The sequence below is a fragment of the Cryobacterium lactosi genome (assembly GCF_004403945.1).
Classification (GTDB): domain Bacteria; phylum Actinomycetota; class Actinomycetes; order Actinomycetales; family Microbacteriaceae; genus Cryobacterium; species Cryobacterium lactosi.
Genome location: NZ_SOHM01000029.1, coordinates 1 through 115,343 on the forward strand (window position 1 = coordinate 1; position 115,343 = coordinate 115,343).

The following is a 115,343-nucleotide window of genomic DNA, read 5'->3' on the forward strand; positions in this document are numbered from 1 at the left end:
CGGCAGCGGCCTGGGCTTCGGCGGCGGCCTGCGCGGCGGCGGCCTCGACGGCGACGCGGTCGGCCTCGGCGGCGGCGGCCTGCACGGCCGCGGACTGCTCCTTGGCCTGCGCGGTGAGTTCGCTCACCTCGCCGAGCGGCATCGAGATGTAGCCGGCCAGTGAGCTGCTGGTGCTCGACAGGGCGGACGCATCCACCTTGTTCACTGCGGCGTCGAGCGCGGTGTCGGCGTCGACGAGGGCCACGGATGCGGCGAGGTGGGTCTTGCTGATGGCGGCGGCCTTGGCGGCGGCACGCTCATCGCGCTGCTGCTGGGCCTGCTGCTGCTGGTCGGCGACCGCCGACTGCACGGTGAAGCCGGTGCCGGCGACGACCCCGGCGAGCACGAGGCCGCCGGCGATCAGGGTGAGGCGCTTGTTGCGGGAGCGGCGGGTCTTCCGCTCGGCGCGGGTGCTGAGGGTGCTGATGCTGCTGGTGCTGCTCGGGTTTTCGGGCGTGGAATTCTGAGAATTATCGGGGCGCATAAACTTCCAGGTCGGGGGTGGGGGTGCGCTCTGCGGCGGCACGCTCACGGAACGATGGGCCCACGCGGGCGGACCGGCGCGGGCAAGCGGCCTAGCCTGCCGAAGGTTTCTGGGCAAAAACTCACTTTTTCCTGCCAAAACCATGTGAACAGGGGTCGTGCGGCGTCTGTATCGAGGGACAATTCGTCGTCGTTTTGCCCGGCCAGCGGGCCATTCCGGTCGCGCGCCGCAGCGCCAGGCGATTGCATGATGGGGGTAGCGTTGAACGATGCCCACTTCAGACGCAGCACAGCAGGCCGACTCAGCTATTCCGACCGCTCCGGCCGGAGCGCCCACCAGCGCCGAGCGCCTGATCACAACGTTGGGGAACATCAACAACGTCGACGTCGCGAACGCCCCAGAGGCCGATCGCGCCGCCGTGATCGAACTCATCGACATCATCAACGACGAGCAGCGTTCCACCCTGCTGTTCGCCCTGCTACTGGAGCGCCTTCGCTCCGATGTCTGATCCCTCCGGGCCGCGCGCCGACCAGCGCGCCCTGGACCTGGAGAAGACCGCCGACTGGTACCGGCGTTTCCGGCTCCTCGAGACTCCGGGGCAATCCGCGCTCTACGCCGCTTGGGCCGATGGTGTCGAGAACGACGCGGAGGTGCTGGGCCTGATCGTCACGCTGCCGCGGCCCAAACGCCAGCCGAATCTGGTGTTCACCTGCGCGCGGCTGCTCGGCGCGCCGCTGACGGGCTATCGGGACTTCCGCCCCTGGCTGGTCGAGCACTGGCCGGCCGTGGCCGCCCAGGCCCTGCTGCGCTCCACCCAGACCAACGAGCCGCGCCGGCTCACGGCGATTATGCCGGTCCTGGCCGGGATCGGCCCCGAGCTGGCCCTCCTCGAGGTCGGCGCCAGCGCGGGGCTCTGCCTGTACCCCGACCGGTACAGCTACGACTACTCCGGTCGCCGGGTGGATCCGGTGCACGGCCCCAGCACGGTGCTGCTGACCGCCGACGCCACCGGGCCGGTGCCGCTGCCTACGCATCCGCCGGAGATCGTCTGGCGGGCCGGGCTCGACCTGAACCCACTGGACGTGCACGACCCCGACGACGTGGTCTGGCTTCAGACCCTGGTCTGGCCCGAGCAGACCGAGCGCCGCGACCGGCTGGATGCGGCGCTGACGATCGCTCGCCTGGACCCACCGTTACTCACCCGCGGGGACGCCGTCGTGGACCTGGAGAAGCTGGTGGCGCTCGCTCCGGCCGGGGTGCCGCTGGTCATCGTCAGTCCCGCGGTCCTGGTCTACCTGGCGCCCGAACAGCGCACGGCCTTCGCGCGCACGGTGGCCGGCCTGGGACACTGGATCTCGCTGGACGGTGCGGGCGTGCTGCCCCAGGTGGACGCCCTGCTGCCGCAGCCGCCCGTGCCCGGTGACTTCACGGTGTCGCTGGACGGCCGGCCGGTGGCCCGGTGCGGCCCGCACGGGCAGAGCCTGGACTGGATCGTCGGTTAGGCCCCTGGCCTGCCGGGCAGCTCACCGGGCACGCTTCTAAGATGGCGCTATGCGTGCACTCGTGGTCCACACCCCAGGCGGCCCGGACGCCCTCACCCTCGACACCGTTGCCGACCTGGTCGTCAGCGCCGGCGACATCCGGATCGAGGTGGCCGGCGCCGGCGTGAACCGGGCCGATGTGCAGCAGCGCCTGGGCCACTACCCGTCGCCGGCGGGTGCGCCGCAATGGCCCGGCCTGGAGGTGTCGGGCATCGTCACCGAGACCGGGATCGCCGTCACCCGCTTCACGGTCGGCGACAGGGTCTGCGCGCTGCTGGCCGGCGGCGGCTACGCGACAGAGGCCGTGGTGCACCAGGACCTCGCCCTGCCCGTTCCCGACAACGTCGACCTGGCCGACGCCGCCGCGCTGCCGGAGGCGCTGGCCACGGTGTGGTCGAACGTCTTCATGGGCGCCGGCCTCACGGCCGGCCAGACCCTGCTCGTGCACGGCGGCGCCAGCGGCATCGGCACCACCGCCATCCAGCTGGCCCGGCTGGCCGGCGCCCGGGTGATCGTCACCGCCGGCTCCGCCGAGAAGCTGGCGGTCTGCGGTCGGCTCGGTGCGGACGTGCTGATCAACTACCGGGAACAGGATTTTGTGGCCGAGGTGCTCGCCGCCACCGACGGGCACGGTGCCGACGTGATCCTGGACATCATGGGCGGCTCCTACGCGGCCCGGAACGTGGCGGCGCTGGCCCTGGGCGGCACCATCATGGTGATCGCCAACCAGAGCGGCGAGGACGCCGTCTTCAACCCGTTCCACCTGATGCAGAAACGCGGCCGGTTCTGGGGCACCACCCTGCGCGCCCGGCCTGCGGTGGAGAAGGCGGCCATCATGGCCGACCTGTTCACCCGGGTGTGGCCGTGGCTAGAATCCGGCTCTTTCGTGCCGGTGATCGACAGCCGGTTCGCCTTCGCCGACGCGGCGGATGCGCATCGCCGGTTGGAAGCATCCGCTCACGTGGGCAAGATCGTGCTGCTGCCCTGAGCCGATGCGTCGCGGGGCGGTTCAGGCCCGTGACGCGGCGAGTTCGACCCGGTTGCGGCCGGACGCCTTGGCCTCGTACAGGGCCGCGTCGGCGCGACCGAGCCAACGCGAGACACTCTCGCCGGGCTTGAGCAGGGCGACGCCCACGCTGGCGGTGCAGTGCAGCCCCGTGGTGACCACGCCCCAGGGGTGGTTGCGCACCTCGCCGAGCAGGCGCTCGCAGATTTGCACGGCCTGGTCGATCGTGGTGTTCCCCAGCACCAACAGGAATTCCTCACCGCCGACCCGAACCGCAAGGTCGGTGTCGCGGGTGGTGTTGCCGAGGATCGTCGCCATGGTGGTGAGCACCCGGTCGCCGGCGGCGTGGCCGTACTCGTCGTTGACCTGCTTGAAGTGGTCCATGTCCACCATCACCGCGCAGAGCGGTTCGGAACGCTCCCTGGCGGACGACATCATCTCGGGCAGTTGCCGGTCGAGGGCCCGCCGGTTGGGCAGCCGGGTGAGCGGGTCCGAGTGCGCCTGCTGGTCGAGTTCCTCGGCCCGGATCCGCTGCATCTCGGCCTCGAGCTGCGAGCGCTGCGCCTCGTGCCTGGCCTGCTCGATCTCCAGCGAGTTGATCAGCATCCGCGACTGCAGCCCGGCGGTCTGCCTGGTGAGCCCGAGCATCAGCACGTGCAGCTGTTCGTGGTGGTCAAGGGCCCGATCGAACCGGCCCGCGGCCTGGTGCATCTGGTAGAGCGCGCGGTGCAGCTTCACCTTCAGCGCCGCATCCTCGGCCACCGACGGGTCGGCGACCTGGGCTTCCATCATGGCGCAGGCCTGGTCAACGCGACCCTCGGCCCTGGCGACCTCGGCCAGCTGGGCGTCGTTGTTGACCGCGAGATTACGGTAGCCGTTCGTGATCGCGATGGTCTTGGACCGGCCGGCCTGCCGGCGCGCTTCGGCGTATTCGCCGCGCTCGATCAAGAGCCCGACCAGGTTGGTGCGGGCGATGGTCTCGTCGAAGGCGTGCCGCTCGGCGACCGCCAGCGCGATGGCCGCGCGGATGATGGCGATCCCGTCGTGCATCGCCACCGACGCGTCTTCACCCTTCGCGCGCTGCGCATGGGCGATTTCGAGGTAGCTGTCGCCCAGGTTGTTCCGTGCCGCGAACGCGGCCTCGGGGTCGTCCAGGGTGTCGGCCAGGTCCAGCGCCTGCCGGCCAAGTTCGATGCTTCGGTCGGCGTCGCCGAGGGCCTGGTGCACCATCGACGAGCGCGACAGCGCCCAGAACTCCGCGGTGCGACTGCCGCTGGCCCGCGCGGCCGCCAGGGCGCCGAGCACGTGACTGAGCGCGGGTTCCTCCAGGGCCGTCTCGTGAAAGGCCAGGGCGAGGGTGCAGTGCACCTTCGACTGACCGATCAGGTCGCCGCTGGCGGTGAGGTATTCCAGCGCGAGCAGGCCGTGCCGCACGGATGCCTCGAACTCGCCCAACCGCAGCCGGTGGCCGGAGAGCAGCTTCCGGGCGCGGGCCTCCTGGGCGGGGGTGATGAAGGGGTCGGCGAGCACCAGTTCGGCTTGGGCGGCCCCGGCGTGATGCTGGCCGTCCTGATTGGCCTGGGCGCACTCGTCGAGCATCGCGTCGATCATGGGGCGACGGGCAGACGCGGACCCGTCCATGGGCGGCGGCTGGTGCAGCTCGGCGTCGCCGGCCGGCACGGGCAGGTCGGCGATTTCAACAAAACCGCCGGGCAGGTCCAGGTCACGCCCACCGTCGGCCACGCCCAGGTCGGCGATGCCGTCCGCCAACAAGCCGGCGGCAGAACGCAAGGCATCGGCTTCGGACGGATCGGACGGCACCGTGGCGCCGGCCGGGAGCGGGGCCACCAGGTCATCGGGCGCGGTCATCGCGCGTCACCGTGCTCGGTCGGGGCGTCGACAGACAGGCTGAGCGCACCGCCCGCTCGACTCGGCGGGAGGTTCTTCGACGGTACGCGTGATGCGTTCACGGCTCAGTCCCCAAACTGCTCGTATACCCGAACCTAGCAGCGTCGCAGCGGCCGCCAGGGCCGACGCACGCTCCGGCTAACCCCCGCTTCGCGGGTGATTTTCACCGCACCTTTGTGCGCTTCCATAACGGTTTCGAGGCGTGTTCATCGGCGGCTCACAGCCGCGCGGATCACCGCCAGCCGAGGCCGGGGGCCACGTGGCGCATCACCGAATCGAGCAGCTGCGCGTTGTAGTCCACGCCGAGTTGGTTGGGCACGGTGAGCAGCACGGTATCGGCGGCGTGCACCGCGGCATCCTGGGCCAGCTGCTCGACGAGAACGTCGGGTTCGCCGATGTAGCTTTTGCCGAACCGGGCTAGTCCGCCGTCGAGGTGGCCCACCTGGTCACGGTTGTCGGCCTGGGCGCGGAGGCCGAAGTAACGCCGGTCCTGCTCGGTGACCAGCGGCATGATGCTGCGACTCACCGACACCCGCGGGGTGCCGGGGTGACCGGCATCCGCCCACGCCTGCCGGAAGATCGCGATCTGCTCCGCCTGCAGGTCACCGAAGTCGGCGCCGGTGTCTTCGGTGAGCAGGGTTGAACTCATCAGGTTCATGCCCTGCTCGCCGGTCCACTTCGCGGTGGCCCGGGTGCCCGAGCCCCACCAGATGCGCTCGGCCAGTCCGGGCGACTGCGGCTGGATGGCGAGGAGGTTGCTGTGTCCGGTGAGCTGCGGGTTCGCGGCGGCGACGCCGGCCCCGCTGATGGCCCGGCGGAACTGTGCGGTGCGCTCGCGGGCGTCATCCGCGTCGCTGGTACCGGGTGCGGGCACATGCCCGAAGGCTTCGGCGCCGCGCAGCGCAGTCTCGGGCGAGCCGCGGCTGAGGCCGAGCTGCAGCCGTCCGTTGCTGATCAGGTCGGTGATCGCGGCCTCTTCGGCCATATAGAGGGGGTTCTCGTAGCGCATGTCGATCACGCCGGTGCCCAACTCGATGCGGCTGGTGCGGGCGGCCATCGCGGCCAGCAAGGGGAACGGCGATGCGAGCTGCGGGGCGAAGTGGTGCACCCGCACCGACGCGCCGTCCACGCCGAGCTCCTCGGCCGCCACCGCGAGTTCGACGGTCTGCAGCAGGGCATCCGCCGCGGTGCGCACGAGCGACCCCGGCACCGCCTGATAGTGGCCGAAAGACAAGAACCCGATCTTCTTCATGGTTGCTGCAGCGTTCCCCGGCGGCGACGTATTCCCGACCTCATCCGCGGTTCTTGCTGAGGCCCCATGCATGGCGGCGCCCGGAGGGCGATGTGCGGGGCACGCGCCACTATGCCCCTGGCGCGCCACCCGCCCAGCGGCGCCCAGCCCGCGTAGCGGCGCTGAACCCGCGCAGCGGCGCCCCACCCGCACAACGGCCCCGGCGCGCGATGTGCGGGGCACGCGCCACTATGCCCCTGGCGCGCCACCCGCCCAGCGGCGCCAGACCCGCCGAACGCCTCGCTCCCGCACAGCGGCGCCGCTCCCCGACCGACTCGGCAGGAAACCTGCGCCAGCTACACCGGGTCGTTGCCCCGACGCGACCCCACACCCTGCCAAGCTGTGATCATGCGTCATCTGTTCCTCGACTTCTTCGGCACCCTGGTCAACTACGCGGACTCCCGTGCCGGACAGGGCTACGCCGACACACACGCGAGCATGCGTGCCTTCGGCGCGCGCGGCACCGAGCAGCAGACCGCGGATGCCTGGCTGGATGCCTTCCACCAGCTCAATACTGAATCCGACACCGACCACCGTGAATTCACCATGGAGCAGTTGTCGCACCGGGCCATCTCGCAACTGCTCGGGCGCGAACCCGATGCCACCGAAATCGCCGAGGGCGCCCAGAGCAACATGGCGGACTGGGAGCGCGGAGTGGTGCTGATTCCCGGCATGGCCGAGACCCTTAAGGAACTGGGCCAGACCTTCACCCTGACGATCGTGTCGAACACGCACAGCGCATCCGTCGTGCCCCGCCAGCTGGCGGCCATGGGCGCCACCGACCTCATCTCCCATGTCGTGACCTCGCTCGAGGTGGGCTTTCGCAAGCCGCATACGGCGATCTACCAGGCAGCGCTCGACCGGGCGGATGCCGACCCGGCCCGCGTGATCTTCGTCGGCGACACCTGGGACGCCGACTTCGACGGTCCACGGGCGCACGGCATGGAGGCCGTGCTCGTGGCCGCCGACCCGCGCGACGGGGTGCCGGAGACCCGCCGGGTCGCTTCGGTGCTCGACCTGCCCGACCTGCTCTCGTTCCGCTACCCCAGCACCCGCCCGATCAGCACCCGCGGGGTGGCATAACTCCTGCTGGATCTCGGCCGGCGACCTGACCGCCGCGTGACTCCGGGGCCACCGGCGACGGTGGCGGCGGATTGCGGGAGTTATGCACGACGACGGCACCGTGACCGCCGCGACGATCTGAGCCGGGCAACTGGGTAAGCTCGGCGAATGGTTACAGAGGGGTTCCGCATCCGCGCCACGCAGGTGGACGATTGGCGAGAGGTGCGGGAGCTACGTCTCGAGATGCTGCGGGACACCCCGATCGCGTTCGGCGAGACCCTGCAGGATGCCCTCAGCCACTCCGACAGTGAGTGGCGGATGCGCGCCGCCCGCGGCACCGCCGAACACGGCATCGTCCTCGCCGCGGTCGACCCCGAGGGGCGCTGGCTGGGCACCATGGGCGGGTATGTGCCGGACGCGACCACCGGCGCGCTGCTGGTGGGGGTCTATGTGTCGCCGGATCACCGCGGCCACGAGGCCGGAGTGTTCGACGCCTTGCTGGCCGCGATCCAGGATTGGGCCCGCGGCGAGGGTGACCGCCTGACCCTGCACGTGCACGAGGACAACTCCCGCGCCCGCGCGGCCTACCTACGCCGCGGCTTCACGGAAACCGGGCACCGCGTGCAGTACGTTCTGGACTCCAGCGCGATGGAGATCGAGATGGTCAAGCTGCTCTAGCGGCCGCCGCCACCACCGCCGCCGCCACCACCGCCGGAGAAGCCGCCGCCGAAGGATCCGCCCGAGAAGCTTCCGCCGCCGCTGCCCGACCAGGTGGACGGCGGGGGCGTGGGTGTTTCGGTCGTATGCACCGAGTTGACGATCCCGTTGAGCGCCGAGGCCAGGTAGATGCCGCTGAACGCGTTCTGCGATACGAACCAGCCCGGCGCGGTGGCGTCCTGCTCGTAGTACACGGCGAGCTCCGCCGCCCACTCCCGTTCGACGCCCCAGAGCACCGCATACGGCAGTAGTTTCTCGTAGAGCTTTACCAGTTCCACGGTGCCGGGGGCGGATGCGCCGGCTGCGGCGGGCTTCGAGCCGGGGACGCTGCGTGGCACGGTGACGCGCAGTGCGCCCTCCGGGCTCTGCAGCATGCGGAACCTGTCGGCCTCGGCCAGGTCGAGGTAGACCTTCATCCCGGTGAGGTAATCACGGCGCTCCACCCCAGCCGCGCTGAGGAGCACCGGGCGGCGGGCTGCCGCGACGGCGACGAGCACGGCCGCGCCGACGACAAGCAGCAGCGGGAACCACCACGCCGCAGGCGGGCCGGCGAGCACGAGCACCGCCACGACGAGCACCGCGAGCGCGGCGAGGCCGGCGATCAGCCCGGCCCTGGCGCGGGTCAGGGCCGGCCGGGCCCGCCAGCCACGGGCGAGGTTGCGGGTGGTCGCATCCGCCGTCGCGGCGGCCAGCCCGCGGGCCAGCCCGTCGTTGGTGACGCCGAGTTCGCAGACGGAGCCCGCGGCCAGCCCTGGGAAGAGCGTGGCGAGCAGGGCCAGTTCCTGGTCGTCGACGCCGTCGGTGCCGAGCAGCTGCAGGGTGAAGTCGCCGCCCTGGGCGCTCACCGGGTAGTCCAGGATGCGCACGACACCGCGCACGGCGAAGCTCACGATCTGCGCGGCCATGGCCGACTGCCCTCGGCCGATGAGGTCGGCGGCCTCGAGGAGGTTGTAGCCGTCCGGAACGCTGTACTGGGCGATGATGGTGCCGCGGCCCTTGGGCTCGCGGGGACGCACGAAGATTCGCCCGAGCACGTACACGCCGCCGAGCAGGGCGATGCCGAGCAGCAGGAACGGGAAGCCGGCGGCGGCCTGGGAGTCGAGGGCGTTCTGGGCGGGCTGCTCCTCCGCGGGGACCTGCACGAAGGTGCCGGCCGTGAAGCCGATGGCCACGGTGAGGTTCTCGCCCGGGCCCAGGTTGACGGCCTCGGCGGTGAACAGCTGCCCCACGGCGTCCTCGGGCGTGGCGGCAGCTGGTTCGGTGGTCTCCGGGGTGGTGGCCTCCGGGGTGGCAGCATCCGGCAACGCGGCATCCGAGTCGGCCTCCTGCACGATCTGGCAGGCTCCGCTCTCGCCCTGCGCGCCGGTGTAACAGGCACTGTTGCCGGTGAGGAAAGGGGCGATGGCCGGGGCGACGTGCACCCGGGCGGCAACGGAACCGAACGGTTGGTCGAAGCCGGTGCCGTTGGTGTCCCAGTACAGCTCGTCGTCGTTGGTGTCGGCGAACGCGCGCACGACGTTCTGCTGGGTGTAGCTGATGACGTAGGTCTGGCTGCCGCGCACGAACTCGTCAGTGCCGAGCGCAAGTTCGGTGAAACCGCCGTTCACCGTGGCTTCGAAGTAGACCGGCTCACCCTCGGCATCGGTGACCGACTCCACCGTCGTGTTCAGCGGGACGCCGTCGTAGTCGTTGGGGATCGCCCGGATGATGCCCCGGTTCTGGTCGAAATCGGGGAACTCCGCCACGAAGGTCTCCACGGTGCGCAGCGTGGAGTGCCCGGTCGCGTCCCGGTCGAGGTAGTACTCCCCCGCATACAGGTCGAAGCTGAAGTCCGAGGTGTCCGCAGGCACGGCCCCCACCGAGCCCGGCGCAACAGCCATCGCCGCCACCGGGGCGCCGAGCGCCAACACGGAGGCGATAACCAGGCCGGACAGGACTTTCAGAAGACGAGTCACGCCTCCGAGCCTAGTGACCCCCTCACGTTCAGAGAATCGACGCGGCGCTCGAGAACGGCGCTGGCCGGGCACACGTCCCGCAGCCAGACGAGCTCCCCCTCAACGCACCCGATTGAATCGCTGGCCCGCGTACCTTGGGTTGCCGATGTCGCTACCAATACCCTCATGATCTGCTCCGCATTCTCGGCACGAGGGTGAGTGAGTACGTGACGTCAGGCTAAACCGAGCCACCGACATCCGCCCCCCTGCCCTGAAAGGCGGGTGACCGGAGGCCCCGAACGGATGCGGCCCGGCCTAGAACCCCTCGGGAGCGTGCGGGCGATACGGGGCGGCGAGCCGGGCGAGTTCGTCGTCGGTGAGGGTGAGATCGACGGAGGCGACGGCATCCGCGAGGTGGTGCGCACGGGTGGCGCCGACGATCGGCGAGGTCACGGCCGGCTGCTGCCGCACCCAGGCCAGCGCCACCTGTGCACGCGGTACCCCGCGCTCGGCGGCGACCTGCGCGACGGCCTCGGCGATCTCGCGGTCGCCCTCCTCCTGCTGTCTGTAGAGGGTCTGCCCGAAGAGGTCGGTTTCGGAGCGGGCGGTGGTGTCGTCCCAGTCGCGGGTGAGCTTGCCGCGCGCCAGTGGGCTCCACGGCAGCACGCCGACGCCCTGGTCGAGGCAGAACGGATGCATCTCGCGTTCCTCCTCGCGGTTGAGCAGGTTGTACTGGTCCTGCATCGACACGAAGCGGGTGGTGCCGGCCAGGTCGGCGGTGTGCTGGGCCTTCGCGAACTGCCAGGCGTACATCGACGAGGCGCCGATGTAGCGGGCCTTGCCGGCCTTGACCACGTCGTGCAGCGCCGCCATGGTCTCCGCGATCGGCGTCAGTGGGTCCCAGCGGTGGATCTGGTACAGGTCCACGTAATCGGTGCCCAGCCGGGTGAGACTGTGGTCGATCTCGGCCAGGATGGCGCGGCGGGAGAGCCCGGCGCCGTTCGGGCCCGGCCGCATCCGGCCGTGCACCTTGGTGGCCAGCACGTACTCGTCCCTGATGCTGAAGTCCCGCAGCGCCCGGCCCAGGATCTCCTCGCTGCTGCCGTCGGAGTAGACGTTGGCGGTGTCGAAGGTGGTGATGCCGGCCTCAAGCGCCTGCTGGATCAGCGGCCGGCTGGTCTCCTCAGGCAGGGTCCAGGCGTGATTGCCGCGCATCGGGTTGCCAAAACTCATGCAGCCCAGCGTGATCGCCGACACCTCGAGGCCGGTGGTGCCCAGGCGTACGTATTTCATGCGTTTCCCTTCGTCGCGAAAGTTGAGAGTGTCACAGGCCTGCGCCCCGGCCGGTGTTGCGGATCTTCGGCCCCTGGGCCGCTGCGGGCGGCCTGCTCGGCCCGCTCCCGGTCCGACAACGGTGCCGACCGGCTTCGCCGCGAGATGAAGTAGAGGAACACGGAGATCGCGATGGCTGCGACCACCAGGATGATGCCAAGGATGAGGCTGAACGTTTCGGACATGAGTCCTCCAGGTGTTGCGGACAGACCGGCGGATGGTCGCACGGGCCGGTCCGGCCTTCACTCGTGTCTACAGTCTGGCTGCGCTCGCGTCAATTGTGCGAGCGGATGCGCCGCCGGCGCCGGGCGCGGTACGCTCCCGTCATGGTCGACCGTTACCGCTCCGTTGAGGAGTTCCTCGCCGCCCAGCCCGCCGAGCGTCTCCCGGTGATCGAAGCGCTGCGGCAACTCGTGCACGAGGCCGATCCCGGCGCGCGGGAGCACATCAAGTGGAACTCCCCCAGCTACGTGGTCGACGGTGTCGATCAGGCCACCATCAGCGCGCAGGGAAAGGACGGCGTGCGCCTGGTGCTGCACCGCGGCGCCACGACCACCGAGGACAGGGCTGCCGCATCCGCCTTCGCCGGCGACCCGCACGGGCTGCTCACCTGGCACTCCGACATTCGGGCGAGCCTGCTCATCTCCGATCTCGCCGACCTGGCGGGCAAACGGGATGCGGCCGTCGACGTCGTTCGCGCTTGGCTCGCCCCGGCCGGACCCGTGGCCGCACGCGCGTGACGGTTCGACCCGAGCGCGCTACCCCTCCTGCAGGGTGACCCGCCCCGCACTGCGGCCGAGCAGGGCCGACACCACTGAGGTGCCGAGCGCCAGCCCGATCAGTACCGGTGCGGCAACTCCGAGCGCCGTCTGCAGGCCCACCGCGGTGGCCTCCAGACCCAGCAGCACGGCAACGATCCCCTGCAGGAGGTAGGCCACTGTGTACACCACCGAGATGGTGCCCGCCCGGTGGTGTGCGGGCGCATGCCGGTTCAGTAGGCCCAGCCCGCCGAGGAACAGTAGCCCGTAGCCCACCCCGGCCGACACCGAGGTGACAGCGAACACCGGCAGCGACGCCGTGGACGCGCTGAGCACCAGCAGCGCCACCGCCGAAGCCATGGCCAGGCCGCCGAGGCCGATGGCGAGGCGTGCGGGCATCCGTCTGGCAGCCAGCGCGGTGATGCCGATCACGACCGGTGTGATAGCGAGCACCAGTCCGGACACCAGGGCGTTGTCGGAGTGGATGAGGTCGACCGAGATCTGCGCACCGAGCGAGAGCAGCACGGCTCCCACAGCGAAGGCCGTGGTGATTGCAAGCGCGGATACGGTCACCACGCCTCGAAGACCCACCGGCACCCGGATCGCCCGGGGACGCCACCTGCCGGAGGTTTCGGCGCCGGCCGTGTGCCCGGGCAGGGCGAGCACGGCCAGGAAGACCAGCGCCGCAACGACCACGACCACCCAGTAGCTGAGCTGGCGCGGGTTGGGGGCGTACTGCACCAGGGCTCCGGCGATGATGGTGGCCACGGCCAGCCCCACCGCTGTGGCGGCCGTGTTCACCGAGCTGGCTCTGGCCGTGCCGCCGCGGGTGTTGAACTCCACCATGGCGGCGCTGGCCGGCGCGATCGCCAGCCCCACGCCGACTCCCTGAAAGGCCCGGGCGACGAACAGCCAGCCTTCGGCCGGCGCGAGGGCGAAGAGCAGGGAGCCCACGAACATCGCCGCCACCCCGGCGAGCAGGGCCGTGCGGCGGCCGATGTGGTCGGAGAGGTCGCCGAACACCAGCAGAACCACCACGAGCACCAGCGGGTACACCGCGAACAGGGTGGTCGTGGCCACGGGCGTCATGGCCCAGTCCCGGGCATAGAGCGGATAGATCATTGTGGGGGAACCGCTGGCCCAGAGGGCGAGCATGGCCACCGAGGCCGCCGTCCAGAACCGGGTGGCGGGGTGGGACAACGACATGCGGCTCCAGACCGAAGACAAACCCCGAGCCGCACACCGGTGGAGCGAGGGCTGCCGTCGAGGTGACGGATGCGCCCGCACCGTTGCGGGGCCGGCCGCCGAACGGCTGCCGTTCCGTTTACGCTAACAGGCTGAGTTGGGTAATCCAAGTCAATGTAGGATGGGGGCATGACAACGGACTCCTCCGATGCTCACCCGGCGCACGAGATGCCCAGACGCTCCGGTGACGACCTGCGCTGCTCGATCGCGCGCACCATCCAGGTGCTCGGCGACCGGTGGACCATCCTGATCGTGCGCGAGTGCTTCCGCGGCCGCACCCGGTTCAGCGACTTCCGGCGGGTGCTCGGCATCCCCACCGACATCCTCACCTCCAGGCTTGGCTCCCTCGTGGACGCGGGAGTCCTCGAACGCCGCGGCTATCGCGAGCCCGGCGCCCGGGAGCGCTTCGATTATCACCTCACCACCGCCGGCGACGCCCTGCTGCCGGTGCTCGGCGCCCTCGCCCAGTGGGGCAACGACTACAGGCCCTCCGGCCACGGACCCAGCCGGCTCTACCAGCACGCCTTGACCGGTGAGGCCGCCACGATCGCCTTCGTGGCCCCCGACGGCCGGGTCATCGACCCCGCGGACATCGCCATCGTGCCCGGTCCCGGCGAGAACGACCCCAGCATCGGCCCGATCCGCCCCCTCGCCGCGTCGCACGGCTGACCGCCGTCGGCACATAACCCTGTAGGAGTTATACCCCCGATCGGGCGGTTTCGCGCGGGGCGGGGCCACGCCGCACGGTCACCTTTCGCAGGCACGACCGCGGCAGTACCGTGTCTGGCGTGAGGCGGATGCCCACCTCACGGACGACACCGATCGGGAGGCCCACCTTGACCAGCACGCCCACCCGCCGTGGCGGATACCTGCCGCCCAGCCGCTTCATGTTGCACGTCGTCAACCCCGTCGCCCGCGCCTGCGGAGCCCCCACCCTCATCGTGCGGGGACGCATCAGCGGCCGGGAGATCAGCACGCCCGTGGCCCCGTTTCGGTATGAGGATTACCGGTACGTGATCGCCGGTCGCGGCGTGACCCAATGGGTGCAGAACCTCCGGGTCGCCGGGCGCTGCGAGCTCCGCATCGCCTGGCAGCGCCACCCGTACCGGGCCACCGAACTGCGCGGGCTCGAGCACGACGAGGTCGCCGCGGCCTATCTGGAGAAACTGGGCCGGCGCGCGCAGCCGTTCCTCGCCGAACTGCCGGACCCGGCCGACCATCCGATCTTCCGGCTCGAACCCTGCGAGGCACCGGTCCGTAGCTGACCGTCGATCGCTCAGCGCACGGGCAGCCCCACCATGCGCAGCCACGCCGCCAGGTGCACCTCGTCGAGCACCGGCGCCCGCAGCGCCGCGTAGCCATCCGGCCGCACGACGAGCATGCCCGTGCCGGGCCGGTCGTCGAGCCGGTAGCTGTGCACCAGCGGACCGAGCATCCGTTCGGGCACCGGTCGTGCGTCCGCCTGCAGCAGGATGTGCACACCCGGACGCGCGAGCAACGCGTGCAGGCGCACCCTGCGGCCCTCGCAGCGCACCAGGGTGTCGGCCACCCGCGACCCCGGCCGCAACCCGCGCCGGGCCAGCCCGCCGCGCACCGGCGTGAGCGACGCACGCAGGTCCATCGACAGCGGGCTGTGCGTGTAGCGCAACCGGAACTGCGCGAGGGTGCGCACGCCGGCCGCGGTGAGCCGGCGCTGCCGGACGAGCCAGGGCAGCAGCGGGGCGACCACCGGCACCAGCACCGCCCGGCCGAGCTGGGCCAACGGATGCAGGCTCGCCTCGGCCCAATACATGGCGTGCGTCAGGCGCAGCACGGCCCGGTCGGCGGGGCGGCGCTCAAGGGCGTAGGAGTCCAGCAGCGCCGAGCCGGGCCGGGCGGCCGCTAGCCCGGCGCCGTCATCCGTGCCCGCTGCCGCGCCAAGCCGGCGGCCGGCCGCGGCGGCGAAAGCCAGCTTCCAACCGAGGTTCACGGCGTCGTGGATGCCGGCGTTCATACCCTGCGCCCCCGCCGGCGAGTGCACGTGGGCGGCGTCGCCGGCGACGAACAGCGGTCCGCGGCTGAACCTGCTGGCGATCCGGTGCTGCAGCCGCACCTGGGCCGACCAGGCCACCTCCGTGATCTGCGTCGGCAGCCCGGCCTCGTCGACCAACCCCTGCAACTGCTCCTGCGGCACGGGCGGTCCCGGTTGGCCGAACGGCTGCCGGTCCTCGCCCGCCCGCCGGGTGGCGAGCATCCGCCAACTGGCCCGTTCGCCCACGTCGAACAGGAACACCAGCCCGCGCCGCCCGACGACCACATGCGCGACCCCCGCCTCGAGCATCACCGGAGCCACCCGGCGCGACCCGCCGCCGGCGGGCCCCAGCTCCACGTCGGCGAGCACCACTTCCTCGTTGTAGTCGCCGCCGAGAAAACCGCCCACCGACCGGCGCACCAGGCTCCCCGGTCCGTCACAGCCGGCCAGGTACCGGCACAGCACGTCTTCATCCGGCCCGCCGTCCGCTCTGCGGAGCACCGCCCGGGCGCCGCCCTGGCTCAACCGCGCCAGCCGCACCACCTCGATGCCGCGTTCCACCACCAGCCCGCGCTCGGCGAGCGCCGAAGCCAGCACAGCCTCCACGTCAGCCTGCCGGATCAGCAGCAGGTGCGGGAAGGCGGTGCCGGCCAGGTCGAGGTGCTCGATCGACACCGGCACCACCCGCGTGCGCAGGTGCAGCTGCATCGAGGGTGAGGTCATTCCGAGCGCGAGCAGGGCATCCGTCACCCCCAAGGGGCGCAAGAGTTCGAGGGTGCGCGGATGCATCACCATGGCTCGCGACGGCCGGAACGGCGCCGGTCTGCGCTCGACGACGCGGACCACGGCGCCGTGGTCGACGGCCTGCAGGGCCAGGGCCAGCCCGGTGGGGCCGGCTCCCACAACAAGAAGCTCAACGTCGAAATCGGTCATACCGGTTCGCGCATCCGGTCGCTCCTCCCACTGCCGGCGCCGACCACCCGTCGGCGGCGGCCGGTGCACGACGTTGCCAGCATAAGCAACCCATCCGTTCCGGGGAAGGCCCGGCCGGGGGCCGCAGCCGGCGGGCACTCGTCGGCGATTCAGCCCGGTGCGCGGTAGCCTCAACCCAGGTGCCCCCGCCCACCTCGGCTTCACCCGATACCGTCCCGAAGGACCCATCATCCCGAATTCCCCGCTTGACGCCCCGTGGCCATCCACTGTTGAGCCGATGGTGCACCTCGTGCAGCTGAGCGCGGTCACCATCGACGCGCTCGCCGAGGAAGACCTGGACCTGGCCAATGAGCAGGCCGCGGTGGAGTTGAGTCCGTTCTTCGTGGAACCGGCCAGCGCCAGCACCTGGCGGTACCGCAGCCGCCAGCTCGCCACAAAGCCCGAGGATGCGAGCTGGATCACCCGGGTCATCTACGACCCCACCCGGCGTCTCGCCGTCGGCCAATCCGGCTATCACGCTGCTCCCGACGCCACCGGCATGGTCGAGGTGGGCTACGCCGTGGATGCCGCGTACCGCCGGCAGGGCTACGCGCGCGCCGCGCTCACCGCGCTGCTTCACCGCGCCGACCTCGAACCGTCCGTCACTGTTGTTCGGGCCACCATCAGCCCGGACAACCTGCCCTCGCGCGCCCTCATCGCCCAGTTCGGTTTCGTCGAGGTGGGCGAGCAGTGGGACGACGAGGACGGCCTGGAAACCATTTTCGAGCTGCCCCTCGTCCCCGCGAACTGAGAGAAAAGCACCAAAAAATCCCCGATTTCGGGGCTTTTCTCACAGTTCGCGGGAGAGAGGGCATCCGTGCCAAGCTGGGATGTCTGCGGGCCGCCTCACCAGCGGACACCCCACGGCCACCCATCACCTCACCATCAGAAGGTTCGCTGACGCAATGACGCCTCCCGCTCGTACCGTGGAACGCCCCGACGTGGCCGTGCGCCGTGCCCGTTTCGCCGTGGCCGTGCTGTTCTTCACGAACGGCGCCCTCTTCGCCAATCTGATCCCCCGGTATCCCGCGATCAAGTCCGAGCTCGGGCTGAGCAACGCCGAGTTCGGCTTCGCCGTGGCCGCGTTCCCGCTCGGCGCCCTGATCGCCGGACTCGCCGCCGGCATGCTCATCCGCCGGTTCCGCTCCTCCCGGGTGGCCGTGGTTTCGACGATGCTCACCGCGGTCGGCCTGATCCTGGCGGGGATCGCGCCCAGCTGGGCGGCCCTGGCCGCCGGCATCTTCCTGGCCGGGGCGATGGACTCCATCACCGATGTCGCCCAGAACTCGCACGGCCTGCGTGTGCAGCGGCTCTACAAACGCTCCATTCTCAACTCCTTCCACGCGGTCTGGAGCATCGGCGCGGTCACCGGCGGGCTCCTCGGCGCCGCGGCCGCCCAGCTCGACATTCCGCGCGGCCAGCATCTCATCGTGTCCGCCGTCACCTTCAGCCTGTTCGCCCTGTACAGCTACCGGTTCCTGCTCGCCGGACCCGAGCCCCTCGAGCCCGAGGCCGCCGCCCCGGCGCCGCACACCGCCGGCACCCCCGCCCGCTCCGCCGGCCGCTGGGCCAAGTGGCTGGTGCTCGGCGCGCTCGTGGTGATCGCCGCCTCCGGCGCCGTCGTCGAAGACGCCGGGGCGTCCTGGTCGGCCATCTACCTTTCCGACGCGCTCGGCGCATCCGCTCTTGTGGCGGGCCTCGGCTTCATCGCCCTGCAGGGCATGCAGTTCATCGGGCGACTGCTCGGCGACGGCCTGGTCGACAGGTTCGGCCAGCGCGCCGTGGCCCGCACCGGCGGCGCGATCGTGTTCCTGGGCATGGGCACCGCCCTGGCCTTCCCGTCGATCCCGGGCACCGTCGTCGGATTCGGCCTCGCCGGCTTCGGCGTCGCCACGCTCATCCCCGCCGCGATGCACGCCGCCGACGAGCTACCCGGCTTCAGGGCCGGCACCGGGCTCACCATCGTCGCCTGGTTGCTGCGGCTGGGGTTCCTGTTCTCTCCGCCCATCATCGGCGCCATCGCCGACCTCTCCCAGCTGCGCTACGGGCTCCTGCTCGTGCCAGTGGCCGGCCTGCTCGTGGTGTTCTTTGCGCCGGTACTGGCCACCCGGGTGCGCCGCAGGGCCGCAGATGCCGCTCCGGCCGATGACGCGGACCTCAGCGCCACCCCGACAACCGCCTCGTAACCGCGCTACCGCGTCCCGTCGTCGGGCTGGATCCCGGCGTCCACCGGCGCGGCGGGCCGCAGCACCAGGCCGAGGAAAAGCGCCAGACCCAGCACACCGGCGAGCAGTCCGCCGCCGCCCAGGTAGATCTCGGCCGGAGTGGCGAAGCCGGACAGGGCGTCCATGCGCAGGCCGACGGCGATCAGGTATCCGGTGGACCAGACACACAGCCCGGCGCTGAGCACCAGACCGAGAACGACGATGCTCTGGCGCTTCATCGGGAGCTCCTTCGGTAATTCGTTGGCTGAGTCAAGCACAGATCGGCTCTGGCCAGGGGATTATTCTGCGCTGGTGCCCGGGCGGGCCGGTGCGGGCCGCGGCGCCCAGCATCCGCCCAGCCACGTCGCGCCTAAACTCAACGGATGACCTCTCCCGCCGCGCCTGCCGTGCCCGCCGCTATCACTATGTTCGGCGCCGAGTGGTGCCGCGATTGCCGCCGGTCGAAGAAGTTGCTCGACGGCCTCGGTGTGGCATACGACTACGTGGACCTGGAGACCGTGGCCGACGGTGCCGACCGGGCCAAGGCCATCAGCGGCCGCACCCAGATCCCTGTGATCGTGTTCGCCGACGACACCCACATGGTGGAGCCCAGCGACGCCGAGGTGCGCGCCAAGCTCACCGAGCTCAGCACCGTCTAACCGGCCCCGGCCCGGAGCACGTCGAGCCCCAGGGCCCTGAACTCCGCGGCGAGCGCCGCCGGCACGACGTCGAAATCGGGGCAGGCATCCGGGTCGGCCACCACGGTGATGGCCAGCGTGCCCGCGTAGGACAGCGCCGCGAAGGCGATTGTCACGTTGCCGGTGGACGCGCTCAGCGGCAGGATCGCCGTGATCGGAGCGCCGAAGATCGTCATTGGCACTGCCGGCCCGCGCAGATTGCTCGTGAACGTGTGGATCAGCCGTTGCTGTTCGATGAACCGCTGGTAGAGCCCCACCCGCGCCAACAGCCTGAACAGCGGGCCGATCAGGGCCGTGGATGCGCCACGCACGCTCTGCCTGGCCGTGCGGGTGAAGGCCGACACCTGGCGAAGCCGGGACCGGGCGTCTCCCGCCGTGGGAATCCGCAGCGGGATCACGCCGCTCTGGTTGCCGAGCTGCCCGGCGGTGGTCTGCTGTCGGGCGGAGAACGGCACGGACACGACGACCTCGTCGAGCCGCTCGCCGCGGCCCTCGAGCAGCCGGCGTAGCGCCGCGGCGATGGCCACCAACAGCAGGTCGTTCACGGTGGCCTGGTCGGCACGGGCGACGGCCAGGGCCTGCGCAAGGTCCACCCGGATGCTCACGAACCGGCGCCGCGGCCCCGTCGGCACGTTGAGCGAGCTGCGGGGCAGCCGGCCCGAGCGGGCAGTGCCGGCGGGGCCGACCGGAGTGTGGCCCACCCCGCGCAGCTGTCGCGCCGCGGCGACGAGGCGCAGCACCCCGCGGGGCAGCTCGGCCACGGCGCGCAGCCGCAGCCAAGCCATGTCGGCGGCAATTCGGCGAGTCGTCGGCCGGGGCCGGGGAAAGGGGCCGCGGTCGGCCGGTACCGCACCGTCGGCGAGAGCGCCCAATACGGCCAGTCCCCCGATCCCGTCGGTGAGCACGTGGTGGAAGACCACGATCAGGGCGGCCTCGGCGGCGCCCGGCTCGGTGACCAGGATGGCCGCCCAGAGCGGCCGGTCGCGCGGCAGCGGGGTGCCCAGCCGGTCGGCGGCCAGCCTGAGCACGACCTCCTCACCGGCGGCATCGGGCTCGACCACCCTCACGTGCCGGCTGATGTCGAAGCCGGCGTCGTCCTGCCAGATCGGCCGGCCGCATCCGAGTGGCACCGACACCAGTCGCTGCCGCAGCCGGGGCACCGAGGCGACCCGCCGGCCGAGCTGTTCGATCACGCTCTGCGGATCGAGGCCGTTCGTCGTGTCGAGCAGCAGCACCGCTCCGACCTGCATCGGGGTGGAGCCGTGTTCGGCGACCAGCGACATGAGATCGTCGGCGCTCACCCGGTCGATCGAAGGTGGCCTGCGCATGCCTCGACGGTATACCCGTGCGCGGGTCACCGCCGGGGACGGCGCGGCATGCGGGTCACTGCGGCACTCCGAGCATCCCGGCCAGGGTCTGCAGCGCCGCGGCCTCGTGCCGGGTGAGCTGCGTGCCCCCGGCTCCCGGCGGGGCGCTCTCGACGGCCCGGCGCACCACATGCTCGGCCACCCTGAACAACCAGGCCCGGAACGCCGAGTCCAGGGCAGGGGCTTGGGCCTCGACCAGGGCCAACGCCCGCGCCAACTCGCCCAGCACCCGGGCCTGTTCGTCGGCGGCGCCGTCGATCACCCCCAGGTCGCGGGTGAGCACCTTCGCCTCCAGATCGGCCTCGATCTCCTTCACGATGGGCAACCCGTCCGGCTGATGAGCCTCCATCGTCAGGGTCTTCTCCACGGCCAACATCTCCGTCAGAACGCCCATCGGCCCCTGCGGTGACGCCCCCACCAGGTACAGGCCCACCAGAAACGGCGCGGCCCCCACTGCCTGCCATTCCTCGGCGGTGAAAGTCTCCCTGACGGCCATCTCAGCTCCTCCTCGAGCGCCGGCGCCTCCCGATCCACGGTACGCCTGCGAATCCTGGGCCCGCTAGACCTTCCGGCGCCGGCAGCACCTTATATCCGCCCGTTGCACCGCACCCACGCCGGGGGTACCGTAAGCGCAACATCGCACCCGGCCGCGGGTCACTTGTCGAACCGACCGCACCACTTCATGCACCGGTAGTCTTCACCCCGGGGGTACAGATGAACACGACAGAGCACAACGCGCCAGAGCAGCACTCGGCAGCGCCGATCAACGCGGTGCCATACAACGCAGCCGACGACGGCCTGACGATCTTCGACGATGTACACGAGGTGCGCGGTGAGCCCGTGGCGTTCGTCGGGTTGCAGCTGATGGCCGTGATCCTCAGCTACTCGTTCGCGCTGGGCGTGCTCGTGGTCGTCCTGGTCCCCGTGGCGCTGGCCCTCACGCTGCTCTGGCCGTACCTGCTGCAGATCCTGTTCCCTGCCGCGTCCGGCTGGTAGCCCCGGCCGCTGACGCCACCAGCACCGACTCCGCCAGCGCCTACTTGACCAGCGCCGCCCGGTACCGCTCGTAACGCGACTTGCCCACGAGCCGCCAGAGCAGGCGCACCGGAGCGGGCAGGTGTTCGCGTTGCCAGTCCGCCCCGCCATCCGGTTGTGCGGCGAGAATCGTGCCCAGCTGAATGAACATCTTGCCTTTGGGGGTGGCCTTGCGACCGTGCTCGGAGAGCGCATCAACCTCCTTGGGCGTGATGACGGTCTCGATCACCGGAACGATGTTGCCCTCCTCGTCGGGCAGGTGCACGGCGAGCGCCGCGTTGATGCCGGCGAGCGCGGTGGCAACGGATGCGGCATCCGCCGCCCGGCCGCTCGCCCGCCAGCCCGGCAGGCTCGCATCGAGCCGTTCGAGCTGCACGAGCATGGCCGCGTGCTGCTCCTTCATGCGTGCGACATGGGCCGCACACGACGGGGCGCGCCGCTCCAGGCGGCCCCAGAGCATGGTGTCCTCACCCTCGTGATGCGCGTGTAGCCCGGTGGAGAGCATCGCCAGGTAGTCACCGACGATGTCGGCCTGTTCCGCGTCTCCGTCGGCGACCCCGCCCACCAGCGCCGGGCTCTCACCGAACCCGGCCCGGAACATCCTATGGATCTCGGCCATGCCGCGGGCGTCGCAGATCTTCGCCGCGCTCGCTCGAGTGCCGCGATCGTCGGGGTTATCGCCGCTGGACGGCAGGGCTGTGGCAGCCATGGGGCCTCCTTCGTCGGACGTGCACGCTGAGACCGTAGCCGCGTGCCCGCTGCCGTTCAAGGGGTGCGGCTGCTCGAGCGGTGCCCGCGAGCCGCACCTCGGCGTCAGGCGGGGCAGGCGCCGCTCTGCCCCTGGCGCGCCACCCGCCTCACGGCGCCGTGCCCGCGCGACGGTTTCCGGCTCGGCGAACGCCCCCACCGCCGCCACACGGTCAGACCCGCCCGGCCGGCACGGTCGAGCCCGCGGGCACCGTCGCCGCCGCCAAGGACAGGTCCAGCGCGTGCACCTCGGTGTGGTCCAGTGCAGTGCGCACGGCACCGATGGACACGATCTCGCTGCCCAGGGCGGAGGCGAAAATCCGCGGCGGCATCAATGTGTGCAACGGCAGGTGCTGCTCGATGGTGGGGATCAGCGCCCGGCTAGCCTCGGCGATCGCACCGGCGAGCACCACGATTTCGGGGTTCACCAGCGTGGACAGGGTGGCGATGACCCGCGCGAACCGCTCGCCGAGCCGGTCCAGGATGGCCAGCGCCGCCGCATCCCCCGCCTTGGCCGCCTCGAAGACCATCTCGGCGGTCACCGCCGACGGCAGCCCTCCGCTCAGCCGAACCAGGATGCCCCGGTCAGTCTCCGAGGCGGCCACCGACCGCTGCACCTCCGCGGCGCCCCACTCGACGGCGAGCATCGCGATGCCCTCGGCGCCGCCGACCCCCTCGGTCGACGCGAGGTAGGCCATCTCCCCGGCGGCGCCCTGGCTGCCGTGCAGCACCCGGCCGCCCACCACGAGCCCGGAACCCAGTCGTTCCCCGGCCAGGATCACCGCGAAGTCTTCTGAGCCGGTGCAGTGCCCTCGCCAGCGCTCGGCGAGGGCGGCGAGGTTCGCGTCGTTGTCCACCACAACCGGCCAGCCGTAGCGTTCACCGAAGGCGTGGCCGATGTCAACGTTCATGATCGTCCAGAATTCGTTCCCCGGCACCGTGCGCCCCAGCGCGTCGACGGGCGCAGCCACGCCCACCCCTACCGCCAGCACGGCGCCGGTATCGGTCGCTGCGGCGGCCAGAGCGCGCCGCGCACACCTGTCGATGGTGTCGATGCGGGTGGGCGCCGAGGTGTCGGACTCGTCGAAGCGCTCAACCTGCTGGGCCAGGGTCTCGCCACGCATGTCGGTGACCAACACCGTGACCCGGTGGTAGCCCATGTCGATGCCCAACACCACGCCGCCGCGGGCGTTGAACTCATACACCCGGGCCGGACGGCCCTTCGGCACCGGGCCGGCGTCGGGGCCGGCCTCCACCACGATCACCCAGCCCAAATCGATCAGGTCGTCGCACACGCCGTGGACTGTCGCGCGGGTGAGCCCGGTGGCGTTCATCAGGTCGGTGCCGGTCATCGCCCCATTCCGCCGCAGCCGGTCGAGAAGGGCAAGACGGTTGGCCCGGCGCAGCACCTGCGGTGACGACGAGACGTCAGGACTCATCGCTTGACCTTTCAACGGGCATGTAGGCATAATACATCAGGCATTAAATATTTGATCTATATAAATGAGCAAAGGAGCTCGAATGCTGCCTGACCCCTCACCAACTGCACCCCACAGCCGTGCGGCAACGCCTCGGCGCCGGCGCACCGCGCTGCGCCGCCGCACGGCCGCCGTGCTGGCCGTGACGCTGGCTTCCGGCCTGGCGCTGAGCGGATGCGCCACCGCCGGCTCCGACGTCGTGACGATCCAGTTCATGCAGAACAAGCCGGAGGCCGTGGAGTACTTCGCCGACCTGGTGCAGCGATTCGAGGAGGAGAATCCCGACATCCGCGTCGTCCAGGGCAACAGCGAGGCCGCGCTGGTGCCCGGCCTGATTCGCGGCACCCCGCCGGACGTCACCACCCGCGGCTGGGCTTATGCCTCGGCCGACTTCGCCGCCAAGGGCATCTACGCCGACCTGTCCGACCTGGAGGCGGCCGACCGGGTCGACCCGTCCGCGCAAGAGCTGGTCAATTCCTGGGGACAGTACAACGGCACCGAGGTCAGCGCCCTGCCGTTCTCCCTCGCCGGCGCCGGGGTGATCTACAACGAGGCCATCTTCGCCCAGTTCGGGGTGGAGGTCCCCACCACCTGGGACGAATTCGTCGCCGCCTGCGAGGTCTTCGCGGCAAACGGCGTCACCCCGGTCTACGGCACCTACAAGGACAGCTGGACCCTGGCGCAGGGCCTGTTCGACTACACCACCGGCGGGCTGGTGGATGTGGCCGCGTTCTACGCTCCGCCCGAAGACGGCGCCGCCCCGGTCACACGGTCCTATACGAAGACCTTCGCGCCGGCCGTCGAGAAGATGAAAACCATCCTCTCCTACACCCAGAAGGGCGCCGCCACCCGGTCGTACCCCGACGGCAACGCCGCCTTCGCCAAGGGTGAGGCCGCGATGTACTTCCAGGGCCCGTGGGCGCTGTCCGAGATCAACGGCATCAACCCCGACATGCAGATCGGCACCTTCGCCCTGCCGATGACGAACGACCCGGCCGACACCAAGGCTCGCGTCAACGTGGACTCGGCCCTGTCCATCCTGCGCACTACGGAGCATCCAGCCGAGGCCCGCAGGTTCGTCGAGTTCCTGATGCAGCCCGAGGTGGTTGAGGCGTTCAACACCGACCATGCGGCGTTCTCGCCGTTGACGGATGCGCCGGCGCAGGCCAACCCGCAGATCGCCGGCCTCGACCCGCTCTTCAAGGCCGGTCGCTACTACCAGGGCGCGGTCACCTACATGCCCCCGGCCGTTCCCGCCCAGAACTACATCCAGTATTTCGCCGGCACCGGCAACGGAGAGGGTTTGCTGCGGAACCTCGACGAAGACACCCAGCGCGTGGCCGACCGGCTCGTGCCCACCACCACCAACTGACCAGCCCTGAGACGAAGGAGTCTTCTGTGACGCTACCCACTCTGCTCGAGGCCCCGCCTCGGGACGCCGGTCCCGCGCCGGCCGCCGCCCCGCCCCGGCGGCACGCCCGCCTCGACCGCACCTACCTGGTCATGCTCGTGCCGGTGCTGGCACTGTTCAGCCTGTTCATCGTGTTCCCCGCCCTCACCGGGGTGCTGTTCAGCTTCACGAACTACGCCGGCTACGGCGACTGGAAGTTCATCGGCGCCCTGAACTACGTGAACATGTTCAAGGACCCCACCATCCTGCAGGCCTACCTGTTCACCTTCTTCTTCGCCCTGGTGTCCACCCTGGTGGTGAACGTGCTCTCCCTGGCGCTGGCGCTCGCGCTGAACGCGAAGATCAAGTGGCGCACCGGAATGCGCACCCTGTTCTTCATCCCCATGGTGCTCTCCGGCCTGGTCGTGGCCTACGTGTTCAACTACCTGTTCTCCAACACCATCCCGGCGCTGGCCGACAGCCTCGGCTTCACCCCGCTCGCCTCGAGCATCCTCTCCGACGAGAGGTTCGCCTGGATCGCCGTCGTGTTCGTCACCGTCTGGCAGGCGGCTCCCGGGGTCACGATCATCTACCTGGCCGGCCTACAGTCCATCCCCGGCGAGGTGCACGAGGCCGCCGAGCTTGACGGTGCCGGCGGATTCCGCAAATTCGCCAGCATCACCCTGCCGCTGATCCTGGGCTACCTGGTGATCAACGTCATCCTGGGCTTCAAGGGATACCTGGGCGCCTACGAGATCATCGTGGCCCTCACCGGCGGCGGGCCGGGCACGGCCACCCAGTCGGTGGCGATGAAGATCTTCTCGGGCTTCACCGGCGGCGACTACGCCTACCAGATGGCCAACGCCGTGGTGTTCTTCATCATCACTGTGGCCATCTCCCTGTTCCAACTCCGCATCATCCAGCGCCGGGGAGTGTCCCTCTGATGACCGTACCGACCACCATCGCCCACCCTCCGGTGCAGCCGACGGATGCCACCGCTCCCCCGTCCAGGCGCGCCCTGAAGGCGCCCAAGGAGAGCTACAAGGTCAACTGGCCGCTCACCATCGTGCTTCTTGTGGCCGCGTTGACGATCCTCATCCCGCTCTACTTCACTGTCGTGATGGCGCTCAAGGGGCCGTCCCAGACCGGTGGAACGGGCCTGGAAACGCCGAACCCGGTCGAATTCGCCAACTTCCCCGCGGCCTGGGTCACGGTCGGCTTCGGCCGGGCCCTGATGTCCACCGCCTTGGTCACGGTTTTCAGCGTGATCGGCGCCGTGCTGGCCAGTTCGATGGTGGCCTACGCGATCGCCCGTAACTGGGAACGCCGGTTCTTCCGGGCGTCCTACGTCTACCTGCTGTCGGCGTTGTTCATCCCGTTCCCGGTGCTGATCCTGCCGCTGATCAAACAGACCGCGGTGCTCGGCCTCGACAACCCGGTCGGGGTGATCCTGCTGCACGTTCTGGGCGGAATCTCCTTCTTCTCACTGCTCTACATAGCCTTCATCCGCTCGATCCCGGTCGAGATCGAGGAATCGGCCCGCCTCGACGGCGCGTCCACCTGGCAGGTATTCTGGCGGATCATCGTGCCACTGCTGGGCCCGATGAACGCCACGGTCGCGATCTTCGCGTTCCTCGGCGCCTGGAACGACTTCCTGCTGCCGCAGATGATCATCGCCGACCCGACCCTGCAGACCCTGCCCGTGGTGCAGAACCTGTTCCAGGGCGAATTCAACACCGACTACAACCTGGCCTTCGCGTCCTACCTGATGGCGTTGGCGCCCACGCTGATCGTCTACGTGCTCGCGCAGCGCTGGGTGCTCTCCGGCGTGATGCGCGGAGCCGTCAAGTGACCATCCATTTGTTCGATTCTCATTCGATAGCAGAAAGCGAGACCGTATGACCCTCCTCGAATCCCAGACCAGCCAGAGCGACCGGAGCCTCGACGCCAACTGGTGGCGCCAGGCCGTGGTCTATCAGATCTACCCGCGCAGCTTCGCCGACGCCAACGGCGACGGCATCGGCGACCTCGCCGGCGTGATCTCCCGCATCGACTACCTCAGGGAGCTCGGGGTGGATGCGGTGTGGCTGAGCCCGTTCTACCCGTCCGCCCTGGCCGACGGCGGCTATGACGTGGACGACTACCGCAACGTCGACCCGCGGATCGGCACCCTCTCCGAGTTCGACGAGATGGCCGCGGCGCTGCACGCGGCCGGCATCAAGGTGGTCGTGGACATCGTGCCGAACCACTCCTCGAACCTGCACGCCTGGTTCGCCCTGGCCCTCGCCGCTCCACGCGGATCGGCCGAGCGGGCGCGCTACATCTTCCGTGACGGCACCGGACCCGACGGCGCTTTGCCGCCCACCGACTGGGAATCGATCTTCGGCGGACCGGCCTGGACCCGGGTTGCCGACGGCCAGTGGTACCTGCACCTCTTCGCCCGCGAACAGCCCGACTTCAACTGGGACAACCGGGAGGTGCGCGACGACTTCCTGCGCACCCTGGCGTTCTGGGCCGATCGGGGTGTGGACGGGTTCCGCATCGACGTGGCGCACGCCCTGACCAAGGACCTCACCGAGCCGCTGCCCAGCCACGCCGAGCTGCAGGCCGCCATGCCCGTCGACGGGTCGCACCGTCTGTTCGACCGCAACGAGGTGCACGAGATCTACGCGGAATGGCGTGAGCTGTTCAACAGCTACGACCCGCCCCGCACCGCCGTGGCGGAGGCGTGGGTGCCGGCGGAGCGTCGCGCCCGCTATGCCAGCCCCGAGGGTCTGGGCCAGGCGTTCAACTTCGACCTGCTCAAGGCCGAGTGGAACGCGGCCGAGTTCCGCAGCATCATCGAGGACAACCTGCGCGAGGCCGAGCAGTCCGGAGCGTCGTCGACCTGGGTGTTCTCCAACCACGATGTAGTGCGGCACGCGTCCCGGTATGCCCTGCCGGCCGGCACAGCCCAGCAGGACTGGCTGTTCACCGGCGGAACGTCGCCGGCACCCGACACCGAGCAGGGCCTGCGCCGGGCCCGGGCCGTCACGCTGCTGGCACTGGCGCTGCCCGGCTCGGCGTACCTGTACCAGGGCGAGGAGCTCGGCCTGCCCGAGGTGGCCGACCTGCCCGCCGACGCGCTGCAGGACCCCGCATTCTTCCGCTCCGCCGGCAAGGAGAAGGGCCGCGACGGCTGCCGGGTGCCGCTGCCGTGGACGGCCACCGGGCCCTCCTTCGGCTTCGGTCCGGGCGGCGCCCACCTGCCGCAACCTGCCTGGTTCTCCGAGTACGCGGCCGAGGTGCAGTCCGTGGACCCGGCATCGACCCTGGCCTTCTACCGGAGCGCGCTGGCCGCACGGCGTGTGCTGCAGTCGGCCGAACAGCTGACCTGGCGTGCGGCCGGAGCCGCGGACGTCGTGCAGTTCGAACGCCCGGGCGGATGGCTGTGTGTGACCAACTTCGGCGAGGTCGCGGCGCCCCTCCCGGCCGGCCGCATCCTGCTCGCCAGCGGCCCGGTCGGCGACGACCTGCCGCCGGACACGACGGTGTGGCTCGCCACGGGCGAGCTGTAGCCTGCGGCGTTAGGCGGGGCAGGCGCCGCTATGCCCCTGGCGCGCCACCCGCCTAACGGCGCCGTGCCCGCACGGCGACGCCGGGCACGGCCGCGCGACGTCGGGCACGGCAGGGCGAGGACACCGGGGCCGTTATGGGCATCCGGTACTATTCGACTACCGATCACAGATTCGCGATCCCTCAGGCTCGCAGGCAGGGGCACGATGGCGCGGGGATCCACCGTCGACGGCACCCACGTTGGCGGCCCGCTGGCCGGGAGTTCCCCGGTGCCGGACGCCCACGGCCACGACGACGCACTGCGCTGGCCCACCGGAATGCCGGCCGGCCTGGACGGGCACCTCCCGGTGGTGCCCGCCGGCAGCGGCGCGGTCATCCGAGATCCCCACGGCCGGGTGATCGGCGCCAACACCACCGCGGCGCGCCTGCTGCACCTCACCTGGGAGCAGTTGCTGGCCACCGTCGCAGAGGGTGCGCACTGGCAGCCCATCGACGAGCGCGGCCTGCCGATCCACTTCGACCGGGAACCCGGCTCGCTCACCACGCACGGCGGGCTCGGCCTCGGCGATCACATCGTGGGAGTGGCGCTGCCCAGCATCCACAACACCACCGATCGTCTGGCCTGGCTGAGCGTCAGCAGAACCGCGGCCGTGCACGCTGACGGCACGCCGATGGCCGAGATGGTCGTGTTCACCGATGTGACCGAGACTCCCCGCGGACGTGCGGCGACGGACCGGGTGTTCGCCGGCTACCGCGACCTCGGCGACAACGTCACCGACTTCGTCCTGCGCACGGCGACGCGGGGCGTTATCGAGTGGGCGTCCCCGTCGGTCTCCGCGGCGACCGGGTGGCCGATGGCGGCCGTGATCGGCCGGGTCAGCCGGGACTTCGAACATCCGGACGACGAGACCAGGTCTCGCGAGTTGATGCGTCGTCTCCTCGAGGGCGAGCGCAGCCAGGGCCGGTGCCGCCTGCTCTGCGCCGACGGAACCTACCGGTGGTTCGTCATCTCCTCAGGCCCCATCCTCGACCGCGACGGTGCCGTCATCGGCGGTGTGCACGGCTTCACCAGCATCGACGCGCTCGTTGACGCCGAACGGGCCACCGAGTCCGAGCGGGCCATTCTGCGCGCCTCCCTGGACAGCCTCGCCGACCCGTACGTCGTGGTCACGGCCGCCCGCGACCCGCACGGCGCCGTCGTCGACCTGCTGGTCACCGAGGCCAACCCGGCCGCCTGCGAATTCCAGCAGGCCACCCGGGACCAGCTCCTCGGCAGCTCCCTGCTCGAACAGCTGCCGAGCGCGATCGGCGATCGGCTGGCGCTGCTCTGCGCGGAGGTTCTCGACAGCGGCCGTGCGCAGGGACTGGCGAACGTGCAGTCAGAGGACCCCGTCCGGCAGCGCTGGTACGACGTGCGGGTCTCCCCCGTCGGCGAGGGCATCTCGGTGCTGCTGCGCGATGTGACCGATCAGCACCTGGCGGCCCTGGCCGTGCAGGAGTCCGAGCGCCGCTACCGGCTCCTGGCCGAGAACGCCTCCGATGTCGTTCTCATGGTCGGCCCGGACGACCGGATCGCCTGGGTCTCGCCGTCGGCGCAGGAACTGCTCGGCTGGAGCCCGGATGCCCTGGTCGGGCAGCTGTCGACCTACCTGGTGCACCCCGACAACATGGCCGAGGTCCTGGACACCCGGGACGCGTTCACCGACGGCATGCTCCAGCTCGCCCCGTTCCAGGTGCAGCGCAAGAACGGCGTGCACCGCTGGATCTCGGCGTCGATCCGGGAGATGCGCGACGCTAACGGCGACCTGATCGGCCGGGTCGTGTCGCTGCGGGACGTGCACGAGGAGACCCTTGCCCAGCGGGCGCTTGAGGCCTCCGAGCAGATGTTCAAGGCGGTGCTGACGTCTTCGTCGACGGGAATGATCCTGTGTGACCTGACCGGACGCATCCAGGTGATCAATGCGGCACTCTGCCGTCTGCTGCAACGCGACGAGGCCTGGCTGTTGAGCCGCCACGCCGATGAACTCGTGCACCCCGACGACCTGCGTGCCCTGCACCAGTCCCGGGCCGCCTCGGTCACGGGCGGGGGCTCCTCGCAGACGATGGAATTGCGGCTGGTGCGCGCGGATGGCGCCATCATCTGGGCGCGCCGCACCGCGTCGGTGATCCGGGACGCCGCGAACGCCCCCGAACGCCTGGTGGTGCAGCTCGAGGACGTCACCGCCGAGCACGAGGCCCGTGAGGAGCTGCGTTTTCACGCCTTCACGGACAAGCTCACCGGCATGCACAACCGGGCCTGGATCCTCAACGCGCTCGAACTGGACCTCGAGCAGGCCCAGCGTTCCCAGGGTGTGGTGGGGGTGCTGTTCATCGACCTCGACAACTTCAAGCTCGTCAACGACTCGCTCGGCCACGCGGCCGGCGATGAGGTGCTCGCCGAGATCGCCGAGCGGATGATGGGGGCGATGCGTTCCCAGGACCGGGTCGGCCGGTTCGGCGGCGACGAGTTCGTGGTCGTCGTCCCCGATGGGCGCGACCCCACCGAGGTGGAGCGGGTGGCCGAGCGCATCGCCGCCGCCCTCGGCACCGAACTCACCATCGAGGGGCACCGCATCATGCCGACGGTGTCGATCGGCATCGCGCTGTCCATGCCGGACTCCACCGCCGCCAGCCTGCTCCGTGACACCGACTCTGCCCTGTTCCAAGCCAAGCGCAGCGGCCGGGCCCGCTGGCAGTTCTTCGACGCCACCATGCACTCCCAGGCCATGACCCGGCTCACCATCGAAGACGAGATCCGGATGTCGCTGCTCGCCGGCGACTTCGTGGTGCACTACCAACCGCTGGTGGCCCTTTTCGATCGCACGGTCGTCGGCCACGAGGCGCTCGTGCGCTGGCAGCACCCGCAACGCGGGCTGCTGTCGCCGCAGGATTTCCTGGCCGTCGCCGAGGAGTCCGGCCTCATCGTAGGCATCGGCCGGTGCGTGCTCGACCAGGTCTGCGCCGTGCTGGCCGCGCATCCGGATGCCCCCGGCACGATCAGCGTGAACGTGTCGGCCGTGGAGCTGGCCCACGACGAGTGGGCCGAGAAGTTCCTGGGCATCGTGGACATTCACGGCGTTGACCCGTCCCGGCTGGTCGTGGAGGTCACCGAGACCGCGGTGATGTCGCTGCGGGCGCACACGGCGGGCAGCGTGGCGGCGCTCCGCGACCGGGGCATCGGCCTGCACGTGGACGACTTCGGCACCGGGTTCTCCTCGATCGCGGTGCTGCGCGACCTGCCGGTCACCGGCCTCAAGCTCGACGCCAGCTTCGTCGCCGACCTTGCTGCACCGGGAGCGGTGGGTCGGTTGGGGTCTGACGGTGCTTCTGGTGATGGTGCTGCCGCTGATGGTGGCGCCGGCGGGTCCACTGCTGATGGCGCGCACAATGCCGGCGCCCGCGGCTCCGGCGCGCTGGCCGCGGGGCTGGCCGGCCTGGTCGCCCACCTCGGCCTCACCGGGGTGGCCGAGGGCATCGAGACCGAGGAGCAGGAGGCGACGTTGCGCGCCCAGGGTTGGCAGCACGGCCAGGGCTACCTCTTCGGTCGCCCGGCGCCCTGGCCCGGCTGAGACGTGCCCGCCGCATCCGGATGATCACAGAACCCCCGACCACATACTTTCAGGTCATCGACAACTCGGCCGGCACGCCGGTGATTCTGCACGCCCCGCACGGCGGGCGCATCATCCCGCCGGAACACCTGGGCTCGTACCTGATCTCCCCGCCGGAGCTGGAGGTCGAGAAGGATGCCATGACCGATCACCACACGGACACCCTCGTCGCGGCGATCACCGGCGCCAGCGCCGTCATCAACTCGATGTCCAGGTTCGCGGTCGACGTGGAGCGGTTCCCCGACGAGACCGAGGAGATGAATGCCGTCGGCATGGGCGTGCTCTACACCCACGGCTCCCGCGGGCAAGAGATCCGCCGGGTGTCCGCCGCCGATGAGGCGTCGCTGCTGGAGTACTTCGCCGGCTATTCGCGCCGGTTCACCAACCTCGTCGACGCCACCCTGGCGCAGCACGGCCGGGCCGTGATCATCGACGTGCACTCGTACCCGCAGCGGGAACTTCCCTACGAGCTGCACGGCGGTGCTGCCCGCGCGCCGCTGTGCATCGGATCCGACCCGTTCCACGCATCCGCCCCGCTGCTGCGAACGGTGACCGAGAGTTTCGCCGGTCTCGAATCGGCCGCCAACACCCCCTTCGCCGGTTCCTACGTGCCGCTGAAGCACTACCGAACGGATGCGAGGGTCAGCTCGGTCATGCTCGAGCTCCGCCGGGATGTCTACCTGGACGAGGCCACCGTCGAAATCAATGAGGCCGGCTTCCTCGGTCTGCAGCAGAGCCTGCAGCGCCTGGTCGACCGGCTGGCCTGACCGGTCGGGGCACTTCAGGGGCACTGGGGTTCGCGGGCGGTCCAGGTCACCAGCGGCGCAGGTTGCCCAGGGTGCGGTCGCCGAGGAGCCAACTGACCGATACGAACACCGTCGCAATGGCCGCACCGGCGGCGGTGAGGAGGCCGAGCTGAGCGGCGAAGCCTGTGGGGGTGCCCACGAGGGTGAGCAGCGCCAGCCCGGTTGCGGAGCCGGCGACCGCGGCACCGACCAGGCGCAGATACCCGAGAGCTCCGCCTGGGCGGCTCACCGGTACGTGTCCGCGGGCCCGGAAGGTGCGCTGGAGCGCGAGGTGGGCGGTCTGCCAGCCGACGAGATTCGCAAGCGAAATGCCGGCTGCGATGCCGATAACCACGAATTCCGGCGGGAGGACGAGCGCGGCCGCCGCAGCCCCGGTGGCGGACAGGCCGGCAATGACGAGTTGGGTGACGAACGGGCCGCGGGCGTCCTGCAGCGCAAACGATGTGCGATTGAGCACGTACGCCTGGCTGAAGCCGATGAGCCCGACCGCCAAGACCTGCAGCACCGCTCCGATGATCGGGCCGCCGAACAACACCGTGGTGATCAGTGGCCCCAGCGCGACGAAGACCGCCGCCGCGGCGATGGAGACGTACGCGACCGGCTGCGCCGCAGCACCGGACAGCGCGGCCGTTTGGCCGACGTCATTCCGGGCGGCGAATCCGCTCATGCGCGTGTAGAGCGCCGTGGTCAACGACACGGTGACGATGCCGTGTGGCAGGAGCATCAGCAGGTAGGCGACCGAGAACGAGTTCAGACTGGGCCCGTCCATTCCCATCCGGTGCAGGGTCTGGCCGGCACCGCTTGCGACGTTGGAGGTGACCAGATAGGCCGCCTGGCCGGCGATGACGCCGAGAAGCGTCCAGCCGGCCAACGTCGACATCCGTCCCAGCCCGCCGAAGCCCCAGCGGAACCGGAATCGGAACCCGATCCGCCGGAGCGGGATGACGAGCAGAATGGCCTGAATGGCGATGGCCAGCGTGGCAGATCCGCTGAGGACCGCCACCATCTGCGCGTCCCATTCATCCACGCCACCCAGCCCCGACGGCAGCAGGGCCAGGAACACCACGATTCCCCCGATGCCCACGAGATTGGCGGCCGCCGGCGCCCAGGCCGGGGCACCGAAGACACCGCGCGCGTTCAGCACCTGGGAGAGCACGGCGAAGGCGATCAGGAAGAACACCTGTGGCAGGCACCAGTACGCCATCGCCGTGGCCAGACCATGCCATTGGGGCGACAGGGTCGTGGCATAGGCCCATACGATACCGGGGGCGGCCAGGGTGAGGATGACCGTCGCCGCGGCGCCGCCCACTAGAACGACTGTGAGCAACCGGTCGGTGTCGGCCTGACCGGCCGGTCCGTTCTGCAGGTTGCGCACCAGCTGCGGAACGAGCACCGCGCCGAGCACCCCGCCGGCGATCAGGGCGAACAGGTAGGTGGGCGCCGAATTCGCGATCTCGAAGGTCTGACCGCCGACGGCGACGCTGCTGCCGCCGATGGCCGCCACCAGCAGGATCGACTTGACGAAACCGAGCGCCCGGGACACCAGCGTCGCCGCCATCATCGACCCGATAGCGCCGCGTGCGCTCACCTGCAGCGCCCCAGCCCGGATAAGCAGAGTCGGCAGGCCGACGGTTGATCCCCCATCCGCCTAGACTCCCACAACCGTGGGGGCGCCAGTCGCCGCGTGGGCGCGCTATCGGTCGTTCCAGGGCGCAGAGGCGTCGACCCACTCCGTAGGATGGCCCCATGCCCGCAGCCACTGATCTCGAATTACCGACCGGGAGTGACCTGTTGCTCATCGAGCTGGCCCGGGAGGTCATCGATGCCAACACGGATGCCGGGCCGGACGAAGACGGCGCGCACACCATGGGCGCGGCCGTCCTGAACGCCGACGGCCGGATGTTCGCCGGCGTGAACCTCTTCCACTTCACCGGCGGTCCCTGCGCCGAATTGGTCGCCCTGGGCACGGCGCGGGCCAACGGTGCGCGAGACATCACCACGATCGTCGCCGTCGGCAACCATGGCCGCGGAGTGGTCGGGCCCTGCGGGCGAGACCGGCAGGTTCTCTTCGACTACCACCCGGGCATCCGCGTGCTGCTGCCAACCGCCGAGGGTGTGCGCGCCGTGCGCATCGAATCGCTGATGCCGTTCGCCGCAGCGTGGAGCATGGCGGATGGTGTCGGCCTGTTCGACGAGGACCGCTTCGGCTGAACAACCGGGGTTCACCCGGCACTGACGGCAGCTCATGCGGGCATCCGTCGCGGTGCCGGCCGAGGTACACGAAGGTCCGCCGAGGTATGCGGAGGTATGCGGGGCAGGCGCCGGTAGGCGGGTGGCGCGCCACCCGCACACCGGCGCGTGGCCCGCATGACGCCGAAGCGCGGGGCACACGCCGCTATGCGGGGCCCGCGCCACAGGTGCGCAACCCCCGCATAGCGGCGCAGCACCCGCATAGCGGCGCAGCACCCGCATAGCGGCGCAGCACCCGCATAGCGGCGCAGCACCCGCATAGCGGCGCGGCACCCGCACGCGCACGCGCACGCGCACGCCAGCATTGGCGCTGTGCCCCCGCACCGCAACCCCGCAGCATCCGCACCCCCGCATCACCCGCACGCGGGCACCCCGAGGTTCTAGCGCACGCCGCTCATCAGGCGCAGGATCGGCCGGGCGAACAGACCCAGGATGATGGCGAGCACGATCGCGATACCGCCCAACACCCCGAAGTACAACTGTTCGGGCGCCGTCGCATACCACTCGGCGAGAACACCGGAAATCGCGGTGCCGAGGGCGACGGACAGGAAGAACAGCGCGACCATCTGGGTTTTGAACAGCTCGGGAGCGAGCTTGGTCGACACCGACAGCCCCACGGGCGACAGCAGCAGCTCGGCGACGGTGAACACGAACAGGATGCCGATCATGGCCAGCAGCGGAGTCGAATTCGCCCCGCCCCCGGCGAACGGCAGGAACAGAAGGAACGCCATGCCCATGATGCCGGTGCCGAAGGCGAACTTCACCGGCGTCGACGGCTGCTTGGTGCCCCATCGGGTCCACAGCGCGGCGAACACCCCGGACAGCACGATGATGAAGATCGGGTTGATCGACTGCACCCACGACACCGGCATCTCCCACCCGAAGAAGCCCCGGTCCAGGCGCAGGTCTGAGTAGATCGTCACGACGGTGAACTGCTGCTGGTAGAGCGACCAGAACGCCACGCTCGCAATGAAAAGGGGGATGAACGCGTACACACGCTTCCGCTCCACCGCCGAGATGTTGCGGTTGCCCAGGATCACCACGAAGTACCCCACGGATGCGACGATCGTCACCCCGATCACGATGGTCACCAGGTTCGTGGCGGTGATCACTCCGAGGATCACCAGCACCACGAGGATCACGACGACCCCGGCCGCCATCAGCCCGTACGGCATATACCGGCTGCGCGGCAGCGGATCGGGAATCTCGTGGGACGAGGCGGGCAGCCGCTTGCGCCCGAAGGAGTACTGGGTCAGGCCGATCGCCATTCCGACGGCGGCGAGGCCGAATCCGTAGTGGAAGCCGACGGTCGACTGGAGAAGCCCGGTGAGGATCGGGCCGAAGAACGCACCCAGATTGATGCCCAGGTAGAACAGCGAGAAACCGGCATCCCGGCGGGGATCTTCCTTGCGGTACAGCGCCCCGACCACCGATGTCGCGTTGGCCTTGAGGCCACCGCTGCCCAACGCGATCAGGATCAGGCCCACGACCACGCCGGCCACGCCGGGGATCAGGGCCAGCCCGATGTGGCCGAACATGATGATGAACGCGCTGGCGTAGAGCACCCGCTCGGAGCCGGCCAGCCGGTCGGCGATCCAGGCGCCCAGGATCGTGGAGAGGTACACCGCGCCGCCGTACGCGCCGACGATGCCCGCCGCGGTGGCCTGCGGAATCCCGAGGCCGCCATCCGCCGCCGAGTAGTACAAATAGAGCAGCAGGATGCCTTGCATCCCGTAGAAGGAGAACCGTTCCCACATCTCCACACCGAAGATGCTCGCCAGCGCTCGAGGCTGTCCGAAGAACCGGTGGTCGTCCCGTTGGATCTGTGAATCAGGTTCCGTCATGCTGGTCATTGTTCCAAGGGTACTCTTCGCGCCCGCGACAGCTCCGCCCCGGCCGGGACGTTCGGCCTCACCGACGTGCGCTATCCGCAGGCTCTGACACCGCCGGCGGAGGGGCGCGCGGCTGGATCCCTGCCCCACCACGGCAGAATGAGTCCATGACCAGATCGGCGACCCTCAACCGCCCCCTCGCCCTTCTCGTCGCCGGCACCTTCTTCATGGAGAACCTCGACGGCACCATCATCCAGACCGCCGCGCCGGCCATGGCCCGCGACCTGGGCGTGAACGCCGTGGACATCAACATCGCCATGACCGCGTACCTGCTCACCCTGGCCATCGGCGTTCCGGTCAGCGGATGGCTGGCCGACCGGTTCGGCACCCGGCGCATCTTCGCGTTGGCGATCGTGATCTTCACCGTGGCATCCGCCCTCTGCGCATTGAGCACCTCGTTGCCGATGCTCGTCGTGATGCGGGTGCTGCAGGGAATCGGCGGCGCGATGATGGTGCCGGTCGGACGGTTGGCGGTGCTGCGCGCAGTCGAGAAGCGTGACCTGCTGGATGCGATGGCGTACCTCACCTGGCCCGCCCTGCTGGCGCCGGTGCTCGCGCCCGTGCTCGGCGGGGTGCTCGCCGATACCGTGGGCTGGCAGTGGATCTTCCTGGTCAACATCCCGATCGGACTCGTCGCGTTCGTGGTGGCCCTGCGGGTGGTGCCGGCGATCGACCCGACGCACCGGCACCGACTGGACTGGGCCGGCTTCACCCTGGTGGGCGTGGCCCTGGCCGCGCTGGTACTCGGCATGGAACAGGTCGGGGCGGCCCCGACGAACTGGTGGCTGGCCGGCGGGCTGCTCGCGCTGGCGGCCCTGGTGGGCGTGGGCGCGGTGCTGCGGTTGCGGCGGGCGAAGCATCCGCTGCTCGACCTGACCGCGCTGAGCATCCCCACCTTCCGGGTGGGCAACGTCGGCGGGCTGGTTTACCGGCTGCTGATCGGTGCCGCCCCGTTCCTGTTCGTGTTGCTCTTCCAGACCGGGTTCGGCTGGAGCGCGTCGCAGGCCGGGCTGCTGGTGATGGCCGTGTTCCTGGGCAACGTCGCCATCAAGCCGGCGACGAGCCCGCTGATCCGCCGGTTCGGCTTTCGCACGGTGATCATGGGCAGCAACCTCTGCGGAGCGGTGGTGTTCGTTCTGTGTGCGTTCGTCGACCCGGGCACCCCGATCGCCGTGATCGCGGTGCTGCTGTTCGCAAGTGGGGTGTTCAGGTCTATCGGCTTCAGCGGCTACAACTCGGTGCAGTTCGCCGATGTACCGGCGGCGCTCACCTCGGGCGCGAACACTCTGGCGTCCACCCTGCAGCAGGTGGCCGTGGGCCTGGGCATCGCGATGGCCGCGCTGATCGTGCGGGCCACCACCGCCGGCGCGACCCTGGTCGACCCTGGCGCGACCGAGCTCGGCTACCGCTGGGCGTTTGCGGTGCTGGCCCTGCTGCTCCTGCTCCCAGCTGTCGAGGCGTGGCGGATGCCGGCCCACGCCGGCGCGGAGGTCGCCGCCCGGCGGCCCCGGCTGGCGGCCCGCTGAGCGTGGCTCGGCGGCTCGGTGGGCTCGGCGGGCTCGGCGGGCCGGATGCCGCGATCTGCGGGGAAGGCGCCGCTACGCCGCNGATGCCGCGATCTGCGGGGAAGGCGCCGCTACGCCGCTGGCGCGCCACCCGCATAACGGCGCCTACCCCGCATAAAGCCCGGGGAGCCCGCGCGCAGCCCCGTCCAGCCTCACCTGCCGGGACTTCCACCCGCGCACTACCGCGCCAGCCGCCCTTCCGCGCGCAACAGCTCCGCCAGGGCTTCCAGCACGGGGACCTGCCCACGCACCAGCTTCGCCCGGGCCTCCGCGAGCCCCACCCAGCGGGCGTCGTCCACCTCGGGAAACTCCCGGAACCGGCCGGACCCCTTGGGCCACTCCAGCTCGAAGGTGTTGCTCACCACCTGGTGCACGACCAGGTCGACCTCGGCCGCGAACACAGTCACGACCTTGCCCGACGGCTGCCGGAACTCGCCCAGGAGCACGTAGTCCGCCTCGGGTGCCGGCACCCCGATCTCCTCCTCGAATTCCCGCCGGGCAGCGTCGAACGGGTCTGCCCCGAGCGGGTACTCCCCTTTGGGAATCGACCAGGATGCGGCATCCTTGCGCGCCCAGAACGGGCCACCCATGTGCGCGATCCAGACCTCCGGCTCCGCGGCATCCGTCAACCGGTAGAGCAGGATGCCCGCACTCAGCACCGCCACGGCGCCCTCAGGACAGGGCCAGGCGGGCGCGCTCGGCCGGCACGTCGAAGTCGGCGGGCGGCCAGGTGAGCTCCAGGTCCTTCAGCGCCTTCAGCAGCAGCTCCCGCACCGCGAGGCGGGCGAACCACTTGCGGTCGGCGGGCACAACATGCCAGGGCGCGGCCGCCGTAGAGGTGCGCTCGAGGGCGGTCTGGTACGCGGCCTGATAGGCGGGCCAGAGCAGCCGGTCGTCGATGTCGCTCGGGTGGAATTTCCAGAACTTGTCGGGCCGGTCGAGCCGCTCGAGCAGGCGCTTCTTCTGCTCCTCGGCGCTGATGTGCAGCATCACCTTGATCACGGTGGTGTCGTCGTCGACGACCTCCTGCTCGAACGCGTTGATCAGCTCATACCGCTGATCGATCTCCTCGGGCGGGGCGAGTTGCTTGACCCGGCCGATCAGCACATCTTCGTAGTGCGACCGGTCGAAGACGCCGATCAGGCCGGCGGTGGGCAGCTCTCGGCGGATGCGCCAGAGGAAGTCGTGCCGCAGCTCGGCCGGGGTGGGCGCCTTGAACGCCACATGGCTCACGCCCTGCGGATCGACGGCACCGACCACGTGGCGCACGATGCCGCCCTTGCCTGAGGTGTCCATGCCCTGCAGGATGAGCAGGAGCTTGCGCTTGCCGCCCGTCCGGCTGTCGGCGAAGAGCATCTCTTGCAGATGCGAGAGCTCGTTCGCGGCCGCGGCGCCGGCTGCCTGACCATCCGTTTTGTTGCCGGTGAAGCCGGGCGTCGAACGGGGGTCGATCGCGCCGAGGTCGAACCCGGGCCCGACCATGAGCAGGTGCCTGGATTCGTCGGTCCAGGCGGGAGCGGACTTCTTGGTGCCGGTTTTGCCGGTCTTGCCGGTTTTGGCCACAACGGTTCCCTTCGTCGGATGCTGCCATTCTGCTCTGACGGCTCCGCCTGGTCGAGCCTGACCCGCGTTCGGCTCCGCACGCAGGCACCCCGAATCGGCTCGTGCCGAACGCTCAGGACCGCCGAATTCGCGGTATGCGGGCAACGCGCCGCTGCGCCGGTGGCGCGCCACCCGCGCACCGGCGCCTGACCCGCATGAGGCGGATGCCCGCGACCGCACCGCCATTCCGGGAGTGCGCGGGAGGAAGAAGTGGCGATTCCGTGACGAATTGCCCGTTTCGCCCCACTCATAGGTAGGGCGATCACTCGCTCCGGCGTCGTGGCCGCTCGGCCCCGGCCGATGCGCGCCCCGCCGCCGACTCCCCCGACAGAAAGCAGGCCACCATGACCGCTCTTCGACTCCTCATTGCCGCCGTAATCGCCTTCGCCTTCTACCTCATCGGCGCCAAGGCCGGGCGCGGCCGGTACAAGCAGATCCGCCGCAACGCCAAGAAGGCCTGGAACGACCCGACCGTGAAGAAGGCCCGCCGTAGCACCAAGAAGCTCGCGCACAAGAACGCGAACAAGCTCACCAAGGCCGTGCAGCGCTAACTTCCCACCGCTCCACCTCGAAAGGAAACCCATGACTGACAACACCGCACAGCACGCCCGCAACCTCGCCGAGGAAAACGCCGGCAACCTCGCCGAAGACACCGCCGACAAGGCCCGCGACCTCGCCGAAGACACCGCCAGCAAGGCCGGCGACCTCGCCGACCAGGCGCGCCACGCCATCGACGACACCGTCGCCACCGCCACGGCGGCCTTCCGCGACATCGACACCAACGCCGTCGTCAGCTCGGCGCAGACGTTCGCCACTGACACGTTCGACAAGCTCGCCAAGGCCTACAAGCGCAACCCTGCCCTGGTCATCACGCTCGGCTCCGTGGCCGTCGCTGCGCTGACCGGCCTCGGCGCACTGCTGGGCAAGCGCCGGTAGCCGACCCGGCTAGCGCTCCGCTTCGGGCCGGTCCGCCGGCGGATGCTCCGCCACGCAGAACAGATTGCCCTCGGGATCCGCCAGGGTGGTCCACTGTACGTGTGGGTACTCATCCAGAACGTCCCACTTGTACCCGGCACCGAGGCCGACAAGACGGTCGACCTCGGCCTGCCGTGACCCCCACGGCACGGTCAGGTCGAGGTGCGAGGCCTGGTGGGCGGGCCGGGGCGCGGTCAACGGTTGAAAGAACATCGCGAATCCGCCGGGCCCGGCCGGCGGCAGGTAGACACTCTCGCCGCCGGGCGACGGGGTGGCTCCGGTGACGGCTGCCCAGAATCCGGCGAGCGCGGCCGGGTCCTGGGCTTCAAGGTTGAACGCGCCGAGGCTGATCGAGTGACTGGTCATGCCCGCGACGCTATCAGGCAGCCCCGACACAGCCGGGTCACGCTCAGCGGTCGAGCACCGCAGCCAGTGTGGTGCCGAGCAGGCGCGCCGACTCCTCGTATTTCGCGGTGAGCCGCTCGCTGGTTTCCGCCGGCAGCGCGGCCTGGCGTGCCGGGTTCGCGTTGTGGGCGAGGTCGGCGTGCTTCACGATCAGCGCCAGCGGGTCGGCGGCCACCCGGGCCATCGAGTCGGCGAGAGATTCGCCGGCACGTTTGGTCAACGCATCCACGGCCCGCACCAGCGGCTCCGCATAGCCCTGCGCACGCAGGTCGTCGAGGGTCACGGATGTGTCCTCCACCACGTCGTGCAGCACCGCCACGATCTTCTCCGGCACCGTGTGCACCAAGCCCATCACGCCCAGCGGATGGTCGATGTAGTCCCCACCGAGCTTGTCCACCTGCCCGGAGTGCGCCGCCCGGGCCAGCGCGATCGCGGCCTCGAGGCTGCCGGCCGCCGGGGAATCCGCGCCTCCAACAACGGGTTCGTCCGGCTCGGGATCGGGGCTGGACTGTGCGGCTGTGAGCGTCATGGCAACCCCTCGAAGGTGATCAAAGGTGAATCACTTCGACGGTAGCGCAGGTGGCCGCATTCGGGGCCGGGCCGGTGAGCGGCGGCGAGGTGCCGACGTAGCTGCACGGTACCGGTGGGCGGCGTTGGTGCACAAGTCGTCACTTCCGCCGACTATCAATCACCCGCGAATGAGCGGATGGTTGCGGGTTCGGGTCGGAACTGTCAGGAGGTACTCCGTGTCGGTGCGCACCCTTCGACTCTGGAGCGGGGTTGGGTCGTTCGTTCTCATCGCGGGGGTGGTCTTTCTCGCGGTCGGTGTGGCGCTCTGGAAACCCCTGGCCACCGCCCCGGGGCTGTGGGCCCTGGGAACGGGGATACTGATCGGCGCGGGCCTGGTGGTGACCGCCATCGCCACTTCCACCCTGGTGTCCAAAACACGCCGGAAATGACGCCGGGAGGATGCAGCGGGGAGCGTGCTGCGGGGCGAGGGTGGGAGCGGTTGTGGCGTGCTGGTGCCGGGATGCCCTGGCCCGGAGCCAGTTCTCCTGGCACGATCGACCCATGACACGGTTCACCATTGACCCAGCAGTCGCCCTCCGCCTGATCCGGAGCGCCGTGCCTCCGGCTCCGCACCACCAACTGGTGGCGCCCTCCGGGCTGCGCTCGCAGGTTCTGTCCCTGCTATACCGCGAGGTGCGCGCCGGCCGACTCGACGACGCCGTGGCGCGGCAGCAACTCGACGCGCTGGCCGGGCTGAAGATCCGCCTACTGGCCGACCGGGTATCCAGGTCGACCGCCTGGAAGATCGCGACCGAGCTGGACTGGGACGACATCGGGCCGGCGGAGTACCTCGCCGTGACCAGGCTCCAGGCCGACGCCCTCGTGACGGAGGACACAATCTTGCTCGCCCAGCGGCTGGTGCCGCTCGCGGCTTACGACGACCTGTTCCGGTAGCTACGCTGTCGCGCGGCCCGGCACATCCATCGGGATCGCGGCGAACTCCCGCACCACCAGCCGCGGCTTGACCATCCGGTGCCGGGGCTCGTCCGACTCCGGAGCGCCCTGCACGTGCCCGCTGAACTCGCCGGTGAGCAGCTCGAGCACCCCGGCGGCGACTTCGTCCACCGACTGGTCGACGCTGGAGAGGCCGATCGCCGCGGCGACCGGCGTGTTGTCGTACCCCGTGACCGGTACCCGCTCGGGGTTGGCGATCATGGCGCCCAGGGCGAGGGAGTCGCTGGCGCAGAGGACCGCATCGAGTGTGCCCGCGGTGCGGCGCAGCTCCTGCATGGCCGCGGTGCCCTGGGCGACGCCGTCCTCGCACACCACCTCCAGCAGTGCCAGGTCGTCCTCGGTCACGTCGCCGCGCTCGAGCATCGCATCGCGCCAGCCGCGCCGGCGGTCCTCACCGGTGCCCGACGGGCTCGGCCAGCCGATGTAGCCGATGCGCCGGGCGCCCCCATCCTGCGCCGCCCGAGTCGCCTCGTGCAGCCCCGCCCAGCCGTCCACATCCACCCACAGGTGCTGCGGGTCGTTCATGTCGTTGGTGCCCCACGGCCGCCCGAACGTCACGAAAGAGATCCCGTTCTCGATCAGCCACTTCGTGCGCGGGTCGCCGGCGAAGGTGGAGGTGAGCACAAAACCGTCCACGTCGGCGCCGTCGTTCAGCCGCTGCAGCTGGGTGATCTCGTCTTCGGGGCTGGTGGCGGTGAACAGCAGCACGCGCAGCCCCTGCTTGTCGGCCTGCTCGGTGAGGGCGTGCAGAAACCGGTCCAGCACCGACCCGGAGATCCCGTCGATCATGGGATCCAGACGGATGCCGATCGTGGAACTGCGCCGGGTGCGCAGCCGCCGGGCCGACGCGTGCGGACGGTAACCCAGCTGGGCGATCGCGGCCTGCACCCGCTCCCGGGTGTCGGCGCGCACGATGCCGGGCGAGTTCATCACGTTGGAAACGGTCTGGCGGGAGACACCGGCCGCGAGGGCGACATCCGTCACCGTGGGCATTGACGCCATGGTTTCCCTCCCCACCCCCAGAATGGATCGATCCAACACCGATCCCCCACAGAATACCGCGTTTGCCCCCACAAAAACCGCACTGGATTAGATCGATCCAAAAAACATTTGATCGATCAAATAAAATCAGCTACTGTGACCACTACACAAGCAAAGCGCACCGATGCGCGACAGAAGGAGCACCAAGATGCAACGACGCAACTCCCGCTGGCTGATCGGCGCAGGACTCACCGTGGTCGGCGCCCTCACCCTCAGCGCGTGCGGTTCCGGATCCGGTTTCGGCGGCGACTCCGCTGATGCCGGCGGCGAACTCACCAGCGACTCCTCCCAGGGACTCAACATCCTGATCGGCTCCAGCGGCGACGCCGAGACCGCATCCGTCAACGCCGCCGTGGCCGCCTGGTCCGACGAATCCGGCACCGACGCCAAGGTCAGCGTCGCCAGCGACCTCAACCAGCAGCTCGCCCAGGGCTTCGCCGCGCAGAAGCCCGCCGACGTCTTCTACCTCTCCACGGATGCCCTCGCCGGCTACGCGTCGAACGGCTCACTGCTCGCCTACGGCGACGAGCTGGCCAACAAAGACGACTTCTACCCCAGCCTGGTCAACTCCTTCACCTACGAGGGCGAGTTCTACTGCGCCCCGAAGGACTTCTCCACCCTGCAGCTGCTCATCAACACCGACCTGTGGGCTGCAGCCGGGCTCACGGATGCCGACATCCCCACCACCTGGGAGGAGCTCGCGACAGTGAGCACGGCCCTCACCACCGACAGCCAGGTGGGGCTCGCCATCGGTGGCGAGTACGCCCGCCTGGGTGCGTTCATGGCGCAGGCCGGTGGCAGCCTGATGAACGAGGACAGCACCGAGGTGACCGCCAATAGCGCCGAGAACGTCGCCGGTCTCGAGTACGCACAGACGCTGCTGAACGACGGCGTGATGAGCTACGCCGCCGAAATCGGCGCCGGCTGGGGCGGCGAGGCGTTCGGCAAGCAGCTGTCCGCGATGACCATCGAGGGCAACTGGATCACGGGCGCGATGAAGAACGACTTCCCCGACGTGAACTACACGGTCGCCGAACTCCCGGCAGGTCCTGAGGGCAAGGGCACCCTCCAGTTCACCAACTGCTGGGGTATCGCCGCCGACAGCCCCAACCAGGCTGCCGCTCTCGACCTGGTCGAGCAGCTCACCAGCAAGGACGCCCAGCTCACCTTCTCCGAGGAGTTCGGCCCGATGCCGTCCATCCAGTCCGCCGCTGAGGAGTGGAAGAGCGCCAACCCCACCCTGGTGGCCTTCCTCGACGGCGCTGACTACGCCAAGGGCGTGCCCAACGTGCAGGGTTCCGCGGATGTCGTGAGCGACCTGAACGCGCAGCTCGAGTCGCTGAAGACCGGCGACGCCCAGGCGATCCTGGACTCCGTGCAGAAGAACCTCGAAGCACTGCTGAAGTAGTCCGCCATGTCGACGCCTGTTCGCACGTCTCGCCGCTCCAGCATCCGGGGCGGCGAGGCCGCCTCGGGGTGGCTCTTCACAGCCCCGATGATCGTCCTGCTGGGCATGTTCCTGGTCATTCCGGTACTGATGGCCCTCTGGGTCAGCTTCTCCGACTGGAACGGGCGCGGTAGCCCCTTCTCAGCTTCCGTGTCGTTCGTGGGCGTCGACAACTACTCAGCCCTGCTCGGGGGCGGTGGCCTGGCCGAACAGGACTTCGGCACCGCGCTTCGCAACAACGCCTGGTACGTCCTCCTGGTCGTGCCCATCCAGACCATGCTGTCGCTGTTCCTGGCGGTGCTGGTGAACCGGCAGATTCTGCGCGGCCGCGGCTTCTTCCGCACCGCGTTCTACTTCCCGTCGGTCACCAGCTCCGTCGCCATCACCGTGCTCTGGCTGTTCCTGTTCAGCTCCACCGGCGCCGTCAACAAGCTCCTCTCCTTCATCGGGGTCAACGGACCGAACTGGTTCAACGACCCGAGCGGCGTGTTGCACAACATCCTCGGCGCGTTCGGTGTCGAGACCGGCCCGGCCGCGCTGACCGGCAATACCTTCCTCGGCATTTCCTTCTGGGAATGGCTCGCCGGGCCATCCGTTGCCATGAGTGCCTTCATTCTGATGGCCGTGTTCACCACCAGCGGCACGTTCATGCTGCTGTTCATCGCCGCGCTGCAGAACCTCAGCGGCGAGGTCGTGGAGGCCGCGATGATGGACGGCGCCAACGGGTGGCAGCGGTTCTGGCGGGTCACCCTCCCCCAGCTGCGGCCGACCCTGTTCACTGTGCTCACCCTCGGCCTGATCGGCGCCTGGCAGGTCTTCGACCAGATCTATACCGGCACCCAGGGCGGGCCGGGCAAGACCACGCTCACCCCGGCGTATCTCTCGTACCAGACCGCCTTCACCAATCAGGCCTGGGGCCAGGGCGCCGCGATCGCGTTCATCCTGTTCGTCATCATCGTGTTCTTCACCCTGTTCCAACGGTGGCTGCTTGCCGAACGCAAGGTCTCGGCCCGGCGCATGCGCCCCTACCTGCAGACCCCCGCCGGAGGTTCCAAATGAGCACCACCGTGAGAACCCGCGTGCGCACCCAGTCGCCCTCCCAGCGGCTCAAGTCGCTCGGCCGCGAGCAGCTGCCCACCCGATTGATTGCCGGCCGGTCCCTGCTCTACGCCATGCTGATCGTGCTCGCGATCATCTACATCGCCCCGTTCCTGATCCAGGTCGCCACCTCCTTCAAAACGGATGCCGACGCCGCCTCGAACCCGATGGCGCTGATCCCGGAGACCTGGTCCTCGGCCGCCTACCAGAGGTTGTTCCTCAACTCGGACTTTCCGGTCTGGTTCCAGAACTCCGCCATCGTCACGGTCTTCGTCACCCTCGGCCGGGTGTTCTTCAACTCCCTGGCCGGTTACGCCCTGGCCCGGCTGCACTTCCGCGGCCGCAACGTGATCTTCGCGCTGCTCATCGCCGTGATGAGCGTGCCCGGTGTGGTGCTGCTGATTCCCAAGTTCCTGGTGATCAACCAGCTGGGCATCTACGACACCTACGTGGCCATGATCGTGCCGCTGCTCACCGACGCCGCGGGGGTGTTCATCATGAAGAACTTCTTCGAGTCGATCCCCGCCAGCGTGGAGGAGCAGGCCCGCATCGACGGGGCCGGCACCTTCCGGGTGTTCTGGTCGATCGTGCTGCCGATGGCCCGGCCGGCGCTGGTGACCATCATCATCCTGTCGTTCCAGGGCTCCTGGAACGAGTTGTCGCACTTCATCGTGGCTACCCAATCGCCGGAACTGACCACGCTCACCAAGGGCGTCGCGTCGCTGGCCTCCGGGCAGCTGAGTCAGGGCACCCAGTACCCGCTCAAGCTCGCCGCGGCGGCGATCATGACCATCCCGGTGGCCGTGATGTTCTTCATCTTCCAGAAACGCATCATGAACACCACCGACGGGGCTGTGAAGGAGTAGCCGCTCCTCCCCCGTCTCCCCGACCCGCACCACAACACCACTGGAGTCGTACCTCACTCATGCTTTCCCACCCCGTCCAGCCTCTGCTCCATGATTCCGCCATCGTTCTGGCCGCGCCCACCCAGGCGTGGTCAGGCTCCGACGGGCGCACGAGCCTGCCGATCCACGGTCTGTACCACGCCGACACCCGCATCCTCTCCGGGTGGACCCTGCTGGTCGGCGGCGCCACCGGCGAGCCGATCGGATCGGCTACCCGCGACGCCGGCGAGATGACGTTCAACGCCCTGCTCCGGCACCTCGACGACCGCACCGCCGACCCACGGCTGCGGCTGCACGTCACCCGCACGGTCACCGCTGGGCGCCTCACCGAGCAGATCACCATCGAGTCCGGGCTGGCCGAGCCGGTCGACACCACCGTGTCGGTGCGCCTGTCGGCCGACTTCGCCGACATGCAGACCGTCAAGGCCGGGCTGGCCAGTGCGGCAGACCGGGCCGCGTTCCCGGCGGCAGAACTGACCGAGATCCCCGTGGTCGACGTGCAGACCACGGCCGCGGGCATCCGTCTGGCCACCCCTACCGTGGCGGCGCTCGTGCAGCTGAGCGGCGACGGCGTGCTGTGCACGGATGCCGCGGCGCTCGGCCGCCACTCGGCCGACCCCGTCGGCGACCACGGCCAGCCCACCGAAATCGGCGCCAACTGGGCGGTCACCGTGCCGGCCCGCGGCAGCGTCACCGTCACGTGGACCGTCGACATCGACCACTCCGCCACCGTCGTGCAGGCAGCCCCCGGGCTGCCCGAGTGGGCCGGCGTGTCGGTGCAGTCCGGCGACGCCCGGCTGGGCCGCTGGGTGCAGAAGGCTCTGGAGGACCTCTCCGGCCTGCGGATGGCCACCACGGCGCGCCCGAACGACCCGTTCCTCGCCGCCGGCGCCCCGTGGTTCTTCACCCTGTTCGGTCGGGACTCGATCTGGGCCGCCCGGTTCCTGCTGCCGCTGGGCACCGAGCTCGCCGGCTCCACGCTGCGGATCCTCGCCGAGCTGCAGGGCACCGAGAACAACGACGAGACCGCCGAACAGCCGGGCAAGATCATGCACGAGCTGCGGCCGGCCGCGTTCACCATCCCCGGCGAAGACGTGTCGCTGCCGCCGCTGTACTACGGCACCGTCGACGCCACCCCGCTGTGGATCTGCCTGCTCGCCGACGCGCACCGCTGGGGCCTGGCCGACACCGAGGTCGAGGCCCTGCTGCCGCACCTCGAGGCGGCCCTGTCCTGGATGCGTGACTTCGGCGACAGCGACGGCGACGGGTTCCTCGAGTACGTCGACAGCACCGGCCACGGCCTGGCCAACCAGGGTTGGAAGGACTCCGGCGACTCCATCCAGTGGCGCGACGGCAGCCTCGCCGACGGTCCCATCGCGCTCTGCGAGGTGCAGGCCTATGCCTACCAGGCCGCCATCGGCGGCGCCGACCTGCTCGACGCGTTCAACCGGCCCGGCGGCGACGCCTGGCGGGCCTGGGCCGAGAAGCTCAAGACCCGGTTCCGCGAATCCTTCTGGATCGACTCCCCCGAGGGCCGCTACCCCGCCGTGGCACTGGACGCGTTCAAACGCCCGGTCGACACCGTGACCAGCAACATCGGCCACCTGCTCGGCACCGGCCTGCTCTCCGCCGAGGAGTCCGCCCTCGTCGCCGCCCGGCTGGTCTCCCCCGAGCTCAACTCCGGCTATGGGCTTCGCACCATGTCCACCGACTCGGCCGGCTACTGGCCGGTGAGCTACCACGGCGGCTCGGTCTGGACCCACGACACCGCCATCGCGATCGCGGGCCTCGGCCGCGACGGATTCGGCGCCGAGGCGGGCGAGCTGATCACCGGCCTGCTCGCCGCGGCCGAATCCTTCGACTACCGGATGCCCGAGCTGCACTCCGGCGACGCCGCATCCGTTGTCACCGCGGCCGGCGCCTACCCGGCCGCCTGCCGCCCGCAGGCCTGGTCGGCCGCGGCCGCCATCTCGGTGCTCGGCACCGTGCTCGGCCTCGACCCCGATCCGGCCACCGGCGAGGTGCTCTCCACCCCGATCGTGCCCGCCGTCGTCGGCGAGGTCACCCTGCACGGCGCCACCCCGTTGGTGGAGGCCGTCTCGCGCCGATGACGGTCGCCGACGGGCCCGGCCACACCGCTGGTCGAGCCCGTCGCGTCGGTGGTCGAGCCCGTCGAGACCCGGTAACCGTCGATGACGGGCCCGGCCACACCGCTGGTCGAGCCCGGCGAGACCCGGCGACGGGCGCTGCATCCGCGCCCGACGGAGGTCTGCGGGGCACGCGCCGCTATGCGGGTGGCACGCCACCCGCATAGCGGCGCCTCCCCCGCATAGCTCGAGTTCGGCAGCCCATTGGCCAAGTTGTACTCGCAGGATGCTACAAGTTGTGTTAGACATGTGACACAACAATCGAAAGAGGCCAACATGTCGCAGCACGTCCTCGCGTTGCCCAGCCCGATCGACCTGGCGGCGGCGGCGTTCACGTTGCCGCTGTTCTCCTTGGTCCTCGCCGCGCTCATCATCGCCGGCACCCTCTTCGTGCCCCGGCTCCACAACCGGGCCGGGGGCACGGCCTCGCCCACGGCCCCAGTCACAGCCCGTTACCGCCCCGAGCACCGCGCCCTCGGCATCAGCGCGATCGCCGTGATCCTGGTGTTCGCGGTCGAGAACATCGTGCGCGGCTATCTGCTGAACCTCAGCGACATCGTCGAGTGGTGGCAATACGCCACCCCGATCTTCGCCGCGGTCCTCTGCCTGGCCATGACGCTGGCACTCATCGTGCTCAAAGGCGCCCACCAACCGGAGCGTCCGGTGGTGCCCACCACCCGCCGCACCTGGCTGAGCTTCAGCCCCCGCGCCGTCCTCATTGGTGCGAGCGCGGCCTTCATCGCCCTGCTCGGCACCACTGTTGCGGCCGGCCTGGCCTCCTCGTCCGACGACCGCGGACGCTTCATCTACCTGGAGATCCCGGTGCCCAACACCGAGATCGAACCCCTGCGCCCCTGGTTCTATGGCTGGGACTTCGGCGTTCCGGTGCTCATTTGCCTCGCCGCCCTCGCTGTGGTCACCTGGGCCACCCTGCGCCGTAACGCCATGCGCCCCTACCTTCGACCCGAAACCGTAACCGCTGAGCGCCTTGCACGCATCCAGGTTGCCTCCGGCGCCGTGTCCATCGCCACGGCCGCCGTCCTGCTCGCCCTGGGCGGCGCGTTCCGGTTCATCGGCCGGTCCGGCTCCCTGTCACAGTTGACCATCGGGAACGACGACACCATCTACGACATGGTCTGGAAATACGCGGAGTTCGCCGCCGTTGCCCGCTACCTGGCTCCGGCGCTGGAGATCACCGGATTCGTGCTGCTGCTGTTCGTCGCCATCCGGTTGCTTCACCGACCGACGCCGGAGGGCCACGGCCTGCGCCCCCAGCCCAGCGCCCAGCCCGAGACCGTGCGATGAGCGCCGGCCCGATCCAACCCGTGACGGATGAGGCGAGTCCGGCTCTGGACATCTACCGCCAGTTCCGGGGCCTCATTGTGTCCGGCCAGCTCGGCGCCGGCGAGCGCCTGCCCACCGTGCGCCAGACCGCGAGTGACCTCGGCGTCGCGCCCGGCACCGCAGCGAAGGCCTACAAACTCCTCGAGCGCGACGGCCTGGTCGTCACCCGCACCGCTGCCGGCACCCGGGTCGCCGAGTCGGCCGCGGTGCTGCCCCGCTCCGTCGTGCGCCGCATCCGCGATCTGGTGGCCGAGGCGGATGTTGCCGGCGCCGAGGCCGACGACGTCATCGACGTGCTCCGGGTGATCTGGCAGGCCGGATCCGGTGCAGCGAACGACGATACCTGACCCCGATGACGGTGGCGCATCCGCGCAGGCCCGCAATCTGCGGGGCACGCGCCGCTATGCGGGTGGCACGCCACCCGCATAGCGGCGCCTCCCCCGCATAGCTCGAATTCGCCGCCGTGCCACGGCCCCCGGCACCTACCCCCGGCCCGACCTCAGCTTCGCGGCTCGAGCTGCCGCGTGCCGAAGTACGCGGTCAGCAGCAGCACCAGCGCGGCCCCGGCGAGAACCCCATCAACGAGTCCCGCGGGCAGCATGAAGACCATCAGCACCATGGTGACCACACAGTTGATGACCGACAACACCAGCCCCCAGAGCCGGTTGCGGAGCACACCGATCGCCCCGATGATGCGGATGGCGCCGAACACCCCACTGAGCAGCATCATGTCAACGAGGTGGTCCTGGAAAAACGGGACGTTGAACGAGAAGTACTGGCCGATCGCATCAAAATCGACACCGAGAGCCAGCAGCGGGAACAGCGCGAAGAACACGCCGAGTTCCATGAGCCCACCGTGCACGAGCATCAGCACTGCGGCGGCACGGTAACGATAGATCGAGGTCCCCATGCTGCGATCCTAGGGGTGGTCCCGGCCGGGCCCCGCGACATCCGCACGCCGGGGTGCCTAGGGTGGAGGCATGCAGATCGAGGTCGACATTGTGCGCTGGGAACACAATTGCTGTGGCACGCCGTTCGCGGTGGGCGGCCAGGCCACCTGGCACCTGCACGCCGTGGCACCCGAGTCCGGTGCGCCGAGCCGGTTTGTGTCCGACGAGCACGATCAGACCCCGGCCGACGTGCCGCACTGGGCCGTCACCGGCACCGTGGCCGCCATCACCGGCGTCAGCTATCCGCGCATCCCGATGCCGGGCATGATCGGCACCTCCACCTCTGATCTGTCCCGGCCGTCGATGCAGCCGCTCACCAGTGTCGATTTTCCCGCTGAAGGTGAATGCAGCGAGTTCCGGGTGCTCCTCGATGTGCCCGACGGCACGCCCTTACCGACCCACCGACAGGGCGCCGACGCCACCACCCAGCTCAGCCGGAAAAGGAACGCGGCGACTGTCGGCCGGCAGCGGATGACCGACGAGGTCGGCGTGCTGCTCGAGGCCCTCGCCGACGACGCCCAGAACCGTTATGCCCACCTGGCTGTCGCCATCCGCGCCACCGACAAGTCGGCCGTCACTCTGCAACCCGGTCGCACGGATGCCGCCGCGATCAGCTGGACCCGCAGCAGCGCCCCGGGCAACGACGGCATCACCGTGCAGGTCGGTGACGGCCGCTGGAGCTTCCCGGCCACCCGTGCCGATGCCGCCATCGTGCGCGAGTTCCTCGACGCCGCGGTGACCGGGCGGGTGGAGGAGCACGTGGTGCCGGCCGAGGCGCCACACACCCTCGAGACCGAGGTACGAGCGCAGGATGGCCGCAGCTGGACCGCCAGCATCGAGTTCGCGCCGTTCACGACCGGTGGTGTGATGGCGGTGCCTCGCCTGCTCTGGGATCGTGTGCAGCGCGGCGAGTACCGCTACGCCGCGTGGGACATCGCCGACAGCCACTGACCTGCAATCAGGTCGGCCGTGCAGGTAATCCCAGATGAAACCGGGTATTGATCCCCGCTGACGATGTAGCTAGGCTCGGCCCATGGCCGACTCCCAGACACTCGCCCGTGTTCACTCCGGCACCACCCGCACCTGGTTCTCCGGTGGAGCCTTGCTGTTGGCATCGGTCGTGGTGGGCGCGTCGCTACAACCCGGCTTCGTTCCCGGCTCCGGCATCCTACGCACCGCCCTGTTCTCGGCGGCCCTGCTGGTGTTCGCCTTCGGCCTCCGCGGCGGCGCGGGCAGCGTCACCGCCAGGCGCCCGCTCGGCACGATCGCCCTGGCCGGCCTGGCCGTGTGGCTGCTGCTGGGCGAGGTGTTGCAGGACACCCTGGCGACCGCCCTGAGCGACGGCAGCGCCACAACCGGGCTGCTGGTCTTCGCCTACGCGGATGCTGCGGTGCAGTTCCTGCTGGCGATCATCGCCGTGGTGCAGATCGGTCGCGCCGGCATGGTGTCTGCCCCGTGGAACTGGGTGCCGGCTTGGTGCGTCGGCGCGGTGACCGCCTCCTGGCTGCTCTCCCAGCTCGTCGCCGGCGGCACCAGCATCGACCCGATGCTCGTCACCGTGGTTCTGCTCAGCCTCGACGGCCTGCTCCGGATGGGCAGCGCCGTGCTCCTCGGCGTACTCGCGGTCGTCCTGGCCGACCGGGCCAGCCGCGCCCGGGCACCCCAAGCCTGAGCCGCCCAAGTCCTGGAACCCCGGCTTCCAGGACGACCGCGCTCAGCGCCGCATCCGGGAGCCGGGTCACCAGGCGCTTCTACACGCTCGCCCCCGCCGGCACCAGGTTGGCCGGCACCGGTTCGTGCCGCAGGTAGCCGCGCCGGAACCAGCCGCTGCCCGCGGTGAGCGCCCGGAGCTCGATCGCGTACCGCAGCAGCTCGGCATCCGGAATCTCGGCGCTGATCTCGGTGCGCTCGTCGGCAACCGCGGTGGTGCCGGTCATATGGCCGCGGCGGGTGGACAGGTCGGTCATCACCGGGCCCACGTAGGCATCCGGCACGCTGATCGTCACCATCGAGACCGGCTCCAGTAACTGGATGCGGCTGGCCGCGGCGGCCTCCCGCAACGCCAGTGCCCCAGCGGCCTGGAACGCGGCATCCGACGAATCGACGCTGTGCGTCTTGCCGCCCACCAGGGTCACCCGGATGTCCACTACGGGGAATCCCGCCGAGACGCCCCGCTCCATCTGGGCCCGCACGCCTTTCTCCACCGAGGCGACGTAGTGGCCGGGGATGACACCGCCGACGATCCTGTTCACGAATTCGAAGCCTGCCCCGCGTGGCAGCGGCTCCACCTCGATCTCGCAGATGCCGAACTGGCCGTGCCCGCCGGACTGCTTGACGTACCGGCCCCGGGCGGCGGCCGGGCGGGCGAAGGTTTCCCGCAATGGCGTGATCACCTCCACAGTCTCCAGCTTCACGCCCTGGGCGCGCAGCCGGTCCAGCACCACCTCGGCGTGCGCCTCCCCCATGCACCAGAGCACCAGCTGGTGGGTTTCGCTGTTGCGCTCCACCCGCAGCGTCGGGTCGACGGCCACGATCTTGCCAAGGTTCTTCGCCAACGCGTCGTCGTCGCTGTGCGTTTCGCCGCGCACCGCCACCGGCATCAGCGGCTCCGGCATCTCCCACGCCGCCACCAGCAGCGGGTTCTCCTTGTCGGACACGGTGTCGCCGGTCTCCGCGTCGGTGAGCCGGGTGAGCGCGCAGATGTCACCCGCCACGCAGAACGGCACCGGATGCAGCGTCGCACCGAGCGGGGACTGCAGGTGGGTGATGCGTTCGTCGCTGTCGTGATCGAGGTGGCCGCGCTCGGTGAGCCCGTGCCCGCCGATGTGCACGATGGAGTCCTCCCGCAGCGTGCCGGAGAAGATCCGCACCAGGCAGACCCGGCCCAGGAACGAGTCGATGGTGGTGCGCACCACCTCGCCCACCAGCGGGCCGGCCGGGTCACAGGCCAGCGGCCCCGCCGGGTTGCCGTCCAGGTCGGTCACCGTGGGCAGCGCCCGCTCCACCGGGCTGGGGAACGCGCCGGTGAGCAGCTCGAGCAGCTCGGCCAGGCCCACCCCGGTCTCGGCGGAGGTCGCCAGCACCGGGTAGAAACTGCCGCGGGCCACGGCGATCTCCAGGTCGGCGGTGAGGGTGTCCCTGGCGATGGTCTCGCCGCCGAGGTAACGGTCCAGCAGGGTTTCGTCCTCGCTCTCGGCGATGATGCCCTCGATCAGGGTGGCCCGCGCCGCGTCGGAATCCACGAGTTCGGCCTCGGTCGCCGGTCGTTGCGCGGCGCCCGCGACGGCATCCGACACCGTGCCGGTCAGCAGGCCGAGCAACCCGGTGACGACCCCGCCGCTGTGCACCGGCACATACAGCGGCAGCACCCCCGCGCCAAAGCTCTCCCGGCAGGCCGTGAGCACGGCGTCGTAGCCGGCCCGCGGATGGTCGACCCGGCTGATCACGACGGCCCGCGGCATCCCGATCCGCTCGCACTCCGCCCAGAGCGCGGTGGTCGAGGCGTCGACGCCGTCCACGGCCGAGACCACGAACACCGCCGCATCCGCCGCCCGCAGCCCGGCGCGCATCTCGCCGATGAAGTCAGCGTAACCCGGGGTGTCGAGCAGGTTCACCTTGATCTCGCCCACGGTCAGCGGCAGCACCGCGAGCGTGACCGAGCGTTGCTGGTGGATCTCGGACGGGTCGGCGTCGCTCACCGTGTTGCCGGCCTCGATCGAGCCCAGCCGGGTGATGGCGCCGGTAGCCGCGAGCAGCGCCTCGGCGAGTATGGTCTTGCCCGCACCGGAGCGGCCGACCAGGGCCACGTTGCGGATCCGCTCCGGTCGATCGATCGGGCCGCCCTGCGTCGACGCGGCCTTGCGCTGCTCCGCGCCGCCGCGGCCTTTCGACGCATCCTGTGTGCCTTTTCCCACCATGTGCAGCTCCCGACCTCGTCGTCCCGGCGCCAACCGCACCGTTGTTACCGATTGATACCCAGTCCGGCCCAGTCGGCAAGGGCAGTCGGCGCTGCCGACCAAAAAGTGTTCACCACCGGCGTTTCTGACGTGCCCAGGTTTGTGGATGCCCGGGATGTTCGTTACGTTCGTTTGCAGATGCAACCATGCATCTGTGCCCGGGAGTGACGTTGCCGCTGCATCAGCAGCATCGCCGTCACCGAGGGTTGGCCCACCCCTGCGGGCCGTCACAAGGCCCCGTGGCAACGCAGCGGAGACGCACTGTCGACCGCACAGCCGTGCCGGCCTTCGGCCGCGCCATCCGCTCACGACCTCCATCGTTCTCGAAAGGAACCCTATGTCGAACAGCGCAACAGTCTCCACGTCCACCACCCGCTCGACGCGATTCGCCTGGCCCGCCTCGCCGTCGCTCGCCCTGCTCGTTCTGCGTCTGGCGGTCGGCGCGGTGTTCATCGCCCACGGTGCCCAGAAGGTCTTCGTGTTTGGCTTCGCTGGAACGAGCGGATCCTTCGCCGACATGGGCGTGCCCCTCGCCGAGGTGGTCGGGCCGCTGGTGGGGCTGCTCGAGTTGATCGGCGGCGCGCTGCTCGTGCTGGGCCTCGCGACCCGGCTGATCGGCGCCGCGCTGGCCGTGAACATGCTCGTGGCCACCGTTCTCGTGCACCTGTCCGCCGGCATCTTCGTCACCGAGGGCGGCTACGAGTTCACCCTCGTGCTGGGCGCCAGCGCCGTGGCCTTCGTTCTCGCCGGCGCCGGCAGGTTCTCGCTCGACGCGCTGCTGACGCAGAGCCGAGCCACGCGGGTCTAACCGCGCTCGCTGCACAACACCGGGCCGGGATGCGCGCAACTTTTTGCGCGCATCCCGGCCCGTCTTCGTCTCAGGACAGGGTCCGGTCGCGGCGGCCGTTACGCTCGATCCATGGCTACCCGATCTGCGCGCGACCCTCGAGCACGCCCGGCGGGGCGGATGCCTGCGCCGGCAGGGCGCGGCACCTCCCGTCGCAGTCCCACCGCGGTGCACTACCTGCCGATCCTGCTCTTCGCCCTCGGCTACCTCGTGGTGAACGCGTTGTGGCCGATCCCCCTCTGGGTGGCCGGCGTCTACCTCGTTGCCAGCATCGTCAGCTTCGTCGTTTATGCGGCCGACAAATCCGCCGCCCGGGCCGACCGGCGGCGGGTACCGGAGCGGACATTGCTCGGGTTGGGCATCGTGGGCGGCTGGCCGGGCGCCATCGTGGCCCAGCAGATGCTGCGGCACAAGACGCAGAAGGCCAGCTTCCGCCGGGCATTCTGGGGCAGCGTGGTCGTGAACGTCATCGTATTCGCGGTGTTCGCGACGCCGGCGTTCGCCCTGTTCGTGGAGTGGACGAAGCGTTCGTTGCTCTGACCCGGCGGCCGCCGGGCTCACTGTCTCGCGGTGCGCGGGCAAGGCGCCGCTGCGCGGGTGGCGCGCCACCCGCCTAGCGGCGCCTGACCCGCGCAGCCCGTCGCATCCGCAACCCGGCTAGGGCCGCCCGGCTGCTGAACTAGACGGTGGCCTTCTCGGGCTCCGTGTAGTCCTGCCGAGCCTGCGCCACGGCGGCGTCGAACTCGGTGTCGATCTCGACCGACGGCTTGTAGGTGGCGAAGGACACCACCACGGCCACGAGCAGGCTGGCGGCGAAGCCGGGCACGATCTCGTACATGGTGGCGCTCAGCGGGGAGTTGCCCCAGATGAACACCACGACGGCGCCGGTCACCATGCCGGCCAGGGCGCCCCAGGTGGAGAGCTTCTTCCAGTACAGCGAAAGCAGCACCACGGGGCCGAACGCGGCACCGAAGCCGGCCCAGGCGAAACCGACGAGCTCCAGGATGGTGGCATCGCGGTTCAGCGCAATCACCCCGGCCACGAGGGCCACCAGCAGCACGCCGAGCCGGCCGAGCATCACCATCTGCTTGGGCGACGCATCCTTCTTGCCCACGATCTTGTAGAGGTCCTCCACCAGCGCCGACGAGCACACGATCAGCTGCGACGAGATGGTGCTCATGATGGCGGCGAGCACCGCGGCGAGCACCAGGCCGGCCAAGAACGGGTGGAACAGGATCTGCGAGAGCAGCAGGAACACCGTCTCGGGGTTGTTCAGGGTGAGGTCGGGGTTCTGCTGGAAGTACGCGATGCCGATCAGCGCGGTGGCGACGGCGCCGAGCGCGGTGAGGATCATCCAGCCGATGCCGATGCGACGGCCGGCCTTGGCATCCTTGGGGCTGCGCAGCGCCATGAAGCGCACCAGGATGTGCGGCTGGCCCACGTAGCCCAGGCCCCACGCGGCGGCCGAGATGACGCCGAGCACCGAGCCGCCGGCGGTGAAGGAGAGCAGGTCGGGGTTGACCTCGCGGATGGAGTCGATGGTGGCGCCGAGGCCGCCGGTTTCGTTGAGGGCCACCAGGGGCACCACGACCAGAGCGGCGAGCATGAGCAGGCCCTGCGCCACGTCGGTGAGGGTGGCGCCGAGGAAGCCGCCGAAGAGCGTGTAGAGCAGGGTGACGCCGGCGACGATGAGCATGCCGGCGAGGAAGGTGGAGCCGAACGAGTTCTCGAAGAACACCCCGCCGGCGACCATGCCGGAGGAGACGTAGAACGTGAAGAACACCAGAATGATCACGCCGGAGACCACACGCAGCAGCCGGGACGAGTCTTTGAGCCGGTTCTCGAAGAAGCTCGGGATGGTGATCGAGTTGTTCGACACGGCCGTGTACGAGCGCAGCCGGGGGGCCACGAACTTCCAGTTCAGCCAGGCGCCGATGGTCAGGCCGATGGCGATCCACGCCTCCACCAGACCGGACACGTAGATGGCGCCGGGGAGGCCGAGTAGCAGCCAGCCCGACATGTCGGAGGCGCCGGCGCTGAGGGCCGCGGTGCCGGGCTTCAGGCCCCGGCCGGCGAGCATGTAGTCGTCAAGATCTTTGGTTTGACGGAAGGCGAAATAGCCGATGGCGAGCATCCCGATGAAGTACAAAACAATCGCTATGAGCTGAAAAGTCTGGTCTGACATTGTGTCCTTTAGATCGTGTTTCCGGCCTGCAGGCAGGCGGATGCCGCGTAAACGGACAAGAGAAGTCGCCTAGTCTCACATACCCTGCGGGTTTCTGTGAAGTCTCACAACCCGGTCGCACGCCTCCGGCACCCCGCCGATCCCAGTCATAGCCCCGGCCGCGCGCAACTCCTGCAATTTTCCAGCCACGAGCCGTGGATGCCCGTAATTGCGGGGCATCCGCCGGTTGATGGTGTGGCCAGATGTGCCCGGTAGAGCGGGGCGTGCTGCCGGGTGCGCCCTACCGCGGCCGCCGCAGCCGAATCGGCCCCTTGGCGGTCGACGGGTCCACCACGGAGCCGCCTTGCGTGATCTCCAGGTCCCCGCGGGCGACCATGCGCCGAGCAGCCCGGCGGGAGGGCTCCATCAGGTCGCGCCACTCCTCCCCGCCGATCGCCCGAGCCGCGTCGGACGGGCAGATCGTCGCATCCTGCGCCCGGGCGGCGAGCAGGGTTGCGATGGTCTCCTCTAGGCGCAGGTCGGTGTCGTCGATGCGGTGGGAGCGGCACGCGTCGGAGCAGTACTTCACCGCATCCCAGTTCTTGGCCCACTTGGCCCGCCACTGGATGCGCCGCCCGCACGACGCGCAGGTCTTGTCGCCCCGGTCACCGGCGGCGTCCGGCTCGGCGGGGGTGCGTTGACGATGGGCCATGCCTTCTATCTTGCGGGATGCGGCCCGGGCCGTGTGTTGCTCGGTGCGGTACCGGAGGGGTTGCTCGGTACTGGTTGCCCGGTGGGTCCCGGAGGGCTTGCCCGGTACGGGTTGCGCGGTGCGGGTTGCGCGGTGCGGGTTGCCCGGTGCGGGTTGCGCGGTTGCGGCTTCTCGGTGACGCTCGCCAGGAACTCACCACACCTCGCCGCGCCCGAGGACCTCGCTGCGCCCCGTGTGGCCCAGTGCACCAGCTATAGCTGGCGCATCCAGCCACACGGGGCGCACCCGGCCATACCCGGCGCACCGGCGACAATCCAGCGCAGGCCCGGGCCTCCAATCGCCCCCTACGCCCCGGCCGACACGTCGATCAGCACCTTGCCCACCACACCGCTCTCCACCAGCGCATGGGCGTCCGCCGTGTGCGCAAGGTCGGTGCGGTGCAGCGGCAGCCCGGCGTCCTCCCCCACGGCGAGCGCACCATCGGCGAGGGCCGCGTTGATGTCCTCGGCCGCGGCCCGGATCGCCTCCATGCCCACGGTGTAGAGCAGCACAAACTGGTAGCGCACGTTGAGACTGAAATGCTTCCGCACATCGAGGGTCATCTGGTCGCCGCCGTTGTTGGCGTAAACCGCGATCGACCCGCGGTTGCGGATGACGGCCAGGTCGAGCTCGGAGTTCTGGGCGGGCGCGACCTCCACGATCAGGTCCACTCCGTCCGGGGCGATCGCCCGGATCTGATCAACGATGTCATCGTCGGTGTAGGTGAGCACGTGCTGCGCCCCGGCCGCGGTGGCCAGCGCCGCCTTGACCGGTGAACTCACGGTCGTGATGACGGATGCCCCGGCCCACCGGGCCAGCTGAATCGCGGCATGCCCGACCGCACCGGCCCCACCGGCCACGAGCACCACCTTGCCGGCCAGCGCTCCCGGGTGCAGCCGCCGCGGACCGTCCTCGGCCACGGTCAGCGCACGGTGTGCCGTGATCGCCGGCACGCCCATGCTCGCGCCCTGGTCGAAGCTCGCATTCGCCGGCAGCTTGAAGACACGCTCCGCGGGCAGCACGGCCTGCTCCTGCGCGGACCCACTGTTCGCCCGCTGGTATGCCGCGAGCGCCAGCCACACCCGATCGCCGACCGCCACATTCTCTACGCCCGCGCCGACCGCATCCACGATGCCGGCGCCGTCCTGGCCGGGCACCACATCGTCAAAGGGCAGTTTGTCGCCCGGAGCGGAGCCGCGACGCGACTTCCAGTCGGTGGGGTTCACCCCCGCGACTACGAGTCGCACCCGCACCTCGCCGGCGCCGGGGTCGGTCACCGGCCGATCCACGAGCTGGAGCACGGACGGGTCACCGGTCTGGCTGTACACAATGGCTTTCATATATGGGGCAACACCGGCGCGGGTGGAATGTTTCCCGGTGTCCTCCGTCGGGTGGCACTGCTCGGCTCGCGCGGGCCCTCCGCGCCGCTTTCGGGGGTTACTCGGGTCACGCGCCGCCTTCGAGGGTTACACGGGTCAAGCCGCGCCGATTTGCGGGTTACTCGGGTCGGGCCGCGCCGCCTACGAGCGTTGCGCGGGTCAGGCGCCGGTAGGCGGGTGGCGCGCCACCCGCCTAGCGGCGCCTGACCCGCATATCGCCTCGCACGGCCGCAAAAACGGGCGGAGCGGGTGCCTCACACGGTCACAGCGCCTCGAACGGCCGCAAAACGGGCGGAGCGGGTGCCTCACGCGGTCGTAGCGCCGCACCCGAGCCGCAACACCGGGCGGAGACGGAGCTACACTCACTGCGCGGGTGACGCCCGCACCCACAACCGCTCCGCGCGCCCGCACCACACCGACTCCCCAGAAAGCAGGCCGCCATGACCGTCCCGCGCCTTCTCCTCGTCGCCGGCATCGCGCTCCTCTTCTACCTCCTGGGCACCAGGTCCGGCCGCAAGCGATCTACTCAGCTTCGCGACAGCGCCCTCCAGGTGTGGCACTCCCCCGAGTCGAAGAAGGCCCGCGGCAAGCTGCAGAAGTTGGCCAAACGCAACGCGAAGAAGATCGACAAGGCCGTTCACCACTAGCTGTCAGGCGCCGAGGTCCAGCAGCACTTCGTTGCGCCGCAGGAACGCGGGCTTGAACGGCGGGTCGAACCGAGCGAACCGCGGCTCACCCGTCGCCGTGAGCCCGGCCGCGGCGACCGCCGCTCGAAGTTCCTCCAGGTGCTGGCGGTAGCCATCCTCGGTCCAGCGCCCACGGTATCGGATGGCCGCCACCAGGCTCTCTGGAACAGTGCGCAGGTGCACCTGCGGGCTGGTCGGGCGCGGAGCGGTGTCTTCGGTGAGCCCGGCGGGCAACACGAACGCGACCCGATGGCTGCCGTCGGTTGCGTCACCAGGCCGTTGCACAACCGGAGCCGTCATCGCGATCCGGGTCGAGGCGGCATCCTGAACCACGGGGGCCGTCATCGCCACCTTCGTTCGGAACACGTTCTCACCGCTGATGTAGTTGAACAGGTACCGGAAGGCACGATTGCCGGCATCCTCGAATGGCCCGGTCACAACGACTTCGGCCAGAACGTGCTCGGGGTAGCGGCGCACCTCGAAGTCGTCGAAGCTCCGCACCACGTCATAAGGCTGCTGCTCGGTCATCTCTTGACGGTACTCCTGTCTGCGGCACCCCTGTCCGCGCACGTATGTGAAGGCCTCCAGCGACGTCCTGCTCTCGCGCTGCGATCCTCAGTTCTTCGCAGCAGTCGGTTCCTCTCAACTGTTGTCTGCCGGCACTTTCCACGCATGCAGCAATCGGTGGATGCGGGTCGTATCAATGCCCGGCTCAGGCTCGGCGCGTGCCGCGCACAGCTTCCGGTATTTCGCGTTTGCCTGCACCCGACTCTTCTCCAACGACCTGTATGCCAAGTTGGCGACTGCGCCTCTCATCGACCAATTAACGAACCATTTGTGGGAGAGCCTGAACGGCCAGAAAGACGTCACCACGGTTCCAACAATCAAGATCGCAAGTGAAACATTCATGTGAAGTGGCATGCCTAGCGTCGTCGCCGGGAGGAAGAACAGGAGAGCGACTATTACGTACGCAAAGGTGGGCATGACAACCCCGATAGCGGCACGCTCAATGCGATCACTGGACGTCCACGCACTGTGCAGTGCAAGGATGTCAGCCGCCAACAGAACGCTTGGTATTGCCAGATAGAACAGCACGATCTGAACGGTGCTCGTCCAGTCCATTGGCTCTAGGGGCAGTATGACCGCAAAGGCAACCCCGGCGATGACAACCAGATTTACTATCAAAACGACCCAGAAGTTCTTCGTTGATCGATTCAGAAGGCCAGCCAGCCCTTCCTCGGCCTGCTCTTTAGCTCTCGCCGCATGAATGATCTGGAAGTCCCACTTGACCACCAGAAATGTTCCGAGGTGCAGCGCCAAAAACAAAATGATTGAGACCGCTGGGATGAGGACGATGAACACCGCCCAACGACTGGGCTCTTGCCAGCAGTAGGCGGCTATGAAAGCCAGCAAACATACTGTTGCCGCTGCCATAAGTTCTGCGACGAAGCCCATCACGCGTCGGGTGGCGTCGGCCGAATCCTGGTCCCCCAGTATTTGACCGCCAATGGATACTGCGTAGAAACCCAACAGAACTGTGATGTAGGTACTCATCACCCACCCCAGCTCGTTGAACAGTAGCTCTCCCGCGCCAACCGCAATTTCCCAGGCGAGTTGGCCGCCGTACAGGCCCCCTGCCGACGTCATCACCACGAGCCCGGCCATTGCCAGAAAAGTAGCGCTGATGATTGCCGTCTCCACGATGGTTTCTTGGAGCGAGCGCGTCGGGCTTTTCTCTGTCATGGATATCTCTCTGCTATCTGGCCTCCAGCTGATCTCACCGCTGTTGCGAGAGCATCATTGGTTCACCGACCGAAACGACCCTCCGACCGGCTCAACACCACGGTGTCAGAAGCCACCGACAGTGGGTGTCGAAATGGACCCGCACAGGGAGCCGAACTACACCCGCCAACCAGCCACAGCATCGGCCGGCACCACACCGGCGTCGACTAGGCGCGCCACAGCCGTGCAACAGCCGCACCAGCACCCCAGCGGAATCCAAGATTGGTAGTGGTACGATATTCAGTACCAGTTGAAGGGTGGAGAGATGGCAATCACGGCATCGCAAGCGAGGGCTCAGTTGTTCCCGTTGATCGAGAAGGTCAATGAGGACCACATGCCCATCGAAATCGTCTCCAAGAAGGGCAGCGCGATTCTGATGTCGCTGGCCGACTACGAGGCGCTCGAAGAAACCGCTTACCTACTGCGCTCCCCCGCCAACGCGGCGCATCTGCTCGAGAGCATCGCGCAGCACCGGGCCGGCTCAGCGAGCGCACGCGCGCTCGCCGAGTGATAATCGCTTTCACGGATGCCGGCTGGGACGACTACCAATACTGGGTCACCACCGACCGGGCGATGGTGAAGCGCATCAACAAGCTCATTGCCGACGTGCAGCGCACCCCGTTCACCGGCATCGGCAAACCCGAAGCCCTCAAGCATCAGCTCGCCGGCTACTGGTCCCGTCGAATCTCCGACGAGCATCGGCTGGTCTATGCGGTGGAACAGAACGAGATCGTCATCATCGCCGCTCGGCACCACTACTGAATCGGAACTAGCGAACCCCGCTCGCCCGGCGCAGGACCGGCAGGTGCGCACCCCGAGCATGATGGCAGCCGTCCACCACGCCTGCCGAAACCATTCGCGCGGCAACACCGGTCACGACCCTGCGACCTCTCGAAGTCGATGAGCACCTCGTTGCGCCGCGGGAATCGCCAGCGTTACGAAATGCCTCCGTGCGGGTGAAGCGCCGCTATGCGGGTGGCGCGCCACCCGCATAGCGGCGCCTACCCCGCATATCGACCCGGCACACGGAAAGACCCTCGGCGAAAACGAAAACGAGGGGGTGCCCCGACGCGCGCGCCAGGGCACCCCCTCGTGGCCGAGCTACTTCCGCGCCTCGAACCACACCTGGGTGAACCCGCCGGCGGCGATGAACACCTTGCCGGCGCGCTTGTCACCCTTGCCGCGCTGCGAATCAGCGACCGGCTGCCCGGTGGCGTCGAACGCCTGCTGCACGAGCTGCTTGCCGCGCGGCACGTCGATGCGGCGCTCGGAGTCGGCCGTGTCGGCGCTCACGAACAGCGTCGAGTCGCCGGCTGGACCGGTCACCGTGACCGTGGAGATCAGCGGCTGGATCAGCAGGGCGTCCAGCTGCACCGCGGCATCCGTCGAGCCGACGACCTCGGTCGAACGGCCCGGCAGGGTGCTGGTCAGCGGCAACGGCAACAGCTGACCGGGCGCCTCGGTGACGCCCTGCTCGCCGGCGCCGCCGTTGGCGGTGGTGCCGAGCACTGCCGACTTACCCTTGCCCGCACGTTCCCTGCCCGTGGTCCAGGTGGTCGTGCCCGACGGGTCGACGACCTGGTTCACGATCGGATGCACCCGGCGGGCCTGGTCATCGGCCGGCACCGTGATGCGCAGCGTGCCGCCCGCGGCCAGGTCCACGTAGGCGCCGCCGGACCAGTTGGCCTCACCGGTCCACGCAGACTGCGGCGTGACGACGGTGCCGCCCGTCAGAGCGCCGGACTCGGCCTCGACCACGCTCAGCCCGTGCGTGCCCACCGTGGCGCTCACGCCCAGGGCGGCCGCCTTGAGCTCGGGATGCGCGTCGAGGGTGAGCATCGAGAACAGCGCGTGGATGGTCGACTCGGCACCGGAGTTGGTGTTCACCCGGCCGTCCCGCTCGATGCCGTCGATCGCGGTGCCCGTGGCCGGGTCGTACGCCGGCAGTCCGCTGCGGTTGGCGCCGAAGTACCAGCCGGCGGTGATCGCGGCCACGTTCAGCAGCCCCGGGGCATCCGCGGCGTCGGCGGTGGCGACCAGGCTCTGCAGCCGGGAGTCGACGCCGTAGGCGATCTGCGCCTCACCGGGGGTCGGCGACCAGGCGTTGTCCGGTCCGCCCGCGGCGAGCAGCTGCGGGGTGAACTGGGCGGTGTCCTGCACCGCGGCGGCGAGCAGGGCCGGGTCGTCGAGCACCTCGGATGCGACCGCGGCCGCAGCGGGGGCCAGCCCGCCCCAGGCGTGCCAGAGGCTGGGCGACTTGGTCCACGGCATGATCGCTCCGAACGGCCAGTCGCCGCTGGCGCCCTCCACGGTGGACATCGCCGCGATGCCCTCGCTGAGCTGGGCCAGCGCGGTCTTGGCGGTGTCGGCGGTGGGCCCGGTGGCCCCGGCCTGTAGGTACGCGGCGAGGCCGAGCACGGCCTCGGCCGAGGCATCCGCCCCGTCGGCGATCAGCCAGGCCGGCACCTCATCGCCGTCGGCGACGTCGAAGCTGCCGTAGTCGCCGAGCGACCCGGCGTTCACCGCGGCCAGGCTCAGCTCCATGCGCTCCTGCAGGAACGCTGCGAACTCGGGGTCGTCATCCTTGAACGCGGCGTAACCCTCGCCGAGCGCCCACACCGTGCGGGCCAGCCAGTAGGACTCGGCCGAGTCGCTCGGGTCGGGCAGCTCCACCGGTTCGGCGCTGGGGTTCAGGCTGCCGTCGGCCTGCTGCCAGAGCACCACATTGCCGGCGTTGGGTCCCTCGGTGGTCTGCAGGTAGGTGAGCGAGCGCAGGGTCTGGAAGGCGTGGTCGCGGCTCGTGGTGTCGCCGGTCTGCTGCCAGTGCCGCAGGTAGACCACGGCCGCGCGGGAGGTGTCGTCGGCGTTGAAGGCGCCCTGCGTGTAGTTCCCGGTGGCCGGGTCGAGGTCGCCGCCGCCGATGGGCGTGTAGCTGCCGTCGTCGTTCTTGTCGGCGTAGGTCCACGGCGCCTCCACCACCGGGTTCTCCGCGGCCTGGTAGGTGGTGTGTCCGGCGAGCACGGGCAGCGGCACCTCAGCCAGTAGAAAATTGAGGTGGCTGAGGTTGGTCAGCGGGGCGGATGCGTCGGCCGCCGGCAGCGTCGCCGGGCCGCTGCCCACAGTGGGGGCGACCGCCGAGGCCGGGGCGATCCCCAGCGCGCCGGTGCCGACGAGGGCGACCGACAGGGTCGCGGCCAGGGCGAACCGGCCCGCCCGGGAGTGGGTGCATGGATAGGAGCTTGATCGGACTTCGTTGTACGTCATGGCTCAACTAAACCGGTTAAGTTCTGCCGAGTCAAGAGTAAACCTCACTTCGGCCGCCGAGACGGATGGGCCGCGGCGGCCCCGACCGCCCGCTTCCCGGGTGAGAAGAACCCCGCTGGCAACGCCCCCGCGCTCACCGGCCGTTCGCCGGGCTGCACCCGGTCGGCGGCGAGTTACCGCTGATCGCGAAGTCCTCACAGGTGAGAAACCGGGCCTGGTTCGCGCCCAGCACGTACGACGCGATGACGATGCCGAGCACGACCACGGCGATGAGCCACTTCGACCGCAGCGGGGTGCCGGCCGCGAAGTCGGGCCACACGATGCGCACGAGCACCCACAGGGTGAACGGGATGCCCACGATCACGGCCGCGAACGCCGCCAGGTCCAGCAGGGCGATGCCCACATCGGTCACGGTGTCATGGGCGACAAAGCTCAGTAGCAGCCAGACCGAGGGCAGCAGCAACAGACCCGCTCGGGCGAGCCTGCCGCGCAGGGGGCGACGTTCGACGAGCACGAAGACCAGGGCGGCAGCGGATGCGGCCCAGAGCGCCAGGATGTCGTCGAAGAAGATCTCGCCCCAGGCGCCCAGGGTGAACGCCGGCCACCAGGCGATGGCGGCCATGCCCACCATGATCACCCCGGTGGGTACGTCGCGGCGCCGACGGTCCTCCGTCACCGCCGCATCCGATGTCTCGTGCACGCCTGCACGGTAGCCGGGGCCCGGGCACCTGCGATAGGCCACCGCACCACCCGCTCAGCGCACGGCCGCGCAGACCAGCGTCGCTACGGTTGCGAACCAGGCGCCGCAGCAGGCACAGCAGCAGGCACAGCTGCCACCGTCACGGCCGCGGCAGCGACAGGCACGGGCACGGGCATCGGCACCGGCACGGCCGCCGCCCCCGCGCCACCCCGCGGCCGACCGGGGCGCGACCTGCGCCGCCGCCGGGACGCTCCCCCACGCCCGTAGACCAACCACATGGTGAACCCCATGATGATCATCAACAGCACCGTGTACACGAAGGTGATCGACATGGCGTCGAGGTTGTTCTCCCCCTCGGTGCTGGCCCGAATCGCAAGCCCGAGCGGTTCGTAGAGCGGGTGGTAGAGGAACACGGCCGCGTCGTAGTCATCCAGCAGACTGTTGAAGTTGAGCGCGGTGATGGCCGCGGCGGTGGGCAGCACCAGCGGCACCAGTACGGTGCGCAGGGTGAACAGCGGGCCCGCGCCGAGGATGCGCGCGGCATCCTCGAGCGATTCGGGCACCGACGCGAACGCCGCCTTGAGCAGCCGCAGCGTGAAGGGGATCTTGATGATCACGTACGCCACCAGCAGCAGCATCGTGGTGCCAGTGAGCACCTGCCCGCCGATCAGCGGATTGGGCCGGTCGAAGGTCATCACCAGCGCCAGCGCAATGAGGATCGTCGGCAGGATCCACGGGATGTGCAGCAGGTACTCCAGCAGCGATGTCATGGGGTTGCGGTGTTTCTGGAACACCCGGGCGACGAACAGCATGCCCAGCACCACGATCAGCGACGCCAAAGCGCTGTAGACCACGCTCACCACGAACGGTTTCAGCACCGCGGGAGTGCCGAACACGGTGGCGTAGTTGGCTAGCGTGAACGCGTCCCAGGTGATGGTGCCGGTGCTGATCGCGTTGGCCTCGAGAAAGGAGAACAGCACGATCAACAGCACCGGTAGCGCGTAGATCACGAACAACATATACGCGACCACGTGCACGAGCACGTTCGCCACCGGGTTGCGGATCGGCTGCTTCTGCAGCGGGGTGGCCACCTTGGCCACCGAGAAGTAGGTGCCGCTTTTCTCCACCCGGTTCATCATCGCCAGCAGCACGATCGTGGCCAGGCCCAGGATGATCGCCAGCAGCGCGGCCAGGTCGCGCGATCCGCTGCTCTTGGAGAAGGTGAGGATCATCGGAGCGATGGTCTGGAAGTCGGTGCCGCCGAGCACCAGGGGCGCGGTCAACGCGCCGAGCCCGGTGAGGAAGGTGAGCACGGTGACGGCGAAGATCATCGGGCGGAGCGCCGGCAGCACGATGCGCCAGAGGATGCGCCAGGTCGACGCGCCCATATTGCGGGCGGCTTCGATGGTCTGGTAGTCGATCTTCGCCAGCGACGAGCCCAGGAACAGCATGTGGTTCGTGGTGGTGGCCAGGGTCATCACCACGACCACCGCGAAGTAGCCGGAGAACCAGTTCGGGTCGATGTCGGGGAACACGTTGCGCACCGCGTTGGTGATGAAACCGTACTTGCCGTAGATGAAGTTGTACCCGGCGGCCAGCACGATGCCGCCGTAGATCAGGGTGGTGGCGTAGCCGAGCCAGAGCACCCGGGAGCCGCGGATCTTGAAGTAGTCGGTGACCAGCACGATGAAGATGCCCACCACGTTCACCGTCACCGCCAGGGTCGCAGCGAGCGCGAAGCTGTGCCACAGGCTGTTCAACGCCCGTTCGGAGCTGACCAGTTTCTCCAGCGCCCGAAAGCTGATCTTCCCGTCGGGAAAGAACGTGCTGATCAGCAGGGTGGCGTTGGGCAGCACGAGGAAGGTGGCCACGAACCAGACCAGCACCACGAGCACGACGACGACGAGTGGGGAGCGGAGCATCGCCCGCCAGGAGGAGTTACGCATCCGTTGCCCCTAGTACTGCAGGATCGACGACGGGTCGATGTAGAGCTGCGCCTTTGCACCGGGCGCGAGCGGCAGCGCCCCGTTCTCGGGCACCAGCGCGCGCAGCCGGCTGCCGTTGCTGTCGATCGTGTAGGTGCTGTGCGAGCCCTGGTAGACCCGGTCGGCGATCACGCCGTCCAGCCGAATGGATGCGCCGCGCGCCGGCGGCTGCAACCCCACCTTCTCCAGCCGCAGGTAGGAGCTCTTCTCGGCGGCGAGGAACTCCCCGCCGCTGCCCCGCAGGTGCTGCAGGAACTCGCCGGAGAGCCGGTTCGTGGCACCCACGAACGTGGCGACGAACTCGGTGGCCGAGCGGTTGTAGATCTCCTCCGGGGTGCCCACCTGCTCCACTACACCGTGGTTGAACACGGCGATCCGGTCGCTCATGGTGAGGGCTTCCTCCTGGTCGTGGGTCACGTAGACCGTGGTGATGCCCAGCTCCCGTTGCAGGTTCTTCAGCTGCTCGCGCAGTTGCACACGCAGCTTGGCGTCGAGGTTGGAAAGCGGTTCGTCCAGCAGCAGGATGCGCGGCTTGAGCACCAGGGCCCGGGCGATGGCCACCCGCTGCTGCTGACCGCCGGACAGCTCCGAGACGTTCTTGGCCAGCTGCTCCGGGGTGAGCTCCACCTGCGCGGCGATCTCGTCGACCAGCCGGTCGGTTTCGACCTTGCCGGTCTTCCGCACCTTGAGGCCGAAGGCGATGTTCTCCCGCACGCTCATGCTGGGGAACAGCGCGTAGTTCTGGAACACCATGCCCACGCTGCGCTTCTCGCTGGGCAGCTTGCTGGCCGCCTTGCCGTCGATGTAGATCTCCCCCGCGCTGGGCTCGATGAACCCCGCCAGGGTGCGCAGCGCTGTGGTCTTGCCGCAGCCCGACGGGCCGAGCAGGGTGAAGAACTCACCCTGCTCCACCTGGAGGTTCAGCTGCGGAATGGCGACCTGCTCACCGAAGGTGACCTCGATGTTCTCGAACCTGATCATGGTGATGCTCTCTCGTGCGGTATCGACGGGTAACGGCGGCCTCGGGTGCCGGCGATTGATGAGCGGAGTGCGACTGCGGGTTACGGCAGGTACTCGAGCTCGGTCTTCTCCACCCAGGAGCCGATGTTCTCGCGGGTGAGCGCGTAGTCGATGTCCTGCTTGGGCAGCGACTCGATCAGCTCCACCACCTCGGGCAGCGCCTCGGCGCGAGCCTTCTCGTTCACCGGGTACGACGCGAACTCGGCCGCGAACGCACCCTGGGTCTCGGCGCTGCCGAACCAGTCGATGAACTTCTCGGCCGCGGCCTCACGCGGGGTGCCGGCGATCACGGCGATCTGCTCGGTCACGTAAGGCACGCCATCCGCCGGGCTGATCACGCCGGTCGTGGTGCCGTACTCGGCGTCCCGGCTGGTGATGCCGCTGGAGGGCAGCACGCCGAAGTCGACGTCACCACGGGCCATGCGGGCGTACAGGTCGGTGCCCTCCTCGGCGGGCGAGCCGTGTGCGTAGTACTCCTGCACCTGGTCCCAGCCCTTGTCGGAGACACCGAGGTCGCCGTCTTCGTCGAGGTACGGTGCCAGCAGGCCGGCGAGAACCAGCTGCGGGGTGGCCTGGCCGAGGGCGGTGTTCACTTCGTAGCGGGCCTCGTAGGCGGAGTCCTCCCACAGGTCGGCCACCTCGGTGGGGGCATCCGCGGCGGGGATCTTGTTGGTGTCGTACACCGTGACGATGGCCTGCTCCACGAGCGGCCAGAACACGCCGTCCTTCGGGTCACCGGACTCCTGGTCGACCTCGGCCGACCACGACGGCTCGTAGGCGCTGACGGCCTCTTCGTCTTTGAGGGTTTCGAAGAACATGTTGTTCAGGCCGAACACGACGTCGCCCACCGGGTTGTTCTTCTCGGCCACGATGCGGTTGGCCAGGTCGGCGCCGCCCAGGCCCACGATCTCAATGTCGATGCCCGCTTCCTTGGCCTGCGCGGTGACCCATTCGCCCCGGCCGTCCCCGTTGGAGTTCGTGTAGACGATCAGGGTGCCGTCGGCGTCGCCGCCCGCTTCGGAGCCGGCATCCGCCGAGGCACATGACGCCAGCACCATGGTGCTGAGAATAAGGGTGGCAACGGAGGCCGTCTTGAAGGTGCGCTTGTGCAATTGTGTTCGTCCTTTTCCAGGCCGCGAGGGCGCCACGGGCGCTCACCGGCCGTATCTGCGTATGGCAATCGTCACTTCACGCTAGGGCGGTGTGAAACCGGCCCCTGACCGTTCGAGCGACTGTTCGCCTCGTGTTTGTGTGCTGTACACCAGCGGATGCGGCGGGCATCCGACTCACCCCGATCGAGGGCGCCGCATCGTCAGCCCCTGTGGTCCCCGAATATCGTGAGCGACTCTGCCCATTTTTTATCTCCCCAAAACGAATTCCTGCCCCCACGTTAGGGGGTGCGCGGGAATCTGTATGTCCTCCTAAATGCGGACACAACACTTGCGGCGCGCGGCAACAAACGACCCATGAATGGCAAGTGTTTACCAGTTGTGCCGGGTTCATAATTTGTCAGCTTTCATTGACCCGCTCCCTCCCTGGGGCACAGACTCAACGGGTGAACCGGATACGCCCCTACGAACCGAGGGACCTCACCGACCTCTACGAGATCTGCGTGCGCACTGGAGCGTCCGGCGGCGACGCGACGGGTCAGTACGAATCGGACAACCTTCTCGGTGACATCTTCGCCGCCCCGTACGCGACGCTCGAACCGGAACTCGCGTACGTGGTGGACACCGGCGACCGGGTCTCCGGCTACCTTGTGGGAACCGCGAATACGAGCTCGTTCGTCGAGCGGTACCGCGAGGACTGGCTGCCCCGATTCGACGCTCGCTATCCCCTCGTCGAACCGGCGGTGACCGCTCATCAGAAGATGGTCGCACGCGGCCACAACCCGAATTCGATGATCACTCCGGGAACCGAACTCTTTCCGGCACACCTACACATCGACCTGCTCCCCCAGCTCCAGGGCCAGGGCTTGGGCCGAGTCCTTCTGCGCACGCTGCTCGCCGCGCTGCGGGAACGTGACGTGCCGGGAGTGCACCTCGGCGTCGACATCAACAACCTCGGGGCGAGGGCGTTCTATTCGCGGCTGGGCTTCCGCCCGCTCCCGACCGACCCGACCAACGAGGCCGTGCTCGGCATCCGCACCGACGCGGAGATCTGAGATTCTGCAGACGGGATGGCCGTAGCTGCGATCCGCGGGCGCCGCGCCGTTTCGCGGGTGGCGCGCCACCCGCAGAGCGGCGCCTTGCCCGCATACCGCCGTCCTCCTGAACCGAGCATGCGCATCCGTCCTGCCACTGGCTTGCGGTTGCCCCACCTACCGCGCGGCGAATCGTTCCCCGCGCAGCGGTTGCGGCGTCCACCAGGTCACCGTGCGCCACACCCACTCCGCCGGCCCGAACCTGAACCGGCGCAGCCACCACCAGCTGGCCAGCCACTGCAGCGGCATCGAGAGCCACGATGCGGCCGCCCGATGGGCGCACCGTCGGGGTGACGCGGGCGGGAGCGAGCATGGGCAACGCGGTCATGGAACTCCTGGGGTTGTGGCTGGTACTCCAGTCAACCCGGGGCATGCCCGGGGCCGCGTCCTTCGCTGGTCACTCCGCCGTCAGCCCAGCGGATGAGTTCCCCCGTCAGCTTGTCGCAGCCGCGATCGCGAGCGGTGCGATGATCGTCGCCGTCACATTGTTGACGCCGTGCAGCACGACCCCCGGCCAGATGGATCCGGTGCGCCGAAAGAGAAGAGCGGTGAGAACACCGACGACGAACGCCACGGGCAGCACTGTGTTGAAGCCATGCGCGACGGCGAAAATCGTGGCACTCGCAATGACTGCGAGCCACGCGGGAAATCGGTTGAACAGTGAATTGGCGACCACACCGCGGAAGAAGGCCTCTTCACCGATCGGAGTGATGATCGAGCCGGCGATCACCGTCAAGACCAGCCCCAGAAGGCCCGCCGCGGCACCTGCCTGGTAGTCCGACTGCACATTCTGGGCGTCGCCACTCAGGGTGGAGTAGATGGCGGAGGCGATCCCGCCGAGGATGAACGCGACGAGACCGAGTCCCGCCCCGGCAAGGAGATGACGTGCCTTGGCGCGGCGGATGCCGAACGCGGCGAGTCCGCGAATGCGCACGAGTGCTGCGACCGCCAGCGCGACCATCCCCATGGCGCCAGAGACGACGAACCCGACGACCCCCGCTACGGCATCGTTCTCGACAAGCGGGAGCAGCAGATACACCAGCGCTAGGCACCCGATGTATGCCGCCCCTCCGGCAAGGAGCTCTGGCCAGCCCGGTGCCGTCCGCCGTGTTGGTTTCGTGTACGTCTGGGATGTTGCAGTGGTCATGGTCACTCCTAGATGTTGATCGCGCGCGTTATCGCCCGAGACCGATTAGAAGCTATGCCCTTGGGGCAGTGTCAAGCGGCGGTCGCGTGCTCTCGCACGGCGGTCCTCACCGGTGGGATCGCACGCAGCCTCCGACCGTCAGCCGCCCCGCCGCCCCGGCACACTGGAGACGTCGGCTTAGGTGTCGCAGCCGATCCCGTCCTTGTCACGGTCCAGGTGGCTCGCATAACCGGGGGTGCCGGCATAAATGGGTGCGGCTCCAGCAGCGCGCACGGCATCGCAGTTCTTGTAGTACACCTCGGGTGCAGGGGCCGGTGCGACGGGCTCGGGTTCGGGCGCCGGCGCCTCGGCCACGGGTTCGGGTTCTGGCTCCACTACCGGTGCGGCCACGGGCTCGGGGGCCACGACAACGGGCGGCGCGGGCAGCGGAGCGAACGACGAGGTGACCGCCATTTCCTCACTGCACGAGCTGAGCACAGTTGCGATCGAGTCGTGCTCGGCCTGGGTCACCCACAAACCGTAGGTTGCCTTGACCGACACCTGGCGGGCAACGTACCCGCACCGGAACGTCTTGTTCGAGGGAAGCCAGGTGGCGGTGTCACCGTCGCCCTTCTGGGCGTTCGAACGGCCGTCCACGGCGAGCAGGTTGATCGGGTCGTTGGCAAGCGAGACGCGCTGCGCCTGACTCAGCTGTTGGGCGCCGGTTTGCCAGGCGTTCGACAAGGCGACAACGTGGTCGATCTGCACGAGGGCGGATGTATCCTGGCCGCGCACGAAGGCGACTCGTGCCGCGGTGAACGGAGAAACCAGACTGCCCGTGAGCACCTTGCACGTGCCCGACTTGGTGACCTCGGTCAGGTCGCGCGCGAGGATGTCGTTTCGAGTGTCGCATCCGTTTCGGTCGACATCGAGCCAGGCCGAGCCGAACATGCCCGTGCGGTCGTAGCCGGTTTTCGGGGCCTTACCCTTGACCGCCACGGTGGCCAGCAGGGCCAGCGCCGTGGTGTTCGTGACGTCAGTGCTTGCCACGACGACCGAGGCATCCTCATCGGGCGCCAGCACGGTTGCGGGATCGGCGGCAGATTCCGCGGAGAACGTCGGCGCCGGTGTCGGCGTCGCGGTTGGGGTTGGTGTCGGCTTGATGCTGGGCGTCGCTTCGGCGACCGGTGTCGAGTCAGCGCTGACGAGCTCGGAGCCGTTGAGCGCAGTGTCAGTGACACCACCGAAGAACGCCGCGACGAGGCTGGCGGCCAGAGTGATCGCCGCGATCTTGCGGGTCGGAATCGACGCCCAGGAGCGCCGCCCAGTGATGACCGCGTACAACGCGGTGAAGAATCCGACGACACCGACGAGGCCGAAGACCGCCGGAATTCCACCCGATATCGCCGTCGAGAGCAGCATAAGGAGCAGCACCGCGCCGACGATCCAGGTACTGCGGGTCGGCTTGAACCACCCGAATCGCTTCTGCCCGGTGCCACCGCGAGGCGTAGGTGCCACTTGCTCGGTCCACGACGATCCATTCCACCAACGCTGAATACCGGACCCGTCGTTGTACCACCCCGGAGGCGTGGCGCCCTGAACGTGCAGCGGTTCGGGCGGATCTGTCGACGCGGTCATGGGGGTCCTTTCGGGAGCGGCCGAAATGGCCGCGTGAAGGTCGGCATCCGCACGATGATGCGGCGGGATGCTGGGGGCACGGTCGCGGCGATGGATCGCGCGGCGCAGGCCGTGATACTTCCGTCAATCCCCCGTTGACTGGCCCTCGTTGACCTTACCGAGGCCGGAGCGCCCGGTCCGTGCGGTGGTGCATTGCGGGCACCCCAGAACAGGGGCGATTCCGGGCGCGAACGGGATATCTAACCGATTCCCAGATCGAACGCGACGAGCGCGACCGGCGGGAACTGTTCGTCGGCGTCACCCGGGTTCGCGACGGCGTGTAGGTGGGCTGTGTTGCGGCGGCAGGGTCGCCGCCGTTGTTCTACCGTCGCCGGTTGTCGGCTGGGCGGCATCCGGCCGGGGCCGTACGGGCGGGTGCGGTACCGCACCGCACACCGCACCCGCCGGGCGTTACGCCGCGTTTTAGGCGGCAGCCACGTCCAGGATCCAGGTCACCCCGAAGCTGTCGGTGAGCATGCCGAATCCGGGGCTCCACGCGGATGCCGCGAGCGGCTCCACCACCACCGCACCGGCGGAGAGCGCGGCCCAGTAGCCCTGCACCTCCTCGAGGGTCTCACCGCGCACCGAGACAAAGAACGGCTGGTCGGTGAGGGTGGCACCGTTCTCCCGGCGGGTGGCGCCCACGTTGGCCGCAGACCCGCCGGTCTGCCCCGGAATGTCGTAGGCCATGACGCGGAAGCCGCCGGTGCTCTCCACCTGGCCGAAGACGACGTTGTCGGCGCCCGGGACATCCGCGGGCATGCCGAAGTCGCCGTACGTCGCGATGGTCAGCGCGCCGCCGAAGACGGACTGGTAAAACTCGAGCGCGGCGCGGGCGTCGCCGCGGAAGTTGAGGTGGGTGGTGGTCGTGATGCTCATGTCTGCTCCTAGGGTGTGGTCGCCGGGCGTCTCCCCGACAACATCCACACTCTCAGCCATATAGGCCAGTTTCGGTCCTACATTCGACGTAGTCTGAGGGCATGACGACGACCACGGCTCGGCTGCTGAATCTGCTGTCACTTCTGCAGACCAGACGCGACTGGCCGGGCGCCGTTCTCGCCGAGCGGCTGGAGATCAGTCACCGCACCGTGCGCCGCGACGTCGATCGCCTCCGGGAGATGGGTTACAGCATCCAGGCCACGATGGGGCCGGATGGCGGCTATCGGCTCGACGCCGGCAGCGAGTTGCCTCCGCTCCTGTTCGACGATGATCAGGTCGTGGCTATGACCGTCGCACTGCAGGCCGCGACCGCCACCGGAGCAGGCATCGAAGAGGCGGCCCTGCGCGCGCTCACCACCATCCGGCAGGTGATGCCGTCGCGGCTGCGTCACCGTTTGCACGCCGTGGAGTTCAGCAGTGTTCCTCGTGCCGGCGACGCTTCTGCCACCCAGGTCTCCCCTGATGTGCTCATCGCGATCTCCTCGGCCGTCCGCGCCCGAGAGGTGCTCCGGTTCGACTACACAACGCGCACTGGCGAGCCCGGCGACGAGACCACGGAGCCGCAACCCCCGCGTCGGGTGGAGCCGCACGCGCTCCTCAGTTCGCAGTCGCGCTGGTACCTAGTGGCGTGGGACCTCGACCTCACCGACTGGCGCATCTTCCGCGCCGACCGCATCGCCCCGCGCAGCCCCACCGGGCCCCGGTTCACCCCGCGGGACATCCCCGGCGGCGACCCGCGCGATTACCTGTCCGCCCGCTTCAAGGGATCAGACCAGGTCAACGCCTGGCCGTGCACCGGCACGGTCGTGCTGCACCGGCCCGCGTCCGAGGTGCTGCCGTTCGCCGGCGACGGCACGGTCGAAGTCCTTGGCCCCGACCGGTGCCGGTACACCGCGGGATCCTGGTCGTGGATCGCCCTCGCGGCTTCCCTCGGCCGCTTCGACACGGCCATCGACGTGGTCGGCCCGCCGGAACTCACCCAGGCATTCGCCGAGCTTGCAGCACGCAACGCACAGACGGCCGGGTAGCGCGGCCAAGAACCAATCCCGACCCCGCCCGACTGCGAACCCTCAGAGGACGAGCCGCACCCGCGGCTTCCAGGAAGGCACCACCTCATGGTTGAGATCACCGCCCATCACGGACTGTTCAAGAACACCGACCTGCACGTCGACGACTTCGGCGGCCCCGGTCGCCCCATCGTCCTGATCCACGGCTGGCCCCTGTCGGGCGAGTCCTGGAAGAAGCAGGTGCCCGCCCTCGTCGACGCCGGCTACCGGGTCATCACCTACGACCGGCGCGGTTTCGGGCGCAGCGACAAGCCCAAGACCGGGTACGACTACGACACCCTCACCTCCGACCTGCACACGCTCATTGAAGAGCTCGACCTCACCGACGTCACCCTGGTGGGCTTCAGCATGGGCGGCGGCGAGGTCGCCCGCTGGTTCACCAAGTACGGGTCTGAGCGCATCCGCAGTGTGGTGTTCGCCTCAGCGGTGCCGCCATACCTGTTGACCACCGACGACAACCCCGACGGCCCGCTGCCCAAGAAGCAGGCCGACGAAATGACGGCACAGTTGACGGCCGACTCGGATGCGTTCTATGACGACTTCACGACGCAGTTCTTCTCGGTGGATGGTGTGCTCAAGGTCTCCGAGGACGACCGGCAGGAAGCAATCACCCTGGCGAAGCAGGCCTCGAAGACGGCGGCGTTGGAGGCTATGGCATCCTTCGCCAACACCGACTTCCGCAACGATCTCGACCGGGTCACAGTGCCGACTCTGGTCATCCACGGAGACGGCGACGGCACCGTGCCCTTCGAAGGATCCGGCGCGCGCACCCATGCGGCCATCGCGGGATCGGAGCTCGTCGTGATCGAGGGCGCTCCGCACGGGGTGACCGTGAGCCACGCCGATGAGTGGAACGCGGCAGTTCTGGAGTTCCTGGCGCGATAACGACGGATCACGAGTGCCCCGGGTTCTCCTCGGGGCACTCTGTGCGCCGGTGTCGTGCATGCGGGATGGCCACGGGCGCGCTCCGCTTCACGCCGGAGGGCGGCCCCGCACCGCGGAGCCGCCCTCTGGCGAGACAAACGAATCGAAACTACACGGCGTCAGCAGCCGCTTCCTTCGCGGCCTTGCGCTCCGCCTTCTCGGCGTCGAGCACAGCCTTCTCGGCCGCCTTCTCCGCGGCGATCCAGACGTCACGCTTGGCTCCGGGCACCCAACCCTTGTCCACAACGCGGATCTGGTAGACGATCGCGACGCTGACGAGCACCACGGCGATGAGGATCGCGAGGATGACCGCGAGGCCGCCGCCCACGCCGACGCTCACACCCACGAGGGTGCCGAACCAGCCGAAGTCCGCGTCGCCGAAGGTGCTGTTGGCGAAGCCGAAGTCGCCAAGCACCAGCAGCAGAATGGCGGGCAGGATGGTGATGATCACGCCGTTGACGAAACCGCCGATCATCGCGCCCAGGCGTCCGCCGGTCGCGTTGCCGTAGACACCGGCGCCACCACCGGTGAAGAAGTGCGGCACCATGCCGGGCAGGATCAGCGCGAGACCGAAGACCGGGTTCAGCCACACCGCCAGTACACCGAGGGCGATGAGGCCACCGGCGAAGGAACTCAGAAAGCCGATCAGCACGGCGTTGGCGCCGAACGGGAACACGATGGGGATGTCGAGCGCCGGGCGGGCTCCGGGGACGACCTTCTCGGCGATGCCCTGGAACGCGGGAACGAGTTCACCAAGCACGGTGCGCACACCGTAGAGGATAACTGCGACGCCTACACCGAACTGCAATGCCTGCGAGAACGCCGCCATGATGAACGCGCCGGCGTCGGCGGACCCGAAGATGTCGAGCGCCTCCTGCAGCGGCAGGGCGATGAGGCCCCAGATGGCGAAGACCATGTAGATGAGCACCATCGACAGTGACGTGGCCACCATCGAGTCGCGCAGGAACTTCAGGCCCTGCGGAAACTTGATGTCTTCGGTGGACTTGCTGTTGCGGCCCACGACCTGGCCGGCGGCGCCGGCGGCGATGTAGCCGAGGGTGCCGAAGTGGCCGATCGCGATGGTGTCGTTGCCGGTGATCTTCTTGGTCCATGGGTGCACGAACGCGGGCATCACGACCATGATCACGCCGAGCAGCAGCGCACCGATGAGCACGACGAGCCAGCTCTGGCCGGCGCCGAAACCGACCGAGAGCACCACGGTGAGCATGGTGGCCATGAAGACCATGTGGTGCCCCGTGAGGAACACATATTTAAGAGGAGTGAACCGGGCCAGCGCGAGCATCACCAGGAAGCCGAGCGTGAGCACGTAGGCGCTCTGCGCACCGAATTCGTCCTGCGCAATGGCGGTGATGACCTCGTTGGTGGGGATGACGCCCTGGGCACCGGTCACCGCGAGAATCAGGTTGCCCAGCGGGTCGAGCGAGCCCACCACCACGTTGGCGCCGGCGCCGAGGATCAGGAAGCCGAGAGCCGCCTTGAGGGCACCGCCGATCACCTGCCCGGAGTTGCGCTTGAGCGCCATCAGCCCGATCGCGGTGATGATGCCGATCAGATACGCGGGCACGTTGAGAATCTGCTGCCCGATGAAATTCAGTACGACGACTAGCCACTCCATTGTGGGAGCTCCTAATTCTGTGAGAGTGAGACGGTGACGGGGTTACTCGACGGCGGCGGTGAGCTTCTCGGTGATCTCCTCGAGATCGAAGAAGTTGTTGATGATGATGACCTCGGCGGGCACGTCGCCGAGCTCCTCGGCCAGTTCCTCCGAGGTGAGCACGATCTCGGCGGTCTGCGCGGCGCCACGGGCCACGCCCATGTCGGCGGCTTCAACATCCGCATCGATGCCGAGCTTGGCGAGAACCTTCTCGGCGTTCATTTTGAGCAGCACTGAGGTTCCAATGCCCATTCCACAGACGGCGACGATCTTCATGGGGTGCCTTTCGATTGGGTGAGACGAGTGTGAGAAAGCGGTTGTGTGGGGGCCGCGTTACGCGGCAGCAGCGGCGAGGTCGCCGAGCACGGCGCGCACCTCGTCGGCGGTCTTGGCCACGACCAGGCGCTTCATCGCGGGGCCGTCGGAGAGCACCCCGGCGAGCGAGCGCATTACCTGGAGGTGCGCGTCGTGGTCCTTGGCGGCCAGGCCGATCACGAGGGTGACGGGGTCGTTGGCCTTGTTGCCGAACTCCACCGGGGTGGCCAGGCTAACCCAGCTCAGTCCCCCGGTGAGAACCGCGGGCGACGGGCGGGAGTGCGCGAGGGCGACGCCCGGGGCGATGACGATGTAGGGGCCGTGCTTCTCGACGGCGTCGATCATCTCGTCGGTGTAGGCATCCGTGGTGGCGCCGCCGGCCACGAGTCCCGCGCCCGCGAGACGGATGGCGGCCCGCCAGTCGGCGGCCTCCGCCTGGGTCTCGATCGACGAGAGGGCTTCGGCCAGGTTCAGTGCCACGAATGAACTCCTTTGTTGTTTCCGGTGCAGCCGGCCCGCGAGGGCGACTGGCTTGACTGTATAAGCCTAAGCGACCTTTTGTCTACAAGTGCACCAAAGTAAATTCGGATGCCTCGCCGGGGTCGCCGCCAGCGGGCGCGCCAAACCGCGCGGCCATCAGTGCCGCCGCCGGGCCGGAACAGTGACGGGCCAGCTCAGGCCGGCTGCGTGTGCAGCGAGACGCCGATGCCGCCGCCGCGGGTGAGCCGACTGATGCGGTCAGCCTCGAAGAGCGCGTCCTGCGCGATGAGCGACGCACCGGTGACACCGGCGATGTGGCCGAGCCGGGACTTCTCCACCACCAACCCCTGGAGGGCGAAGTCGCGCGCGCCGGCGAAGATCGCCTCCCGAATCGCGCCAAGGAACAGCTCGCCTGCCTGCGCAAGGTTGCCGCCGACCACCACGGCCTGCGGGTTGAGCAGCCCCACCACGTGGGCGAGGCTCTGGCCGATCTCGGTGCCGGTCTCGGCGAGCAGGCGCAGCACGGCGGCGTCGCCGTCGTTGGCCAGGCCCACGATGTCGCTACTGGTGCGCACCCGGCGACCCAGGCTGAGTAGCTCGCTGCGAATGACCGCCCCGCTGGCGATCGACTCCAGCCGCACGGTGCGGTCCCCGCCGGCGCGCACGGCGCTGAGCTCGCCGGCACCGCCGCGGGAGCCGTGGTAGATCGAGCCGTCGAGCACGAACGCCAAGCCCACGCCGATGCCGGCCTTGAGCACCACCACATCGCGGTACTCGGTCCAGCCGCGGCGGGCCTCGGCGAGCGCCATGATGTTCACGTCCCGGTCCACGGCGAAGACGGCGTGGTCGTAACGGCCGGCGAAGTACTCCTTCACCAGCACGTCGTTCCACTGGGTGTCCACCTGCGGGCTGGCGAGCCGCCCGGTGACGAAGTCGACCGGGCCGGGCACACCCACGCCGATGCCCACCACGTCGGCGCGGGTCTTGCCGAGCCGGTCGAGCATGTGGTCGAACACCTGGCCGGCCCACTCGAAGATCTCCGCCGGCCCCTCGCTCAGACCGATGTCGGCCTCATCTTCACTGAGGATGGTGGAGACCAGGTCGGTGATGGCCAGACGGGTGTGCGAACCGCCGATGTCCACGGCCAGCAGTAGGCCGACATCCGGGTTCACGGCGAATTCTTCGGGCGGGCGGCCGCCGCGGGAGTCGAGCTGCCCCACGCTCATCACGATGGAGGCGTGCAGCAGTTCGTCGAGCCGGCGGGCCAGGGTGATGCGCGACCAGCCGAGCTGCTCGATGAGGTCGGTGCGGGTGGTGGCACGGCCGGAGCGGATGAGGTCAAGCACCACACCCGAGCCGGTGGACAGAGCGTGTGCCATGGAATTCCCATCCTTCGAACGCATCCGCCCGGCCTGCGGGTGGTGCAAAACCAACTGTTTGACTTAAGTACATTTGTATACCAAAGTATCTCGCATGGCTACCGAAACGAAGAAGTTCCCGTCACAGACGACGTCCGCCGCACTCGACGCCCGCGCCGTCGCAAGCGCCCAGGCCCTGGCCGCCCACGTGGTGCAGGCCAAAGGACATGGACACGGCGGCACCGCCATGGCATTGGCACCAGTGTCCCACGTGTTGTTCTCCCGAGTGCTGCGGCACTCCCCCGCCCACCCCGACTGGCCCGCCCGCGACCGCTTCGTTCTTTCGGCCGGTCACGCGAGCCTTTTGCTCTACACCCAGCTGTTCCTCACCGGCTACGGCCTCACCCTCGACGACCTGGCCAAGAGCCGCACCCTGGGCTCGAAGACCCCAGGTCACCCCGAGGTGCACCACACCGTGGGCGTGGAGATGAGCACCGGCCCGCTCGGCCAGGGCGTCGCCTCCGCGGTGGGCATGGCCATGGCCGCCCGGCACGAGAGCGCCATGTTCACCCCCGGCTCCGCCCTGCTCGACCACACCACCTGGGTACTCGCCGGCGACGGTTGCCTGCAGGAGGGCGTCTCCGGTGAGGCGAGCAGCCTGGCCGGCACCCTCGGCCTCGACAACCTCGTGCTGATCTGGGACGACAATCACATCACCATCGACTCCGGCACTGACGAGACCTTCAGCGAAGACGTGCGAGCCCGCTACCGGGCCTACGGATGGCGGGTGCTCGAGATCGACACCCCCACCGACCTCGATGCCCTCGAGGCCACCCTGCGCGAGGCAGCCGAGCGCACCGGCCGGCCCACCCTCGTGGCCCTGCGCACCGTGATCGGCGCCCCGTCGACTAAGTTCAGCGGCACCTCCGCCGCGCACTCCGGCGGCTTCGGCGCCGACGAGCTCGCCCTGGTGAAGACCACGCTGGGGTTCGCGCCCGACGCACCGCTTCACGACCTCGTCTCCCCCGAGACCCTCGAGCACACCCGCGGCGCGCTCACCCGCGGCGAGCGGATGCACACCACCTGGGAGGCCGACCTCGCCACCTGGGCCACCCGGGAGCCCGAGGCCGCCGCCCGCTGGCGAGCCTTCCGCGGCGGCGAATTCTCCACCGCCGCCCTCGACACCGTGAAGCTCGGCGAGCCCGGCGACAAGATCGCCACCCGCAAGACCAACGGCGCCGTGCTCCGCGCCCTACAGGGCCAGGCCCCGCTCTGGGGCGGCTCCGCCGACCTCGCTGGCTCCACCACAGTGGAGGTGGACGGCGACAGGTTCTCCGCCGCCAACCCGGCCGGCGAGTTCATCCGGTTCGGCATCCGCGAGCACGCCATGGCCGCCATCCTCAGCGGCATCGCCCTGCAGGGTCCGTGGCGCCCGTTCGCCTCCACCTACCTGGTGTTCAGCGACTACATGCGCCCGAGCATCCGCCTGGCCGCACTGATGGGCCTCGGCGCGGTGTACGTCTACACCCACGATTCCGTCGCCGTGGGCGAAGATGGCCCCACCCACCAGCCGGTGGAGCAGATCGGGTCGCTGCGCACCGTGCCAGGCCTCGACGTCGTGCGCCCCGCCGACTCCGTCGAGGTCGTCGCCGCCTGGCGCCGCATCCTCGCCTCGCCCGACCGCCCGGTCGCCCTCATCCTCAGCCGGCAAGACCTGCCCGTGCTGACCAGCACCGCCCTCACCCAGGCCGGGGTGACGGCCGGTGGCTACGTGCGCTGGCAGCACGGCGACGGCACCGACCTGGCGATCCTCGCCACCGGCAGCGAGGTGCACCTCGCCATCGACGCCGCCACCCAGCTCGCCGACGAGGGCATCAACGCCCGAGTAATCTCGATGCCCTGCGTTGAGTGGTTCGCCGAGCAGACCGCCGAGTACCGCGAGTCGGTGCTGCCGGCTGCCCTGCGCGCCCGGGTCGCCGTCGAGGCCGGCCGCGGCGACGCCTGGTACCGCTGGGTGGGAATAGACGGCCAGGTGGTTTCGGTCGAGGAGTTCGGCGAGTCGGGCAGCGGCCCCGAGGTGCTGCGCCTTCGCGGCATCCACCTCGACGCGGTCATCGCCGCCGCGCACGACACCCTCACCAGCACTGCCGGCGACCGCACCACGGCGCACGGCACCCCCGAACTGATCACCAACTAAGGACGCACCCATGACTTCCCTCTCCCCTAACGCCGCCACCGTGGCCCGCATGATCGACCACACCCTGCTCAAGCCCGAGGCCACCGCCGACGACGTCACCGCCCTCATCGCCGAAGCCATCGAGCTGGGCACCTACTCGGTCTGCGTCTCTCCCTCGATGCTGCCGCTCACCATCCCCGCCGGCGCCGACCTCAAGATCGCCGTCGTCTGCGGCTTCCCCAGCGGCAAGCACCTCAGCAGCATCAAGGCCGCCGAGGCCGCTCTCGCCATCAATCAGGGCGCCGACGAGATCGACATGGTCATCGACATCGGCGCCGCCAAGGCCGGCCGCTTCGCCGACGTGCAGGCCGACATCGCGGCCGTGCGCGCCAGCGTCCCCGCCCCGAAGCTGCTCAAGGTGATCATCGAGTCCGCTGCGCTGACAGATGCCGAGATCGTTGCCGTCTGCAACGCCGCCGTGGCCGCGGGTGCCGACTTCGTCAAAACCTCCACCGGCTTCCACTCCGCCGGTGGCGCCTCTGTGCACGCGGTGCGGCTGATGAAACAGACCGTGGGCGAGCGCGCCCAGGTGAAGGCGGCGGGCGGGGTGCGCAGCTTCGAAGACGCGCTCGCGATGGTTGAGGCCGGTGCAGCCCGACTCGGCGTCTCTGGCAGCGCGGCGTTACTCGCTGGCGCCACCGCAATCGGCTCCGTCGACAACTACTGATCTGGCGAGAAGCCGCTCCGGTCCCCCGCAAGCGCGACCCGCAGACCACAGCTGTCATCTCGCCGAGCGTCATCCGGCAAGATAACAGTTCCGGGCCGCTGGTCACTCCCCAGTGAGCCCACCTAATCAATCACGCGTCGCGCTGATCGCGGCTGGGCGATGTTGGTGCAACACCTTGTGGTCGTGCCGGAGGCATCTGTCGACGGAGTGGAGCTCACTACGCTGGTTGCTGCTGTACCTGAACCATGACCACGACAAGATGAATAAGCTGGCCACCGACACCCTCCTTTCGGGCCATTGCGGTCGCTCCGGGCAATCCTCGGCGAGCCACTCAACAAGGACAAGTCTCGTCGGTGACGTCATCCGCATATGCTCGGCCGGCACATCGAAGCGGTTACTTACCTGCGGGGCTCGTCGGGAAGCGGGCCTAGATCTTCCGCCGGGCCTAGGCTGCTCCCGCCGAACAGGGAGTAATGCCATTTCTGCATCCATCTGGGCCGCGGACCAGAAAGTCATCCCAGCCTGGACATTCTTTGGATGTCGCCAATAGAGTGACGCTGAGGGGTATTGAAGATGGCTAAATTCTTTGGGACACCGGCCGGGGTCAAGGTCGGCCAGTTCTTCATCGACCGTCGCGCGCTCCACGAAGCACTCGTCCACCGCCCGCCGCAGGCCGGCATCAGCGGAACCAAGTTAGAGGGCTCCGACTCGATCGTCATATCTGGCGGGTATGTCGACGACGAAGACAACGGCGATTACATCATCTACACCGGCCATGGCGGCAAAGACCCGAATAGTTCTCGTCAGATCGCGGATCAGTCTCGAGAGGCAACCGGAAATGCTGGTCTCATCACGAGTCATGCCGTAGCTCTGCCGGTTCGTGTCGTGCGAGGAAAGCACAAGAGTTCAGCGTTTGCCCCGCCGGCGGGTTTTGTCTATTCGGGTCTCTACTTGGTTACCCAATGGTGGATGGAACAGGGGCGGGACGGCTTCCAAATCATTCGGTTCCGGCTCGAGAGGATCGATGAACAGGTCCCTATTGAACCGCGATCGTTGAATCTGCCTGACCCGGAATTCGCTACAACGTTCGTGTCACGTCGGATTCGAGATTCGCAGTTGGCGCGTGAGGTCAAGAAGCTCTACGACTATTCGTGTCAGGTCTGCGACCAAGCAATCCCAACCTCGAACAACTCGTTCTACGCCGAGGGTGCTCATGTCAGACCGTTGGGGCGACCCCATCTGGGCGATGATGCTCTGACGAACATCTTGTGCCTCTGCCCAAACCACCACTCCCAGTTTGATCTGGGAGGACTCGTTCTCACCGACGATATGGAGGCCATTGAGACACGAACGATGACGCCGATTGCCAGCCTTTCCTTTCGCAAACACCACGTCGTCGAAGCTTCGAATGCCGGCTACCACCGGGCCCTTTGGCTGGGCACGCGTGGCCTGTCGAGCGACATGCGTGTGCTACAGCCGTCCGCATAGAGGGATGCAACTCCACATTTTCGAAGCTTCAGCGTCGGCCTAGCGGTAACGGCGTTTTCAGTCTCTAAAGCCCTTCGCAGTATCGACTGAACATAGGCGGCCATGAGCTTCCGGCAAGCGGAGAGAAATTCCTGGTATAACTCGCCACGTCAGTTGTCTCCAAGGGATTTTAGTGTCTGATCAGTCGATCCATGAAGCAGCGGCGAGGCCTTGCCAGCCCACGAGATTACAAGCTCGTCCCGCGCACGGCTGGCCGCTACGTAGAGCAACGAACGCTCCCGCAACATCGCGTCCTCCAGCTCCTCTGGAGCGACGCCCTTGAGCGCCCAGGCGTTCGGAATCGACCCCTCCGAGACATCGAACAACAGCACGCGAGAGAACTCCATGCCTTTCGCCTTGTGCATCGTCAATACGAGTGGATGGCCAACAAAGCCGGCGCCTGGCTCGGTGAACGCTGCCGTTACTCCGCGATCGGCAAGCTGTTCCTTGAGCTTGAGCCCCTGGTTGCGAGATCGAGCCAAAACCGCCACCGTTTCGGGCGTGATGTCTTCATCAGCGAGCCAGCCCTTGAGCACCTCAGCGACCTTGTCGTACTGCCCATCGGCCGTGGTGGATGAGATCACGCGCGGGGACGGCCCGCTCCGCGACGAGCGGTACCCGTGCTCGTTCTCGTCGTTCCCGTCGCTGTCAACGAATTCGCCTCCTTCCAGCACGCCAAGCGCGAAACGCAGGTTCTGTTGGGTAGTGCGGTAGTTCAGCTTCAGCCGACGCGAGCGGCCCGTGATCTTGATGCCATATCGCGACAGCACCACCGGATGGCCGTAAATGCGTTGATGCGTATCCTCCGCGATGAAGAGGTCGTTCTTGCCTTCACCTGCCAATGCGCGCAGCAACTGCCAGTGCAGTGGCGTGAGGTCTTGGCCCTCATCAACGAGTACGTGGTCCGCAAGGCGTTCTGGGTTGGAGTGTTCCAGATATGCAGCCGCAATTGCGGAGACCTCCGCGAAGCTCAGCGTGCCCATGTGTCGGGCGGATTGTCGGTATTGATCGACCACGGCCCACACCTCCGCACGTTTGCGACGATCGAGCGCGATGCCTCTACCGGGCCGACGCACCTTGAAGTACTTTTCCTTGCTAGTCACCCGGTTTGGCAGAATCACTTGGAGGTACTCGCCCTCAAAGAACGACGCGTTCTGCAGCTGCTCTGGCAGGTCCGCCCCAGCGTCATCGATCGCTTCGCGCCAACCGGCATCGGTGCCGACGAGCGCCCCACGGGGTTCGATCGGCACTCCAAAGACATGCTCCGCAGCCTTTCCGAACTGCGCACCGGCGGTGTCACGAACGGCAACGGCGAGCGCATCGATGCCGCGCACAAGCACACCCGGCTTGCCCAGACCTTTGGCCCACGGGGTCTTCGGGTCAAGCCGTTCGAGATCGCTCTCTAGAGCAGACGAAAGGGCCTTCGTGAACGTAGTGAGCACGACCCGGGAGGCGGGGTTCGTCTCAGCCAACCGGTGTGCCCGGTGCAAGAGCACCACGGTCTTTCCTGTGCCTGCGCCGCCCGACAAACGGAACGCGCCATTGAAATCTTTCTCAACGTATGTGCGCTGTTCCGGGTGCAGGAAGATTCGCCAGGCGCCGAAGTCTCCGCCTTCGATAACCCGCCTCAATTCTTCGTCGTTCTCAATGAACGCAAACTGCATCCGTGCGGCCGGGTGCTGCAGGCCCTTCGCGATTCGCTCATCTTCTGTCTCGTCAGCTGTTGGTGGAGTCTCCTCTTCGGGCTCTGCTTGTTCAGTGGTGAACCCAAGGGCCACCCGAATCTTCTCTACCGTGTCGCCCACGGCTAGCCCAAGCACCGCATCAATTTGCCATTGGTTCGCGAGGCTCTCCGACATCTGCAACAGCTCGTCTTCACTCGTGGCAGCGAAGATTCTCCGCGCAGCAAGCTCATCGAAACCGAGCGTCATAGTCAGATCCGTCAGGAGGTACCCGTGCGTCGCGAGAAACGACTCGGCAGGCTTGTCCGGTTTCGGACCGGCCTGCAAAGGATTCGTAGGCTGGTCGCCAGCCGCCGGCATCCCTTCTTCGATGATCTCCGTGATGCCGTTAATCGGGTTGAAGTGCAACACTCGCGTTCGCGCACGCTCGATCGCTTCGTCGTGCGGCCACGTGCCGTCGTAGACGTAGATCGACTCGCCGTTCTTCTGATCGAGTTTGAACAACACGGCCCGCCAGAACTGATCGACTCGCCCAGTGCGTGCGCGCGCATCCGCGGCCTTCTGCATTGGCTCAATATGTAGCCCCGGGGAGGTGTCGTCTGTAGCCAATTTCTGCAGGAAGGCGAAGGACTTCGACTGCACGATCTTGTCGAGCTTCTGCCCCTTGAGCTTGGACATCACAATCTGTGGCATGAGCGAGCTACTTTCCAGTTCCCAATGCTGCTACGACAGCTTCAATATTCGGTTCGACAATGACCCAGCCGGCTGCTTCAAGTTCGGCGCGGTCCCCATCTTCGAGCCCGAGCGCCACCGCGACCTGTTCGATTTCCCAAGCGATACCAACGGGGATGCCGTCAGCAACCTCTATACCGATTGTGGGTACTCCCATATCCGGCCAGACAGCAAGTTGTGACAACAGGTCTCGCTCGTCGCCGTCAGCGAATTCAAGCGCCGCTGCCCACTCGGCTGAGAGAGCAGCGTTGACCACAATGTCGACCGCGCCAAATTGCGGCGCGTAGTCGTGCACCTCGGACATCGCCATGATCTCGCCAAGCCGTGTCACGTCGGCCGCACCGAGCAGGTTCGAGAGTCGCAGCCACAGTCGCCACGCATCCGCGTAGTTCGTATGCGCCAAGGCGCTCGGTCGGTCGTCGAGCATAACCACGACCTCGGTGGCATCTCCGCTTCCGGAGTATCTGGAAGCCATCACCACAGACTCGCGCACCAGTTGCCATGCGTACGGCAGGTTGGATGATGCAGGCACGGCACCATTCAGTACGTCCGCTGCGCGCCCGACCAGCGCTTCCGCTGAAACAACAGCTTCGACGAACGATCCTGGCAAGGTGAGCATCGGCAATGCATGAGCCACCCGCCTCCACCGGTCCTGAGCCGCAGCAGGATCCTGCAACCAGTCCATGAGCTGAGTTATCGGGTTGGCCGTCACGTGGTCTAGCGCGCTTGGTGACAAACCAAACTGGTTGACCATGGATGCCGCCAGGTCCCGGTCGAACCACGATGCAGCCGGCTCTGCGGTTCCCTGGTCCGCTCGCTTGATGTCATCCCAGGTGATCGCCATCACACCGTAGCCCTGCGCTCGCAGGTACCGCCGCTTTGAAGCGTCATCGGCGATCCGGTTGTGGGCGGTCGTCGCGTGAAACGCTCGACCGTCTGTGTAAATCGCCAGAGGAGTTGCTCCGCCGCCGACGGCCTCCAACACGAAGTCTGGTCGGGTCTTCCCGATCAAGGGCTGCGGGGTAAGCGCCCACTGATGCTTGCTGCCCGGCAGCGTCAGTCGAATGGTGTTGCCCCAGGCGCCGGGAATCTCCTTGATCGTGGCGCCGAGGGCGCGCGCCCGGTCCATGAACACTTTGCGGAACCACTGTTCGAGGATCGACTCCGGGTCCTGTGACCCTGGATCGATTTGGGTCACGATCCAGGGAGCAGCATCGCCGTGCTCATCGACACCCAGAATCGTACGCAAGTGCCGTTCAGCGCTGGCGCGTGAGACGCGACCGAGATCTCCGCCCGGCGCGAAGGGAAGCAGACACCGATGGCAGGCGTTTCTGCCTTCGTGTTGACAGGGGCAGTCGGCCACGATTCGCCAGGCCCGCTCGAGAATGTCTCGGACGTTGCCCTGGTCGGCCAGGTCCGCGAGGTACCCGGTACCGCCAGGCACGGCATCGTGAATGAGCAGGGCAATATTGTTGACCTCGTCGCCCAGCACGGGTTCCACGATGGTGACGAGTCTCAAGTGGTCGGGGTCGCCGCCAATGACCTCCCTCAGGCCCAACTGCACCGCCGCCGAGAGGCTTGGCAGGCCAAGGCCGTCACCAACCGTCACTGCGCTGGGCAGCCGCAGCACGACGCCCTGCGTCGTCAGTGTGCGGCTGAGGGCGAGCTGCCGTGCGTGCTCGTCCTTGGACTTGCGGTAGCGACACCATGGGCGATGCTCCCGAGCGGTGTTGACGTCACCCTTCTGATCGAGCTTGCCGCAGGCCCCGCATACGCGGAACAGCGGCGGGGAGTGTTCCTCCCCCGCGACCATCCGTGGTACCCCCGCACCCGCTACCTTTCCCAAGTTGACCCAACGGATGGTCAGCTCTCGCAGATATTTCACTCCGAAGTTGGTTCCTTCAACGAACCACTGGCGCGCAACGTTGGCCGGGTCGATGTCGGCTGCGATCTGCACGGTGAATCGCTCGCGCTGCCGCTCATCACGCCGGTCGCTGATGGTGGACTCGTCCCGGCGCACCTCGGCCGAGACCTGTTCCAGCTCTGCGACGTCGAACTTCTGGTTGGCGTCGGCGATGCCTTTGCTCCCGCAGCGCGGGCAGCTTGCCGCCCCCTTTGCTGCGTCGCCATCCATCGGCACCATGACGTCGCGGGCGTACCCGCAGTCAGGGCAGAACACCCAGGTCTGCACCCGGGAGCCTTCACTGCCCAGATCCACGGCGTCGATGAAGATCTCGACACCCTGGGCGTAGAAGGTCGCCCCCGGCGCGAGTTCGTTGATCGCGATTCCGGCGCCGCGCTCGTAGGTGATGGCGTCGTGCTGGAACTCCTGGCTATCGGGGTCGATCCAGCTCAGTGCGACGTCGAGCCTCACACTGTCGTCGAGCAGGGTGTAGTTGGGCAGCACACCAAAGCGCTCGAGTGCGCCGACCCAATGCTCGTCGTACAGATCGCTCGATTGACGGATGACCATTCCCAGCGATGCCTTGGCCGCTCTAAATGCGACCTTGTCGTCTTCGCTCGCGGCCGGGTGACCGGCAGCCGCCTCCAACTCGGGCAGCGATTCCACGATTGCCTTCTTGCGCAGCCGCAGGTTCTCGATCTCACCGTTCCAGCGAGCGCTGGACGCGATCAGCGTGCTTGCGATTCCGCTAGTGCGCGGCTCGACGCCGGGCATCGACCAACTGCGAAGTGTCTCGACTGCCCATTCGCTGAGGTGGTCGAAGGTTGCGAGAAAGGCCTCGAGGCGATCAATCGCGTTGGCTTCGGCATCGTCGATTACGGTCGCCAGGAACGCGGTTCCTTCGGTCTTGGCGAGCACGTCACGGGCGTGAGCGACGCCAGGGATCAGCCCCTCCGCGGCCAGGCGGTCAACGATGGATGCAATGTACTGGCGTCGCAGAATCTCTTCTGCGTTCAGGTAGGTGGCCGGCGGGCGCACCTCTCCATTGATCACGGAGAGCGGATCGCCCAGCTTCGGCAGCTGCTCGCCACGGCCGACGACGAAAGCCATCGTGAGCGCGTTCCCAGTCAGACGCCCCGCCCGCCCCACACGCTGCAGGTAAGAGGCGACCGATCTCGGTAGCCCAGCTAGGAAGACCGTCGAGAGGTCCCCGATGTCTATACCCATTTCTAGTGTGGGCGTAGCCACGAGCACGTTGGGCGCATCCGGCCTCTCAATCGCGGCCTTGAACCCGTCCTCGTATTCGAGGCGCACCTCGTCTTTGAGCATGCTGGTGTGCTCACGGGCGACCACCCGGCGAATTTCGCCGTCGTTGTACTGCCCGCGGTAGTAGTTCGCCTTACCGGCAACGGGCCGAAGGGTGCCGCGGCAACGCGCCACCATGCACGGCCCGCCGCCAAGCTGGTCGACGACGGTGGCCGTTCCCGGCACCGGGGTCTGACACGTGTCGCACTCGAGCAAGTTGCGCGCGGCTTCCAGCTCAACGAGAGCAATGGGGGCAACGAGGATCCGGCTGGGGCTCAGCTGATAAGCGATCGCACCGCTGGCCCCGATCGGGGCGCTGAGAATGATCCCGCTCTTCTCTAATTCGACGAAGAGCAGCTTCGTGAGCTTGGCACCGTCAGAGGCCGTGACGCCGAGCACCTTGCGTGCCCAGACGGCGTACCAGCCCTGCGACGAGGTCGCCTGGTCGAGATTGGAGTCGCGGGCACCCTTCAAGGCAGCCGCGGAGCCGACCCGCGGGTAGGCAGGCGCTTCGCGATCTTTGGGGAAGGCGGGCATGCCTTCGCCACGGGGCCGACCGCCCCAAACATGCCAACGCTCGCCGTTGTTCTCGATGTATTTGCGGAACCACTCGTGCTCAATCGAACCGCGCTCGCGCATGCGCTCGAGCACGCCACGAACCCAGCGCACGACGTCTACCGTTGCGACCTCGCCGTCACTGTCCTCGTCTACGAAGCCCGCGGTCTCGAAGTCACGCACCGTTGCGCGACCGATGGCCTCGAGTCGCGTCTCCGGGCCCGCATCGACCTCGGCAGCCACAGAGCCAGTCAGCTCGAGAGTGCGACCGACCCGGGATTGCAGCCCGAATTCCATGGCCAGGTCGAACTTGAGGCGCTTTCGCACCAGTCTCATCGTTCTTGCAGGCACGTTTCGAGCGCTATCCTCGATCCAGAATGACGAGAAGGAATCTCGGTCAACGACGTCAGGCGCCAGCAGGCGGTAGCGCAGGAAATTGTCGTCACCTGCGCGACGCAGGAGCTCCTCGGCAACGTCGTCGAGGGTCGAGACCCCCTCGCCGATGGCGTCCCGGATGGCATTTCGCAAGCTGAAAACGTGCGATCGGCTCTGCACGAATCCGGCGCGATGGGCGGCATCCTGCACGCTGTCGGTGAAGACAAGCGCCTTCTTCTCGGTGGCGTCCAAATGCCGATCGCCGAAGATGGTGTTGATGCTCACCGAGAGCAGCGTCGAGATCGCGCTACCGAGGAAGCGGATGCCGTCGGCCTTCTGGCAGTTCGGGCAGACGTCGTTGTGCGAGGCCTCGTCGGCGTCGTCACCCATCAGCGTGAGAACAGGGAGAACGTCAGTAACGGCCTGCACGGCCTCCTCGTCGTGGGGCGGCTCGAGGCTGAGGTGGCGTTGCTGCACGTCGAACCAGAACAGTCCCTCCGTCTTCGACTCATCATCAGCAGCCGCCTGCTCCTGCTGGTCGGCTTCCCGCGGCGCATAAATGAGTGCCCGAAATCGCGCTGAGCTGTTGGCATGATTACGACGGATGTCGATGTCGCTGTGATCGAGGTCGAACCCAACAGGGCCGAGCTGCACGCCCCAGCCACTGCGCCCACAGTGCCGACAGTAGATGGCGGGGAATTTCGCGCGTCCTTCCACGCTGAACGGGTCGTCGTTCTCGCGCTCTTCGATGCCGCCGTCGTCAGACCAGTCGTATCCGACCGTGGGGCCGGCGTATCGGTCGAGCCGGGTGAGCGCGCGAACCCACAAGTGCAGATCCACCGAGGCCGCCGAGCGGCCAGCCACAGCTCGTACGTGGCTCAGCGCAGCGATCACTGCGACCAGGAAACTTTCGCGGGCAGCATCTCGTTGCTCGATGCTCTCGGTAGTTCTGAGTCCGGCGGGAAACAACGCCACGGCCAGCGTGTCGATCGACACCGCATCGCTCGCGGCCTCGCAGAGGTCAAGGATGAACGGATGCCCCTGGGCAGCCGCGAGCATCAGCTCGGGGGTGGCGTCGGCGAACGCCTCCGCCGCATTCGGTTTGCTTCCTTCTGAGTACAGGGTGGCAAAGACCGTCGCAGCGAGGGTCTCGGCGTCGCGGTGTTGTTCGCCCAGCGCGGCGACTGCATCGATCAGTTCGGTGACGAGGGCAGCGTCCACAGGTCGATGTTGGAGGCCACGGTCGGCGAGACTTTCTTGAGCCCCCGCTGACCAGTCTTCGAGGCTCAGGCGGGTTTCGGTGATGATGCTCTCGTCATCGAAGTCGTCGCCGAAGACGGTGTTGGCGAAGTCGACCATGAGCGTGGGGTCGCCTTTGTCGCCGAGGGTGGCGGACGTGGCGATGGGGGTGATGAGCCCGAGCGGACGAGCCCTAGCCGCGTCATCGATGTCTGGATGGGCGTCGGGCCAGTTGCGCTTGAGGGCGAGGCCCAGCCGGCGCAGCAACATGGCGACGTCGGTGCCCTGAGCTCCATCGTAGGTATGGAACTCGTCGAGCACGAGATAGCGCAGGCTGCTTGCGCTCTGCTTCCAGAGGGCCTGATCGGCGGGGCGCAGCAGCAGCTGGTCGAGCATCTTGTAGTTGGTGAGCAAGATGTCGGGGGCCTCGGCGTGCATCGCCGCGCGGTCGGTGATGAGCCCGTCGGCGGTGACGGTACTGCGAGTGGGTCCGCTCTGCCCGGTGTAAAGGGCGGCGCGCACCCCGCCCAGCGCAGGGCTGGTGGTGATGAGCTCGGTCAGGCGGCGGGCCTGGTCGTTGGCGAGGGCGTTCATCGGGTAGAGGATAAGCGCCTTGATTCCCTCGACGCCCTCGCGCTTGGCGCGCAACACGTGGTCAAGGATCGGGTGGAGGAAGGCCTCCGTCTTACCGGAGCCAGTTCCGGTGGTGACGAGCGTCGGCAGCGGGCGAGGTTTTTCAGCGCTCAGGTCCGCGCTGCTGAGCCGTGCAAAGGCCGCGGCCTGGTGCCCGTAGGGCGGGAAGCCTTCGTACCAGTCGAGTGTCGAACGCCAGCCGCCCTCCGCGGGCTTGAACGGCAGGCGCAGCCGCACGTAAGGGCCCTTGAAGATCCCCCGCTCCGGATGCCGCAGAAAGCGATCGAGCGCCACGCGAGCGTCCTCATCGGCGAGGGCAAACGTGGTGGAGAGGTAGTCGACGAGTCCGTCCCGCACATCCTCCGCCTGAAGGGTCGGGAGCAGTTCGCTCACGAGCGCTCCGCCAGGATCTTCTCGAAGTGCGTGTACGCCTGCCGCATGTCCGCCTCACGGTCGAGCGTGATAAACGGCAATTCGTACGTATATGTGTTTCCAGCGGCGTTGGTCTTGGTGCGCGCTTCGTGATCGATGCGCTCCCCCCTTGAACGCCATACGGAGAGCACCGAATTAGGCACCAGGCGACCGTTAAAATCATAGAAGGAAACATTGCGATCGTAGCCGTACAACACTGCGAACTGCGTTCGATAGACCGTGCACAACTCATCTGCGGTCACCCCCAGCATGAGCGCGACCAGTGCGTCGACCTCGACAAGCAGCTGCCGACGGTCAGACGCTCGGCGTATTGGCGTTCGCGAGGTCCAGACGCCTTCGACTTCTCCCATTAAGGGTCGGTTCGGATACTCAAGGCCGCCCGCCCAGCACTCATTCAGGAACCCAGGATCGAATCCTTCGGACCAAAGGCGCGCGTATGCGCCGGTAAGCGCATTCTGGCGGAGCACCCTGAGCGCAATGCTTGAAAAGAGCAAATGGTCACTACTCACCATCGACAGTTTCGTCACCACCCCACGGTTCACGGTGGATGGGTCCGTCGCGCGCACCGCGAAGTCGTTGATGAGGGACTCCAGCGACGCGGTTGCTTGAATGAGACCGGCGGCCGATGACGCGCCCGCGCTCATGACCGCGTTCACATGCGTCGCCCCAGGCGGAATGATTGTTGGGATTAGCGTCCGCTCATTCTTACTCGCGGCCATGTTTCTCCATGCGACACGGTAGTGGGCGCGGGCAGGCTCTCGGTTGGCACCCCAGTGCGTATAAGCGGCGGCGAACTTCTCGGGATCTACTGCAGGCTTGTAGGAAGTGACCGGAAGTGCGTCGAATTCTAGTGTTTCAAGGTCGGTCGCTGACCAGTCCTGATTGTGGAGCATCGTCTCGTTGGGCGACTTATTGAAAGGCGTTGCCACAAACATGTGAGGCCCTTGGAGAATCGCCTCGCCCCAAGAAGGAGCTACGCCCCACGCGACATCGAAGTATCCCTTCGTGCGATCACTCTTCTCGTGCCAGCCTGCGGAGAACTCGAGTCCCAGATCACCGATTCGACGGCTATGCGAGAGCTTCTCGAGCACAGCTGCAGTTTCTCGATTGACGGCATAAACCATTCGTGCCTGCCGAACCGGAACATCGTCTCCCTCAAGCAAGGCGTGCCAAGTCTGAAGAGTGTCGTCGGTCACCGTTGTGATGCGATTTCGGTGGGGACGCACGTCCCAGTTCCCCTCGCGATCTTTTAGACCGGGTTCCTCACCGGACCCGTTGTGGAGGTATGAACGGTCGACTACGTCGGGGTGGTACAGATAGGCCGCCATCTCGAATTTGGGAGCGGCTGCCTCATGCCCATAGACATGAATTCCAAACGATGCCTTGTCGTCAATCTCGAAGAGAATTCTCTCGTTTAGGAAATGCCAGTGCCGGCGCAGCCGCGAATAGGCCGATGCACGGAAGAGACCTGCCTTTTCGTCTGTGAAATGCGTCTCGGGGTGAATTAGTGCGCTGGCGCCTCGCTCGCTTCGGTGCCTCCACGCCTGTTCTATGAAGCACAGATAGAGGTTTGGCTGCATTTTTGTGACGTGCGGGTACTCAGTAGGTGATCCTGCAAAAGCCGCAATTACCGCAATTTCGCTGGTTCCGTCGATCACGAGATTTGCCACCCCGACGTGCGCAAGCGTCTCGTTTCGCTTCACAGCGATCTGAGCCTGAGTTGGCTTCACCGTGAGCTGCCACCAAGGGTCGCCTTCAGCAAGTAGGGCGTCCACGTCGGATCGAGGCCGCACCCACGGCGGATTTCCCACCTGAAGGTCGAAACCGCCCCCCGCGAAAACCGTGGCGAAGTCCAGCTCCCAGTGAAAGAATCCCTGCTGGGCGGCTATGCGTTCGGAAACGGCGAGCCAAGGGTAGGCGCCGATTGCCTCCTCAATTGGCGCCACCATGGCGAACGCGAGCTCATTGTCCTCTGCCGCGCCAAGCTCAGACCACTGGTTCGAGAGGCCAAGCGTCGTCTGACCCTGAGCGGCAAGCTTGGCCTTAACCTCGAAGTGAGTGCCAAGAAGGGCCGTGAGACCGGCGATCCACACGTCCAGACTCGGTGGCTGAGCACCCTGCGTGAGGGTATCCGTGAGCGGCCAGAACCAGAGGGAGTTCCACGCGTCCATCACACGGCGAAGACGCTGATAGGCGCCGTTGGCGTCAGCGAGTTTGCGCTCGATTTCTTCACGACTCACGTGAGGTGAGGTCTCGCCAGGCTCGACCGCAGCGGAGACAGCTCCCCAAAGTGGAATTTGGCGGCGAATCTCGCGCTCGGCAATCTCGAGACGGCGGAGGGCGAACTGCCAGAGCGTCTCCACTCGGTACGACAGATTCACGAGCTGGTCGAGCTGCTTCTTCGTCGGCTTGGCCGCGATCTGACGACGCCATGCCTTGAGGGCGGCAAGCGCCTCGGGCGCAAGTTCCTTAGCCTCCTTGGCCTCGACTGCGCTGCCCCAGCCCTCGGCCGGAAGGAGGAAATGGTGGATGGATCCAGCGATACCCGAGGCGATCTTGCCCTCGCGAAGGTCGGTCGCGAGGTCCGACACCGGCACGTCGCGCGGCACGGCCTTGAGCCACGCCTTGGAGTTCACTTGGTCGCGGCTGTAGACCGCACGGCGAGAACCGATAAGAGAGTTACCACGCTTGAGGTGGAGCCCGAACCAAGGGGCTTGCAAGTCCTCAGACATGGTGTCGAGCCAGAGCGAGATCTCCGCAAGCTCAACGGCAGTTCCATTGAGGTCGACGCCATAGACCTGGTGAAGGGCGATCGAGGCCTTCACCTTCTGCAGTTCCCGCGGGTAGGCATCCGGATCAGTCTTTTCGCCCAGTTCGGCCTGCCGGCGGCGCAGATACTGATCGGCCAGCTGCCGCACTGCCTCGAGGGCGAATGCACCGGAGCCGAGCGCCGGCTCACAAACGGTGAGTTCGAGAATCTCGGCGGCCGTCGTGGTTATGCCGTTCTGGTCCAGGAGTTCTTCGAGCGCCTGCGAGACTGTAAACCGAGTGAGCACTTCGGGTGTGTAGTAGGAGGCTGACTGCTGGCGCTCCCGGCCGGCTAGCCGGAAGACGAAGCTTCCCTGCGGGTGAATTCGGGCGCGCGTCTCACCCGTGATGGGGTGCGTTTCCTGCACGAAGTCCTTGGGCTCGATGCTTTGTGAGCGTTCGACGGGCACGACCCAGGAGCCCTTGTCGGCGTTGCCGTCTTTGGCCACCTCGTAGAGCTCGGTCTCGGCAAAGAAGCCCGTGTACGACATGAGACCTTCGTAGACGGCGCCGAGCTGGTTAATCCCCAGGTCTGCGTAGCTAATGAAGCCGCGGTCGCGGCCCTTCTGTTCCTTGCTCAGCAGCAGGTGAGCGAGAACCTCCTGGAGCTTGGCGTCGCTCAGCTTCACCTCGTCGATGTGGGCAGTCGCCTTGGGGAGGAAGAGGTCAGCGCGCAGGCTGTTGAAGACCAGGCCGTCGCGGAGGTCGGACGCTTCGGAGGGGGTCTCGATAGGCTCGGCCAGCGACCGGTTCGTAACGCCATGTCCCCGATCTACGAGGCGAAAGAGCACCGCCAGGGACTCATAGAGATGAGTGCCGTTCTCGCCCTGTTCGGTGGCGAGCTTGACGAGGGTCAGTTCGCGGAGGCGGTCGAGGCTGTAGCCCTCCTCGTATTCGCTCGCTCCGACGGGCAGAACGTTGAGTTCTGGCGAGGCCTCGGCGTAGAGCAGAAACAAGATTCGGTACAGGAATCGCAGCGACTGCTTCGCGAGCGTCTGAGCCTCGCTACCGGGCAGCGGTTCCAGGCCCTTCCGGCGGCGCCGCGCTACCACATCGTTCGCGATGATCTCGATTGACAGCCGCACGCCCTCACGCAGGTCCTGAGAGACACCGACCGTGTGCTTGATCGACTCTTCGAGCACCTGGGACCACCAGATGTCACCCTCCGCATCAGGGGCCAGCGACTCGGCCGACACGCAGGTGAGCGCACGATCAATCTCGCCACCCTTTTTTGCATCGTTGCGGGCGACCACCAGTTGCAGGTCGACAGCGAGGTAGCGTCCCTCTGCCCACCGCTCCCGCTCTGCGACGAGGAGCCACTTCCCGGCGAGGACCAGAGCGAAGATGGGCCCGTCATCCTCGACAAAGATGGTGGAGAGCAGCCGCGCGACCGAGGAGATCGCGTGCTTGTCGTTGTCGTCAACCTCGAACGGAACCAGCAAGGTGTCGGCATCCCGAGCGAGCAGGTCTTCGAGTGTGTCGACAGGGCGGGCCTCGATGACCACGAACGGTGAACCGTCGACGAGGCCGGGCTGGGTTACGCGCAGCAGCGGTCCGTTCCGGTCGAAGTGATAGCCGCCGCCGGTGAATCCGAGCACTGTGATCAGAGGACCGTAGATCTCGTCACGAATGGCCAGGTCGCCATAGCCTGGCGGGAGTGCCGCCAGGCGTGTCTCGAGCTGGGCGCGCATCGCGGTGAACCGGGCCCGCACCGACGGGGTGCCCTCCGCATCCTGCTCGTCCCATTCCTTGCGACGCGCCAGCGCACGAGCTTGGAACGACTGGGCCTTCGCATCCGTCGTAAAGAAGTGGTCGCTCAGCCAGCCCTCACCGATGATGATCGCTTCATCTGACATGCGTTACTCCCCCGTGCCGTTCTCATCTGTGAAATCTTGTGGAACCACAACGAGCAGTGGGCGCACCAACTGCTGGTGTGGCTTCATCGACTCGGCCATCAACCGCTCCTGCTCCACGGTTACGCGGCGCAACTTCAAGTCCTTGACCTGTATGAGTGCGTTGGCGTCTTCCTCCCACCGGTCAACGCGGCTCGACCAGCGATCGATACGTTGCTCGATGGAGGTCGCCGAAGCATCCGAGAATTGGTCCGCGAGGGCTCGGGCGGCGCGAACGGCCGGCGCGATGAGCCGTTGCAGGCTGTCTACCGTGACCGGGCCGTGGTTGATCGCCTTTGCACCGGTGAACCCGATGGTTTCAAGAGCCTCGTGGGCGGTACCGTGGGCGGTCGGCAGCACAAACTCCGGGTTTGAGGGGTCGGGAATCTGAGCCGTGATGTATGAGCTGGCGACCACCTGACCACGACGGTTCGTGAGTGTGGCGAACAGCAGCACGGTGGGCGCGTCCACGTCACCGCGCACGGCGAACACCTGGTTGCGTCCCAGGTTCGACAGGGCACGGTCACTGGCCCACTCCAGCACGGGATGCAACGGGCCGAGGTAGTGCGCCTCGGGCCACAGTGACGTGCTGGCCTTGTTGTCCCGAGCATCCTGCAACAGCGCCTTGCCTCGCTGAGGGGAGACGACCAGCTTGAGCTCGTCGATGACATTGCGATCACGTAGGTAGCTCTGCGGTAGCACCTCGAGGCGCTGGGCGAGGTCACGGGTGGGCGAGAGTGAGACCAAGCCGTGGTTCGGGTATTCGTGCCAGTTCACACCGTTGTCGGCGACGGATGCTGCGGGAGTGGCGAAGGTCGCCTGAAGCGCTTCGCGGAGGAAGGCTGTGTCGTCGGCGAAGAGGCCACTACCGGCATCCGTCGCACCGGATGCCGCGGCGCTCGGCTGTGTCGAACCCTGACCGGCGGCAAGTCGCGCCAGCAGAGCGCCGATACTGTCGCCGTTGTCGATCACGTGATCGGGAGTGGGTACCGCCTCATCGAGGTTCTTCTTGCCGGCGAGCACCTTGCGGATTTCGTCCTCTTCGACCTTGGCGTCGTACTTGCCCATGAGCGATGCGGCGTCGCCGAGGGCGCTGTGAGCTTCATGCTCGCGCTCGAGCACGCGCTTCAGCACGCGGATGTCCCCGGCGAACTTGTCGTTTGAGGGGTCGAGCAGCAGGGTCGTGATCTGCGGGCGTTTCTTCTGGCCGTACCGGTCGATGCGACCGTTGCGCTGCTCGATGCGGATGAGGCTCCACGGAATGTCAAAGTGAATCAGCTCGTGGCACTGGGAGTGTAGGTTGACGCCCTCGGAAGCGACATCGCCGGTGATGAGCACGCGGATCGGGGATGAGGACTGCTTGAAGCTCTCAACGATTTCCTGCTGCTCAACGTCGGTCAGGCCGCCGTGAAGGACTCGAATCTGGTCGTCTTTGAGCTTGAGGTCGGTGAGCAGCTTGGCGCGGAGCCAGTGCAGGGTGGCGACGCGTTCCGAGAAGACGACGGCGCGCTCAGTGCCCTTGCGGCTGACATCGATCGATTTGAGGTACTCGACGAGCCTCATGTACTTGGCCGAGGGCGCGGAGAGGGCCGCATCCGACAGGTCGGAGAGGTACGCGAGAGCTTCGCGCTCTCTGGCCTGGCCCCCGTCGGCAGGCGGGGTTACCTTCCTTAGCCGTTCCTTGACCGATTCCTTGAGTGCGGCGGGTGACGACAGGAATGCCTTTGCGAGCGTCCAGGGAAAGAGGCTGCCGTTGTCGCCCGAGTACGGAGAAGAACCATTTTCGGGGTGGAGCCAGACGTTCGCGAGCTCATCGGCTGCCGCGTTCTCGGCGGGTGAGGCATCGACGAGGAAGTGCTGAGGCGGCATCCGCTCTGCCCAGTCGGCGCCGACTTCGCGCGCGACCTCTTCACTATGGCGGTGCCGTCGGATGATGAGACGTTTCACCTCGGACTCGATGATCTCGCCGTCCGGGGTCACAGCGGTGGGTTCGAGCAGGCGGATGAGTTCGGCGAAGGATTCCTTGTTGCCGTTGTGCGGAGTGGCACTTGCCAAGATCAGGGCTTCGGTGTTTGGCGCGAGGACGCGCGCGAGACGGTTGTTGAGGGTCTTGCCGGTGATGTTGTGCGACTCGTCGATCACCACGGCATCCCATTTGTACTTCGCCAGGTGGCTGCGGTATTTCTCCTGCTTGAGCGTGTCGATCGAGATGATGGCGCGCTTGTAGAGGCTGAAGGGGTTGCGAGTGGCAGGGAGTTTTTGGCGCACGCGTTGGATGCCGACGGAGTCGAGGCGCACGAACGGAAGCGCGAATCGCGTCCACATCTCATGCTGCATTTGCTCGAGCACGTGGCGTGGCGTGACGATCAGGATTCGTTCACCGCGACCGCGACGAACGAGCTCGGAGAGGATCATGCCGATTTCGAGTGTCTTCCCCAGGCCGACCGCGTCAGCGATGAGTATGCGCGGACGCAGATTCTCGGGATCCAAAGCCTTCCGCACGGCGGCCTGCTGGTACGCGAGTGGGTCGGCGAGCATCCGAGTCGAGACGGTGAGCTCTGGAGCGTTAAGCGGCACCGGCGACTTGCGCAGGGTGGCTTCGAGCCAGAGCTTTGCGGTGCGGTAGCCCGCGGAATCGTCGCCGACGACAGTGGCCTGCTCGGGGTCAAGCGGAACGATCGTGTCGATGCCGCTGTAGAAGGCCGCCGTGGAGTCGCGGACGAGTTCGGAGAGTCCTTGGCAACGGATGAGCGTGCCGGAGGTCGTTTCCTCGGTGCTCGTAACCAGCCATTCGGCGTCGCGGACGATGACGATGGAGCCGGGCGCTACCGCGAGACCGGAATGACCGACTTGTTCAGCGAGCGGCTCGGAATTCTCAAGCGTTGCATGTGCCATCGCTGGCACCTCCGTTCCGACGCCCCCGCCGCTCACGCGACCATCAAAACCAAAGGTGCGTTGTTGTGTGTTGCTTAGTAACTGTATCTGAGCCGCACGCGGCGGGTGCCGGCAGCACGTCCCACCTTTGGGGGCGCCCTCAACGCGCCGGCACGCCGGGCAAGGCGAGGTCGGGTGCGCTTTAGCAGCATGCGCCGCCCTGCTTCGCTCACATCAAGAACGGGTCGCGTTCAGGCGCGCTCGTCTTCGTTCTCGCGGCGGCGAAGGGCACCCGCAGCGATTTTTATGGAGAGCTTGTCCGTTGCCGAACGAGCGCGGCCGATAGTCTCGTTACCCATTCCTCTTGCGGCGCCCACACCCTCCGCACCCGTCTCGAGCATCTTGTCTCTCACATCAGTGGCCGCATCAACCCATCGTCTCGCCTCCACTAACTCTCGTGTGCGCTCGATCCCGAGCGCTCCCTGGAAACCAACAACGCCGATCGCCACAAGGTTGCTCGAATCGACCACTGCCCGGGACGTGGCCGGGTGAAGCAGCACCTTCGTCTTGGCCGTTCCCGCGGCCGCATCCATTCGGTCAATCAGATGCCCGGTGCTCCGCGCGATGAGTTCCAGCCGGTTCTGCCGGGCAGCCCTCAAGCCGAGACGATGTTGATCCAGTTCGTCCGGCGCCGCGTCGAGCACTCGGTCCAGCTCGAGCACAGCCAGCGCATCCTGCAGTTTGAAGCACCGAGCGAGCACGGCGAGCCACTCCGGAACCGTGGACTCGGCATCCTTGGAGGTCTTGGCGACATCGCCGATCTTGGCTTTGTTCTCCAACTTCTCTGCAACCGCATCCAGTTGACGGAGTGCGAAGGCCTGGGTTCGCGCGACTGTCACCAACGTGCCTTGGACCTTCGACCACGTGACGTCGGAGACTCGGCCCACCTGCTTTCGCACCGTCATGGCCTCTTCGACCATAAAGTCCACTCCGATCATGTCCGCCAGCACCGCATCCTTCTGGGCGCGGAGCAGATCGTCGACCTTCTCATCGATGACGGCGAGGTAGTCGGTAATCTCATCCATGGCCTGCTGCATCGCAAGCTGGGCCATGAGACCCGCAGCGCCGGCGAGCATCGCTGGGTTGGTGAGCACAGCACCAGGTCCTTTGGAGAATTCGAGGATCTTCACGAACTGGCCCTTGTCCCCGCGGAGAACGCCAGTCTTCAGACCCGTCGCGGAGTTCTTCACCAGAGGAAACTTCGTGGCCAGCTGAGCGGATTCCTTGGTCAGCTTCACCCACCGGGCTGAATTGGCGGCAATCTCAGACCCCGCTTGAGCGGCCCCGGCCGCTGCGAACAAGGTCGGTTTGAACCGTTGCAGCGTGAGTTCCTGCGATGAAAGCCCCTCCGACTGGAGGAAAGACTCCACAGCCAGTGGCTCGCCGATGACGGCTATACCGTCACCATCACTAATCAGCTGAATTTCGTTGCTCATCGTTCGCTCCGTTCGCCAGCGATGCCATTTCGGAAGCGAAATACCTCGCATGCTCAGTCTGGCGCTGAGCCGAATCGCTCCCGGACTACACCGCCCCCGATCGGCGCGATGAAGACCCCCATTTCAGGGGTCAAGCCGGCCCGTGTTCTGGCCGTCGGAGCCTCCGAACTCATTCAGAACGGCCTGACTTGACGACATCAGCCGGTCGCAGACGCTTGCAAGGCTCAAGAGGATCCAAGGGCACCAATGCAATTCGACCATACGTGCACCGTGGCCTCAGAAGTCCAGCGGCGGGCGGGCGCGGGTCGCGGGCCGGGTGACGGGTACTCCGTGCACCATCACCTTGTCCTTGGCCCGCACATGGAGGTGCGGCGTAATTTACTCAACGGAGGATAACCGCGCACTCGCCCTGAAGCTTCGGACAGGTTCAATCCCGAGCTGGAAGCGACCTTCTTCCGGGCGCCATGAAGAATCCGTCAGGTACTGGTTTGAAGGGCCCGTCAGGCGAACGGTAGCTGGACTGGAACTGTCGAAGGGAGCCGACGTCGATGTCTCCCGTAACGATGTAGTCGCGGACACCGCCCTTGATCTTTACTATGTCGCGTTTCCACGCGTCGCGGTACGGCGCGCGGATGCGGCTATCGCCGTACTCCCTGTCGTTGCACTGAACGATATAGGCATGGATGTCGAGTGCCGCAGACTCAATCAATGCCTCAAATGTCGTCGTGTCCCTATTCCACTCTGGCACGAACAATGCGTCGATTCGCCCACGCAGTTGTGCCCTGTAGTCGATGTTGGTGAGCTCGCTGCAGACCAATATCGCGAAGCTGAAACCACCATGGTCGATTACTGTCAGAGGCTGCTCGATCGACGTCGGGTCGAGTGTCAAACCGGCAAGCCGATGAAGTTGCTGCTCTTCGTGGAGGGCGAGTCTTTGTTTGTCCTGCCTGTAGATCGTCATCGACGGAAAGCCCAATCCGTCGTGGCCAAGTGCGGCCCAAACCTGGTTGCGAATACCCCCATCGCCATAATGGAGATACTCCACCCCAGCAATCAGCGAGATACCCTTCGCCTGCAGTTTTTGCGCGATTCGCATGAACCAATTTGCCGGTATGGCCAGTTCTGGCAAGATCAAGTAATCGATCTCTCCTGATTGAGAAATAGCTTCGTTGATCAAGGTATTTAGTCGCCGATAGCGATCTTGATCTGGATCAACGTGCCGCATGACTGAAGCCACCCAGCTCCCGTCTGTCGTTTTCCAGCTCCCAAGTGCAATGCGCTTCATGCTCGAGGGATCTTGGGACTGCAGGACCAAACTGGGGTTCGTGGGCCCGTCGAGATAAGGCAACCTGCTGACAAGGGAGAACCCCCGCAGCGCCAGCATCGCTCCGCTGATCTCCTTCTGCGAGTCCAGCGCAAATGGCCGCGGTGCCACGATGAACAGCTCGGCAAGGCTGAACGGCCGTGTAGGAAACGCCAAACCAATCGGGATCATCTGAAGGCCTATCCACCCGATAATCGATTTGAGCCCGCGGCGTACAACTAAGGGCATTAGCGAAATAGGCACCTGTGGCAAATCTGTCGGCACACTCGCCAGCCCGCGTACAATTTCTGGGGGCAAAAACGCAAACCTCAGCGGAGAATAGGCAAGGTCGTGAGCAAACAGACGGTCATGCCCCACCATTAGGGCATCAACGTCGAGTCGAAAATGACCCACAGTCAAAGGGTCTAGCGACGCAACTGCTGCATCCCACCGGATCACTTCGGACGGGGACAATAGCGAGGGGAACGCCGATACAACGGCTTCATAGATCGATTCACGAACATATCCACTCCACTTACGGAGGACCATTGAGGTCTGCAACTCGCGTGTTGGTTTGGACTTCACGTGGACGTGGCAGTCGCTCCGCACGCTTTCGATCACATCAGTTACTGCAAGGACGATTTCCGCCAGCTTTTCGAAGTCCTTACACGCCGTCGCTAATCTGATCACTCGAGTGAGGTATGCGGCCAACTCAAAGAAATTCGGGAGAACGAGAACGTGCTCAAGAAAGGCCTCGTAGAAGGCGAGTCGGTGTTCGCGCCAAGCTTCCGGCTCAAGATCCCGCTCATAGGCCTCCAAGTCACGGAGCTGCAGCGCGAATCCTGCGCGGCGCATCGTTAGGGAGTCTGTTTTTCTGAGGTTGTCGGCGCCCTCGCCGTCAATCTGCGTCGCGGTGACCATTTCTGTGGCTACGGCGGTTGCATGCTCAGGGAGATTCGGGAGGGAGCGCCATTCACTTGCCCGTTGATGAATCTGGCGCGCAATGGATTCAACCATTACTCTGCCTGAGACTCCATGCAATAGGAAGATCTTGTTCTTGTTATTAGCGAAAAGAATCCGGCTATCACCCAGGTATGGCGCGCTGTATCGAACGCCCTCGGTCTCGCCGGAATCGCGAGTGAGCCTCCCATTGGAACGGCTGAATAGCCAATTCCACAGCTCTGTCGGCGTAGAGAAACCTTTGCCGTTCTCCATAACAAGCATGATGTCATCAACGTATCGCCCGTAATACAGTGGAACGACTTCGCGCTCCATGGCCCGATCAAGTTCGATGAGGGCCATATTCGCAATCACCGCTGACGCCGGCAGGCCAACCGGAAGCCCTCGCCTGAGGGGTGTCAATGCCGCCCAGGCGCGAATAGCCTCAATGAAGAGTCCATTCAACTTCTCTTCTGGTCCCGTTAGCTCTAGCCCCAAAACGCCAGACACAAATGCAGAGTCCTGCATGAACCGGGGATCGAGCTCATGATAGAAGGAACTCACATCCGCCGTGATGGCGACTATCCTTTTGTCCTCCGATAGTGCCTTGCGCATCGAAGACAGACCTTCGTCTCGCCAAGTCCGAAAGGGCGCCATGTAGGGAGAAAAGGAACCAAGCGACAGCTCATTCAGACCGCCGTTTGCTTGCCTGCGCAACCGATTTCCGTAGGCAGAAACGGTCAGCGAGTCGTCAAATTTGTGACCAACTTTCATCATCCAGAGTGTCGAAAGCACGTGTAGGTCAATGCTGCATTTTGCGGTTAGTCGAAATTCCGCGGTTGGGCGATTGGTTGGTGCCTCGGTGGCCATCCTGTCCCGGATTTGTCTCCATAGATCAGCCGGGGCTGACACCATGAGCTCGTCGTCGTCCTCGGATCGGGTGACCACCTTCACGGTCGTAGGCAGATATACATAGCCGCCGAGGAAATCGGGTTCCTTGACCCAATCAGCCGACTTGCCGTTGATCCTCTTCCGAAGCGCCCGTAGGTTAGCCTCAAGATTCGCCTCGTAGTCAGCAATGGCCGTTACGGAGGGACTGGTCGTGTAGTACAGGTCGAGCTTTGCCTTCCGATAGGCCATTCCCATGTCGACAAGCGTCCAACTCATTCATTTGCCCCCAGCAGCTTCCCGAACACGAATCGCATAGACGCCGGGCCTACAGACACTGCTTGAATTATGGCGCTGTCAGCATCTTTGCAGATGAGAGCGCACCTCAGCGCCGGATCCGACCACGCACACTCCGGCAAGCCTCGTCTGGATGGCGAATCTGCGGTCAAGACCTGTGCGGCGGTATCAGCGACAGCGGATAGTGGGTGGTTGCTTCGTGGAGGTTTGGAATCCGAGGTCCAGGCAGGGCCACGACACTTCGGTCGAAGGCGGGTGAGCGGCCACGGCGGGTGCAGTCCGAGCTCCACGCCCTCCGCGGGTGTCATTTTCGCCCTGACCTTCTAGGCCGGGCGTCGCGCTGGGAGTGGCGCGCTGCTGTGCCTCCTTCGCTAGGTGGCCTTTGATGCGCGGCTGGCGCAGAACGAAGAAGCGAGGAAGACTCCTCACGGGCGGCGATCCTGTTCGCGCCGGCCCTGGCGGGCACTATTTGCGGCATGAACTTCGACCACATGCCGAAACTGAACTGGGCGTACGGGGATCCTTCCGCCGTGGCAGCGGTGGCGCTGATGGGGTTCGGGCTGTAAGGGATCTCCAAGCGGCGGAAGTGGCTTTAAGCGCGCATGGTCGGGTCGATAGGGACCTGCATTCGAATCACCGATTCGTGCGCTGCTCTGAGGTTGTTGGCCTCTGCCAAGGCAATACCAAGACACGCGAATGCGAAGGACTTCGCTGTTCTTGGCGACGGGGCATAGGGAAATCTCGCAGCTCTTCTCGCACGGCTAGGTAGATGCTCGTTTGGCCAGCCAATCCGGAGTCGACTGTTGTTCTTCCCACTTGAGACATGGTCACACTTGCGCGTTCGGATCTGTTGTGAAGAATCCAAACGATGATCAGCGACAGGACATGAAGCAACGAAACGATACTTGCTGACAGCAGCCCGTACGCCAATTGAATAAACATAGTCGACGCCATCACACACGCCAGACTCCCTATAAGCAAGGCTACGGACCTTCGCCATCGCGCATTGCGACCAGCAACGAAGGCTCTCTGCACCGGGAAGCAGGCTGTGGCTCCGATGGTGCCAACGATGCAGGCTGCACCTAAGGCTCTCGCGAAGAGGCCGGGAACACTTGAGAGGACGCTCCAATAGGGGTTGGTACTGACGGTCAAGTACACGACAAAGAAGGCAAGGAACACTGCTGTGGTGTACGCAAGAAATAAACCTACAAACTTCCATGAGGCGGCCCGAACGCTCCTCAAGATCTGCGCCAGGTTCGTATCGGTCAGAATACCCATCGGCGACGAGGACGTGGCGTGACGGAGCCACCGCGTTTGCCATACACCTCGGTGGTTGGCTGCCACATCATAGGTTTCTTCTTCGTAAGTCGCCATCGCCATGGCCTCGGCGGGCGATCTTGTATTAGCGGCCGCAATCAGCACAAAGACCCAGGCAATGCCAGCGACAACTAACGCGAGTATTAGTCCGTCAAATGGAGTGGCCTTCGAGGTGAAATAGACCTGAATACCTCGGATGAGCGCCGAAGCACCTATGAAGGCGATTAGGACAGACACCCCTACGAGCGTCTCTGACAAGATCAGCGCAGCCGCTTGAGCCTTGTGCAACGAAGCCGTCGAGGCTGCGAACTCCGCATCCACAAGTGACGATCGAAATACAGGCCGCTTGTCTGAAAGCACGATGCCCACCACAACAAGGGCAAAGACCGAGACCGCGAGCAGAGCTTCTTCAGGTTCGATGCCGAGAGCTGGAACAGGGATATTGGGGATTTGGACCGCGGAGAAGAGCTCGGCACCATAGAGCAGGATCGAACCAGCAACAGCAAATGCCGAAATACGAAGAGCCCGGTTGACAATTGCTCGTCTTGAATCAGTGACGGGAGTCGACACAGGTTTCGTCCTCGTCACTGCCACAGCCTTGCTCCGCCTGGAACCGCGGAATGGTGCATGACTCTCGACCACAGACTCCCCCATTGACTCGAGTCAATCCCGTGGACCCGCCCTCCGATTATGGTCGCGCTTGACTGCCGGAAACGCCTACGGCCGCTAAGGGACCACCCCCATTTCGAGGTTCTAGTCCACGGGCTGCCGCAGACGTCCCCGCTCACACCGCTTTCGTTCCAACCTGCGCGTTCGGCACTGCCAAGTCATCGAACCTGTCGGGGCCAGCGAGTCGACCTTCTTGTGCGCGCATTTGCGCAATGCTCACCGTTGACAGGCGACCAGGCAACGGTGCGCTACCTTCACCAGCAAGACCCCTCTGGTCATACCCGATGCGGTGACTGGCGTGCCGGTTGGCTAGTTGTACTGAGCCGACAGGTTGGTGACAGTAGGGGTTGAAAAAAGGGAGAACCTCCGGTTCTAGTGGAGATGTCTAAGTCGCCACGAACGCGGAGGTTCTCATGCCCCACGCTAATACCCGTTTGACCCTTCATGGAAGGTCACTGCTGATCGAACGGGTCGTCGTTGATGGCCGCCCGGTCTCGCACGTCGCCAAGGAACTCGGCATCTCCCGGCAGTGCGCGAATCGGTGGCTCAATCGCCACCGTGCCGAAGGGACGACTGGGCTTCATAACCGGTGGTCTCGACCGCGCACCAGCCCGAGGAAGACCAGCGCCGACACGAAGCCGCTGTCGTGGTCGCCCGTCTCCTGGATCGCGATGGTCCGCTGCGGATCCCAGCCGTCACGAAGGTTCCCCGGTGACGGTATCGCGGATCCTGACCCGCGACGGCTTCCCACCACTGTCCTGGCTGGACCCGATCACCGGCGAGACAACCCGCTCCTCCCGGGCGAGCACGAACCAGTACGAGCGCGATCGGCCAGGCGAGCTGGTCCATACCGACGTGAAGAAATTGGGCCGCATCCCGGACGGCGGCGGCTGGCGCGCGCTCGGCCGAGAAGCGACCGTGGCCCACAACCACAAGAAGGTCCGCATCGGATTCGATTACGTCCACGCCGTCATCGACGACCACTCCCGCCTCTCGCTCACCGTTAGTGACTACACGCCGCCCGATTTCCCCGCACTGGGCTCTGTCGCGCTCGACTGATCGCGACAGGCGCTCGGCATACCGGCTGCTCTCGCCTGGTGCAGGCATGTCATAGGAGACGAACCGGGCAAGGCCTCAGCCGTCGCTGAGCCGCACCTCAACCGTTCAGATCGAGCTCCACACCAACGCCGCGTGCCCGCGCCTCGTGCACAAGCAGATCGGCGATCGCGAGGTCTTGCGCTCCGATGCCCACCGAGTCGAACAGGGTGATCTGTTCGGCGCTCGTGCGGCCCGGGCGCAGGCCCGCGAGCACTTGGCCGACGGTTCCGACCACGTCATCGAGGGTGAGAGCTCCCTCCCCCACTGCCAGCATGAGGTCGCCCGATTTGGTCTCGGCCGTGGCCATGTCGTCGACCCAGACCGAAGCCCGGGCCATCGTGGCCGAGTCGACCTCGCGTTCGTCGGGCCTGGGGCGGGCGCCGACGACGTTGAGGTGCTGGCCGGGGCGGAGCCAGTCCCCGCGGACGATTGGGGTGACGGACGGGGTGAGCGTGCAGATCGCATCCGCTTGGGCAAAGACCGACGCGCACTCTTCCACCACCTCGATGGCGCCGTCCCACTCGAGAGAGTCGGCGAGGGCTGCCGCGCGCACCGGGGTGCGCGACCAGATGACGAGCCGGTTCCAGTCCCGCACCCCCCGCAGAGCCTCGACGTGCTCGCGGGCGAGCCCGCCCGCGCCCACGAGGCCGAGCACCCGGCTGTCCTCGCGGGCCAGGGCACGGGTCGCAACAGCGCTGGCCGCAGCGGTGCGCACCCGGGTGGGCACCCCGCCGTGCAGCAGGGCCACCGGGGCGCCGTTCTCGCGGTCGAGCACCACGATCATCGAGCGCTGGGTCGGCAGGCCCCGGGCGGAGTTGTCGGGCACGTCGGCGAGGAGCTTGACCGCGGCGGTGCCGGTGGTGTCCGACAGCGCGGCCATGAGCACGTAGCGACCGGTGCCCGCGTTGGTGCCCATGGAGGTGGGCGGCGGCTGGTTGGCCGCGCCCCGGGCGATGTCGGTGAAGATCTGCGCCACGGCCCGCTCGGTGGCCGGTCGGTCGACGAGGGCTTCGAGTTGCGACGCGGTGAGCACGATCATGCGGCAGCCGTGAGTTCGAGGCCGTCGGCCACGACCGTGCCGCGGAACAGCACAGTGCGGTCGGGCAGCCGATCCATCACCGCGCTGGTGACGGTCTCGCCGGTGATGAGCTGCAGGTCGGCGGGGTCGCCGACGGCAACTCCCGGTCGGTCGAGGTGCCCCCGCAGTGCCGGGGCGGTGCCAAGCACCGAACGCCCGCCGATGGTGGCCACCGCCACGCAATGCTCGATGTCTTCGTCACGACGGAAGTTGTTCGTGAAGGCCATCTGCCACGTGCGGTCGAGCATGTCGCCGTTGCCGTACGGCGACCAGTAGTCCCGCTGACCGTCCTCACCGAGTCCCAGACGGATGCCGTGTTCGGCGATCAGCAGCGTCGGCAACGGCGTCGCGGGGGCGATCGTCGCCCAGGCGATGTCGAGTTCGGCGAACTGCTCGAGCAGGGGCACCAACTGGGCGTGCGGCAACTGGCCGAGCCCGTAGCCATGCGAGATGGTGACCCGGCCGGTCATACCGAGCGCGCGGGTGCGCTCCACAATGAGTTCGGCCGAGAACTTCGCCAGCTGATCCGGCTCGTGCAGGTGGATGTCGATGGGAGCGTCGAAGCGTTCGGCCAGCCCGAAGACCAAGTCGAGATGCTTCGCGGGGTCACGATCGAGCAGGCAGGGGTCGATCCCCCCGACCACGTCGGCGCCCTGGCGCATGGCCTCTTCGAGCAGCTCGAAGGAGCCCTCCTCGCGCAGCAGTCCGGCCTGCGGGAACGCGATCACCTCCACCGTGGCGCGATCCTGGTGTGCCTCCTTGGCCGCAAGCACACCCTGCAACCGTTCGAGGCCCGCATCCACGTCGACCTGGGCGTAGCTGCGCACGCTCGTGGTGCCGTGCGCGACCATACGGCCCAGGGTTTCGGTGGTGCGCTCGGCCATGGACGTCTCCGCACCACGCCAATTGGCCCGGTCGTTGAGCATCATGCCCCACACCCCCGGCACACCCGTGTGTTCGCGGAACGGCAAGCCGAGGCGGGTGGAGTCGAGGTGCACGTGCACGTCGGCGAACGACGGCAGCAGGATGCGACCCCGCCCCTCGATCAACGTCTCGCCGGCCTGCGGAGCGGTGCCGGGCGGGTGGACCTCGGCGATGACGCCGTCGACCAGCCGGATGTCGGCCGCGGCGCCGCCCCAGGGGCGTGCGTCGGTGATCAGAGCGCGACTCACTTGAAGCTCGTCTGGGTGAAGTCGAACAGGCCGTCGGCGCGGGGCGTCCAGTCGAGGTCGGGGTCGGCAGCGTAGTTGTTCATCGGCACGTAGAGCGGCACGTAGTAGCCCTGCTCGTTGCTGTAGCTGAGCAGTTCCGTGAACACGTCGAGGCGGCTCTCGCCCTCCACACCGCGCTGCTCGGCGGCCAGTTCGGCGGTGCGCGGGTCCTGCGCGTAGTTGTTGTTCCCGGCCGGCTCGTACAGGTCGGTGAGCGGCAGATCGCCGTCCACGGTGGAAGGCGCCCAGGTGTTCAGGTAGATCCCCTCCATCTCCCGGCCGCGCACCTTGAGAGTGTGTGCCTGCTGGTCGGCTCCGCGCAGGTCGACCGTGAAGCCAACATCCTCGAGGGAAGCCTGGATGGTCTGGGCCACATCCGCGGAGAGCGGGATGCGACCGTCGGTGGCGTAGTCGAACGGGATCGGCTCCCCGGCGTACCCGGCCTCGGCGAGCAGCTCGCGGGCCCGGTCGGGGTCGTAGCCCGGGTCGGTCACCTCGTCGCTGTAGCCCTCCACGGCCGGGGCGAGGGTCGTGCTGGCGGGCTCGGCGAGCCCGGAGAGCAGGCCCTCGGTGATGGCCTCCTTGTCGATAGCGAGGCCGATGGCTTCGCGGATGCGCGCATCCGTCAGCACGCCGCTGGTGGAGTTGACGCCGAGGAAGACGACACCGTTGGAGAGTGCGGAGAACACCTGGGCGGAGTCCTGGCTCTCCACCGACTCCACCTGGGTCGGGCCGATGGGAGCCACGTCGAGGCTGCCGGAGAGCACGCCGTTGACCCGGGACTCGTCGGAGGAGACCGGCTGCAGCGAGATCGATTCGATCGCCGGTGCCGCGCCCCAGTAGTCGTCGTTGCGCACCAGGTCGTAGGAGACGCCGGTCTGGATCTTGTCGAAGACGTACGGTCCCGAGCCGATCGGGGCCTGCGCGAACGCGTCGGCTCCCATCTCCTGGTAGGTGTCGGCGGGCACGATCGAGATCAACGAGGTGTTGCGCGGGAACGCCGAGAACGGCGACTTGAGAATGAAGCGCACCGTGAGGTCGTCAACGGCTTCGACCGAGGCGACCGAACTGAGGTAGGCGAAGTTCTCGCCGGTGGGGTCGGCGAGGATGGTCTGGTACGAGAACGCCACGTCCTCGGCGGTGATGGCCTCACCATTGCTGGCGGTGACGCCCTCCTGCAGGGTGAAGTCCCACTGGGTGAGGTCGTCGTTGGGGGTCCACTCGGTGGCGAGCTTGGGGGCGAGTTCACCGTCGGCGGTGATCGTGACGAGCTGGTCGAAGGTGTGGAAGAACACCGACAGCACCACCAGGGCGCCGGACTTGATCGGGTCCATCGAGGTGGGGTCGGTGGGGATCGCGGCGACGATGCGCGTCGGGGTGTCGCCCGAGCCGGCGTCACCGCCCTCGTCGAAGCCGCCGGCGCACCCGGAGAGCAGCAGGGTTCCGGTGGCGGCGAGCGCGCCGATGCTGAGCATCCGGCGGCGGAAGGTGGATGTGGGCATGGGGATCCTCATTTC

94 protein-coding genes and 2 pseudogenes are annotated in these 115,343 nt (G+C 67.6%); 45 read left to right on the top strand and 51 right to left on the bottom strand.

The window, feature by feature from the left end; translation table 11 throughout:
• A partial coding sequence (locus E3T61_RS11740) for a hypothetical protein (protein ID WP_420898484.1) occupies nt 1-523 on the bottom strand: 523 nt, incomplete at its 3' end.
• Nucleotides 524-791: 268 nt separating this feature from the next.
• Between E3T61_RS11740 and E3T61_RS11745 the strand changes: the two genes are divergently transcribed.
• From E3T61_RS11745 to E3T61_RS11755, 3 genes are read left to right on the top strand one after another with little or no spacing between them, the layout of a single operon-like run.
• Complete coding sequence (locus E3T61_RS11745) at nt 792-1,031, top strand: hypothetical protein (protein WP_134641048.1); 240 nt, start codon at nt 792-794, stop codon at nt 1,029-1,031.
• On the top strand, nt 1,024-2,025 hold the full coding sequence (locus E3T61_RS11750) for a DUF2332 domain-containing protein (RefSeq protein WP_134641049.1): 1,002 nt from the start codon (nt 1,024-1,026) through the stop codon (nt 2,023-2,025). The genes E3T61_RS11745 and E3T61_RS11750 overlap by 8 nt, the downstream gene beginning before the upstream one ends.
• A 49-nt stretch (nt 2,026-2,074) precedes the next feature.
• Nucleotides 2,075-3,052, top strand: coding sequence for an NAD(P)H-quinone oxidoreductase (locus E3T61_RS11755; RefSeq protein ID WP_134641050.1), 978 nt, complete (start codon nt 2,075-2,077; stop codon nt 3,050-3,052).
• Between the two features lie 21 nt (nt 3,053-3,073).
• Here the strand turns inward: E3T61_RS11755 and E3T61_RS11760 are convergent, their stop codons facing one another.
• The gene (locus tag E3T61_RS11760) at nt 3,074-4,939 is read right to left on the bottom strand and encodes a GGDEF domain-containing protein (protein ID WP_134641051.1); all 1,866 of its coding nucleotides are present in this window, start codon (nt 4,937-4,939) and stop codon (nt 3,074-3,076) included.
• A gap of 271 nt (nt 4,940-5,210) precedes the next feature.
• Nucleotides 5,211-6,230, bottom strand: coding sequence for an LLM class flavin-dependent oxidoreductase (locus E3T61_RS11765; RefSeq protein ID WP_134641052.1), 1,020 nt, complete (start codon nt 6,228-6,230; stop codon nt 5,211-5,213).
• 387 nt (nt 6,231-6,617) lie between these two features.
• Here E3T61_RS11765 and E3T61_RS11770 point away from each other — a divergent pair, with 387 nt between their 5' ends.
• The gene (locus E3T61_RS11770; RefSeq protein WP_134641053.1) at nt 6,618-7,352 is read left to right on the top strand and encodes an HAD family hydrolase; all 735 of its coding nucleotides are present in this window, start codon (nt 6,618-6,620) and stop codon (nt 7,350-7,352) included.
• Nucleotides 7,353-7,499: 147 nt separating this feature from the next.
• Nucleotides 7,500-8,009 carry a GNAT family N-acetyltransferase gene (locus E3T61_RS11775; protein WP_134641054.1) on the top strand — a complete coding sequence of 170 codons (510 nt, stop codon included), beginning with the start codon at nt 7,500-7,502 and terminating at the stop codon, nt 8,007-8,009.
• Here the strand turns inward: E3T61_RS11775 and E3T61_RS22070 are convergent.
• From E3T61_RS22070 to E3T61_RS11790, 4 genes are all read right to left on the bottom strand, one after another.
• On the bottom strand, nt 8,006-10,003 hold the full coding sequence (locus E3T61_RS22070; protein ID WP_134641055.1) for a DUF2207 family protein: 1,998 nt from the start codon (nt 10,001-10,003) through the stop codon (nt 8,006-8,008). The genes E3T61_RS11775 and E3T61_RS22070 overlap by 4 nt on opposite strands.
• Nucleotides 10,000-10,170 (bottom strand): DUF7715 family protein, encoded by a 171-nt coding sequence (locus E3T61_RS22680; RefSeq protein ID WP_420898485.1) that lies wholly within the window; start codon nt 10,168-10,170, stop codon nt 10,000-10,002. Before E3T61_RS22680 ends, E3T61_RS22070 begins: the two co-directional genes overlap by 4 nt.
• A gap of 127 nt (nt 10,171-10,297) precedes the next feature.
• On the bottom strand, nt 10,298-11,275 hold the full coding sequence (locus tag E3T61_RS11785) for an aldo/keto reductase (RefSeq protein ID WP_134641056.1): 978 nt from the start codon (nt 11,273-11,275) through the stop codon (nt 10,298-10,300).
• Nucleotides 11,272-11,499, bottom strand: coding sequence for a hypothetical protein (locus E3T61_RS11790; protein ID WP_134641057.1), 228 nt, complete (start codon nt 11,497-11,499; stop codon nt 11,272-11,274). The genes E3T61_RS11785 and E3T61_RS11790 overlap by 4 nt, the downstream gene beginning before the upstream one ends.
• Nucleotides 11,500-11,640: 141 nt before the next feature.
• Between E3T61_RS11790 and E3T61_RS11795 the strand changes: the two genes are divergently transcribed.
• Nucleotides 11,641-12,054, top strand: coding sequence for a DUF1801 domain-containing protein (locus tag E3T61_RS11795; RefSeq protein ID WP_166793211.1), 414 nt, complete (start codon nt 11,641-11,643; stop codon nt 12,052-12,054).
• A gap of 18 nt (nt 12,055-12,072) precedes the next feature.
• Here the strand turns inward: E3T61_RS11795 and E3T61_RS11800 are convergent, their stop codons facing one another.
• Complete coding sequence (locus E3T61_RS11800) at nt 12,073-13,278, bottom strand: MFS transporter (protein WP_134641059.1); 1,206 nt, start codon at nt 13,276-13,278, stop codon at nt 12,073-12,075.
• 168 nt (nt 13,279-13,446) lie between these two features.
• On the opposite strand from E3T61_RS11800, the gene E3T61_RS11805 reads away from it, so the two are divergent.
• Both E3T61_RS11805 and E3T61_RS11810 read left to right on the top strand, forming a co-directional pair.
• Nucleotides 13,447-13,986 (top strand): winged helix-turn-helix transcriptional regulator, encoded by a 540-nt coding sequence (locus E3T61_RS11805; RefSeq protein WP_241992531.1) that lies wholly within the window; start codon nt 13,447-13,449, stop codon nt 13,984-13,986.
• A gap of 167 nt (nt 13,987-14,153) precedes the next feature.
• A complete protein-coding gene (locus tag E3T61_RS11810; RefSeq protein WP_166793212.1) occupies nt 14,154-14,582 on the top strand; it encodes a nitroreductase/quinone reductase family protein in 429 nt (142 codons plus the stop codon).
• A gap of 11 nt (nt 14,583-14,593) precedes the next feature.
• On the opposite strand, the gene E3T61_RS11815 is transcribed toward E3T61_RS11810, so the two are convergent.
• The gene (locus E3T61_RS11815) at nt 14,594-16,261 is read right to left on the bottom strand and encodes an FAD-dependent monooxygenase (RefSeq protein WP_134641061.1); all 1,668 of its coding nucleotides are present in this window, start codon (nt 16,259-16,261) and stop codon (nt 14,594-14,596) included.
• A 277-nt stretch (nt 16,262-16,538) separates the two neighbouring features.
• Here E3T61_RS11815 and E3T61_RS11820 point away from each other — a divergent pair, with 277 nt between their 5' ends.
• Complete coding sequence (locus E3T61_RS11820; RefSeq protein WP_134641062.1) at nt 16,539-17,051, top strand: GNAT family N-acetyltransferase; 513 nt, start codon at nt 16,539-16,541, stop codon at nt 17,049-17,051.
• A 154-nt stretch (nt 17,052-17,205) separates the two neighbouring features.
• Complete coding sequence (locus E3T61_RS11825) at nt 17,206-18,486, top strand: MFS transporter (RefSeq protein WP_134641063.1); 1,281 nt, start codon at nt 17,206-17,208, stop codon at nt 18,484-18,486.
• 5 nt (nt 18,487-18,491) lie between these two features.
• On the opposite strand, the gene E3T61_RS11830 is transcribed toward E3T61_RS11825, so the two are convergent.
• Entirely contained in the window at nt 18,492-18,743 is a 252-nt protein-coding gene (locus E3T61_RS11830; protein ID WP_134641064.1) for a hypothetical protein, read from the bottom strand.
• Between the two features lie 144 nt (nt 18,744-18,887).
• Here E3T61_RS11830 and E3T61_RS11835 point away from each other — a divergent pair, with 144 nt between their 5' ends.
• Nucleotides 18,888-19,163 carry a glutaredoxin family protein gene (locus tag E3T61_RS11835; protein ID WP_134641065.1) on the top strand — a complete coding sequence of 92 codons (276 nt, stop codon included), beginning with the start codon at nt 18,888-18,890 and terminating at the stop codon, nt 19,161-19,163.
• Here the strand turns inward: E3T61_RS11835 and E3T61_RS11840 are convergent.
• On the bottom strand, nt 19,160-20,530 hold the full coding sequence (locus E3T61_RS11840; protein ID WP_166793213.1) for a wax ester/triacylglycerol synthase domain-containing protein: 1,371 nt from the start codon (nt 20,528-20,530) through the stop codon (nt 19,160-19,162). The two genes, E3T61_RS11835 and E3T61_RS11840, sit on opposite strands and share 4 nt — an antisense overlap.
• Before the next feature lie 55 nt (nt 20,531-20,585).
• Nucleotides 20,586-21,065, bottom strand: a complete 480-nt coding sequence (locus E3T61_RS11845; protein ID WP_134641067.1) for a hypothetical protein — start codon at nt 21,063-21,065, stop codon at nt 20,586-20,588.
• Nucleotides 21,066-21,283: 218 nt separating this feature from the next.
• Between E3T61_RS11845 and E3T61_RS11850 the strand changes: the two genes are divergently transcribed.
• Nucleotides 21,284-21,565 (top strand): hypothetical protein, encoded by a 282-nt coding sequence (locus tag E3T61_RS11850; RefSeq protein WP_134641068.1) that lies wholly within the window; start codon nt 21,284-21,286, stop codon nt 21,563-21,565.
• Between the two features lie 277 nt (nt 21,566-21,842).
• Here the strand turns inward: E3T61_RS11850 and E3T61_RS11855 are convergent.
• Both E3T61_RS11855 and E3T61_RS11860 read right to left on the bottom strand, forming a co-directional pair.
• Nucleotides 21,843-22,313, bottom strand: a pseudogene (locus E3T61_RS11855) (hemerythrin domain-containing protein); the annotation flags it as partial.
• A gap of 211 nt (nt 22,314-22,524) precedes the next feature.
• Nucleotides 22,525-23,790: an ROK family protein gene (locus E3T61_RS11860; RefSeq protein WP_134641070.1), complete on the bottom strand. Its 1,266-nt coding sequence runs from the start codon at nt 23,788-23,790 to the stop codon at nt 22,525-22,527.
• Between the two features lie 82 nt (nt 23,791-23,872).
• Here E3T61_RS11860 and E3T61_RS11865 point away from each other — a divergent pair, with 82 nt between their 5' ends.
• From E3T61_RS11865 to E3T61_RS11890, 6 genes are all read left to right on the top strand, one after another.
• The gene (locus E3T61_RS11865; protein ID WP_134641071.1) at nt 23,873-25,201 is read left to right on the top strand and encodes an ABC transporter substrate-binding protein; all 1,329 of its coding nucleotides are present in this window, start codon (nt 23,873-23,875) and stop codon (nt 25,199-25,201) included.
• 26 nt (nt 25,202-25,227) lie between these two features.
• Complete coding sequence (locus tag E3T61_RS11870) at nt 25,228-26,163, top strand: carbohydrate ABC transporter permease (protein WP_241992532.1); 936 nt, start codon at nt 25,228-25,230, stop codon at nt 26,161-26,163.
• Nucleotides 26,163-27,071 carry a carbohydrate ABC transporter permease gene (locus E3T61_RS11875; protein ID WP_134641072.1) on the top strand — a complete coding sequence of 303 codons (909 nt, stop codon included), beginning with the start codon at nt 26,163-26,165 and terminating at the stop codon, nt 27,069-27,071. The genes E3T61_RS11870 and E3T61_RS11875 overlap by 1 nt, the downstream gene beginning before the upstream one ends.
• Nucleotides 27,072-27,117: 46 nt before the next feature.
• Nucleotides 27,118-28,776, top strand: a complete 1,659-nt coding sequence (locus tag E3T61_RS11880) for a glycoside hydrolase family 13 protein (protein ID WP_134641073.1) — start codon at nt 27,118-27,120, stop codon at nt 28,774-28,776.
• A 204-nt stretch (nt 28,777-28,980) separates the two neighbouring features.
• Nucleotides 28,981-32,382, top strand: a complete 3,402-nt coding sequence (locus tag E3T61_RS11885; protein ID WP_166793214.1) for a sensor domain-containing protein — start codon at nt 28,981-28,983, stop codon at nt 32,380-32,382.
• Between the two features lie 20 nt (nt 32,383-32,402).
• A complete protein-coding gene (locus tag E3T61_RS11890) occupies nt 32,403-33,188 on the top strand; it encodes an N-formylglutamate amidohydrolase (protein WP_134641075.1) in 786 nt (261 codons plus the stop codon).
• Between the two features lie 46 nt (nt 33,189-33,234).
• On the opposite strand, the gene murJ is transcribed toward E3T61_RS11890, so the two are convergent.
• The gene (gene murJ / locus E3T61_RS11895; RefSeq protein ID WP_134641076.1) at nt 33,235-34,815 is read right to left on the bottom strand and encodes a murein biosynthesis integral membrane protein MurJ; all 1,581 of its coding nucleotides are present in this window, start codon (nt 34,813-34,815) and stop codon (nt 33,235-33,237) included.
• A 158-nt stretch (nt 34,816-34,973) separates the two neighbouring features.
• Here murJ and E3T61_RS11900 point away from each other — a divergent pair, with 158 nt between their 5' ends.
• Nucleotides 34,974-35,438, top strand: a complete 465-nt coding sequence (locus E3T61_RS11900; protein ID WP_198418680.1) for a cytidine deaminase family protein — start codon at nt 34,974-34,976, stop codon at nt 35,436-35,438.
• A 419-nt stretch (nt 35,439-35,857) separates the two neighbouring features.
• On the opposite strand, the gene E3T61_RS11905 is transcribed toward E3T61_RS11900, so the two are convergent.
• The gene (locus E3T61_RS11905; RefSeq protein ID WP_134641077.1) at nt 35,858-37,330 is read right to left on the bottom strand and encodes a peptide MFS transporter; all 1,473 of its coding nucleotides are present in this window, start codon (nt 37,328-37,330) and stop codon (nt 35,858-35,860) included.
• 146 nt (nt 37,331-37,476) lie between these two features.
• Here E3T61_RS11905 and E3T61_RS11910 point away from each other — a divergent pair, with 146 nt between their 5' ends.
• Nucleotides 37,477-38,895 (top strand): MFS transporter, encoded by a 1,419-nt coding sequence (locus E3T61_RS11910; RefSeq protein WP_134641078.1) that lies wholly within the window; start codon nt 37,477-37,479, stop codon nt 38,893-38,895.
• A gap of 218 nt (nt 38,896-39,113) precedes the next feature.
• Here the strand turns inward: E3T61_RS11910 and E3T61_RS11915 are convergent, their stop codons facing one another.
• Both E3T61_RS11915 and E3T61_RS11920 read right to left on the bottom strand, forming a co-directional pair.
• Nucleotides 39,114-39,599 (bottom strand): NUDIX hydrolase, encoded by a 486-nt coding sequence (locus E3T61_RS11915; protein WP_134641079.1) that lies wholly within the window; start codon nt 39,597-39,599, stop codon nt 39,114-39,116.
• Between the two features lie 7 nt (nt 39,600-39,606).
• Nucleotides 39,607-40,416: a PPK2 family polyphosphate kinase gene (locus tag E3T61_RS11920; RefSeq protein WP_134641182.1), complete on the bottom strand. Its 810-nt coding sequence runs from the start codon at nt 40,414-40,416 to the stop codon at nt 39,607-39,609.
• A gap of 464 nt (nt 40,417-40,880) precedes the next feature.
• Between E3T61_RS11920 and E3T61_RS11925 the strand changes: the two genes are divergently transcribed.
• Both E3T61_RS11925 and E3T61_RS11930 read left to right on the top strand, forming a co-directional pair.
• Nucleotides 40,881-41,087, top strand: a complete 207-nt coding sequence (locus E3T61_RS11925) for a hypothetical protein (protein WP_134641080.1) — start codon at nt 40,881-40,883, stop codon at nt 41,085-41,087.
• Between the two features lie 31 nt (nt 41,088-41,118).
• Nucleotides 41,119-41,472 carry a hypothetical protein gene (locus E3T61_RS11930; RefSeq protein ID WP_134641081.1) on the top strand — a complete coding sequence of 118 codons (354 nt, stop codon included), beginning with the start codon at nt 41,119-41,121 and terminating at the stop codon, nt 41,470-41,472.
• Between the two features lie 9 nt (nt 41,473-41,481).
• On the opposite strand, the gene E3T61_RS11935 is transcribed toward E3T61_RS11930, so the two are convergent.
• On the bottom strand, nt 41,482-41,877 hold the full coding sequence (locus E3T61_RS11935; protein ID WP_134641082.1) for a VOC family protein: 396 nt from the start codon (nt 41,875-41,877) through the stop codon (nt 41,482-41,484).
• Between the two features lie 43 nt (nt 41,878-41,920).
• On the bottom strand, nt 41,921-42,445 hold the full coding sequence (locus tag E3T61_RS11940; protein ID WP_134641083.1) for a bifunctional (p)ppGpp synthetase/guanosine-3',5'-bis(diphosphate) 3'-pyrophosphohydrolase: 525 nt from the start codon (nt 42,443-42,445) through the stop codon (nt 41,921-41,923).
• Between the two features lie 217 nt (nt 42,446-42,662).
• Between E3T61_RS11940 and E3T61_RS11945 the strand changes: the two genes are divergently transcribed.
• Nucleotides 42,663-42,875 (top strand): hypothetical protein, encoded by a 213-nt coding sequence (locus E3T61_RS11945; RefSeq protein ID WP_134641084.1) that lies wholly within the window; start codon nt 42,663-42,665, stop codon nt 42,873-42,875.
• A 112-nt stretch (nt 42,876-42,987) separates the two neighbouring features.
• Nucleotides 42,988-43,380, top strand: a complete 393-nt coding sequence (locus E3T61_RS11950; protein WP_134641085.1) for a PIN domain-containing protein — start codon at nt 42,988-42,990, stop codon at nt 43,378-43,380.
• Here E3T61_RS11950 and E3T61_RS11955 read toward each other — a convergent pair whose 3' ends face one another.
• On the bottom strand, nt 43,381-44,442 hold the full coding sequence (locus E3T61_RS11955; RefSeq protein ID WP_134641086.1) for a LacI family DNA-binding transcriptional regulator: 1,062 nt from the start codon (nt 44,440-44,442) through the stop codon (nt 43,381-43,383).
• 187 nt (nt 44,443-44,629) lie between these two features.
• Here E3T61_RS11955 and E3T61_RS11960 point away from each other — a divergent pair, with 187 nt between their 5' ends.
• From E3T61_RS11960 to E3T61_RS11985, 6 genes are all read left to right on the top strand, one after another.
• Nucleotides 44,630-45,889: a sugar ABC transporter substrate-binding protein gene (locus E3T61_RS11960; RefSeq protein WP_134641087.1), complete on the top strand. Its 1,260-nt coding sequence runs from the start codon at nt 44,630-44,632 to the stop codon at nt 45,887-45,889.
• Between the two features lie 6 nt (nt 45,890-45,895).
• Nucleotides 45,896-46,987, top strand: coding sequence for a carbohydrate ABC transporter permease (locus E3T61_RS11965; protein WP_134641088.1), 1,092 nt, complete (start codon nt 45,896-45,898; stop codon nt 46,985-46,987).
• Nucleotides 46,988-47,100: 113 nt separating this feature from the next.
• Nucleotides 47,101-47,892: a carbohydrate ABC transporter permease gene (locus tag E3T61_RS11970; RefSeq protein ID WP_241992544.1), complete on the top strand. Its 792-nt coding sequence runs from the start codon at nt 47,101-47,103 to the stop codon at nt 47,890-47,892.
• Nucleotides 47,893-47,951: 59 nt separating this feature from the next.
• Nucleotides 47,952-50,042, top strand: a complete 2,091-nt coding sequence (locus E3T61_RS11975; protein ID WP_134641090.1) for a glycogen debranching N-terminal domain-containing protein — start codon at nt 47,952-47,954, stop codon at nt 50,040-50,042.
• A 312-nt stretch (nt 50,043-50,354) separates the two neighbouring features.
• The gene (locus tag E3T61_RS11980; protein ID WP_134641091.1) at nt 50,355-51,383 is read left to right on the top strand and encodes a hypothetical protein; all 1,029 of its coding nucleotides are present in this window, start codon (nt 50,355-50,357) and stop codon (nt 51,381-51,383) included.
• Nucleotides 51,380-51,769 carry a GntR family transcriptional regulator gene (locus tag E3T61_RS11985; protein WP_134641092.1) on the top strand — a complete coding sequence of 130 codons (390 nt, stop codon included), beginning with the start codon at nt 51,380-51,382 and terminating at the stop codon, nt 51,767-51,769. Before E3T61_RS11980 ends, E3T61_RS11985 begins: the two co-directional genes overlap by 4 nt.
• A 152-nt stretch (nt 51,770-51,921) precedes the next feature.
• Here the strand turns inward: E3T61_RS11985 and E3T61_RS11990 are convergent, their stop codons facing one another.
• Nucleotides 51,922-52,332, bottom strand: a complete 411-nt coding sequence (locus tag E3T61_RS11990) for a hypothetical protein (RefSeq protein ID WP_134641093.1) — start codon at nt 52,330-52,332, stop codon at nt 51,922-51,924.
• A 70-nt stretch (nt 52,333-52,402) separates the two neighbouring features.
• Between E3T61_RS11990 and E3T61_RS11995 the strand changes: the two genes are divergently transcribed.
• Together E3T61_RS11995 and E3T61_RS12000 are read left to right on the top strand one after the other, a co-directional pair.
• Nucleotides 52,403-53,323 carry a DUF6578 domain-containing protein gene (locus E3T61_RS11995; RefSeq protein WP_134641094.1) on the top strand — a complete coding sequence of 307 codons (921 nt, stop codon included), beginning with the start codon at nt 52,403-52,405 and terminating at the stop codon, nt 53,321-53,323.
• 82 nt (nt 53,324-53,405) lie between these two features.
• Nucleotides 53,406-54,044, top strand: coding sequence for a hypothetical protein (locus E3T61_RS12000; protein ID WP_134641095.1), 639 nt, complete (start codon nt 53,406-53,408; stop codon nt 54,042-54,044).
• 79 nt (nt 54,045-54,123) lie between these two features.
• Here the strand turns inward: E3T61_RS12000 and E3T61_RS12005 are convergent, their stop codons facing one another.
• Nucleotides 54,124-56,289: an elongation factor G-like protein EF-G2 gene (locus E3T61_RS12005; protein WP_134641096.1), complete on the bottom strand. Its 2,166-nt coding sequence runs from the start codon at nt 56,287-56,289 to the stop codon at nt 54,124-54,126.
• A 376-nt stretch (nt 56,290-56,665) separates the two neighbouring features.
• Between E3T61_RS12005 and E3T61_RS12010 the strand changes: the two genes are divergently transcribed.
• Both E3T61_RS12010 and E3T61_RS12015 read left to right on the top strand, forming a co-directional pair.
• Complete coding sequence (locus E3T61_RS12010; protein ID WP_134641097.1) at nt 56,666-57,136, top strand: DoxX family protein; 471 nt, start codon at nt 56,666-56,668, stop codon at nt 57,134-57,136.
• A 111-nt stretch (nt 57,137-57,247) separates the two neighbouring features.
• Nucleotides 57,248-57,715, top strand: coding sequence for a DUF1294 domain-containing protein (locus tag E3T61_RS12015; RefSeq protein ID WP_134641098.1), 468 nt, complete (start codon nt 57,248-57,250; stop codon nt 57,713-57,715).
• A gap of 139 nt (nt 57,716-57,854) precedes the next feature.
• On the opposite strand, the gene putP is transcribed toward E3T61_RS12015, so the two are convergent.
• From putP to E3T61_RS12030, 3 genes are all read right to left on the bottom strand, one after another.
• Nucleotides 57,855-59,360 (bottom strand): sodium/proline symporter PutP, encoded by a 1,506-nt coding sequence (gene putP / locus E3T61_RS12020; protein WP_134641099.1) that lies wholly within the window; start codon nt 59,358-59,360, stop codon nt 57,855-57,857.
• 280 nt (nt 59,361-59,640) lie between these two features.
• Complete coding sequence (locus E3T61_RS12025; RefSeq protein WP_134641100.1) at nt 59,641-60,051, bottom strand: DUF2256 and DUF3253 domain-containing protein; 411 nt, start codon at nt 60,049-60,051, stop codon at nt 59,641-59,643.
• Nucleotides 60,052-60,395: 344 nt separating this feature from the next.
• Nucleotides 60,396-61,430, bottom strand: coding sequence for an NADPH:quinone reductase (locus E3T61_RS12030; protein WP_134641101.1), 1,035 nt, complete (start codon nt 61,428-61,430; stop codon nt 60,396-60,398).
• A gap of 479 nt (nt 61,431-61,909) precedes the next feature.
• Between E3T61_RS12030 and E3T61_RS12035 the strand changes: the two genes are divergently transcribed.
• Nucleotides 61,910-62,116, top strand: coding sequence for a hypothetical protein (locus tag E3T61_RS12035; protein ID WP_134641102.1), 207 nt, complete (start codon nt 61,910-61,912; stop codon nt 62,114-62,116).
• A gap of 3 nt (nt 62,117-62,119) precedes the next feature.
• Here the strand turns inward: E3T61_RS12035 and E3T61_RS12040 are convergent, their stop codons facing one another.
• Together E3T61_RS12040 and E3T61_RS12045 are read right to left on the bottom strand one after the other, a co-directional pair.
• Nucleotides 62,120-62,683 (bottom strand): SOUL family heme-binding protein, encoded by a 564-nt coding sequence (locus tag E3T61_RS12040; RefSeq protein ID WP_134641103.1) that lies wholly within the window; start codon nt 62,681-62,683, stop codon nt 62,120-62,122.
• Between the two features lie 114 nt (nt 62,684-62,797).
• Entirely contained in the window at nt 62,798-63,898 is a 1,101-nt protein-coding gene (locus tag E3T61_RS12045) for a hypothetical protein (RefSeq protein ID WP_134641104.1), read from the bottom strand.
• 304 nt (nt 63,899-64,202) lie between these two features.
• Here E3T61_RS12045 and E3T61_RS12050 point away from each other — a divergent pair, with 304 nt between their 5' ends.
• Nucleotides 64,203-64,448 (top strand): type II toxin-antitoxin system Phd/YefM family antitoxin, encoded by a 246-nt coding sequence (locus E3T61_RS12050; protein ID WP_134641105.1) that lies wholly within the window; start codon nt 64,203-64,205, stop codon nt 64,446-64,448.
• Nucleotides 64,445-64,699, top strand: coding sequence for a Txe/YoeB family addiction module toxin (locus E3T61_RS12055; protein ID WP_134641106.1), 255 nt, complete (start codon nt 64,445-64,447; stop codon nt 64,697-64,699). The genes E3T61_RS12050 and E3T61_RS12055 overlap by 4 nt, the downstream gene beginning before the upstream one ends.
• A 339-nt stretch (nt 64,700-65,038) precedes the next feature.
• Here E3T61_RS12055 and E3T61_RS12060 read toward each other — a convergent pair whose 3' ends face one another.
• The 5 genes from E3T61_RS12060 to E3T61_RS12080 all read right to left on the bottom strand — a co-directional run bounded on the left by E3T61_RS12060 (nt 65,039) and on the right by E3T61_RS12080 (nt 72,018).
• Nucleotides 65,039-67,201 carry a hypothetical protein gene (locus E3T61_RS12060; RefSeq protein WP_134641107.1) on the bottom strand — a complete coding sequence of 721 codons (2,163 nt, stop codon included), beginning with the start codon at nt 67,199-67,201 and terminating at the stop codon, nt 65,039-65,041.
• Nucleotides 67,202-67,334: 133 nt separating this feature from the next.
• On the bottom strand, nt 67,335-67,901 hold the full coding sequence (locus E3T61_RS12065; RefSeq protein ID WP_241992533.1) for a hypothetical protein: 567 nt from the start codon (nt 67,899-67,901) through the stop codon (nt 67,335-67,337).
• Between the two features lie 83 nt (nt 67,902-67,984).
• Nucleotides 67,985-69,847, bottom strand: a complete 1,863-nt coding sequence (locus tag E3T61_RS12070; RefSeq protein ID WP_134641108.1) for an ABC transporter permease — start codon at nt 69,845-69,847, stop codon at nt 67,985-67,987.
• Nucleotides 69,848-69,856: 9 nt separating this feature from the next.
• Complete coding sequence (locus tag E3T61_RS12075; protein ID WP_134641109.1) at nt 69,857-70,867, bottom strand: ABC transporter ATP-binding protein; 1,011 nt, start codon at nt 70,865-70,867, stop codon at nt 69,857-69,859.
• Nucleotides 70,868-70,947: 80 nt separating this feature from the next.
• On the bottom strand, nt 70,948-72,018 hold the full coding sequence (locus tag E3T61_RS12080; RefSeq protein WP_241992534.1) for an extracellular solute-binding protein: 1,071 nt from the start codon (nt 72,016-72,018) through the stop codon (nt 70,948-70,950).
• Between the two features lie 443 nt (nt 72,019-72,461).
• Here E3T61_RS12080 and E3T61_RS12085 point away from each other — a divergent pair, with 443 nt between their 5' ends.
• On the top strand, nt 72,462-73,070 hold the full coding sequence (locus tag E3T61_RS12085) for a GNAT family N-acetyltransferase (RefSeq protein ID WP_198418681.1): 609 nt from the start codon (nt 72,462-72,464) through the stop codon (nt 73,068-73,070).
• A gap of 156 nt (nt 73,071-73,226) precedes the next feature.
• Here E3T61_RS12085 and E3T61_RS12090 read toward each other — a convergent pair whose 3' ends face one another.
• The 4 genes from E3T61_RS12090 to E3T61_RS12105 form a co-directional block, all read right to left on the bottom strand.
• Nucleotides 73,227-73,358 carry a DUF418 domain-containing protein gene (locus tag E3T61_RS12090; RefSeq protein WP_134641110.1) on the bottom strand — a complete coding sequence of 44 codons (132 nt, stop codon included), beginning with the start codon at nt 73,356-73,358 and terminating at the stop codon, nt 73,227-73,229.
• A 184-nt stretch (nt 73,359-73,542) separates the two neighbouring features.
• Nucleotides 73,543-74,148 (bottom strand): CPBP family intramembrane glutamic endopeptidase, encoded by a 606-nt coding sequence (locus E3T61_RS12095; protein WP_166793215.1) that lies wholly within the window; start codon nt 74,146-74,148, stop codon nt 73,543-73,545.
• A gap of 285 nt (nt 74,149-74,433) precedes the next feature.
• Nucleotides 74,434-75,873 (bottom strand): GmrSD restriction endonuclease domain-containing protein, encoded by a 1,440-nt coding sequence (locus E3T61_RS12100; RefSeq protein WP_134641112.1) that lies wholly within the window; start codon nt 75,871-75,873, stop codon nt 74,434-74,436.
• A gap of 462 nt (nt 75,874-76,335) precedes the next feature.
• A complete protein-coding gene (locus E3T61_RS12105; protein ID WP_134641113.1) occupies nt 76,336-76,791 on the bottom strand; it encodes a VOC family protein in 456 nt (151 codons plus the stop codon).
• Nucleotides 76,792-76,892: 101 nt separating this feature from the next.
• On the opposite strand from E3T61_RS12105, the gene E3T61_RS12110 reads away from it, so the two are divergent.
• Both E3T61_RS12110 and E3T61_RS12115 read left to right on the top strand, forming a co-directional pair.
• Nucleotides 76,893-77,879 carry a helix-turn-helix transcriptional regulator gene (locus tag E3T61_RS12110; RefSeq protein WP_134641114.1) on the top strand — a complete coding sequence of 329 codons (987 nt, stop codon included), beginning with the start codon at nt 76,893-76,895 and terminating at the stop codon, nt 77,877-77,879.
• An 87-nt stretch (nt 77,880-77,966) separates the two neighbouring features.
• On the top strand, nt 77,967-78,803 hold the full coding sequence (locus tag E3T61_RS12115) for an alpha/beta fold hydrolase (protein ID WP_134641115.1): 837 nt from the start codon (nt 77,967-77,969) through the stop codon (nt 78,801-78,803).
• Between the two features lie 148 nt (nt 78,804-78,951).
• Here E3T61_RS12115 and E3T61_RS12120 read toward each other — a convergent pair whose 3' ends face one another.
• The 4 genes from E3T61_RS12120 to E3T61_RS12130 form a co-directional block, all read right to left on the bottom strand.
• Nucleotides 78,952-80,478 (bottom strand): PTS ascorbate transporter subunit IIC, encoded by a 1,527-nt coding sequence (locus E3T61_RS12120; protein ID WP_134641116.1) that lies wholly within the window; start codon nt 80,476-80,478, stop codon nt 78,952-78,954.
• Nucleotides 80,479-80,520: 42 nt separating this feature from the next.
• On the bottom strand, nt 80,521-80,793 hold the full coding sequence (locus E3T61_RS22075; RefSeq protein ID WP_066597021.1) for a PTS sugar transporter subunit IIB: 273 nt from the start codon (nt 80,791-80,793) through the stop codon (nt 80,521-80,523).
• Between the two features lie 57 nt (nt 80,794-80,850).
• On the bottom strand, nt 80,851-81,312 hold the full coding sequence (locus tag E3T61_RS22080; RefSeq protein ID WP_174777014.1) for a PTS sugar transporter subunit IIA: 462 nt from the start codon (nt 81,310-81,312) through the stop codon (nt 80,851-80,853).
• A gap of 194 nt (nt 81,313-81,506) precedes the next feature.
• Complete coding sequence (locus E3T61_RS12130; RefSeq protein ID WP_134641117.1) at nt 81,507-82,691, bottom strand: ROK family transcriptional regulator; 1,185 nt, start codon at nt 82,689-82,691, stop codon at nt 81,507-81,509.
• Nucleotides 82,692-82,785: 94 nt separating this feature from the next.
• On the opposite strand from E3T61_RS12130, the gene tkt reads away from it, so the two are divergent.
• From tkt to E3T61_RS12145, 3 genes are all read left to right on the top strand, one after another.
• Entirely contained in the window at nt 82,786-84,867 is a 2,082-nt protein-coding gene (tkt, locus tag E3T61_RS12135; RefSeq protein ID WP_134641118.1) for a transketolase, read from the top strand.
• Nucleotides 84,868-84,877: 10 nt separating this feature from the next.
• Nucleotides 84,878-85,573, top strand: a complete 696-nt coding sequence (gene deoC, locus E3T61_RS12140; protein ID WP_134641119.1) for a deoxyribose-phosphate aldolase — start codon at nt 84,878-84,880, stop codon at nt 85,571-85,573.
• Between the two features lie 573 nt (nt 85,574-86,146).
• A complete protein-coding gene (locus tag E3T61_RS12145; RefSeq protein ID WP_134641120.1) occupies nt 86,147-87,061 on the top strand; it encodes a YDG/SRA domain-containing protein in 915 nt (304 codons plus the stop codon).
• A gap of 149 nt (nt 87,062-87,210) precedes the next feature.
• On the opposite strand, the gene E3T61_RS12150 is transcribed toward E3T61_RS12145, so the two are convergent.
• From E3T61_RS12150 to E3T61_RS12175, 6 genes are all read right to left on the bottom strand, one after another.
• The gene (locus tag E3T61_RS12150) at nt 87,211-89,475 is read right to left on the bottom strand and encodes a 3'-5' exonuclease (protein ID WP_134641121.1); all 2,265 of its coding nucleotides are present in this window, start codon (nt 89,473-89,475) and stop codon (nt 87,211-87,213) included.
• A gap of 7 nt (nt 89,476-89,482) precedes the next feature.
• Complete coding sequence (locus E3T61_RS12155; RefSeq protein ID WP_134641122.1) at nt 89,483-95,917, bottom strand: DEAD/DEAH box helicase; 6,435 nt, start codon at nt 95,915-95,917, stop codon at nt 89,483-89,485.
• The gene (locus E3T61_RS12160; protein WP_134641123.1) at nt 95,914-100,620 is read right to left on the bottom strand and encodes a DNA methyltransferase; all 4,707 of its coding nucleotides are present in this window, start codon (nt 100,618-100,620) and stop codon (nt 95,914-95,916) included. Before E3T61_RS12160 ends, E3T61_RS12155 begins: the two co-directional genes overlap by 4 nt.
• A 3-nt stretch (nt 100,621-100,623) precedes the next feature.
• The gene (locus E3T61_RS12165) at nt 100,624-103,551 is read right to left on the bottom strand and encodes a helicase-related protein (protein ID WP_134641124.1); all 2,928 of its coding nucleotides are present in this window, start codon (nt 103,549-103,551) and stop codon (nt 100,624-100,626) included.
• A gap of 230 nt (nt 103,552-103,781) precedes the next feature.
• A complete protein-coding gene (locus E3T61_RS12170; RefSeq protein ID WP_134641125.1) occupies nt 103,782-105,026 on the bottom strand; it encodes a hypothetical protein in 1,245 nt (414 codons plus the stop codon).
• 427 nt (nt 105,027-105,453) lie between these two features.
• Nucleotides 105,454-108,414 carry a hypothetical protein gene (locus E3T61_RS12175; RefSeq protein WP_198418682.1) on the bottom strand — a complete coding sequence of 987 codons (2,961 nt, stop codon included), beginning with the start codon at nt 108,412-108,414 and terminating at the stop codon, nt 105,454-105,456.
• Between the two features lie 479 nt (nt 108,415-108,893).
• On the opposite strand from E3T61_RS12175, the gene E3T61_RS22585 reads away from it, so the two are divergent.
• Nucleotides 108,894-109,019, top strand: coding sequence for a hypothetical protein (locus E3T61_RS22585; RefSeq protein ID WP_338145527.1), 126 nt, complete (start codon nt 108,894-108,896; stop codon nt 109,017-109,019).
• A gap of 67 nt (nt 109,020-109,086) precedes the next feature.
• On the opposite strand, the gene E3T61_RS12180 is transcribed toward E3T61_RS22585, so the two are convergent.
• A complete protein-coding gene (locus E3T61_RS12180; protein ID WP_134641127.1) occupies nt 109,087-110,340 on the bottom strand; it encodes a hypothetical protein in 1,254 nt (417 codons plus the stop codon).
• A gap of 512 nt (nt 110,341-110,852) precedes the next feature.
• Between E3T61_RS12180 and E3T61_RS12185 the strand changes: the two are divergent.
• Nucleotides 110,853-111,435: pseudogene (locus E3T61_RS12185) on the top strand (leucine zipper domain-containing protein); the annotation flags it as partial.
• A gap of 160 nt (nt 111,436-111,595) precedes the next feature.
• Here E3T61_RS12185 and E3T61_RS12190 read toward each other — a convergent pair.
• From E3T61_RS12190 to E3T61_RS12200, 3 genes are read right to left on the bottom strand one after another with little or no spacing between them, the layout of a single operon-like run.
• The gene (locus E3T61_RS12190) at nt 111,596-112,576 is read right to left on the bottom strand and encodes an ornithine cyclodeaminase family protein (protein WP_134641129.1); all 981 of its coding nucleotides are present in this window, start codon (nt 112,574-112,576) and stop codon (nt 111,596-111,598) included.
• A complete protein-coding gene (locus E3T61_RS12195; protein WP_241992535.1) occupies nt 112,573-113,787 on the bottom strand; it encodes an amidohydrolase family protein in 1,215 nt (404 codons plus the stop codon). Before E3T61_RS12195 ends, E3T61_RS12190 begins: the two co-directional genes overlap by 4 nt.
• A complete protein-coding gene (locus E3T61_RS12200) occupies nt 113,784-115,328 on the bottom strand; it encodes an ABC transporter substrate-binding protein (RefSeq protein WP_166793216.1) in 1,545 nt (514 codons plus the stop codon). Before E3T61_RS12200 ends, E3T61_RS12195 begins: the two co-directional genes overlap by 4 nt.
• Nucleotides 115,329-115,343 lie beyond the last annotated feature (15 nt).

Bases quoted from the DNA above. Each gene is read 5' to 3' on its own strand.
- E3T61_RS11745 (WP_134641048.1), top strand. From the start codon at position 792: ATGCCCACTTCAGACGCAGCACAGCAGGCCGACTCAGCTATTCCGACC.
- E3T61_RS11750 (WP_134641049.1), top strand. From the start codon at position 1,024: ATGTCTGATCCCTCCGGGCCGCGCGCCGACCAGCGCGCCCTGGACCTG.
- E3T61_RS11755 (WP_134641050.1), top strand. From the start codon at position 2,075: ATGCGTGCACTCGTGGTCCACACCCCAGGCGGCCCGGACGCCCTCACC.
- E3T61_RS11760 (WP_134641051.1), bottom strand. From the start codon at position 4,939: ATGACCGCGCCCGATGACCTGGTGGCCCCGCTCCCGGCCGGCGCCACG.
- E3T61_RS11765 (WP_134641052.1), bottom strand. From the start codon at position 6,230: ATGAAGAAGATCGGGTTCTTGTCTTTCGGCCACTATCAGGCGGTGCCG.
- E3T61_RS11770 (WP_134641053.1), top strand. From the start codon at position 6,618: ATGCGTCATCTGTTCCTCGACTTCTTCGGCACCCTGGTCAACTACGCG.
- E3T61_RS11775 (WP_134641054.1), top strand. From the start codon at position 7,500: ATGGTTACAGAGGGGTTCCGCATCCGCGCCACGCAGGTGGACGATTGG.
- E3T61_RS22680 (WP_420898485.1), bottom strand. From the start codon at position 10,170: ATGAGGGTATTGGTAGCGACATCGGCAACCCAAGGTACGCGGGCCAGC.
- E3T61_RS11785 (WP_134641056.1), bottom strand. From the start codon at position 11,275: ATGAAATACGTACGCCTGGGCACCACCGGCCTCGAGGTGTCGGCGATC.
- E3T61_RS11790 (WP_134641057.1), bottom strand. From the start codon at position 11,499: ATGTCCGAAACGTTCAGCCTCATCCTTGGCATCATCCTGGTGGTCGCA.
- E3T61_RS11795 (WP_166793211.1), top strand. From the start codon at position 11,641: ATGGTCGACCGTTACCGCTCCGTTGAGGAGTTCCTCGCCGCCCAGCCC.
- E3T61_RS11800 (WP_134641059.1), bottom strand. From the start codon at position 13,278: ATGTCGTTGTCCCACCCCGCCACCCGGTTCTGGACGGCGGCCTCGGTG.
- E3T61_RS11805 (WP_241992531.1), top strand. From the start codon at position 13,447: ATGACAACGGACTCCTCCGATGCTCACCCGGCGCACGAGATGCCCAGA.
- E3T61_RS11815 (WP_134641061.1), bottom strand. From the start codon at position 16,261: ATGACCGATTTCGACGTTGAGCTTCTTGTTGTGGGAGCCGGCCCCACC.
- E3T61_RS11820 (WP_134641062.1), top strand. From the start codon at position 16,539: ATGGTGCACCTCGTGCAGCTGAGCGCGGTCACCATCGACGCGCTCGCC.
- E3T61_RS11825 (WP_134641063.1), top strand. From the start codon at position 17,206: ATGACGCCTCCCGCTCGTACCGTGGAACGCCCCGACGTGGCCGTGCGC.
- E3T61_RS11830 (WP_134641064.1), bottom strand. From the start codon at position 18,743: ATGAAGCGCCAGAGCATCGTCGTTCTCGGTCTGGTGCTCAGCGCCGGG.
- E3T61_RS11835 (WP_134641065.1), top strand. From the start codon at position 18,888: ATGACCTCTCCCGCCGCGCCTGCCGTGCCCGCCGCTATCACTATGTTC.
- E3T61_RS11840 (WP_166793213.1), bottom strand. From the start codon at position 20,530: ATGCGCAGGCCACCTTCGATCGACCGGGTGAGCGCCGACGATCTCATG.
- E3T61_RS11845 (WP_134641067.1), bottom strand. From the start codon at position 21,065: ATGGCCGTCAGGGAGACTTTCACCGCCGAGGAATGGCAGGCAGTGGGG.
- E3T61_RS11850 (WP_134641068.1), top strand. From the start codon at position 21,284: ATGAACACGACAGAGCACAACGCGCCAGAGCAGCACTCGGCAGCGCCG.
- E3T61_RS11860 (WP_134641070.1), bottom strand. From the start codon at position 23,790: ATGAGTCCTGACGTCTCGTCGTCACCGCAGGTGCTGCGCCGGGCCAAC.
- E3T61_RS11865 (WP_134641071.1), top strand. From the start codon at position 23,873: ATGCTGCCTGACCCCTCACCAACTGCACCCCACAGCCGTGCGGCAACG.
- E3T61_RS11875 (WP_134641072.1), top strand. From the start codon at position 26,163: ATGACCGTACCGACCACCATCGCCCACCCTCCGGTGCAGCCGACGGAT.
- E3T61_RS11880 (WP_134641073.1), top strand. From the start codon at position 27,118: ATGACCCTCCTCGAATCCCAGACCAGCCAGAGCGACCGGAGCCTCGAC.
- E3T61_RS11885 (WP_166793214.1), top strand. From the start codon at position 28,981: ATGGCGCGGGGATCCACCGTCGACGGCACCCACGTTGGCGGCCCGCTG.
- E3T61_RS11890 (WP_134641075.1), top strand. From the start codon at position 32,403: ATGATCACAGAACCCCCGACCACATACTTTCAGGTCATCGACAACTCG.
- E3T61_RS11900 (WP_198418680.1), top strand. From the start codon at position 34,974: ATGCCCGCAGCCACTGATCTCGAATTACCGACCGGGAGTGACCTGTTG.
- E3T61_RS11905 (WP_134641077.1), bottom strand. From the start codon at position 37,330: ATGACCAGCATGACGGAACCTGATTCACAGATCCAACGGGACGACCAC.
- E3T61_RS11910 (WP_134641078.1), top strand. From the start codon at position 37,477: ATGACCAGATCGGCGACCCTCAACCGCCCCCTCGCCCTTCTCGTCGCC.
- E3T61_RS11920 (WP_134641182.1), bottom strand. From the start codon at position 40,416: ATGGTCGGGCCCGGGTTCGACCTCGGCGCGATCGACCCCCGTTCGACG.
- E3T61_RS11925 (WP_134641080.1), top strand. From the start codon at position 40,881: ATGACCGCTCTTCGACTCCTCATTGCCGCCGTAATCGCCTTCGCCTTC.
- E3T61_RS11930 (WP_134641081.1), top strand. From the start codon at position 41,119: ATGACTGACAACACCGCACAGCACGCCCGCAACCTCGCCGAGGAAAAC.
- E3T61_RS11935 (WP_134641082.1), bottom strand. From the start codon at position 41,877: ATGACCAGTCACTCGATCAGCCTCGGCGCGTTCAACCTTGAAGCCCAG.
- E3T61_RS11940 (WP_134641083.1), bottom strand. From the start codon at position 42,445: ATGACGCTCACAGCCGCACAGTCCAGCCCCGATCCCGAGCCGGACGAA.
- E3T61_RS11950 (WP_134641085.1), top strand. From the start codon at position 42,988: ATGACACGGTTCACCATTGACCCAGCAGTCGCCCTCCGCCTGATCCGG.
- E3T61_RS11955 (WP_134641086.1), bottom strand. From the start codon at position 44,442: ATGGCGTCAATGCCCACGGTGACGGATGTCGCCCTCGCGGCCGGTGTC.
- E3T61_RS11960 (WP_134641087.1), top strand. From the start codon at position 44,630: ATGCAACGACGCAACTCCCGCTGGCTGATCGGCGCAGGACTCACCGTG.
- E3T61_RS11965 (WP_134641088.1), top strand. From the start codon at position 45,896: ATGTCGACGCCTGTTCGCACGTCTCGCCGCTCCAGCATCCGGGGCGGC.
- E3T61_RS11970 (WP_241992544.1), top strand. From the start codon at position 47,101: ATGCTGATCGTGCTCGCGATCATCTACATCGCCCCGTTCCTGATCCAG.
- E3T61_RS11975 (WP_134641090.1), top strand. From the start codon at position 47,952: ATGCTTTCCCACCCCGTCCAGCCTCTGCTCCATGATTCCGCCATCGTT.
- E3T61_RS11980 (WP_134641091.1), top strand. From the start codon at position 50,355: ATGTCGCAGCACGTCCTCGCGTTGCCCAGCCCGATCGACCTGGCGGCG.
- E3T61_RS11985 (WP_134641092.1), top strand. From the start codon at position 51,380: ATGAGCGCCGGCCCGATCCAACCCGTGACGGATGAGGCGAGTCCGGCT.
- E3T61_RS11990 (WP_134641093.1), bottom strand. From the start codon at position 52,332: ATGGGGACCTCGATCTATCGTTACCGTGCCGCCGCAGTGCTGATGCTC.
- E3T61_RS11995 (WP_134641094.1), top strand. From the start codon at position 52,403: ATGCAGATCGAGGTCGACATTGTGCGCTGGGAACACAATTGCTGTGGC.
- E3T61_RS12000 (WP_134641095.1), top strand. From the start codon at position 53,406: ATGGCCGACTCCCAGACACTCGCCCGTGTTCACTCCGGCACCACCCGC.
- E3T61_RS12005 (WP_134641096.1), bottom strand. From the start codon at position 56,289: ATGGTGGGAAAAGGCACACAGGATGCGTCGAAAGGCCGCGGCGGCGCG.
- E3T61_RS12010 (WP_134641097.1), top strand. From the start codon at position 56,666: ATGTCGAACAGCGCAACAGTCTCCACGTCCACCACCCGCTCGACGCGA.
- E3T61_RS12015 (WP_134641098.1), top strand. From the start codon at position 57,248: ATGGCTACCCGATCTGCGCGCGACCCTCGAGCACGCCCGGCGGGGCGG.
- putP (WP_134641099.1), bottom strand. From the start codon at position 59,360: ATGTCAGACCAGACTTTTCAGCTCATAGCGATTGTTTTGTACTTCATC.
- E3T61_RS12025 (WP_134641100.1), bottom strand. From the start codon at position 60,051: ATGGCCCATCGTCAACGCACCCCCGCCGAGCCGGACGCCGCCGGTGAC.
- E3T61_RS12030 (WP_134641101.1), bottom strand. From the start codon at position 61,430: ATGAAAGCCATTGTGTACAGCCAGACCGGTGACCCGTCCGTGCTCCAG.
- E3T61_RS12035 (WP_134641102.1), top strand. From the start codon at position 61,910: ATGACCGTCCCGCGCCTTCTCCTCGTCGCCGGCATCGCGCTCCTCTTC.
- E3T61_RS12040 (WP_134641103.1), bottom strand. From the start codon at position 62,683: ATGACCGAGCAGCAGCCTTATGACGTGGTGCGGAGCTTCGACGACTTC.
- E3T61_RS12045 (WP_134641104.1), bottom strand. From the start codon at position 63,898: ATGACAGAGAAAAGCCCGACGCGCTCGCTCCAAGAAACCATCGTGGAG.
- E3T61_RS12050 (WP_134641105.1), top strand. From the start codon at position 64,203: ATGGCAATCACGGCATCGCAAGCGAGGGCTCAGTTGTTCCCGTTGATC.
- E3T61_RS12060 (WP_134641107.1), bottom strand. From the start codon at position 67,201: ATGACGTACAACGAAGTCCGATCAAGCTCCTATCCATGCACCCACTCC.
- E3T61_RS12070 (WP_134641108.1), bottom strand. From the start codon at position 69,847: ATGCGTAACTCCTCCTGGCGGGCGATGCTCCGCTCCCCACTCGTCGTC.
- E3T61_RS12075 (WP_134641109.1), bottom strand. From the start codon at position 70,867: ATGATCAGGTTCGAGAACATCGAGGTCACCTTCGGTGAGCAGGTCGCC.
- E3T61_RS12090 (WP_134641110.1), bottom strand. From the start codon at position 73,358: ATGCCGCTGCAGTGGCTGGCCAGCTGGTGGTGGCTGCGCCGGTTCAGG.
- E3T61_RS12100 (WP_134641112.1), bottom strand. From the start codon at position 75,873: ATGACCGCGTCGACAGATCCGCCCGAACCGCTGCACGTTCAGGGCGCC.
- E3T61_RS12105 (WP_134641113.1), bottom strand. From the start codon at position 76,791: ATGAGCATCACGACCACCACCCACCTCAACTTCCGCGGCGACGCCCGC.
- E3T61_RS12110 (WP_134641114.1), top strand. From the start codon at position 76,893: ATGACGACGACCACGGCTCGGCTGCTGAATCTGCTGTCACTTCTGCAG.
- E3T61_RS12115 (WP_134641115.1), top strand. From the start codon at position 77,967: ATGGTTGAGATCACCGCCCATCACGGACTGTTCAAGAACACCGACCTG.
- E3T61_RS12120 (WP_134641116.1), bottom strand. From the start codon at position 80,478: ATGGAGTGGCTAGTCGTCGTACTGAATTTCATCGGGCAGCAGATTCTC.
- E3T61_RS22075 (WP_066597021.1), bottom strand. From the start codon at position 80,793: ATGAAGATCGTCGCCGTCTGTGGAATGGGCATTGGAACCTCAGTGCTG.
- E3T61_RS12130 (WP_134641117.1), bottom strand. From the start codon at position 82,691: ATGGCACACGCTCTGTCCACCGGCTCGGGTGTGGTGCTTGACCTCATC.
- tkt (WP_134641118.1), top strand. From the start codon at position 82,786: ATGGCTACCGAAACGAAGAAGTTCCCGTCACAGACGACGTCCGCCGCA.
- deoC (WP_134641119.1), top strand. From the start codon at position 84,878: ATGACTTCCCTCTCCCCTAACGCCGCCACCGTGGCCCGCATGATCGAC.
- E3T61_RS12145 (WP_134641120.1), top strand. From the start codon at position 86,147: ATGGCTAAATTCTTTGGGACACCGGCCGGGGTCAAGGTCGGCCAGTTC.
- E3T61_RS12150 (WP_134641121.1), bottom strand. From the start codon at position 89,475: ATGCCACAGATTGTGATGTCCAAGCTCAAGGGGCAGAAGCTCGACAAG.
- E3T61_RS12160 (WP_134641123.1), bottom strand. From the start codon at position 100,620: ATGTCAGATGAAGCGATCATCATCGGTGAGGGCTGGCTGAGCGACCAC.
- E3T61_RS12165 (WP_134641124.1), bottom strand. From the start codon at position 103,551: ATGGCACATGCAACGCTTGAGAATTCCGAGCCGCTCGCTGAACAAGTC.
- E3T61_RS12170 (WP_134641125.1), bottom strand. From the start codon at position 105,026: ATGAGCAACGAAATTCAGCTGATTAGTGATGGTGACGGTATAGCCGTC.
- E3T61_RS12175 (WP_198418682.1), bottom strand. From the start codon at position 108,414: ATGGGAATGGCCTATCGGAAGGCAAAGCTCGACCTGTACTACACGACC.
- E3T61_RS12190 (WP_134641129.1), bottom strand. From the start codon at position 112,576: ATGATCGTGCTCACCGCGTCGCAACTCGAAGCCCTCGTCGACCGACCG.
- E3T61_RS12200 (WP_166793216.1), bottom strand. From the start codon at position 115,328: ATGCCCACATCCACCTTCCGCCGCCGGATGCTCAGCATCGGCGCGCTC.